The following is an 83,131-nucleotide window of genomic DNA, read 5'->3' on the forward strand; positions in this document are numbered from 1 at the left end:
CTATATCAATTTCTTTTTACATTTAATAACCTGTTTTACAGACCATGAATGCTTGAATTAACGGGGTTAACCCATCCATTTCCCATCAAAATCATTATCAATTATAATAATATTTTCCATAAACAAATTAGAAATGCCTTTTACGAATATTTATCGATAATTAGGCCCTAAAATACGACTATTATTTTTTAAATTACACAAAAGGACCCCGTCTGGGGCCCTTTGTGTAATAACGGTTACTCATCAACTAACCGACTAGAATTGATAGTCCTGACGGTATTCAGCTTTAACCATGGTACTATGCTTTAACAAATATTTTTTATTAACAAGTTTAAACTTAAGCGTACGCTTCTTAGGGGTGAATTTTCCTTCCTGAGCTAAACTACTCTTACGCCCATTAATTCTGGTAATGGCACTGGTTGATTGATACAGTGCCGCTTTATAGGTGTTACGTCCTGTACGCACTAATTTAATTGTACCGCTACCCTTAACCACGCCATCTGAATGGTGGGCTCCCTTTACTTTGCTGGGTTTCAGCTTAAGGGTCATCTTATTTCCTTTTACCTTTTGACTGGTGATTTGATAGTCTTGACTACCAGATTCGTCTAGTCGAGCATCAATAATCCGTAACGTTTTCGCACTACGTTGACTGAGTGTTACACCAAACCCCCACGCGTGAATCGTCTCACTAAACATAAATTGCTTGTGACTTTTCAGAACTTTCTTACTAATTTTATAAGTCTTAGATGATTTCGCAGCAACTGCATGGGCCCCCGCATTGATTGGAGTTGCCGCAGTAGCTAACGGTGCAATCGTGATAGCTGTCAATGTAACCATGCCTAATCTAGTAACTAAATTCATAATAATATCCCCTCGCATCAAAATATTTATGGTTCGATTAGAATTATTACGCTAACCAATCTAAAAATCTAGTTCTGTTTGTTTATTTAAATCCTAAACTGATTACAGCATTCATCGACCTGGCTACCCAAAGCATCACTAAGTACGCCACCACGTATAACCCCCAACTTCATAATTAGTAAAACAAAAGCTCACGTAACAACCGAGCACGGATAGTCCGGTCAAACGTAAGCTTTATTTTAGTTTATAGTCCTCAAAAAGTTATTTATTTAAAATAGTTGATCCCAATGGCGTCCTTCATTTCACTCCACGTTTGGTCGGCTACCACGTTAGCCTTAGCCGTACCGTCTTTTAGAATTTGTAAAACTTGGGCCGGGTCGGCTTCGTAAATTGCCCGCCGTTCACGGATTGGCCGTAAAACGCCGTCTAAGACTTCCATTAAGTAACGCTTAATCTTAACGTCACCCAAGCCACCGTGTTGGTACTGAGCCTTTAAGTCCGCCACTTTAGCCTTATCTTCGTCAAAAATATCAAGGTAGGTAAAGACCACGTTGCCTTCCACCTTACCGGGATCTTCAACGTGAATGTGGTCGGGGTCGGTGTACATCGACATGACCTTTTTCTTCAAAACGTCGGCGTCGTCCGAAAGGTAAATGGCATTGCCCAGTGACTTGCTCATTTTAGCGTTACCGTCTAAACCAGGAATCCGGCCCAAGCCCTTCGGTGGGAAGTACCCTTCTGGTTCCACTAACGTATCAGTGTTATAAGTTTTATTGAAGCTCCGTACGATTTCACGCGTCTGTTCCAGCATCGGTTCCTGGTCGTCTCCAACGGGCACGGTCGTGGCTTTGAAAGCCGTAATATCGGCCGCCTGGCTAACTGGATAAACGAAGAAACCGGCCGGCACACTTTCACCAAAGGCCTTTTGCTTAATTTCCGTTTTAACGGTTGGATTTCGGTTCAAACGCGCCACCGTAACTAAGTTCAAATATTGGTTCATCATATCGGTCAGTGCTGGAATTTGTGATTGCACTAGGATTGTTGATTTTTCAGGGTCAATCCCAACTGCTAAGTAGTCCATCGCGACCTGTAATAAACTCTTACGAATCTTTTCCGGATCGTGCGCGTTATCCGTCAACGCCTGGTTATCCGCAATCATAATGTAAGAATCGTAGTCACCGGTGTTTTGTAACGCAACCCGGTTACGTAGCGAACCGACGTAATGGCCAATGTGAAGCTTACCAGTTGGGCGGTCACCCGTTAACAATACTTTTTTTGTCATTTTAAACATCCTTTCATCATTGCACGCATCATTTTTATAGGACGAAAAAACGCCCTAATCAACTAACAATAGTCAATTAGGACGCATTACCGTGGTACCACCTAAATTGCAGAAACCTGTTTCTGCCACTCGTTACCGATAAGGGCGGGTCCCCGGTTTTACACCGAATCTCCAAAAAGCCAATTCATTTGTCCGTCCTAGCTTTCAGCAATTGCCAGGTCTCTGTCATTGGACGCCTTACTGTTCTTTTCTTCAACGATTAATTAGGTCTAGTTTAAGCGTTATCGCGGAGACTGTCAAAATTAAATTTCAGCTCATCACTTTAAAATAGGTCTAGTTTACCGACCCGTTCCACGGCTTCCGTCAACCGTTCCTCCGATACCAATAGTCCAATCCGCACGTAACCTTCCCCGTGCTTCCCAAAGCCGTTACATGGCGCCACTGCCACGCTAGCCTGGTCGAGTAATAAGTTTGCAAACTGTTCACTCGTGTACCCCGCTGGAACTTTCATCAACGTGTAAAAGGCACCCCCCGGCTTATACGCGGGCCAGTTAATCTTCGCCGCAGCGGCCAATAAGGCGTTTCGCCGTGATTCGTAACGGTCACTAATTTCCTGAGCCGCGCTTTGATCACTGTTTAACGCCGCGATGCCCGCCCGTTGAATGGCCGGAAAGACGCTAACAAACAGGTGATCCTGAATCAAATTAATGGCTTCGATCATATCGGGATTCCCAACGGCAAAACCTAAACGCCAACCCGCCATGTTGTAAGTCTTGGAGAAGGAATAAAATTCAATCCCAACGTCCTTGGCTCCCGGCGTCTGAAGGAAACTAATCGGTCGCTGATGATCGTAACCGATCGCCCCGTAGGCAAAATCACTGACCACGCCAATCTGGTGTTGCTTCGCGTAGGCCACCGTTTGTTCATAAAATTCGGGGGTGGCGACCGCACCGGTCGGGTTGTTCGGGTAATTCATGTAAAGCAGCTTGGCCGCGTCCGCAACCTTAGGATCAAGTTGGTCAAAGTCCAATAAGAAGTTGTTCTTTTCTAACAGTGGGTAAGTCGCCAACTTGACTTGCGCTAAGGCCACCCCCGAAAAGTAGTCCGGGTAGCCCGGGTCCGGCATTAAAATCGTTTCACCGGGGTTCATTAACGCGTAGGGCAGTTCCACTAAGCCGATCTTGGTCCCACCTAAAACGGCGACTTCTTTTTCGGGATCAAGCTGCACGCCGTATTCGCGTTCGTAGAAGTCCGCGCAAGCCTGCTTAAAGTCGGGCTGACCACGAAACTGGGCGTACTTATGGGTCGCCGGGTCCTGCGCCGCCGTGGCTAACGCTTCAACGATGAACGGCGGCGTCGGTTGGTCGGGATTTCCCTGACCCAAGTTAATGACGTCGGCGCCACTCGCAACCTTCGCGTTAACCCGTTGAACTAAACTAGCAAAAAATTGTTTTGGTAAATGCTGTAAAATCGTTGATTCTGGAAATTCCATGAAGGCACCACTTTCTATTTTTATCTTTAATATAATTCGGGACGCCGGTCGTTAAAGACCGGAATCTGTCCCCGAACTTGTTCAACTTGATCCAAGTCCAGCTTCGCCGTGACTAACTGGGCGTGAGCACCCGCAATGGCCATAATTTGGCCGAGCGGGTCGATGACTAGTGACTGCCCACCAAAATCATTATCGGGGTCGCTGCCAACCCGGTTCACGGCCACAACGAAGGCTTGATTTTCAATTGCCCGGGCCTGTAGCAGCAGCCGCCACTGTGGTAAGCGTACCGTCGGCCATTCAGCGCTAACGAAGATCACTTTCGGCCCCTGCGCCGCTTGTTTACGCAACCATTCCGGAAAACGGATATCGTAACAAATGACGCCCATCGCGGGAACGTCGTCAATGGGGAACAAGTTCTCCGTTTGACCGGCGGTGATGTATTGATCCTCCGCCATTAGACCGAACCGGTGAACTTTATCGTAACGGCTCAATAGTGCCCCCTGGCGGTTAACCACTAACATTTCGTTATAATACCGACCGTCCCGAGCCACCGCGACCGAACCGCCGACAATGTTAACTTTAAATTCGGTTGCTAAGCGGCTCAGTAACTTCTGGGTCCGCTGCCCCTCGTCGTCCGCCAACACGTTTAAGCGTTTTAAAGCGTAGCCGGTGTTCCACATTTCAGGTAACACCACCACGTCCACGCTCTGTTCCGCGGCTTTTTGTACGGCCGTTTCGACCTGGGCGTAGTTGGCGTCCGGATCACCAAACTGAATATTAATTTGTGCTAAGGCTACTCGCAATTCCCCACCCCATTAATTAGAATTATTAAAATCATATTAGAATACTTTGGGGGCGCATGCAAGCACCTCACCCAAATAATCACCCTTTACCAAACGCTTTAATTGACACGTCCCGTAAATCCGCCTAGAATTGTTCAAGCAATTTAGACGACTTAACAGACGGGAGGCCCTCTTCAGTGGCAACATCAGAGCAGGAACAACAACAGGAACAGCAACGGGTCGATCGGGTCATCGAACAAGTCAAAGCACGGTCCAAACAAACCGACGACTTACTCGCCAAGGCCCATCGTGAAACCGATGTGATTCAGAAAAACTATGGTGATAACAACTCCGTCAACACGTTTGAAGTCGACGACCGGATCGAAACCAACGCCGAACTTCAACAACAAAAACAAATGGTCGAACGGGCCGTGGAATCCGAATCCATTTTAAAACGCCAAGTCGGGGTTTTAAAGGATTTGAGCAACTCGCCCTACTTCGGTCGGATTGACATTCAAGACGAGCCTGGCGACGACCCCGAACGGCTCTACATCGGGACCGCGTCGTTCGTGGACGCCGACCAAAACTTTCTAGTTTACGACTGGCGGGCACCGATTTCTTCAGTTTATTACAACGGAACACTTGGCAAGGTTCAGTACCAAACCCCCGCTGGTCAACAAACCACCGAATTAATGAAAAAGCGTCAATTTCAAATTGATCAGGGTCAGATCAAAAACATGTTTGATACTAACGAGACCGTGGGTGACGAGATCCTACAATCGGTCCTCGGTGAACAAAACGACGCCTACATGCAAAACATCGTGGCGACCATTCAAAAGGAACAAAACGACATTATTCGGGACACTTACAGTGATTTACTGGTGGTTCAAGGAGTCGCTGGTTCCGGCAAAACATCCGCCATTTTACAACGAATCGCGTTTTTGCTATACCATTCGCGGGCGTCGCTTGAAGCCGACCAGATGGTTCTATTTTCTCCCAACCGCCTATTCAGTCACTACATTTCAGAAGTGCTGCCTAGTCTAGGTGAACGGAACATGCGCCAAGTGACCCTCGCCGAATTTTTGAGTGCCCGTTTCCAGGGGCTCACGGTTGAAAGCCTCTTTGAGCGTTACGAAAGTGACCGCCAAAGTGACGCGCTGACCCCGGCTATCCGTGACTTTCAGGAAAGTGCCAACTTTATGAAACAAGTTGACCACTACTGCCACACGCTTTCTGCCGAGCAAATGCGGTTCACCAACATCGTCTTTAACGGCGAAATTTTCTTCCACAAAGCTGCCATTGAAAAAATTGCGGCGAGCTTACCAGCCGCCATGCAACCGGCCGACCGGTTTTTAGCCATCAAAAACACGCTGATCAAACGCTTAAAACACCGCATTGATGACGAAGCTCAGGCCGACTGGGTCAACGACATCATCGACCAGCTCACCGACGAGGCCTACCACGACCTGCTGGGCAATAAACGTCGCGGGGACTTTCAATCGATGGACGACGAAGTCTTCTATATTGGTAAGCAAATTGTGACCAAGCGGCTGCGTCAAGTCTACGACGCCATTTACAACGGTTACTTCTTAGACACCTACGAACAGTACAACGACTTCCTGGGCCAAATTGAACGACCGGATGCCGTGGCCCCCGCACAGTGGCGGGCCCGGATGCAAACGTTCCGGCGCGGCATTGAATACCACAAAATTGCGTTAGTGGACTGTGCCCCGCTACTCTTATTACGGGACATTTTAACCGGGAGTGGTCAGAACCGGCGGATGCAGTACATCTTCGTCGACGAAATGCAGGACTATTCGTTAGCCCAGTTACTCTACATTAAACACGCCTTCCCGTTGGCCAAGTTTACGCTGTTGGGCGATAGTGAGCAGGCCCTGTTTAAGGGCATCGAACTCCCCCAGCAATTATTAGAACGCTTACGGGACGCTTTTAACGTGCGGCGCGCGAACCTGATTACCTTGAACAAGAGTTACCGGTCAACTAAACAGATCACTAACTTTGCCAAGGCCCTGTTACCGGATGGCGACCAAATTCAGGCGTTTACCCGTGAAGGCGACCTGCCGAAAGTGATGATCCGTTACGGTCAGGACGCGGCGCTTAGCGGCTTACTAAGTGAAGTTAACCACCAACTCAAAGCCACCCACACCGTCGCCGTTTTGACTAAGGACCTTGCCGAAAGTAAACACGTTTACCAGTACCTAAAGCACCACACGGTCACCACGCTAATGGCGGACAGCGACCGTACGATGCCGCAGGGGGTTATCGTCATGCCAATCTACTTAGCAAAGGGACTGGAATTTGACGCGGTCGTGGCCTACGACGTTTCCGCCAGCAACTATCCGGATGACGCTTCCATCGGGGTCCTCTACACGATTGCGTCGCGGGCAATGCACCACTTGACGCTCCTCAGTATTGGGGACGTTTCGCCGTTAATTGCCCACCTCGACCCGACGCTGTTTACGATTGAACACCAGGTCCGGGTCTAATCCGCCACTTCACTAATAATTCCGGATAAACGCACGGGTTTTCGTTAAAAGTAATTCAAAAAATAAGTGGTTCCCCATTTCGCGAAATTAATCGCTGGTGGGGAACCACTTATTTAGTTTGCTAGTCAAAATCAATCGCTTGAATTTTGATTCCCCCGTTCATGGTTGGCCGGGGGACTATGTGTGCCGCTTACGTCAGTCACTATGTTTAATCTAGGCCTAATTTAAATCCGAACGTGCTGACGATTAGTTTTCTTCCACCGAGTGCGGCGTGTCAGGCGTTGCCGGTGCGCGGTGAATGGCGTCCTTCAATACAAACGGCGCAATCATCGTCACCAGGATAATCACTAAGATCACGTCCGAATAGTAATCACCCGAAAGCAGGTGCGCCGAAAACCCAATTTGCGCGGTAATCAACGCCATTTCTCCCCGGGAGATCATCCCGGCCCCGACTAAGTAGTTACTGTGGCCGCTAAAGCCGTTCAGCTTAGCACCGAGGCCGCAACCAAAGAGCTTCGTAAGCACTCCCAATACGGTCATCACCGCGATAAACGGTAAGGCCTGCCAGAAGCCCTTAAAGGTCATGTTCAGACCCACGCTAACGAAAAATAGCGGGATAAACATGGTGTAGCCGACCGGTTCAACCGAGACGTCAACGACGTGCTGGTAATCAGTCTGCGCAATGGCCACGCCGGCAAAAAACGCCCCGATGGCCCCACTCAAACCAACCAAATCGGCTAACCAAGCCATGGCCAAGCAAATAATAATGGCCACAATCGTTGGTCCGGCCGCCATCAGTAGGTGGTCGCTTAATCCCATGAGGTACGGGGCCACCCACTTGATCACGGCAAATACCCCGATAAAAAAGGCCAGTTGTTCTAACAACACCACGCCTAAGTTCGTTTGGCTAACGCCGCTTTGCCGTCCCATCATCGAAATCATTACACTTAACAAAATGACCCCGATAATGTCGTCAGCCACGGCCGCCCCCAGAATGGTTGCGCCCTCCTTAGTATCCAAGGCCTTAAATTCTTTGAGCACTTCAACGGAAATTGAGACCGACGTGGCGGAAAAGATCACCCCAATAAACAGGGATTCAAACCAGCTAAACTGGAATAACCGACTCGCAACGCCCATGATCACCACCGGGAAGACCACCCCGATAATTGCCACCACGATGGCGGGCCGTAAATACTTGCGCAACAGCGCTAGGTTGCTTTCCAGGCCGCCGATGAACATCAACACGACCACCCCGATGTCCGAAAATGTTTGGACCATGCTGGTTAAGTGCACCCAGTTAAGGATGGCGGGGCCTAAAACGACCCCCACCAAAATCTCACCAATCACGGCGGGAATTCCCGCCCGGTGCGCAAAGTGCCCGGCCAAAGTCGTCGCAAATATTAACAAACAAAGTATTCCCAGAAAAGCCATCGACTCACCATCCATTAAATTTGTTACTTTCTATCATACACCATCTAGTTTTGATTCATTTTATAAGCGTGCGCCGTTAATGCTTGCCGAACCACGTGCCAGCTAAGCCCAATCATTAAGCCAATTAACGCTGGCAAGGCCCAGTCCAGCCCAATCTTTGCGAGTGGGAAGTACTTATCATCGAAGGCTAACAAGCCTTGGACCCACCCCAAACGGGTGATCACGGCAGGCGCCGAACCCAGCGCGTCAAAGCACGCCGGAATCAGGGTTAAGGCCGTTGTCCAACGGTAAACGACCGGGTCGTGCCGGAAAAGGGGTGAGGCAATCGACAAAATGATCAGGGTAATGGCGAGCGGGTACAAGAACATCAACATCGGTGTTGACCAAGCAATGATCTGATCCAGGCCAATGTTGGCAATCAGGAAGGACGCCCCGCAGGATAGGCGGTTCCAAGTCCGGTAACTAATGCTTGGAAACTTGTCATGTAAGGCTTCCGAAAACGACGTTGCTAATCCCACCGCCGTCGTTAAGCAGGTCAACGTCGCCATGATGGCTAAAATCAATTCCCCGGGAACGCCCATAAAGGCGTTGGCGATTTGTGAAAAGGCAATCCCGCCGTCCGCCGATAATTTAAATTGGGATAACGACGTCGCCCCAATCCAAATCAAGCCGAGGTAAATCACCGCTTCGAGGCTGATACTGAGTAAACTTGACTTAGCCGCGGTCTTCGCAACCGCTCCCGGTTCCTTTTGACCTAAGCCACGAATGGTCGTGACCACCGCAATTCCAAATAACAGGGCGGCCAACGCGTCCATGGTGTTATAGCCTTGTAAGAAACCGTTCAAGAAAGCCCCGTTTTGATAAGCGGCCGCAACGTTGGCCGTCCGGGCGCTCCCCAGTGGGTGGGTAAACGCAATCCCAAAAATCAACGCGAGTAGGATCAGAAACGCCGGGTTTAGTAGCTTACCAATGGTGTCAATGATGCCGGTTGGTTTGCGGGACGCCCAGTAAGTGATACTGAAGAAAACCAGTGAATAAATCAGTAAGTACAACGGCGCCTGGCTTGCGCTAACGTAACTGGCAATCCCGATTTGAAACGGGGTCGTTGCCGTCCGGGGAGTCGCAAACAGCGGCCCCAGTGTGGCGCAAGTTAAAATCATAAAGAGCGTGGCGTAACGTTTACCAATCGGTTTAGCGAGGTCGTAAATACCGCTACTGCGGGTCACGCTGATGGCAATGATTCCCAACAACGGCAACAATGTCCCCGTCAGCAGGAACCCCCAGCCGGCCGTCAACCAGTGGGCCCCGGCAAGTTGGCCGAGGTGGATCGGAAAAATTAAATTGCCGGCACCAAAGAACATTCCGAAAAGCATGGAGCCAATAATAACGTAATGTTTAAACGATAATTTTTGTGTTTGCATGGAAAAAACCTCCGTTGTTTGTCTTGAAGTAACGGACCAACAATTAGGCTTGCACTCGATACAGCCCACCATCACTACTCTGATAATTCCACATACGCTCAATTCTCCTTTGAGATCAAAAAAGCGTCCTTACTAAAACCGAATTAGTTTTAGTAAGGACGCTTCCGCGTGGTACCACCTTATCTTCGTATTTTGCTAACGGCAAAATACCTCATCACGTACGGCACGCTAAGTTGGTAGTTTGAACCGGTTGGGCACAACCCCCAGCCTAGCTAGCGATACGTTTGTCCGATAATGGGGACCCCCAGCCGACACTCGTTATGACTTGCACCGGCAGTTCACAGGTTACTTTCAGTCTAAGTTCGGTGCCACTTTTCAGATACCAGCGACTCTCTGTAACCACTCTTAAACTTACTCTCCTGATCTTCACGATTAATCTCATTTATTTTTAATATTTGCAATCATAAACTCATTTTAGCAATCTGTCAAGTATCCATTCCGTTCACACGTCCTAAAAATTGAAAGGAGTACTAATCCTAATCGATCAACGCTAATTTTTGAATTGCATCGCCAACGCCACCCGCATCGTTCGTACCGGTGACGTAATCGGCCGCTTCCTTCGCCGCGGCACTCCCGTTACCCATGGCAACCGCGGTACCGGCAAAGGCAAACATCGGTAAGTCGTTCTTTTCGTCCCCCATCGCCATCACTTCGTCGGCCTGTAAACCAAGAACCCGGGCTAGATCCTTAACCGCCTGGCCCTTATTGACCCGGGCGTTCATCAGTTCCAAGAAATTGGTCGCGGCCCGCACCACGTACAAGTCATCTCCAAAGGTCGCCTTAACGAGGGATTCTACGGCGTCCAACTGGGGACCCTCACCCACGAACAACCCCTTCGCAATTTGAAAATCAGCCGGCAAATCGTCCGGATCCCGAACTAACAACCCGGCCTTATTTTCCCACGCCTGAACCACCGTCACCCAGTTAACGTCACGGTCCGCCGTGTAAATCGTACTCTCCGCATCCAGCACGTTAAACGGCACGTGGTGGGCCTTACCGAAGGCCGTCATTTGACGGTAATGATTGTTGTCCACCAAGTGCTTCGCCACGACCCGGCCGGCGACACTTTCAATGACGGCCCCGTTGTACGTAATCACGTACTGATTGTCACCTTCAATCCCCAATTCGTCTAAGTACGGTTTGACCCCTGCTAGTGGCCGACCGGTACAGAGGACAATTTTGATACCCTGCGCCGTCGCTTTTTGGACCGCTTGAATCGTACTTGGGAGTAACTTGCCCTCCGAGTTAAGTAACGTATCGTCAATATCGATTGCAATGAGTTGAATATCCATGGTTAAATTTCCTTTCGTTCGCGAATACGGTTACAATTAAATTAATCACCGGCAACGCTTTCTTGATTAGCCTTAATATAGCACGGCCATTCCGTTAAAAAGGTTGATTTTTGAAAGCTGCTGGTGTCATTTTTAAGACTTTAATCAAACGAGGCATTCCATGGAAATTTTACACGAAGCGGTCCAAACCATCCCGCGCTTACCCTTTAAATTTTACGAACACGATCCGCTAACCCCGATCACTGTCAACCCCCACTGGCACCAGGGGATCGAATTAAACTATTTAAAGGCCGGTGACCCGTTAAAATTCGTCACCGACGGCCACACAACCGAATACCGCCCGGGGGACCTGTGGGCCGTTAACCGGCGGGTCGTTCACAGTGCGACCGGCCCCGAACAGGTTGATTGGGACGAGTTCGGCCTAATCATTGACGACGACTTTTTAACGAACCGGGTCCCCGAAAGCGTTAATTGGCAACTTAATTTGAACGGGGCCGTCTCCAGTCAAGCGCACCCCAACGCCTACCGGTTGATCCGCGAACACCTTGTTGCCATCCGCCAGCTGTTAAAACAATCGCCGACCGACCTGTTGCGCTTAGAGATTCTAAGCCACTTTTACGGTCTGTTAGCCACACTCGGACACGTCTTCACCACGCCGTTAGTGGAAACCGATGTCAACCCGAACACGTCCCTAGTCGATGACGTGATGACCGCCATTAACCAGCGTTACGCCGAGCCCATTACCGGGAATACGCTGGCCCACGAGTTTCACGTATCGCTTACGACCCTTAACCAGCAGTTCAACGCCAACGTTCAGTTATCCGTCAACCGTTACCTGCGACTGATTCGCCTAATGAACGCCCGCCGCTTGCTCCTTGAAAGCGACCTAAAGATCGAATACGTCGCCGCCAGTTGCGGCTTTCCCAACGGCAAAACGTTAAACCGCAATTTCAAGGCTTGGAAAAAAATGACGCCAACGGAGTATCGCCAAGCTTACGCCCGCTACCACCGAATTGACACCAGTTGCTTATAAAAATGCGACTTGTTTAGTTAAGCACCGTGTTAAACTACGGCCATCAACTAAACAAGGGAGTTTTTATGATGATCAAATTAATGGCAACCGACATGGACGGCACGTTTCTAAAAGACGATATGACTTATAACGAAGCTAAATTTGCGCTGCTTTACCAGCAGATGCAACTCCGCGGGATTCGGTTCGTCGTGGCGAGTGGTAACCAGTATTACCAGTTACGGTCATTTTTCAAGGACTATCCCGAAATGATCTACGTTGCCGAAAACGGCGCCTACATTCGGGATCAGAACCACGTTTATGCCCAACACGCGTTTGCACCGGCGATTGTTCAACAAATTTTAGCTAAAATTGCCACGATTCCCGAATTAAAACTACTCGTTTGTGGTGCCAAGAGTGCTTACACCCTAACCACCACCGACCCGGACCATGTTAAACTCGTCCGGCACTACTACCACCGCTTAGCCGTGATCAAAAGTTACGATCACTTGGACGACGACGTCTTAAAATTCGCCATCACCTGTCCGCCAGAAAAAACGGCCGCCATCGTTGAACAGTTGCGTACGGCCCTCGTAGGGTTAGGTGAACCGACTAGCAGTGGTCACGGCGACATCGACATCATCCAACCGGGAATGAATAAAGCCGCGGGTCTAAAAGAACTGGGCAACGTACTCGGTATCGAGCTCGCCGACATGGTCGCCTTTGGTGACGGCGGTAACGACCTAGAAATGCTCCGGGAAGTGGGACTGGGCATCGCCATGGCCAACGCTCAGCCCGCCGTAACGGCCGTGGCGGATCAAACAACCACGACCAATCAGGAACAGGGTGTGTTGACCGCTATTAGTCAACTGTTGGGTAACTAACAATGACCGGTCAACCAAGTTTTAAAACGACGATCAGTATTTTAAGCCTCTCCACCGTTAGTAGCGTTGCCACCGTCATTACCGGTACCATCCCGCAACTAAAACAAACTTTCCCGACCGTCCCCACCACCGTTATCGAATGGCTCGTGACGGTCGCCAACCTGAGTGCCCTAGTGACGTTATTATTGAACCCGTGGCTGGTCAAAAGGTGGGGCATTCAAAATACCGTCATAACTGGACTACTGCTGAGCGCAGTGGTCGGTGTAGTCCCGGCTTTAACTGATAATTTTACCGCCATCATGTTAAGCCGGATTTTGTTGGGATTCGGCATCGGGTTATTTTCACCCCACGCCATCAGCCTAATCGCCCACAGCTACCACGGGGACTTGCGGGCCCGATTGCTGGGTTACCAAACGGGGTTATCGGCCCTCGGTAACGCGGTGCTGCTCAGTCTGGCCGGGTTATTAATTGGGGTTAGCTGGCACGCCGTTTTCTGGCTACACGGCTTATTAGCTGGTATTGCGGTGCTGGTCTTTTTAAACGTCCCGGAGCCTCAACAAATAGCGGTGGTGGCCCCGACCACGTCAGGAATTAGCAGTTTGCCGCACCGCCAACGGTTACTAGTCGGATTGACCTTTATCACCTACCTACTAATTTGGGGCGTACAACTTAAACTACCTAGTTATTTTGAAAACCGGCAATTCGGTGACGCCCGTGTGCTTAACCTAACCCTAGCGGCGATGAACGTGGGGGGCTTACTCGCCGGGCTTAGTTTCGGCGCCCTGCATAAGCACCTCCACCGCTTCACCCTAACGCTTGGTTACGCCGGGGCGGCCGGGGCGGTTTTCCTACTATGGTCCACTGCCAACGCTAATATTGCTATCATTGCGGCGATTGGTTTTAATTTTATCTACTCGTACACCGGCCCCTACCTGGTCTTTACTAGCAATAGCGGACTCGCTCCCGACCAAATCAACGCCCTGAGCAGTACCTTGACAATTGCGACCATCATCAGCGCCTTCTTCGCACCGCTGATCTGGAACCTGATTGGTCAGTTGGGACCGCAAACTCTAACTGATAACGTATTACTCTGGATTACCGTAACGCTGACTGCCTTGGCCGTTCTAACGTTACTAGTTCCCACGGAAAGGAAGGGCAATCATGACCACTAATAACCAGCGCCTCCACACGGGCGAACTCTATTTACCAAACGACGCCGCACTCGAAAAGGAACAGTTCAGTTACCTGGATCAACTCTACGACTTTAACCAGACCCGTCCCAGTGAAATGACTAAACGCCAAGTATTGTTACAAAAAATGTTGGCAGCAATTGGTCCGAACTGTTACGTCGAACCCCCGTTTCATAGTAACTGGGGCGGCCACCACGTACACTTTGGAACCGGCGTTTACGCCAACTTTAACCTAACCTGCGTGGACGACACTCACATCTACGTGGGCGACCACGTCATGTTCGGCCCAAACGTCACCCTGGCAACGGCCGGGCACCCGATCCTGCCAAGTTTACGTGAGCGGGGGTACCAGTACAACGCGCCAATTCACATCGGTGATAACTGCTGGTTCGGGGCCGGCGCAATCGTCCTTCCCGGTATCACCGTTGGTAAAAACGTCGTCGTGGGGGCTGGCAGCGTGGTCACTAAGGATTTACCCGCCAACGTGGTTGCAGTTGGCAACCCCGCCCGCATCCTACGCCCCGTGAACGAACACGACCGTCAGACTTACTTTAAGCACCGACCAATTGACCCGAAATTGCTTAACTGATTATACGGAAATGAGCGTAAAACCAAACTTTAAAACGCATCAATTACTCAAAACAAACTGGGTAATTGATGCGTTTCATTTTTTCTGGTAATGGTAGTGAAACGTGCGCCAAAGGTCAGTTGGCCCCACTCCCAAATGTGCAGATTGTTTTTTTATTTTAACTAGTCGTTAGCATGAACGTCAAACGCGGATAACAACATTTCTTGCACTCCGGGAGCGTCCGGATTGTGACGACCCTTCCCCATATCGAGGGTCCGTAACTGGGCCACTTCGTCCACCGTTAATTCAAAGTCAAAGATTTCACGGTTACTCTTAATCCGAGCTTCATGGACCGACTTTGGAAAGACGATAACGCCTTCCTGATTTTCAAAACGCAGAATAATTTGACCCGCATCCTTGTGGTACTTGGTCGCTAACTGCTGAATCAGCGGTTCACCAAACAGGGACTGGTTGCCCTGACCTAGTGGTGCCCACGCTTCCAGCTTAACGTCCTTTTCCGTTAATAACTGCCGTAACGGTCGTTGCTGGAAGTAAGGGTTAAATTCCACCTGGTTGACCGCCGGTACGGTTTCAAATTGCGGAACGAACTTCTGCCAAATGGTGGGGGTCATGTTGGAGACCCCAATGGACCGAATCTTCCCAGCCCGCTTTGCGGCTTCCATTGCTTGCCAAGCCCCCGGTACGTCACCATATGGTTGGTGAATCAAATACAAATCAATGTAGTCCAATCCAAGCTTTTCTAAAGAACGGTCGATGGCTTTGCTAGCCGCTTCAAAGCCGTAATCTTGAAGCCATAACTTACTGGTCACCCAGATTTGGTCACGGGAAACACCACTATCACGAACGGCGCGGCCAACTTCGTCTTCGTTGAAGTACGCCACCGCGGTATCAATGTGCCGGTAACCCAAGGCCAGTGCATCTTTTACGGCTTGGTAAGTCGCACCGTCGTCGGGGATCTGGAACGTTCCAAATCCGATTGCCGGAATTTCGTTACCGTCGTTTAGTTTAATTGTTGGGTTTGTCTTAGTCGTCATTTTAAACCACTCCTATTCGTGTAGTTGTTTTAAGCTGGAACCAAAAATTTGTTCAATCGTCACCGGATCACGGTGGTCAAAGAACTGACTTTCCTGCCGGTCCAAACCGGCCATAGTAGCCATTTCAGTGGTCGTTAGTTCAAAGTCGAAAACGTTCAGATTTTCCGCCATGCGTTCGGGGTGGACCGACTTAGGAATCACCGTAATCCCGCGCTGCAGTAACCACCGCAAAATAACTTGACCGGTCGTTTTACCGTGCGCCTTAGCAATTGTTTGGATCGTTGAGTCGGTAAAGATGCCGTGCTTACCCTCCGCGAACGGTGCCCAGGCTTCGACGCGAACCTGTTCGTGCTGATTAAACTGAACCTCAGCGGGTTGCTGATACCACGGGTTCACCTCAATTTGATTCACGACGGGTTGCACGTTCATCGTTAGTTCCAAATTTTTCAGTTGGTCAGCGTAAAAGTTAGAAACCCCGATTGCCCGAATTTTCCCCGCGTGGTAGGCTTCTTCCATGGCCCGCCAAGCGCCCATCACGTCGCCGTACGGTTGGTGTAACAAGTACAGGTCCATATAATCCAAACCGAGCCGTTTTAAAGAAGCGTCGATCCCTTTTTTAGCCCGTTCGTAAGTAAATTCCGAAACCCACAGCTTGGACGTGACGAACAGGTCTTCACGTTTTAAGCCACTTTTTTGAATCGCCCGACCAACCGCAGCCTCGTTTTGATAGGCGGTCGCGGTGTCAATTAAGCGGTAACCCGCTTGCAAGGCCGCCGTAACGGCCGCTTCGCATTCATCTAAGTTCGGCACTTGAAACACCCCAAACCCAAGTTGGGGCATGTTGACCCCGTTATTTAACGTTGTTGTTGGAATTGTCATTTAATCGTCGTCCCTTCGTTCTTAATTGCAAGAACTAGCATACGACCAAACTAAATACTTGAAAATTACCACTTATCAATACTAGTATACAAGCAACGTATACTACGAATGGAGGCCTTTTGCGTTGGAAAACTACCTGTTAGAAGAACTCGTCACGTTCGCTAAGACTAAAACACTAGCAAAAACGGCCGCGGCCCTAAACGTGACGCAGCCCACCATCACCCGCGGCATGCAGAAACTGGAAGATGAACTGAACGTACCCCTCTTTGACCGTCAGCCGAACCGTATCACCCTCACCGCAACCGGGCAGTTGGCCGCGCGGGAGGCCGCTAAACTATTGACTCAACAACGAGCTTTCGTGACCACGGTGCAAAACTTTAACCGCAGTTTGACCGTTTTGCCAGTGGAAACGACCCTTCCCGGCCCGCTCATCCTGCTAAAGCATTTACAGCCACAATTACCCCCGAACTTACGGGTTAACCATCAACTCATTGCGCCGAATCAAATTATCCCCCACCTGACAAACCGCCAGGCGGCCCTAATCTTTTCTGACCAGGAATTATTCACGGATACCGTGGAATCCCGCTTCATTGGTAACGAAAATTTGATTGTGCATTTACAAAAATTTATGTACCAAGCCAACCAGCAAAGGATCACGTTTAAAGAGCTGGCGGGACTGAGTTTCGTCGTGCTAAATGCTATCGGGATTTGGAAAACCATTATTCAGCAAGCTATTCCGGACGCTAAGTTTTTATACCAGCCGCAGCGAACCGCCTTCACAGAAATTACCAAGTACTCGGATTTTCCGTACTTTAGTACTAACTTAACGCCTTTAGAATCCCCACAGGCCACAAACCCGGCCGCTGAGGATAACCGGGTCGCAATTCCAATCACCGATACCAGCGCCCACTTGCCGATTTACGTCAACTATTTGATCAGTGAGCGGTCGCGGCTGACCCCGCTACTCCAACAATTCACAACTGCTTGGCCTAACTAATAATTAAAGCGTCATCCACCGGTGCATAACCATGCCGTGAATAACGCTTTAATATTCTGGATTAATAAAGGTACGGTAAGTCACTAGCCGGTGTCGGGTAGGCCAGGACGATTTGTTGAAGATCCGCTAACGTTAGGTGCTGTTCAATGAGTAACGTCAAATAATTGATCAGCTCGTCCGCCAGGTCACTAAGAACGGTCGCCCCAACCACTTGGCCGGTCGTTTGGTCCACGATCACCTTAGCCAACGCCTGTTGAGCGCCAAAACGGTAATACGTAAACCACTTCGTCATATCAAGTTCGTTGACCCGGTAACGTTCCGATTGGTTAGTAGCCGTTGCCGCCCCCATGCCAACCTGGGCCAGCTTCGGCGAGGCGTAAACTTGGGTGGGAACGACCGGATACGTAATGGCTTGGCCCGGTTGTGTCAGCTGTGTCACCAAATAACGAGCTTCATAACCCGCCAACGGTGTCAACTTCGGTACCGGCGTATCACTAACGTCTCCGATGGCGTAAATATGCGGGTTGGCCGTTTGTAAATGGTCGTTGACTGCAATTCCGTGACGTCCAAACCGGACCCCAACGTTTTCTAGACCGAGGTGGTCATCGTTGGGTAACCGCCCAGCCGAACAAACGACGAGGTCGGTCACCAGTTCAAACCCGTCCGCAGCGATTAAGTGTAAGCCGTCCGCTTGCTGTTCAATAGTTTGTAAATCCCGATTCAGGTCAAAAGTAATTCCCGCCGTGGTCAGGTTAGTCATCAAGGCTTGAACCATACCGGCGTCAAACGCTTTAAGTGGCCGGGTATTATGGTGAATCAGGTGAACGTCGGCCCCGGCCGCGTTCGCAATCGTTGCCAATTCAAACCCAACGTAACCGCCACCCACAAAGGTCACCCGTTTAGGCATTTGGTCTAAGTTTAGAAAGTCGGTACTGGTTTTAAAGTATTCGTGTCCCGTAATCGGTAAAATGGCGGGACGCTGGCCGGTTGCAACCACCACGTCGGTCGTGGCAATTTTTTCACCATCCACCGTTAATTGACCGTCTGCCCGGAAGTAAGCTTGGCCGTGCATGGTCGCAATTTTCTGACCCTTCAAACCGTTTAGGGTCCCGGCACTGATGCCATCCGTATACCCCCGCTTATGCCGCATCAAGGCCGGCCAGTCTACACTCGGTATCCCAGTCAAGCCTTTTTGCTGCAAATTTTCCACGGCCGTCTTTGCTTCAACGGCGCTCAGCAAGATTTTCTTAGGGTCACACCCCCGGTTAGGACAAGTACCGCCCCACAAGTCGTTTTCCACAATCAGCACGTTTTTCCCCCGCGCCTTCAACCCGCTGGCCATTGCCGTACCGGCCGGGCCACCACCAATTACCACTACGTCATACGCTGTTGCCATGCAAAGTCCTCCCTAATTTAAATAATCATTGATTAACTTTAAACGTTCGTTGACTAACCACGGTCACACTTCTTCGTGGGCGCTAAGGTAGGCCATGACGGTCTGGCGGTCGAGGTAACCCTGAACCTGGTCGTCCTCAGTCACCGCCACGTAATCGTGGTCACTAAGCGCGTCGAAAACGGTTCGTAACGGGGCTTGAACATCTAAATTTTGAATTAAGCCGGCCGCTACTGCCGGTCTCGTTTTTAGATACCCCTGCACGAGTCCAACTCGGCCCGCGTAAACGTCGTACACGTTTTTAGCCCGACTAGCCCCAAAAAAGTCGCGGACAAAGTCGTTGACCGGGTGCTGTGCTAACGCTGTCGGGGTGTCCACTTGTAGTAGTTGGCCGTGCCGCATGATCCCGATGCGGTCACCCAATTTTAACGCTTCGTTCATGTCATGGGTCACAAAAACGATCGTATTGTGGTAGCGGGCGTGCAGCCGTAAAACTAACTCCTGTAACTGTTGACGTGACAGCGGATCAAGGGCACTGAACGGTTCGTCCATCAACACCGTCTTAGGATTAGCCGCGATGGCCCGCAGAATTCCGATTCGCTGTTGTTCCCCGCCGGATAATTCCCGTGGTAACCGGTCACGGTACTCGTGCGGGTCCAACCCGACTTCGGTTAACAGATCATCGATGGTTTGACTGATTTCCTTTTTGGGCGTTCCCTTCATTTCTGGAATCACCGCAATGTTTTGAGCAACCGTCATGGTTGGAAACAGGGCAATCTGTTGTAAAACGTAGCCCATCTGCCACCGAAGATCCCGCACGGGGACGGTCGTCGTGTCGGTCCCGTTAACTAGAATCTTTCCCGCGGTCAGGGGCTCCAAACGGTTGATCATCTTTAGTGAGGTGGTCTTCCCGCTCCCGGACGTTCCGACGAGGACGAACAGTTCCCCCTGATCAATCGTCAAATTTAAATCGGGGATCACCGTTTGACCGTTAAAGTCCTTCTGCACGTGTTGAAATTCAATTGCCGTGGTCATTTAGTTATCCCCCTTCAATAAACCGTGCTTAACCAAGTAAGTATGCGCCACCGTCGCGGCCGATTTATTTTTAACGTTCACTTCGTAGTTCATTTCCTGCATATCCGTTTCTGAAATGTGACCCGCCAGCTTATTAAGGGCCGTGACGACTTGCGGGTGGCGCTTAGCAAAGCTCGTCTTCATCAGTGGGGCCCCCTGGTAAGTCGGGAAGAAGTGTTGGTTATCTTTCAAAAGGGCCAGGTGGTATTGGCGGAGTTCACTGTCGGTTGAATAGGCGTCAACTAGGTTGATGCGGCCCTTATTAATGGCTTCGTAACGCAATGCCGGCTCCATTGACTTGGCCGTCACGTCTAAGTTATAAGCTTTTTTTAACCCCTTTAACCCGTCGTTTCGGTCAATAAATTCGAGGGTCATTCCCGGTTTCAAAATCGATTCGACCCGTGTTAGGTCACTAATATTGGTGAGTTGATGCTCGCGTTTAAACTGCTTAGTAACGGCCAAGGCATACGTGTTATTGTACTTCATCGGCTCCAGTAACGACATTTGTTCCTGCTTAGCCAGCCGTTTTTTAGCTAAAGCGTACGTTTGCTGCGCCGTCATCCCCTTAGGGTTACTCCCCTTAACTAGGGTTTCCAAAACCGAACCCGTAAACTCGGGATAAATCTGAATTTGATCGTGCTGTAGCGCACTGAACAGGAAGGTCGTTTTCCCAAAGTTAGGCTTTAAAGTGACTTTCACGTGCTTATCCTGCGCTTCAATCAGGTCCTTATACATGTTAATCAGAATTTCGGGTTCCGACCCGAGTTTACCGGCAATCGTGATGGTCTCGACCCGGTTAGCGTAGACACTATAGGCACCGCCCCCACCAAGCAACACGAGAATGGCCACGAACACTGTCAGGGCCCGGCGTGGTTTGGCCGTTTGGAACCACCGCACCAGCGCGCTCAGCAGGATCGCTAACAGCGCCGACGAAACCGCCCCGATTAACAGTAACGCGGTGTCATTCCGGTCGATTCCGAGCATGATGAAGGTCCCCAGACCACCGGCCCCAATTAATGCGGCTAAGGTGGCAGTCCCAATAATCAGGACTAGGGCGGTCCGAATCCCTGAAATAATCTGGGGCATCGCAATTGGTAACTCGACTTTAAACAGTTTCCGCATCCGCGACATTCCGAACGCGTCGGCAGCTTCTTCGATGGAAGCGTCAATTTCTGAAATACCTAAATAGGTATTTTGAAAAATTGGCAGCAAAGCGTAGATCACCAACGCAATCACCGCCGGCACCGTTCCAATTCCGACTAACGGAATCAGTAGCCCTAGCAGGGCAAGTGACGGAATCGTCTGTAAAACACTCGTTAGTTGTAACAATCCCTCGGCCCACTTAGGGCGCCGACAGGCCCAGATGGCCAGTGGAATTGCAATCACCATCGCAATGACCAGTGCCGCAATCGAAATTCCTAAGTGTTGCCATAACGCGGTCAATAAGTCTCCGCGCCGTTCCATAAACGTTTGAATTAAGGTGTGCATAGTAGCCTCCCCGGGTACTTCCTTGATTTCTTAATCGTAGCATAACCACTTCAAAAGCCCAGTAATTTGCATTACCATTTCGGCTTACATGTAACTTTAAAAGTTTCAAGCACAATAATAAAACTTAACTGTTCGCGTGTCAATTTAAATGGTTTCGTCCCTAACTTACGAACGTATTAATAGACCGTCACTTTGAATTCATCAGAAAGGTGATTACATGACTGCCATTTACGTTTACGTTGCCAGTAGCGCAACGATGCCTGATCAACCTCAGGGTCCCGCCGGCTGGTCCGCGGTTTTGACTTATCAAGAGCATCACAAAGTTCTTACAGCGGGCGCCCGTGGCCAATCCTGCGCAGCAATGACCCTAACCGCCCTCGTTCGAACCCTAGAAACTTTAAAACGTCACGACTTACCCGTGATCATCGTTGTTCCGGCCGGTGAAATCCTAACCGCCTTTAACCAGCAAGCTTACCTCGGTTGGGCCCACAACAATTGGCAAACCGGGGAGACCCCCGTACCTAATCAACGGTTATGGCAACGATTAGTGGCACTCAGCAAAACGTTTCCCGACCTCACCCTGCGCGAACGCACCACGGTTAAAAATGAAATGCTGACGCGAGCCGACAGCGTACTTGCGGCAACCCTTACCAAGTTATCGTAGTCGCCAATAGAATCAGTCTAGCAATTAAATCCTGCCACCGTTTGGCAGGATTTGTTGCGTATTCAAAAAGCACTAAGCCGGCCCACAAAAAAGTTGCCGATGATGAACTCACCCGCAACTTTTCAATGATTATTTGGTTTAATTCGTGGCATCCTTAGTCCGTCCGTGTTGGTAATGACGACTCCCAACCCGCCGATCTGGTCGCCGAATGACGCGAGCCAACTTAGCCGCACCGTTCACTGACTGGGCCATTGCCCGGTCAAACTGCCGATCAGTCAACCACTTACGGGCCGTTAAGGATAAGCCGGCCGCCATGCCCGCGTGGTAGCGGGTCTTCGGTTTAACGTCGTTGACTGCCCGCGCCATGAGCTTGGCAATCACACCCGGATTCGACGCGAACTGGTCAAACAATGAGAGCATGGCACCAACCTTAACGGCCTGTTCGCCGTAAGCCGTGTCACCAGAAACTTCTAATAACTTCTTTTCGGCAATGCCCGCCCACTCGGTTTTAATGCCGCCGGGTTCAATCAGAATGACGTCGATTCCAAATGGTGCCACTTCCATCCGCAGCGAATCACTCATCCCTTCAATGGCATGCTTAGTCCCCATGTACCAGGCACTCAACGGCTGATAAATTTTACCACCGATCGATGACGTGTTAATGATGCGACCGCGGTGCTGGGCCCGCATCATCGGTAAGACCAGCTGGGTCAAGCGCATGACACCAAAAACGTTGACTTTAAACTGGTACTCACCTTCGGACAACGGAACGTCTTCTAACGCCCCGTACGACCCGTAACCAGCGTTGTTGATCAAAACGTCGAGCCGGCCCTGTTCAACTTGAATCGTTTTAACCGCGGCTACCAGCGTCTGCTCATCAGTCACGTCGATTTTCAGCACGTGCACCCCGGCCGCGGCCAAATCGGTCATCTTCTCAATTCGGCGCGCCGCTCCGTAAACGATATTGCCCTGAGCTTGTAACTTCAAAGCCGTCGCTTTACCGATTCCCGAAGACGCCCCCGTGATTAAAATCACTCGTGGTTGATTCATAGTTGATTTCCTCCATCGTTTCATCATTTTACTGTCATGCTACGTCAATCGCCGTGCAAATGCAATCGAATTCATAGTACCGGTTATGCTAAAATAGAACTATCTTAAAGACGCCATTAATTGGAGGTACTGCTACTATGTCAACCAAGATTATTATGGATACCGACCCGGGGATTGACGACGCCGCGGCCATCACGATCGCGCTGAATCATCCCGACTTAGACTTACAGTTAATCACCACGGTGGCCGGTAACGTGACCGTCGATAAAACCACGCTTAACGCGTTAAAATTGACCCGCTTTTTTAATAGCAGCGTTCCGGTCGCGGCCGGTGCGCCGCAACCCCTACTTAAGCCGTTTGAAGACGCCGTGCGTATTCACGGCGTTTCCGGTATGCCGGGTTACGACTTTCCAACCGACTTAGCCGCCCCACTTTCTAAGACGGCCGTCGAAGCCCTACGCGATCAAATTATGGCAGCCGACGAACCGATCACCTTAGTGCCAACCGGTGCCTACACCAACGTGGCCCTGCTTTTCAAAACTTATCCCGAAGTGTTGCCGCACATCAAGGAAATCGTCGCAATGGGGGGCGCTCTCGGTAAAGGGAACATGACCAGTGCCGCGGAATTTAACGTCTTTACCGACCCCCACGCGGCTGAAATTATGTATCAGGCCGGCGTCCCAATCGTCATGGTCGGCTTAGACGTAACCATGAAAGCCCTACTGACACCCGCTACCATGGAAAAACTGCCAACGGTTGGCCGCACGGGCAAAATGCTACACGCCCTGTTCAACCATTACAACGACGGTGACCAGGTGGGCATCCCAATGCACGACGTTAATACGCTCTTTTACTTACTACACCCAGAGGCCTTCACGACCGAAAAAATGTGGATCGACGTGCAAACGGACGGTCCCGCCAACGGTGAAACTGTCGGTGACATTCGTGGGGCATACCACGACGGTAAGACTAACGCCACGGTCTGCGTCGACATTGACGCGGCCGCCTTTAACCGGTGGTTCTTATCCACCGTCGCCGCGATTGGCTAATTTAAACTTAACGACCATAAAGCAAAGCCAACCTTGGGATAAAAGGATTAAAGTCCAGCTTCATTTTTAATCCGTGGTGCCAAGATGGGCTTCAAAAGCCAGCTTATGCCGTTTAACAAAAATTAACCGATTATTCCTGTTTTTGGAATAATCGGTTAGTTTTTGTTACGCTCACAAACTGAGCGGCTTGTGGCCCACTCTGTTTTTTTACTTTAAATATCGTCCGGGGTATCCGGAATTAATTGAATCAACGGCTGGCCAAAGTTCACTTCGTCACCGTTCTTAACGAGTAAGGCCTTGACCTGACCTGATTGTTTGGCCACGACTGGCCGCATCATTTGCATAGCCTGGATCAACCCCACCTGCTGGCCAACACTCACGTGGTCACCCAGCTTAACGTACGGGGCCTCTTCCGATGAATGGGCCTGGTAGTAAATGCCCACGACCGGCGCCGTGACGCACTCCTTCGGGTCAATTGGCGCGGGCTGTGGTGCCCGGGTCGCTTCGGGGGTCGACGCGACCGTTGGGGCGGGCTCGGCAGCCGGCGCTACCGGCGTACTGACCGGGGTCGGTGCGACCGGCGCCTGACTTTCCGCGGGTTGTGCGGGTAACGGCGTGGGTTGCGTCGAAACGACCGGCTTGCCGTGACCCTTTTTGCCCATTTGAATCTCAAACTCTTGATCACGATACTCAAAATTCGTTAAATTACTTTGTTCAAACTTATCCATTAATTGATAAATCTTATCTAATTCCATCAAACAACCCTCCAGTGGTTACGCATTGATTATAACGCATAGTTTACCGCAGGATTGTGGTGGAAGTATGAACGCTTCTTTAAGAATTCATTTATTTTCCGCGCTATGCCGATGCTAAGGCGTCGTTAGTGGGTAACACTTTAAATAAAAACAACGGTGCCGGGGACTTACCGGCGTTCGCGTAGGCCAGCACTGCGTCCACGTGGTCTAACTGCAACAACCGGTTATCCAACTGCCACAACCCCCGTTGGTAATAATCGTGACAATACTGAACGAGGTTGGTCAGAAAATTACCAACCGCCTCGTTGACCGTATCCCCGCGACCATCCACACCCCAAAAGTCAGCGGATTCCACCCAGTAACGATTTTCTGAAAATTCACGGTAACGTCCCTCTTCGTGAACTAAAACTAAACGTGGTTTCATTGCCAAGGCCCCTTTCGACTCTACCTACTAACATTGGGTCTACGATAGCATCACACCTAGGAGCTGACAATACGAAACGGCCAACCCGTTTCGAATTAAGGTTGTTAAGTAGTACCACCTTAATAAGTAACCTGGCTCGCCGTTTTAATTAAGATTCTAAATGGGCTTCACGCGCTAAAAAGTAGCCGTGATGGTGTAGATCTTCCCTTAGATCCGCCATCGTAAACTGGTGATAGTAGTCGCGGTACTGCCGATCAGCCACGGTAAAGAGGTCCGTTAACGTCTCACTAATATTAGCGGCAATCGGGGAGTGTCCCGCCTGTTCATCAGTCTTGGACGGCCCCGTGATAAAGCGCGCGTAACTCAACGTTGGCGGAATCGTTAAGTCGTAAAGGTCCCCCAAGTTCATGGCAGCGAGATCCTTTCCCAGCTGGTAACCACCATTTTTTCCAACCGTTCCAATCAAATATCCCTGCTTATGCAACACGGACAAAATGTTTCGAATCATGACCGGGTTTAAATTCAACGACTGTGCCAATTCCCGACTAGAGACCTTATTGGGTCGGTGGGCGTCTAAATAAAGTATACTGTGCACCGCTACCGAAAAATCGAGTTTCATAAAACCCCTCCCGCCTTTACTTTAATAGCCTTATTCTACCACCAACTGTAACTAGTATCATTTCAATTAACTTTCTTCTTGGGTTATAATGGCGCTCGGGAGGGAAAAATATGCAAGCATCCATTAGCGCTGCCACGTTTAAACTGGCAGATCAGGCCGCCCTATCACCGGCCCAACAACGATTAGAAGCCCAACTACTTACCTTTATCACGGCACACTTAAACCAGGCGCAGCCCGGACTCTTCGTCATTCACGGGGACGCTGGAACCGGAAAAAGCGCCGTCTTAGCGGCTGCCTTCAGTCAACTGCAGGCTCGCAGCCGGGATTCCAAGCCCACCGCCTTACAGGGAACGGATAACTACTTAGTCGTCAACCACAACGAAATGTTAAAAATTTACAAACGCCTCGCCGCTGACGACCCCGATTTACGAAAAAAAGACTTTCAAAAACCCACACCCCTAATCAACCGGCTAACCAAACAGGAGCGCCAAGCCGACGTCGTTTTCATTGACGAGGCCCACCTCCTATTAACGCAACCCGACCGTTACAATAAATTTACCGGGCAAAATCAACTGAGTGAATTAATTAAACGCAGTCGGGTGGTCGTCCTAGTTTTTGACACCCGCCAAGTCTTAAAGCTCAAAAGTTATTGGCAAGCAAACGATCTACAACCGTTTTTAGACCAGTATCCCCACCAAACCTTTAACCTAGACCAACAGTTCCGGGTTACCGGTAATCAACAAGTTGTCGATTGGATCGACAGTTTTGGTCAGGGCCACCTTTTACCACGGCCCACCGACCCTAACTTTGACTTTAAAATTTTCGCCGACGGGCAACCGATGTACGACCTGATTCGTCAAAAAGACCGTCACGGCGGGCTGGCACGGATGGTGGCGACCGCAGACTTTCCGTACGTCGTTAACCACGGCACCTGGTACGTCACGGCGGGCAGCCTCAAGCTTCCGTGGGACAAAGTTAACTTAACCGACGACCCCTGGGCGTTACGCCCTGAAACGTTAAACGAAGTGGGGTCGATCTACACGATCCAGGGGTTTGACCTCAACTACGCCGGTGTAATTCTCGGGCCGTCGGTGGGCTACGACGAAGTCCACGACCGAGTAATCGTTAAACCCGACAAATACGAAGACCAGGAAGCCTTCAAAAATCGCGACGACCTTGGCCAACTGGAACCGCTAAAACGCGCGATTATTTTTAACTCGATCAACGTATTAATGAAGCGGGGCCGTTACGGTCTATACCTGTACGCGGTCGACCCGGTACTACGGCGGCACCTATTAGCGTTATAATAAAAGTAATTATTAAGGAGGGATTCCACATGCAAGTTTCAATTCCAACGACGAACGGTGCGCTAGCCGCGCTGTATTCTAAGCAAGCCGCTCCCGCGCAAACGTACAAGGGCCACCCGATTATCTCGTTTCCCATTAACATCAGTGACGTTCCGGCGGGCACCCACTCGCTAGCCTTTTCGTTTGTTGACCACGACGCGATTCCGGTGGGGGGCTTTACCTGGATTCACTGGATTGCCGCTAACATTCCGGCAACGACGACCCAGATTCCGGAAAACGCTAGTCAAACCGGCGCCATTCCGATGGTTCAAGGTAATAATTCAACGGCCGGGCGTTACGTTGGTGAAACTGACGTGAAAGTCACCCAACACTACGTTGGCCCCTACCCGCCTGACAAGGATCACCGCTATTCATTCAAATTATTCGCGTTGGATACCGAGCTACCGTTAGAATCCGGTTACTGGCTCAACGAATTTCACGACGCCATCGCTGGTCACGTCCTCGCCACGGCGAAGACCCAGGTCATCGGGCGCGCTTAATCAAAAAAATGGTGTTTGGAAAAATCCAAGCACCATTTTTTATGACAACTAAGCTAAATAAACCAGAATAAACGCAATCAACGCGGGCACACCCTGCACAACGATGATTGACTTGCTAGCAGTGACACTACCATACACGGCCGCGACCATCACGCAGGCCAGGAAAAATAAGGTTGCGCCGGCGCTGGCCACGGCGGGCATGACAAACAAACTGAATAGGATTCCCACGGCCAAAAAGCCGTTATACAAGCCCTGGTTCTTAAAAAGTGTTTGAACCTCCGGCGTTTTTAATAACTGCCGTGGTACCCCGAAGGCCGCGGCCGCCATATCACTATCCGCGTTAAACATTTCTAACCACAAAATAAAAAAATGTTCGATGGCGACTAGTACCGCCATAATCGTTGCAATGAGCTGCATCTTTTATTCCTCCCGTTTAAAAAAGCGGCTAGTCAGCGTGAACGCTAACCAGCCGCCGATCCTCACTTTTAGTATAACTTTTCATTCGTTAACTTGAGAATCAATTGCACATTTTAATTTTTAGCAGCCGGGCATCCAAACGTCTTCCGGCTTAACACCCTTTTCCTTAGCAAAGGCGTTCCGCAACGTTTCCATGTCCATTAAATGGTACGTTTGTGGGTGCTTTGGATCATAGGATTCAATTTGTGCCATCATCCCGCCATCTTCGTGTTCAATGATGTGGCAGTGGTACATATAAACCCCGGTCAAATCGAACTTAACCTTGATTCGAACGGTTTCACCCGGATTGACCCCGACGGTATCCTTCAACCCGTGTTCGTTCGGGTAAACCGGACCGTCATTACGGGCAAGAACCCGGAACTGTGTCCCGTGAACGTGGAACGGGTGAACCATCCCGTTTTTGGTACTGTTCGTATTACGAATTTCCCAAATCGCGACGTCGCCGACTTTTTGGCGGGCGTCGATCCGTTGCATGTCGAACTTCTTACCGTCCATTGCCACCTGTTCATCCATGCCATCCATGGTGATCTTGCGAACGGGCAAACCAGGGGTCGGTTCCTCGTCCTTAATATCAACTAAATGGTCGGGTAACTTGGTGTTGTCCGGTGCAAACGCCTTGATGCGGAAATGGCAAAGCGGCGTATCGTCGGTCATTAATGTCACTTCGTCGCCGGGCTGGTACTTGCCAAAGTCAACGACTAATTCGTCCCGTTCCGCACAAGTCATCATGACTTTGTTCATATAAACGGGTTCGGGCATAATACCACCGTCAGAACCTACTTGGGCAAATTCCAAATCGTCATCAAAGTGTAACCGCCATTCCCGCCGGTTGGAACCATCCAAGATCCGTAACCGGACCCGTTGGGTAGTGACGTCAAAGTACGGGTTAACGGTCCCGTTGACTAAAGCGGTGTGCCCTTGCACGCCATCCGGATCGTAATCGGCTTTGTAATCAAACTGGTTGTCTTCATGAAATTCGCGGTCTTGCAAAACTAACGGAATGTCATCGACCCCGTAGTTGCGTGGTAACGGTAACTTATCTTCAACGGCATCCTTAATAATTACCATTGTAGCTAAACCCTTCCAAACCTGGGTCGCCGTTGATGGACACGGGTGCGCGTGTAACCAGATCGTTGCGGCCGGTTGCATGACGTTAAAGTCAATGTGGTTCGTTTCACCCGGATAAACCGGTGCGTGACAGCCACCGTCGGTAATCGGGCCGGGTACGTTTAACCCGTGCCAGTGGAACGTCGTTAATTCGGGTAACTCGTTCTTTAAATCTATGTGGGTCTTTTTCCCATCACGGAAAACGATCGTTTGGCCCAGGAAGCCCGCGTTATAACCCCACGTCTTGGTCTTCTTGCCCGGTAAAAATTGCGTTTCACTGGCCTGGGCCGTGACGGTGTAGTAGTCGTCCGTAGCCGTTTGCTTATCCGGCTTTAACAGCGGCGGAATTGCTAACGGTTGTGGCGCCGTCTTGGGCGTCACTAACGGAATATAACCACCGTCGTGTGTATTGTAAGCTGGTTCATCAAAAAAATAATCAGTATAGACTTTTTTTGCCATGTTGACATCCCCTTAAAATTCTAAACCTCAAATACTTGTGAACATAAGTGCTGATAGCGCTTTACGCACTATCTTTAGTTTAGAATTACTTTAAACAAGTGTCAATTGGCCGTCCGGTTAAATTTCCCATTTTTCACGGAATTTTTAATCATAAAAAAAGAAACCATGACGGCAAGTCACAGTCCCCCCGGGTACGGCGTTGGTATAGTACCAAAGTGGGGTCAGCCATACCCCTGCTATTAATGGCAACTCCGCTTGATGACCAACTCAAAACTTAAAGTTCGCCAACTGGTAACCGATAACGTAATTTAACAGCTGCCACGTCCGCCTTACTAATCCCGTTATAGCGGTTATCGGCTAACATGACACTGTGCTTATCCTTACTGTGTTGAAGCCCCATACTATGCCCCAATTCATGCTCCGCTACGTGGACTTCGTTTGAGTAAGAGTAACGGTAAGCCCTTAAATTCCGCGTCAGCAGTAACACTTTGGCCTTCGTATAATACCCGTTCGGATACCCCGTTGTAAACGTGATTCCCGCTAAGTGGTAATATTCTCCAGTCGTTGCGTTACTCGTGGACAGCGTCACTTGGTGGTGTGCCGCCGTCCCCGCAACAAATTTAAATTGCCCGGTTCTGTTCCAGGCCTTAACGGCGGCGTGATAAACCCGCCGATCATAGCTGGCCCCTTTGATCACGTAAGTAACCCTTGGTTTTGGCCAACGATTACGGGCAAACGGCGTTGCTGACGCGTTGGCGTTCGTCATCGGTGCTACTCCTAATCCAATCAATACTGCTAACATCGTTAAACCTAACTTTGTTCTTCTCTTTCTGCTCATTGCTGAAACCTTCTTCCGCCACAACGAAGGTTGCCATCAACAGCCCCATTGTACCGGCTCCCTTAATCAGCTGTCATTGGAATTACCAGCAATTGTGCCCCGTAACCAGTAACTTTACGTTTCACACGTTAGTTAATTGCGTTATCCCCGGGTGAGCGTGCTATCATAAAACTAACTTGACCGCTAGACAACGGTCCCATTCAAATTGGAGGAAATCAACATGGACATTAAACAGGCCATCGTACAGCGAGCCCTACCCCTCATTAAGCCCCACATGGTCGTCGGTTTTGGCGGCGGTACAACCGTAGGCGAACTGGTTAAGGAAGCGGCTGACCACGTTAACGACATTACCGTCGTGACCCCGTCACCAACCACCCGGCAGTTAGCCACCGTCTTGGGCTACACCGTCATTGAAACCCAGTACTGCGACCGCATCGACATCGCTTTTGACGGTTGTGACCAGTTAGACCACCACGGCAACACCTTAAAGAGTGGCGGCGGTATTCACGCTAACGAAAAAATCATTGCCAGCTTAGCGGACGAATACTGGTTATTAACGAAGCGGGAACGGTTAGTTGACCACTTTGACACCAAGGTACCGCTAGTCGTGGAGGTGCTCCCCGCCGCCCTTTCCTTAGCTATGCGTACCATCAGCGACTTAGGCGGTCAAGCCACGATTCGAACGGCCGATAACCGGGACGGTTTTACGTTGACCGACAACGGTAACCTACTGATTAACTGCCACTTTCCAAGCTACGCTAACATCGCGGCTCTAAACACCGAACTAGCCACCCTGGCCGGTGTCGTTGAAACGTCGTACTTTGACCACTTAGTCACTAACGCCTTCTTAGGCGACGAGCAGCAACAGACTGTTGAGCAGCTCTTTTAAACACAACCAACTCGTGGCGAAATAGCAACCGGGACAGGCCCCACAGCCTGCCAATGCTCGCTTCAGTACATCACCATGGTAAATAAAGGGCGACAGTGACTTGTAAAATTAAGTCATTGCCGCCCTTTAAACTTTTCCAATTTTCTTCTTGATATTAGCGAACTTTCATTACCTGAAACGTTCCCGGTGGTTCATCAGTTGCGACAGTTGTCCCTTAAATTCATCACTGTGGTGTTGAATATCACTTAGTTCCTTACTCATCGGTACGGTGTAATCGGCAACTTCGCCGTGCTCACCCTGATCCAACCCAAGGGCTTCTTCGCGTTCATCAACCCGCATTTTAACCACCCGCCGGAGTAAAACGATGATAACGCTGCAGACCACGGCAGTAAAAATAATCGTAAAAGCGGTCGCTAATAATTGCAGACCAAACAACTTGAACCCACCACCGTAAAACAGGCCATTCAGTGCGATGGAACCGTTAACTTGTTTGCTAGCAAATAACCCGGTCAAGATACTCCCGACAATTCCGGAGACCCCGTGACAACCGAACGCGTCCAGTGCGTCGTCGATACCTAGCCGGGGTTTTAATACGCTGATAAAGGCATAACTGGTCAACGTTGCCACTAATCCGATCCAAAACGCACCGGACACCGTTACGTACCCGCAGGCCGGCGTAATTCCAACTAGCCCACACAACGTCCCGGTACAAACACCCACTAGGGTCGGTTTACCCTTAGTCAGCATGTCAACCACCATCCAAGTCATCATGGAAGTGGCGGTCGCGACCGTGGTCGTCAAGAAAGCCTGGACCGCAATGTCATTCATGGCTAACGCCGAACCGGCGTTAAAGCCGTACCACCCGATCCATAAAATGGCGGTCCCCAGCAATACCCATAAAACGTTGTAGTGCTGTTCGGGCTGTTCACCAAATTTGTGTCGGGGTCCGAGAAAAATCGAGAGTACCAGGGCAGTTACCCCGGCATTAATGTGGACAACCGTTCCCCCGGCAAAGTCGATCACCCCGAGGCTAGCCAAAAAACCATTGTCCCAAACCATGTGGACCATCGGGTAATAAATCAGCAACGACCAGCAAATAATAAACGATAATAAAAATTTAAACCGAATCCGGCCGACCACCGCCCCAACGAACAGGGCCGGCGTGATAATCGCAAACATCATCTGAAAAATGAGGTAAAGCCCGTTCGGAATCTTAGTCGGGGTCAGTGCCGTCAAATCAACGCCGTGTAGCCATACCGCTTTCAAATCACCGATGATACCGCCAACGTTGCCGGAAAATGAAAGTGAATAGCCAAACGCTAACCATAGCATGATAGCTAACCCGCAGATCATAAAAACGGATAATAACGTATTGACAACGTTGCGTTTAGAAACTAGTCCACCGTAGAAGAACGCCAAACCAGGGGTCATAAAAAAGACCAATATACTAGAAAGCACTAAAAACGTTGAGTTTGCAGCGTTCATAATCAAAACTCCCATCCATACCATTTGATGTGAGAAATTATAACATTAAAAATTGTCAAAACCCAAAATTTTTTAATATTTAGCTAAATCAACCGAATATTTTCGGAACTACCACGTTAATTTAGTGAATTTCCATAAAAACGTGTTATATCTTTTAACACTAACTATCTAGTTTATTATCTTAACCGGCCAGTCGGAGGTTTGGGAAAAGTGCCACTCTGAAGTTAAGAAAACAACTTAGTCCAATTTAAATCGTTTTCACTAATTGACGTTAAAAAAAAGGCGCTGTAAACTGATCACCGTTAAATTAAAATACAATTAGATTATTAGCTATAGTCTTAATAATTAAATGGAGGTTCAGCTTATGCGAAAATATGCCATCATCGGGGTGGGCCATGTCGGTGCCACCATTGCCTATACACTCGTTTGTAAAGGAATTGCCGACGAATTAATTTTAATCGACACCAACGTTGGGAAGGCCCGCGCCGAACAACTTGATTTGCAGGACGCTCAGGCCCGCTTGGATAGTCGGACCATTATTAAAATCAACGATTATTCTGAATTGACCGATACGGACATTCTCTTCATTACTAGTGGTAACATTCACGCCTTGGACCACGCTTCTGGTAACCGGTGGGCCGAATTTGAATACACGAAACAAATTGTCCAAGACATTGCACCTAAGGTTAAGGCAACCGGGTTTAACGGGGTCGTTATTGATACGATGAACCCCTGTGACGCCATTACATATTATTTCCAACAAGCCACCGGTCTATCCAAACAACAAGTCTTCGGGACCGGGACGTTCCTCGACACCGCCCGGATGCAAAAGGTGGTTGCCGAAGCTTTCAACTGCGACCCCAAGAACGTATCCGGCTACGTTTACGGTGAACACGGCGAATCTCAATTTAGTGCTTGGTCCACCGTTCAAGTCAACGGTATTCCGATTACCAAGCTCGTTAAGTCCCACCACCTCGACTTGGACGCCCTCGAAGCTGAAGCCCGGCACGGTGGTTGGGCCGTCCATTCCGGCAAGGGATACACTAGTTTTGCCATCGCCACCTGCGCGGTCAAACTAAGTGAAGCCGTCTTTGCCAACGCCCGCTTAGCCTGCCCAGTTTCCGCCTATAGTGAACGCTTTGGGACCTATGTCGGCCAACCAGCCATTATCGGTAAGGACGGGGTCGAAAGCATCACAAAGCTGGAGTTGACCGCCGAAGAAGAGGCTAAGTTCCAAAATTCTGCCGATACAATTATTGAAAAATTCCACGCCTTTGACGACGTTTTACCCGGTCAAAAAGCCGAACAACGTAAGCAAGCTTAAAAGTTGGCCTTACCAACCCGCTAAATTCCGGTAGTAGCTGGAAAACACCCACTATCAATGTTAAAATTTTACTAAACAGAACATTCAACGCATTAACTATTAGATGGTGGGATTAAGCATGCAACGACAACTAACAACGCGCCAACGTTGGTTGGCCATTATTATTTTGACAGCTATTGGTATCGGTAGCGCCCTGCTCGGACGGTGGGGCCGTCTGCTGAGTGTGATTTTAATCGGGGTGACCCTCACCGTTTTAATGAGTGGTTGTTTAAACTTTTGTCAGTCCCGGGGCTTTAAGCAAGGAAGCGGCATGCTCTTGTCGTTAATTATTGCCGCGGGCTACGTCCTCATTATTTTAGGGAGTTATGGCTACCTGCGCGGTTAATTGATCAAAAAGTGGTCCAATTCATTTTTCGAATTGGACCACTTTTTTGATAGTATTCACAATCAGTTTTAAGCGCGGTGCCGCTGCAACAACCGCACACCGGTGATTACGGTCGCAATTAAGCAGATCACTAGCGAAACCGTAAAGGCGACCCGCATCCCGTCAATAAAGATTTCCGGGTGCGCCGGCAAATACGACGTCACTTTGTACCCCGCCGAACGACTCATCGCGGAGAACAAGACCGTGGTCGCCGCAGAGATTCCGATAATCATTCCGAGTTCGCGGGCCAACGCGTTGATTCCGCCCGCAACACCAAGGTCCTTGACCGGTACGGAACTCATCACGATCGAATTGTTGGGAGCCATAAAAATACCGTTCCCAAAACCAACCAACCCGATGAAGCCCATGAACACCCACAGCGGCGTGGCCAAGGTGGCTAACATGTAGCCCACCTGACTAATTGAAATTAGGACGAGTCCGATAAACGTCAGCAGTTCCGGTCCAATTTTATCCGAGATTGTCCCGGCAATCGGCGCCACGATCACTTGCACAATCGGGAACGTCATTAGGGCGTAACCGGCGTAATTAGCGGCCAACCCGCGGGCGTTTTCCAAGTAAAACGGCGCAATGACGTTAAAGAAGAAGTTCGCGATAAAAATTAGCAGCGCGCACAAAATACTAATACTAAAGCGCGAATTTTTAAATAATTTTAAGGCCAACACCGGGTTAGCGTGCCGGAGCTCAACTTGAATAAAGGCAATTAAGAGCACCGCGGATACGGCAAACAACGCGAGAATTACTGGCTGGGTAAACCCAACCTCCTGTCCAATAAAGATCCCCGCAAACAGGGTCACCATCAAAACGGCAAACAGTCCCGACCCCCACTTATCTAGCGGTTGAGCAGTCGTCGTCACGTCCTTAGGTAAAATCACCGCGCCCAGGATCATCGCAATAATACCGACCGGGACGTTAATCCAGAAAATATAGCCCCAACTCAGGTGGGCCAAAATCAGGCCTCCAATTCCGGGACCGGCAATGCTGCCTAGCGCCACGAAGGAACCAATCATACCAAGAGCCCGCCCCCGCTCTTTAAACGGGAAAACTTCGGTAATAATACCGTTATTAGTACTCATCGTCATCGACGCCCCAACGGCTTGAACTGACCGTGAAACTAGCAGCAACGTTAATCCGGAATTAAACCCGGAAAGGAGCGACCCCACCGTAAATAGTACCGAGCCAATTTTAAAAATGCGGATTTTCCCGACGGTGTCGCCTAGTTTGCCAAATAATAGTAATAACGCACAAATCACGATCAAGTAGATTGAAACGACCCATTCCGCTTGGTTCATTGGAATGGCTAAATCTTTGCTCATCACCGGCAACGCAATGTTCACGATGCTGCCGTCCAGCGTGGACATAAACGTAAATAAACACACCGCGATTAAAATCCACCAGCGGTGCTTTTGAATCTGCGGGTCTTCCGCAAACGCCGTATTTTTCATTTTTTACTCCTTCTCCCGTTCCATTCGTGTTAATAACGCCGTGACCCACTTAAGCTGGGCCTCGGCTCGAACCCGTTGTAAATCGTTGACCAATAGTGCGTCCTGAATATCAGCTGCCAGCATGTGTGGATTATTCGTCACGTGCCCCGCCTGGTCGGCCAAGCGTTGGAGCTGACCGCTGACAAACTGGCGAAAGTCCGTTAAGACGGTCATCCGCTGAGTTGCCGTCAATAAATGCAAAAAGTTGACCTTCATTTGGTACGTCAGTTGGGTCTGCTTATTCAGTGCAACCGGGGTCAGTACTAAGGTCATAAACCGCTGTCGCCCCGTTGCCGTGATGGTCGCTAATTTTTGGGGCCGTTTACTGGCCGTTTGTTTAAAGTCCATCGTTAGCACCCCCGCGGCAGCCAGCTTATCCAAGAGCGGGTACAACGCGCCAAAACTAATCGTCAGTTCCTGGCCAACCACGTTAATCAACGCTTTGCGCAACTGGTAACCAGTCATCGAATGGTCCATCAATTGTCCAAGAATAAAAAGTTCGTACATAACTCACTGTCACCTAACTTTCGCGTTGTCTAGTATATATATCTTTTCGATATATTACAAGCCCAGTCACTTATCAAACCCCGGCAAACGGTGACTAAAAATCCCGGCAATTAATCAAAAAGTGCTATCATAAGGCATACTAACTAAGGGGGTTAGACACGATGAGCACAATTATGGAAGACCTGCAAGTAGCAGCAAAACAAGCCCACCTCATCAATCTTTATCAGGCCAATAGCGAAGTGGTTTACACCGGCTATATCGATAGTCTGGCACCCGATGGCGTGGTCATGGATACCTACGATGACGCCGGGGTACAGGATGGTGCCGTCTTCATGCGTTACGACGTTATCGACGAAGTTGAAATGATGAGTGAAGACTTAGACAACATGGCATTTCGACTAGAAAACGCCACGACTGAGCGGCTCAACGCGGTGCCCCAAGAACCGTTGCACCTCGACGACCGCCACAACGTTTTACCACAGATCATGGCCCAATCGGCGACTAGTCAACAAGTGATTCTGCTCGTACTGGCCAACAACGACAAGTACCTCGAGGGTCAGGTCACTAACGCAACCGCCCAAGACTTTAGTTTCAAAACTTTCGATAAATTTAACTTTCGCCACAACGGGACTCAGGACCTCGATTTAAGTGCGGTCCAAATCGTTGAGTTTCGGGGTAACGAACTACTACTGGAGAGTGCCTTCGTTAAAACGGACTACCACCACGAGGACACCGTTAAAGTTTCTGGCCAACTCGCAACTGCGGCAACGTTAAGACGAGCTCAGCAAGAACACCAACTGATCGCCATCCGGTCCGCGGACGGTACCGACATGTTCTTCGTTGGTTTCATCAACGCCTTAAATGACGACAGTGTTCTGCTAAACTTAGTCGACATGACCGGTCAGTTCGGAGGGTACACCCTTTGCCGGCGGTCGCTGATCGAATCGGTCACGATTCAGTCCGACTACCTCCAAACAATGCGCGGGTTTATTGAACTCAACCGGCAATACGAACTAAACGTCCAACCGGTACTCAATAACGAGCGTTTATTTGACGCGACGACCGATTTGTTCGACGCGGTTCTTCGCCAAGCGGGCACCTTCAACAACCTGGTTCACTTAACGTCCGAAAATCCGATGCTCCCCGCCATGACGGGGTATCCCGGAACCGTTACTAACGGACACTTCATTTTCTACAACATTGACGATGACAACCAGATCAACCACGTGGGTACCATGATCGAACTTGACCAAGTCGTGGAACTATCCTTTGGCTACATGGACGCCTACCTACTGGAAAAGCGGCTTAAAAGTACCGGTAATTTATAAAAATTAGTTTCACGTGAAACAATCACGCAAAAAAAGCTTTCCGTCAACTTCGGGAAGCTTTTTTGGTAACCAATCGTTATTTATCGAACCCGGGTAACTTCGCCACTGGTAAAACTTTCTCGTTGCCCCGTTGGTAACGTTAGGACGAGTCCCCCACGATCATCAATGGTGTCCGCAATACCGGTAACGGCGCGCTGACCCACTTGCAACGTGACCGGCCGGCCTAAAATTACCGACTTTTCACGGTAAAATGGCAATAGTGCCGTGGAAGGGTATTGCTGATAAGCCGCATTAATTGCCACTAAAAGTGCGGCGGCCAACTGGTTACGATCTACGCTTGCCGTGGGAGCAATACCCTGCGCAATCGCAGTCAGTTCCGTCGGGAAGTCCTTAGTCGTTAAGTTCAGCCCGACCCCCACGATGAAAGCGGCGGTCGAAGTGGACTCCAACTCCATACTGGCCTCGGTGATGATGCCACCGACCTTGTGTTGGTTTAAAAAAATATCGTTGACCCACTTTAGGCCAAAGTCTTTGGTTGGAAAAAATCGTTGAAGAACTTTGACCACGCTCACCACCACCCCGGTCGTCAGCAACCCGACTTGCGAGAGATCATTAGTTGGATTCGGCAACACCAAACTAAAGTACAGGCCGGTTTGTGCCGGTGAATAGAACGTGCGTCCTAAGCGTCCGTACCCCGCCGTTTGCTGGTCGGCTAAAAACGCGGCAACTTGCGGCTGGGCCTGGCGACTCAGCGACTGTTTAGCTAAATACTGGGTCGACGCGGTGGTCGTAGCCACCTCGATTGGCCCGGTAAAGCCACTCCCCGCGGCCACTTTAATGGCCAAGGCGTCCAATTGCCGACTACCAGCGTACTGGTAACCCCGGTTCTTACGGCTGTCAATTTGATGACCACGTTTACGCAGCGCGTTGATTGCCTTCCAGACACTTTCCCGACTAATTCCGACCTGCTGTGCGAGTTGGTCTCCCGATAGCCATTCGTCCGGGTGCGCCATTAACTGGGTTAAAATTTGTTGTTTGGTTGAACCACTCATGTTTTCCTCCTACGCTGGAATTTCAAAATCAATAACGTTGCGGACCCGCCGCGCGATCATCACGGCAAAGGTCGCCTTGATCAAGTCGCCCGGAATAAACGCCAAGTTTGAAAGTAACGCCGGAGCTAGTCCCATGTTAGACTGAATTGCTAACCACACGGCCCCGACCACGTCGATAAATCCGATCCCGGCGATCCAAACGATCAATAATTCACGCCACCAGTTTTTAGCCATCAACGCGTGGGTGCGCTGAAAAAGCGTCCCCATCAACACCGGTGCCAACAGCCACGCGACGAGGTAACCACCGGTTGGGCCAACAAAAACGGCTAACCCGCCACGACCACCGGACAGGACGGGAAGTCCCAACGCGGCCAATGCCAGAAACAGACCCACGGCGACCGTACCGTACTTCCGACCTAACAGTTCCGCAGCCAAAAAGATGCCCATATTCTGTAAAATAATTGGAACCGGAATAAAGCCCACCGGAATTCCCGGAAAAAAGCCTAGAATAATTAATAGTGCCGTTACCATGGCAGTCTGTGTTAAGTGTTTAATGCGTTGTTGATTCGTCATCGTCCGCACGCCCCTTTTATGAATTACTAACAGTATAAGATAATAGTAACCCATTATCAATACTATGGGTTACTATTATCTTAACAAAAGTGACCCAACCAAGGGCGGGCCACTTATTGAAACGTTGTCGTTATGCTTTGGGAAGTCGCTTCTCAATGTGATACTTGCGTGCTTGTGGTTTAGGACCATCCGTCGAAATCAGGTCATCCGCGTAAAATACGGAATAACCGTGATCTTCCTCTAACGGCCGTGCAATCAGTAATCCCCGTTTACGACCGTGCTGAGCGTTATAAATGTCAGCGCTCCGGAGCGCTTCGTTATAATCATGGGATTCTGAAATCGCATCGCCTGGATTAAAAAGAACGTTTTCATCCATCTCGATCAACTCCTTAGGATTGGTACCTTAATTATACACACTTACCACGTTTTGGCGAAAGTTTAAAGGTTGATATCCACGTTGTAGGTCAGTTTAGATAACGTTAACCCCTTGGTGACGAGTTCGCCGATAAAGGCCTGGGCCTTATCCCGCATCATGGCAACCATGACTTTATCCTGTTCCGTTAAGAAGGCGGTTAACTCATCACCGGATAACTTGGCCGCTTTCTTGTCGGTTTCAGCGACAAATTGTCCCAATTCGATTCGGCATTCCTTTAAGTAATCAACGTTGTCCTGCACAAAGTCGGCGTAGTGAGTTTCGGTCATCATTGAAACCGTCCGGTATAGCCAGTAAGCACTCTTAATGTCGTACTTCAACGGCGTGTTAGCAAAGCTCGGGTCCGTTTCCGAAACGTTCGCGTGGAACGGTAGGAACGGCGCAAACGCCGGGGTCCCAAAGGTCATCCACATAATGGCACTCTGTTCTTCGGGCACGTCGTTACGAATCTGCATCACGTGAGAGTTTTGCGTCCGGTTCATGGAAATTGGCCGGAATTTTTTGGCTTCCGGCGTGTTCAAAAATGGATCATACTTAGTTTCGTTGTAGTGCGAACCCAAAACGTATTCCACGTCAGCCACCGAAATTTTCTTAGCGGCGTGGCAAATGAATGGGAGTTCGCTGGATTGCGGATCCTGTTCAATTTCCGGGTTGAAGTAGTGTTGGCCGTACCAAACCCGTGGTGTGTTGTAGTGCCGGTCCTTTTCATTATCGGTTCCAAAGATGTGACGGAAGTTGAAGCCTTCCTTGTCCGGGTTCAAGTGGTGTTCTTCAACGAATTCTTGAATTCCGTCGGACCACATAAAGTTATCGGGATCGTTAAAGTCGACCCATTGGATGGCAACTTGGTTAGCAGCTACCGCGTAGGCGTCGTCCGGAATCCGTTGTGCGACCCAGTGGTGCCCCGTCACGATTTCCATGTACCAAACGTCATTTTTATCGTTAAAGAGTACCCCGTTACCTTCGGGTGAACCGTACTTAGCAATCAGCTGGCCCAAGTATTCAACCCCACCACGGGCGGAATCGATAAACGGGGTCAACATCGTTGGTAAGGAGTCTTCTGCCAGACCATTCTTAACAAAGGGGTCAAACGTCAATGTATGTTCATTACCATAAACACTTTCAGTGGAAGAAACCCCGACGTTCTTTTCGTTAAAGCCGTTTTCTTCAAAAACACCCTTTTCGGCAACTTCGATGTTTGGTACGGCTTGGTAACGGTAACCGTCTGCTGGAAGTGGCGCGGTAAAGCCGTTCTTACCGGAAGTCAACGTTTCGTGACGGCCGTGAACCGCGGGGTGAACAATAAACTTTTGTGGTGTAATCGGCATAAAAGTATCGTCATTACGAGCAATGATCGTGGAACCGTCCACGGTTGCTTTTTTCCCTACTAAAATAGTGGTACATGCTTGTTCATTCATGTAAACACGCTCCTATCAGATTAATGTATACGTTCTCAAGTTTAATGATACACGCTCTCTTTAAAATTACCACCATGCCGGAAGCGCTAACATTGAATTCTTACGTAATTCTAATTGCGCGTGGCACTTAAGAAAAACAAGTTTTTTCATTATTTAATGAATTATTCTTAAATTTGAAAAATCATCGCCACACTTTCTTCACAATTCGTTGGTACTATGTATTCATAGCAATTGAGGATCCCCCTCCAAGATTGCTATTATAATAATTAACATTCTTTTCATTTACTCCTCCAAAGTAATGAAATCCGTTAAAGTGTAAAAACTTTAACAGCTTGGTGAGCGGCATGTGAACGTCCCCCCGCTTATATGAATAAACGCTCATCAAGTTTATCAGCATATGATTCCCCGTCATATGCTGACCTACTCCTTTTGACCTTCGTATTCCCGTACGAAGGTTTTTTTGTGTAGAGTGTGAGATTCAAGCGGGTTGGGGCCGAGGATTAGCCTAGCGGGCAGCGGTATGCGGGTTTGGCATATTGCTGGTCGCGTAGCTAACCGGAAGACCCAGCTTGACCCGAGCACGTTTATCCCTTCAACACGCCCACGATCAGAACCCCCAGAAACACTAAGGCACTCAAATAAACGATGATCCAAAAGATATCAACGATTAAACTGTTATCATCATAATTTGTCTGTTTCATTTTAAAGCCTCCTACGAATATTTAGTAATTTATGGCCAATCAAAACTTAATTTAACGCAAACACACCCCAAATAAAGTAAATGCACACACCTAACAATACTAACGATACTAAGGTAAATAGTAGCCATCCAATTAAGCTAAAGAGGAGCGCGATTCCCTCAAAAAACCATTCTAAAAAATCAAGCCTATTTGCTCCCCCTGTTTTTCTATTAATTATAACCCGCTTTAAGTTCCGCGACCATCACATATAAAGCGTTCTCATTACCGGTTCTCAATTTCCCCACGCACGCGTCACCGGTAGTTACCAAAACCAAATTAACGGTTATCGGGCCAAATAACGTCGGCCCGTTCCCACTCCCTTGCACTACCATTCCGTCACTAAACGGCTTATAATTAAGTATCACAAAGATAAGGTGGAGAACGGCTATGCAAGAAGGATACTTAGATCAGCGCTTAATTGGTCGGCGTTTCGTGTTGCAAGCAAGTGATTTGACCGACGGCGTTGCGTTCTACGGTATTTTTTACCACTTACGTTCAAACCAACCGCTACACGCCGGGGACACCGTCGAAATCACTGCAACCAGTGCGCACGGATTGACGGTAACGGTGGTCGCACCACCACATCAGGGGGAGGACACAATATGATTCAGCTTATTATTGGCATTATTGTCATCATTTTAGTTTTATTGGTGTTGGCCGCGTCGATTCGCATCATCACCCAACCCAATCAGGGGGTCGTTTTAACCTTCGGGAAATTTGAACGGGTACTTAGTTCCGGCTTCCACTTCATTAAACCGTTTATTTCACACGTCATCACGGTCAATACCGCGCAAACACCGGTTGATTTAAACCAACAAGTTGTCATCACTAAGGATAACGCCGAGATTTCGGTCAAGATTTCCTTAAAATACCACGTCACTAACATCGAAGACTTTGTCTTTAAAAACGAAGATTCTGTGCGGAGCATGATCCAAGATACCCGGGCCGCTCTGCGGGGCATTATCGGGAACAAAGAACTGAACGAAGTCTTGAACGGGACCCAGGAAATCAACGCCGCGTTGTTTAAAGAAATTTCTTCCGTCACGGCTGGTTACGGGCTGAACGTTGACCGGGTCAACATTGATTCGGTCAACCCGTCCGCTGATATTCAAGCTTCCATGAACAAATTACTGCAAGCTACCCGGGAACGGGATGCCACCATTGCGACCGCCGAAGGTAAAAGCCGGTCGATCACCTTGGAAAACGAAGCCAATAACCGGGCCCTACTAGCAACCAACAAGGCCCAAAACGAAGCGCTCGTTAACAGCGCCAAGGCCAAGGCCACCGCTGTTCAAACCGAAGCGGACGCCGATGCTTACCGCACCCGGATTTTAAACGAAGCGTTGACCGCTTCATCCGAAAACTACTTTATCTTCCAAAACACCGAAGCCGTCAAAGCGTTAGCCGACGGTAGTGCCAACACCGTGGTCTTACCTAACCAGACGCTGGATAGTTTGGGATTGATTCCCGCGCTAACGAAGGTTGGCAAAATGGGCACTAAGGCCTAAGCACCCGCAGTACGGCTAAAACTTTAAACCGCGTAAATGACTCACATCAACTGAGTCATTTACGCGGTTTTAGTTTCATGATCACAATACTAACCCGACTCGTCAAAGCTGATTCATTTCACTGAACCATTGGCGCAAACCATTTTTAGTTCACTTTCTTTGACGATAAAAGTCGGGTCAGCCTAAAATAACACCGACTAACTTACTTGGACAACTAACTCGTAACCCCAACTAACACCGTAATAAGCCGATAACTGTTACCAACCGTTAAAATGGTTTAAGATTAAATTGTCTAAAATAGATTACGAGGTGATACTTTGAACCAACCATGGCAAACCGCTTGGCCGGAGCGAATCAGTTACGGACTAAGTGACGCCGCGGATAACCTGGTCTTTCAAATGATGACCACTTACCTGCTATTTTTCTACACCGACGTTTACGGACTGTCAACGAGTGCGGCCGCCATCCTGTTTATTGTCGCCCGGTTGGCGGACGTCGTTGAAAGTTTGATTATTGGCATTATGATCGACCATACCCATTCACGGTTTGGTAAGAGCCGCCCTTTCTTCCTGTGGTACGCCTTACCCTACGTCCTTTTTGCGGTGTTAACGTTTGTGACCCCCGATTTTAGTGCCAACGGTAAGTTAATTTGGGCGTACGTGACCTACCTGGGCCTGGGGTTCTTCTACACCGCGGTCAACCTGCCAATTACGTCGATTTTACCGGCCCTGTCACAAAATGAGCAGGAGTTAACGTTACTTGGCGTTATTCGTCAATTTTTCGGGAGTAGTGTTCAGATCATTGTCGCCGTCTTTACGTTACCGTTAGTGGCGTTCTTCGGTAAGGGTGACCAGCAGCGGGGCTTTTTATTAACGATCGTCCTCTTTGGTCTGATTTCACTGGCTTTGATCTGGAACACCTTTTTCCAAGTCCGCGAACGTTTTAGCCGGCCCGAACAGCCCCACCAATCATTCAAAGCCGTTTGGGGCATGTTAAAGCAAAATCAACCCTGGTTTATTTTATCAACCGTCATCCTACTGTACTGGCTAACGACGGCGATTAAAAACCAAACGACTATTTACTATTTTAAATATTTGATCAACCAAGAAAATCTCGTGCCGGCCGTTAACGCTTTTACCTTCGCCGCACTCATCGGGGTTGTCCTGATTGTCGCCCTAGCAAAACACCACGGCAAAAAGAACACCATGTTAGCCGGGATTGCCATCGCGGCCACTGGACAACTGATCTTAGCGTGTGGCAGCGTGGGACGGTGGTTACCCTTAATTTTTGGCGGAACGCTGATTAACGCGGTTGGTAACGGCCTCATCATCGGACTAGTTTCCATCATGATTGCCGATACCATCCGTTACGGTACTGCGCTAGGGATTCAAGCGGAGGGGATTCTAGCTTCCACCGACGACTTCGGGGTAAACGTTGGGCTCGGCCTAGGTGGTCTGGTTACCGCCGGGTTATTCCATTTATCCGGCTACGTTGCTAACCACCCCCAAAACGTCGCAACCCAACACATGATCACCCTGAACTACGCGTGGATTCCACTGGCACTCTACGCGGCCATGTTCATCATCCTGCTGTTTTACAATGAGCGGCAATTACAAACTGCCATCCGGCAACCCCATTAACAACAACAAAGTGTGCCAAAAGTCGGTTAAGCGGAACCAGCTGACTTTTGGAATCCGTTTCGACAATGATTGTTCGGGGATAAAACAGAGGCTGTGACTTTTGTCACAGCCTCTTTAGTAGCCCGTTCATTTTTTTGCACAAAAAAAGCCGACCGCAGTCGACTTTTTCTCTGAGTCAAAAATCCAATTATTTAACAGATGGAGTCATGAACCAGCCAATACGTGACGTCATAACGTCAACCATGGCTTGCTTACCAGGTGCTAATAACTTACGAGGATCGTAGCCCTTACCGATTTGGTCTGCGCCAGATTCGATGTAAGCACGGGTAGCGTTAGCGAAAGCAATTTGGTTTTCGGTGTTAACGTTAACCTTGCTGATACCCATCTTAACAGCCTTAACGATTTGGTCCTTAGGAATACCTGAACCACCGTGAAGTACTAATGGCATCTTAACGGCGTCTGAGATTTCTTGTAAACGTTCGAAGTGCAAACCTTTCCAGTTTTCTGGGTATTTGCCGTGAATGTTACCAATCCCAGCAGCTAAGTTGTCAATACCAGTGTCAGCTAAAGTCTTAGCTTCTTCAACAGAGGCTAATTCACCTTCACCGATGATACCGTCTTCTTCACCACCGATTGAACCAACTTCGGCTTCAACAGAGATGCCCTTGGCGTGAGCCAACTTAACGATTTCCTTAGTCTTTTCCAAGTTTTCAGCAAATGGTAAGTCGTGGCCATCAAACATAACTGATGAGAAACCAACTTCGATACATTCTTTAGCAGCTTCGTAGTTACCGTGATCCAAGTGCATTACAACTGGAACGGTAATGTTCATGCTTTCCATTTCGTCAGCAACTAAGTCCATAACCAGCTTGTAGCCACCCATGTACTTAGCAGCACCCATGGAAACTTGAAGAATAACAGGGGTGTTAGTATCCTGAGCACTCTTTAAGATGCAACGAGTCCATTCAAGGTTGTTAGTGTTGAACGCACCAATAGCGTAATGGTTCTTGTATGCGTCTTGTGTCATATCAACAGTATTAACAAATGACATAAAAATAACCCTCCTAGGTTAATTAAGAGATACGATTTTTGAATCACATTCATTTTAGCACACTTTAGTTAGCAGTGATAACCGATTTGTGATATTTATTAACCAATAGAATCCCTTAAACAGCGGTATGTTTGTCCACTTTCTAATGTAAGCCTTTCCATTTACGGACCATGAATAAGCCCTAAGTAACGCTATCATCATAAATTCAATAATTTTAGTTAATTTTCCATTAACTATTTGCAAATTGTGAAATAAATAACATCGTGGCGAAACAGCGATATTGTAAGCGGTTACTTAAATTTCACTAAACATCGTTATTAAACCGGCGTTATCGCAACTAGATAATTTTTCGATGAAACCAAAACTCCCTATTTACATTTGTGAAGAAATGACTATAATGAGACTTGTGAAATAAACAACAAGTACCGTATTGCTTAGGAGGAACCACTCGATGTTGAAAGAAATTGATGCAAAAACTGATATTAAACAATCAATTGATCGCCTTGTGTTAAACGCCTCTTTGGCTGCCAACCGCTTGGAAGTCATGGATCAGGATCAGATTGACGAAGCCGTAACTGCCATGGCGCACGCCGCCCACGCAGCACGGGGCATGTTAGCCGCCATGGCCGTGGAAGAAACGGGTCGTGGCAACTACCGGGACAAAGTTGCTAAAAACGATTTTGCCGCTAAAAACGTTTATAACTACATTAAGGACGATAAAACGGTCGGAATTATTAACGACGACCCCGTCAGCGGGATCACTAAAGTTGCCGAACCCGTTGGGATCATTGCCGGGGTCACCCCGGTAACCAACCCAACCTCCACCGTCATTTTTAACGCGATGTTGGCCTTAAAGACCCGCAACCCCATTATCTTTGGCTTCCACCCGTTTGCTCAAAAGTGCTGTGTTGAAACCGGCCGCATCATCCGGGACGCCGCCGTTGCCGCGGGTGCTCCCAAGGACTGGATTCAGTGGATTAAGGAACCTAGCCTTGAAGCAACCAACACGCTGATGAACCATAAGGGTGTGGCCACCATCATCGCCACTGGTGGTGCCGGCATGGTCAAAACCGCTTACTCAACCGGGAAGCCCGCTTTAGGCGTTGGCCCCGGCAACGTACCGTGCTTCATCGAAAAGACGGCCAACGTCAAACAGGCGGTCAGTGACGTCATTACTTCTAAGGCTTTTGACAACGGGATGATTTGTGCCTCCGAATCTAACCTGATCGTTGATGACAGCATTTACGACCAAGTTAAAACGGAATTAAGTCAAAACGGCGTTTACTTTGTCGGCGAAGACCACTTCAAAGCCCTCGAAAGTACCGTAATGAACTTGAAGAAACAGGCCGTTAACCCGAAAGTTGCCGGTCAAACACCGTGGCAAATTGCCCAGTGGGCGGGATTTGAAGTACCAACCGATACCAAAGTGTTGGCCGTTGAAATTCCCGACATTGGTGGGGACCAAGTCTTTTCACGTGAAAAATTATCACCCGTTCTGGCGGTCGTTCACGCCAAGGATACCCAAACTGGATTTAACTTAATGAAGCGGAGCCTTTCCTTGGGTGGCTTAGGCCACACGGCAACGCTGCACACGACCGACGAAAAAGTCATGAACCAGTTTGCCCTTGAAATGACGGCTTGCCGGGCATTGATCAACGTACCCTCTTCGCAAGGGGCGATTGGCTTTAAGTACGATAACGTCGCTCCTTCCTTAACGTTGGGTTGTGGGACGTGGGGTCATAACTCCATTTCACATAACTTGGAAGACTGGGATTTATTAAACATTAAAACCGTTGCTAAGCGCCTCAACAAGATTCGTTAATCCTTCAATGATATAAGTTCAATTTGCCGCTAACAAAAGCACCTGATCGAGTCAGTAGAGCTGACTGGTCAGGTGCTTTTTAGTGGTGCTTAATTACGGTGCGCGCGGCGGTGCCACCGCTGAACGGCTAAAATAATGGTCGTGACCAGGGCTAACACTAACAACCCGTAACCCACCGGTAACAAGAAAAAGGGTTCCCGCAAAAAGCCATCGGCGTCCACGTAACTCCCCAGCATCATTTTCAAAATAAAACACAACGCGGCACTAAGCCACAGCATTCCACAAACTGAGCGGTGCATTCGCATGTCATGACCTCCTTAAGTTCTGCTTACTCGGACGTTAAGTGCTAATTGTTCAAGTTACGCCAACTTTTTAAACGTCCACGCATCCCGGAAATGATCCGGACGGTACAAAAACCACCGCCCTAAACTCCAGGTTAAGTACCCGACCACAACGGCCATCACAACCGCCGTTCCAAACGGCATACTCTCCCGGTAATTATCGGTAATTAAGCCCAGGATCTCTAATCCAAACTCCGAGCAACTGGTTGCGATTACTAAATAAATAATTGAAAACCATAAAACGGCTGAACGGAGTTGGGGAAAGCGGAAAAATTCCCGACTGTTTTCCAATGACAGGTGGTCAAAGCCCCACGCATTTAACCAGTACAGGAAACCACCGAAGACAATCCCGGCACCGATGATTATGATCAGCCCGGACCAAGCGCCTTCACTGACCCGATTCAAAACATCAACTTGACGATAACTTGACCGGGTAATACCGGCAATTAAGTTAATGACACCGTTATAGGCAAAAATCAAACTGCAGCAGAAGACGAACCCGGCGAAGGCGCTGGCAAAGACGTGCCCGACCCACAGGCCAAAGGTCACCCCAATCAGCATCAGCACCCAAAACAGAATTAATTGACCAAGTTGAATGCGCCAAGAATTACCCCAAACAAAGTACGCGTGCTGCTTAGCCAATGCCGATTGAATGATCAACCAGTAAACGGCTTGCATGAGCACGTAGCCAACCGTGGTGGCTAGAACTAACAGTCCCATTTTTTGACGGTAGATTCGCCGCCGTACCACGGGTAGTGCAAATAAATAGTGGTTAAAGTGCGTCCAATTATCATGTAAAAAGATTGTGAGTCCCAGACTAAAATATACGACGATGGCAACCATGATTCGCAGGCCCCCACCATCTTCCAATTTGAACGCTCCGGCCGGCATGTAGAGTTCGGGCTGGTTAACCACACTAAACCCTTCCTTGACCCCCGCGGCCACTAGCGCAATAACGGCCGTTAAAAAAAAGACCCGGTAATGCTGCCAGAGTAACTGACGTAATTTTTGATTTGACATGTTCCCACCCGCTCCTATGATAATAATTCGTAATCCGCTTCGTCCGTTAGGTTCGCCATGAACAAGTCGGTCAACGAAAGCGGTAATTCTTCTTGGAAGACCGGGTTAGTCGTATCTAATCGGGCCTTTAATTCCGGCGTATAGTTTTCAAAAACGACCACGATGACCCGGCCGGATACGTGCACGACCCGCCCCGTTTTCCGCAAGAGGTCCGGCACTTTTTTATCCCGGTACACGAGTTGCACCTTCCGTGCCCGACTCCGCATTTCCTCTAACTGGTAATCGTTCACGATCCGCCCGGTTTTAAGCATTAAGGCCCGGTCAATGACGCCTTCCAACTCAACCAGATTATGGGAAGCAATCAAAATGGAGCGCTGACCCCCGGCAACTTCCTCAATCAGGATACTCAGAATGTTTTTCCGTACCAGAACGTCCAACCCGTCCAGCGGTTCGTCTAAGAACAAGTACGGCGCGTTGGTCGCAACGCTCAGAATAATCGTGAACAAGCCAAACATTCCTTTGGAAAAATGCCGTAACTTTTGATTTTCCGTTAAGTGGTAACGATTCAATAATTGATTAAACTTAGTCGTATCAAACTTAGGGTATGCAGCTTGGTAGTATGCCTTTATTTGACTAATAGTGGTTCCACGGAAAAAGTTTGCCAACGGATCAATGAAGCACAACTCCGTTTTTAGTTGCGGGTGACGTGCCAAATCCTGACCATCCACGGTAATGTTTCCACTGTCAGCCAAATACTGCCCGTTGATCGTTCGAAACAGGGTCGTTTTACCAACCCCGTTACGGCCAATCACACCAATAATTTGGCCGGGGGCCACGGTAAAGCTGACCGCGTCTAGTGTCGCCTGCTGGTCAATTTGTTTACTTAACTTATTAATTACTAAACTCATAACGGGTTCCCTTCCATCTGGTCAAGCCAACTGTGCAGTTCCGTAAAACTAACTCCCGCCTGCTGGGCTTGACTAACGATCTGTTGTAACTTTTTCTGCAACTCGCTACGGACCGAAGTCGGGGTCACGGCGTTAACGTAAGTCCCCTTCCCCGGCACCGTGCGAATAATTTGCTGCGTTTCCAACTGCTTATACGCTTTGCTAACCGTGTTCGGGTTAAGTAAGTGTTGCTTCGCCATTTCACGGACGGATGGCAACTGGTCATCCACCCGCAAAATACCGTGCGCAACGTCCTGTTTAACGCCTTCAACCAACTGGGCGTAGTACGGTTGGCCGCTAACGTGATCAATTTGCATGGGCCGCTACCTTTCTACTGTACTATGCTGTACTATTGTTTTATATATAGTACAGCGTAGTACGGTCAAAAGCAACTGGAGCTATAAAATTATCTCGTGGTATGATTAGAACAATTAAAACTTAGTTTGGATAACTTTATCCGCTACACCACGCCACAGGAAGAGGGACGGACATGGCATCGATTCGCGAAGTTGCCAAAGCCGCGGGGGTCTCGGTCGGTAGTATTTCACGCTACCTCAACGGGCAACAACTCAAAGCGGCTAACATGCAAAAAATTAAACGGGCAATTGACGACTTAGGCTACCAGGAAAATATCATCGCTAAGGGCCTGAAAAACAACCAGAGTTTCGCGGTGGGGTTGCTAATGAACAACCTAGCTAGTCGGCTGAGTATGGACATCGTGTCCAGTATTGAAGCAGTCATGGAACAAGCTGGTTACAGCATTCTGTTAAGTGGCTTTCAAGGTTCTTCAACGTTAGCCGCTAACAAGGTCGACTACCTGCTTAGTCACGCGGTGGACGGCCTGATCCTCTTTGAGGCCGATCAGAACTGGCCCGGCATGGCGCGTTTAGCAGACGTTCAGGTCCCAGTCATCTCACTCAACAGTCCCAACGGGCTTGCCAACGTTGATTCCATTCTCGTGGACGACCGCGGCAGTGTCCGCCGACTTGTTCAACACTTGATCGCGCAGGGACACCGTCGTATCGGGGTCCTCGCCGCGCCACAAACCGACTATACCGCACACGAACGGTTAACCGGGGTACGAGAAGCCGTGCGAAGCCACCCGCACGTTGAAGCCACCGTCTATTACGGCGACTATTCGCGCCCCAGTGGCTTTGAAGGTGCTCAAAAGCTGATCGACGACCACGTTGACGCCCTATTCGTCTGCAACTTCAACATGGCACTCGGTGCACTGGAATATTGCAACCGGGCGGGTATCCGCATTGATCAGGATTTAGCCTTTAGTCATTTTGACTACTTGGACGAAATGAGCAGCTTAATTTCAAACCGGCTCGTTATTCAACAACCAGCCAAAGAAATTGGTAAGATGTGCGCGGAACGGTTATTAAGCCGTATCAACCACCAATCTGAAAACGTGGGCGCCACCTTTGTCTTCGATAACTTGATCGTTGGCTTAGGTGACGACCCTCACGCCGAGACTCAACCAACCATCGTGACGCCGTAACTGAGCATAAAAGGCCCGCAAATCGCGTGATTTGCGGGCCTTTTATACTTTACTTTAATTTTAATGATTGATTACGATAAGTTGGCCCCGTTACTAGCAATGACCCGTTTAAACCAGTTAAACGACTTCTTAGGAATCCGTTTAAGATTCTTAACGTCACGGTTAGTCCGGTTAACGTAAACCATCCCGTAACGTTTATCAACGTTACCGCTAGAACTTGGAATATCAATTAAGCCCCATCCTAAGTACCCCAACACTTGAACACCATCTTCAAAGATCGCGTTCTTCATCGCCTGGATGTGTTGGCGGTGGTAGTCAATTCGGTAATCATCCTGAATCTCGTGCCCGTCATTCTTTTCCCGGACACCAATTCCGTTTTCAATTGGAAACATCGGGATACCGTACTCGTTGTAAACCCGGGTCAAAACGTCCCGGAAACCGAGCGGGTCAACGTTCCACTCCCACTCGTTATACGGGGTATACGAATTGTGAACCGAGCCATAATCCACGTAACGGTTCGGGATCGTGTTAACCGGGACCCGACTCGCATCGATCAAACCACTGCGGTAGTACGAAAAGGCGATAAAATCACTTTTAAGCTGGTCAAAGTCACGTTGGTCCGCGGCCGTAAAATCAAAGTCAAGGTGGTGATTTCGCGCATAGGTCATAACCTGATTGGAATAGTGACCGTGCGCGTACACGTCTAACAAGTTCCGGTTCATAAATTCGTTGATTTGGCGGGCAAACTGGTTATCCCGCGGGTTAGCCGTAGCGGCGTAACACTCTTCGTACGCCAGCATTCCGCCAATTTGTGCCTTAGTCGTTGCGTGGACGTAGTTAGCCACTTGCGCGTGGGCCACCATCACGTGGTGGGCAATCGTGTAGATTTCCTGGTCACTTTCGCCACCGGTCAAACAGCCCGCGTATACCCGTGAATAACTCGTAGAATAGAGGTTCTGCTCATTAAAAGTGATCCAATAAGGGACTTTATCCGCAAACTCATCGACCATCCGTTTACCGAAACGGACAAAGGCGTCCACCACGTGCCGACTCAAGAAGCCGTTATACTTTTGCGCTAACGTCAACGGCATGTCAAAGTGGTATAAACAAACCATCGGCGTAATGTTGCGCGCAATTAACGCGTCAATTAGCCGGTGATAAAACGCAATGCCTTCGGGATTAAATTCCCCGTCACCGTCCGGACAGACCCGACTCCAAGAAATCTGTAGCCGGTAACAATTCATGTTCATCGCCCGCATTAAATCGTAATCCTCAGCGTAACGGTGGTACTCGTCAATCGTCACGTCCCAGTCGGCGTTATTGGGGCCGGCCTTACGTAAATCATAGACCGACGCGCCCTTACCGCCTTCGTGGGTGGCACCCTCCGTTTGCATGCTTGAAGTTGAATTTCCCCATAAAAAACCGCTCGGTAATTGTTGTTCCACTATTCATCAGCTTCCCTTCGTTTAATTTAATTCGGTTATTTTAGCGGTCAAAACCACGTTCATTTTTATTTTTGAACCGGTTCAAAAATAAGTATAATCCATCTACAAGTTATTGCAAGGGCTTCCATGTACGCGAACAAAAAGGGCCCTTCCGCGAAGAAGGACCCGTAAACTATTTTTTCCGCAGTTCGTACGCGGCGTATTCCATAATTCCCATCAAGGCAACTAAACTAATCGGAAAGGCGATGACGCTAAGCCGCAAGCTTGCGGTCAGTTCAAAGAAATAAAAGATGCCAAGCAATAACACAATCGCAACAATCAGCATCCCGGTATCGGCCTTTCCCCACCGTTTAATCATCGTATTTATCCTCATTTCTTTATTATTGATCACCATGAGTGTAACACGAATCGCATCAGTTTAGGTGGCCGGACACGTAAGAGTTCAATTAGAATTTAATGGCCTATTTTAACGGGCGGAACATAGTTGTCACCGCTAACCGGTCACCGTGAGTTAACGGTAAAAAGAGCTGATCCCCATCCTCAAAGCCCAGGCCTTCCCAGAAATTTTTAACCCCGGTATCGGCTGTGACCCGGGTCAGTTGTAAGCAAACGACGTTACTCTTTAACGCAGCTTGCATCAAGCCGGTGACAATGACCTTTCCCACCGTTTTTCGTTGGTAAGCCTGGTTAACCATCAAAAGCCCGATAAACAAAAATTGTTCTTGAGGATACTGGTTTAAAACGTCCAGCACGGCCACTAAATGGTGCGCTAAGTAAAATCCAAAAACCTGTTTTTGTTCCGTTGCCACTTCACCGGGCGTGGCGGTCAAATCACGCTGGACTTCTTCAACCGTTAACGGTTCCGGTGAAAAATATCGATGGTACTCGGGATTACTCTGTTCGAGTTGCATCAACTCCGCTTGATCCTTCAAAGTTAATAACCGAATTTTAAAATTAGGCAGTTCCGCTTGTAACGTTGCTAATTTCATCTTAAATTACCAGACTTTCTCTAAATTGTACCAAGTTTCACCGGCGTGCGTGGATTCCGCCACCCCTTGATTAGTGAAACCGTTGCCCTCATAAAACGGGACGAGTCGCTCTAAGCAGGTCAACGCCATACTCGTCCGCTGGTGAGCGCGCGCGTCAGTTTCCAGGGCCGCTAATAATTGACTACCCACCCGCTGATGCCGGGCTAGCGGTGAAACGGCTAGTGTAAAGACCAGCTGGTGCCCACCGCGTTCAAGGTTCGTTGGCGTGGTCACAAACATTTCGTCTTGAATGTAACGCTCCTTCGTGGCCGGTCCCACGATAAAACCCAGGACCACGGCCTCGTTACGGGCAACTAAAAAGGTGCTTCCCAATTTCTCGATGCGTTCCTGATAAGCCGCCGTACTGCCCGCCTCCGCGTCGGAAAAGCCCGCTTTTTCAATGGCCATAATTTGTGGTAGGTCCGCCATTTTAACCGGTGTAATTTGCATATCGTTACCCCCTATTGGTAATCCCATTATAGCAAAATCCCACCCCATGAGTTTCGGTAATGATTAGTCACGGAATTTCTATCCCAAAAGCGGTCGCGTCCGTGTCGTTTTACGCAGTGGCATGCTATACTTAGGTTGTGAATTCGGTTACATAGCACTGAATTCACTATTCTTATCGAAATTAGGTGATGCTTATGCCAGCACAATCAGCGGAACAATTATGGAAAGCATATAACGAAACGACCGATACTAACGGCGCCTCTTATCAAACGCGCTGGTTCGGTGATCAAAAGAATCCCACCGAAGTACAAGCCTTGACCGATGCCGTCTTAAATGGAACCAAAACGGCGACAACGACGCCCCTCGATACTTACACCAACGAACAGGTTGCGATTCCACAACCCGGTGATTACAACGTCCTGTTAAACGGTGACATGAAAGCCGTTGCCATCATTAAAACGGTGGTTTCCGAACTAATTCCATTCTACCGAATTTCTGCGGAACACGCGTGGCACGAAGGCGATGGTGACCGAACAATCGGTGACTGGCGCAAGCGCAAGGAGGAAGAATTCACGCCATCCTTGGAGGCCCACGGACGCAGCTTATCGTCGGACACCCCGATGGTTAGTGAAGTCTTTGAAGTGGTGTACCGTGCCGACTAACTTAATACTCACAACGGCCTAAGACCGATGTCTTGGGCCTTTTTTGTAGAGTGTGAGGTTCAAGCAGGTTGGGGCCGAGGATTAGCCTAGCAGGCAGCAGTATGCGGGTTGGGCATATTGCTGGTTGCCTAGCTAGCTTCCCTAATATCAGCCGAGTTTCAGAGTTCTTTTTTAAAATAAAATGAATTAAAACGCTTAGTTTCATCAGTAATTTTTAACTTGTCACGCGTCAAAATTTCGTTATAATTAAAGCTCGTACTAAACTTATTGTTTACTTTAACGAAACTAAGATTCGAGGTGAATGTCATGGACATCGGTCAACGAATCCGTAATTTACGGATGCAAAAACAACTGACGCAAGAAGAACTTGGGGAACGTACGGACCTCAGCAAGGGCTACATATCACAATTGGAACACGACCAATCTTCCCCTTCGATGGAAACGTTCTTTGCCATTTTGGAAGTACTGGGCGTAACCCCGGCCGCCTTCTTTGCGCCTGAAAAACCTAGCCCAAAGGTGGTTTACCACCCGACGGAACACAGAATTTATGACGATGAAGCACTGGGATACCAGTTAAAGTGGCTGGTGCCGGCTTCGAATGAAAATGAACTCGAACCCGTCACCATCACGTTAGCGCCCAACGGTTGCTTCAAACCCTTTGAGCCTTCGCCGGCGGAGACCTTTATCATGGTCCAAACCGGCACTTTAAGCTTACGGTTAGGCAATCAGGATTACTCGGCAACGGCCGGTGATACGCTTTACTTTCACGCAACCAAGACGCACCAAATTCGCAACTTGGGACCGACGTCCTGTACGTTCACCCTGGTTACGACCGCGTCCTACTTATAAACATTTAGGAGGTCCTTTCCTTGGCGGTTAACACCCAACCGATCGTGCGGTTAAATCACGTTTATAAAAGTTATGGAGATCATCAGATTCTTAAGGACATCAACTTGGAACTCGAAGCCGGTAAATTTTACACGTTACTCGGCCCGTCCGGTTGTGGTAAAACCACGATCTTACGGACGGTGGCCGGTTTTACGGCGGTTACTTCTGGTGACGTTGAATTCGACGGTGCGGTCATCAACGACCTTCCCGCTAACCAGCGCCAAGTGAACACGGTTTTTCAGGATTACGCGCTCTTTCCGCACATGAACGTGGCAGAAAACGTCGCGTTCGGCTTAAAACTCCATAAAGTTCCTAGAAATGAAATTGACCAGCGGGTTCAAGAAGCCTTAGCAATGGTCCAACTAGCCGATTTTGGTGACCGGGAGATTAGTGAAATCTCCGGGGGCCAGCAGCAACGGGTGGCCATCGCACGGGCGCTGGTCATGCGGCCAAAAGTACTACTCCTCGACGAACCGCTGTCCGCACTAGACGCTAAGTTACGTAAGGACATGCAGTACGAACTACGTGATTTACAGCAGCGGCTCGGCATCACCTTCCTGTTTGTGACTCACGATCAGGAAGAGGCCCTCGCGATGAGTGACGAAATCTTTGTCATGAACGCGGGTAAAATTTTACAGGGCGGTACTCCGGTCGACATTTACGACGAACCCATCAACCACTTCGTTGCCAACTTTATTGGGGAAAGCAACATCATCCCCGGCAAAATGCTGAAAGATTATCAGGTTGAATTCGTCGGTAAAACTTTTGAATGTGCCGACGGTGGGATGCGCCCTAACGAAGCCGTAGAAGTCGTTTTGCGCCCCGAAGACTTGGACATCGTTGCTGCTGATCAGGGGAAACTGGTCGTGACGGTGGATTCACAACTGTTCCGAGGGAACTACTTTGAAATCGTGGCCTACGACAGTGACCATAACGAGTGGCTGGTCCACTCAACCAACCCGGCGGACGAAGGGGAACCCATTGGATTGACCTTTGATCCTCAGGACATCCACGTCATGCGGCTCAACGAAAGCGAAGCCGCCTTTGATGCCCGGCTTGAACAGTACGAAGACGATTAGGGGGGACAACCATGCAACGTAAACAACGCTTGAGCCGTAATACGGCCTACTTCATCCCCTACATGCTGTGGATCGTCCTATTCGTCATTGCACCGGTCCTACTGTTAATTTATCAATCTTTTTTTGACATTAACGGCCAGTTGACCCTGGCTAATTACCAGACGTACTTTTCGTCCAACACCTATTTAATGATGACGTTAAATTCAGTCTGGTACGCCTTTTTGATTACGTTAGCGACGCTGATCATCAGTTACCCTACCGCGTACGTGCTTAACGAGACCAAGCACCCGCAACTATGGTTATTACTGATCATTATGCCGACCTGGATCAACTTGTTATTAAAAGCCTACGCGTTCATCGGGATCTTCAGTCAGGCGGGCATTGCGAACCAATTTTTAAGTTTTATTGGGATTGGGCCCAAACAGTTACTTTTTACCAACTTTAGTTTTATTTTTGTAGCGGCCTACATCCAAATTCCATTCATGGTTCTGCCCATTTATAATTCCATCAGCGAATTAAACCCGTCCTACGTCAACGCTAGCCGGGACTTGGGTGCCACTAACTGGCAGACTTTTAGCAAAGTTATTTTTCCGTTAACGTTACCCGGCGTTAAGGCCGGGATTCAGGCCGTTTTCATCCCGTCCCTCTCACTCTTCATGTTGACCCGCTTAATTGGCGGTAACAAGGTGATCACGTTAGGGACGGCCATTGAAGAACACTTCCTGACGACTATGAACTGGGGAATGGGTTCAACTATCGGCGTCGTGTTGATCATCGCGATGGTCATCATCATGTTACTCACGGGTGGCGGTAAACGCCGGACACGAAAGGGGCTGACAAAATGAGCTTACATCGCTTTAAGTGGCGTAACCTGTACCTCTGGCTCGTTTTCATCGTGCTGTACGCCCCAATTATTTTTCTGATCGTTTACTCCTTTAGTAAGGGCGACACCATGAATAACTTTCACGGTTTTACTTGGAGCCATTACCAGGACCTCTTTGCCGACAGCCGGCTGATTGCCATCTTTCTGGATACGCTGCTGATTGCCCTGTTATCCTCCATTTTGGCAACGGTGATTGGGACCCTTGGCGCTTTGGGAATCAACAATACGACTAAGGCAATTACAAAAAATACGCTGCTCTCCCTAAACAACATTTTAATGGTGTCCCCCGACGTCATTATCGGGGCCAGCTTCTTGATCTTTTTCACGGCTCTCAAAATTCCGTTGGGGTTTGGCTCGGTCCTTCTAAGCCACATCGCCTTTTCAATTCCAATCGTCGTATTGATGGTACTGCCCAAGATTCAGGAAATGAGCGGGAGTTTACTCGACGCGGCCGCCGACCTCGGCGCCAATAACTGGCAACTGCTTAGTCAGGTAGTCGTCCCCTACATCATGCCGGGAATTTTTTCGGGCTTTTTCATGGCTCTGACCTACTCGTTAGACGACTTTGCCGTGACCTTCTTCGTGACGGGGAACGGCTTTTCAACCCTATCCGTTGAAATTTACTCGCGGGCCCGGCAAGGAATCAACCTAGAGATCAACGCGTTATCCGGTTTAATGTTCTTAATGGCCTTAGTGTTAGTGGTCGGCTACTACTTTATCAATCAGTACAGTAGTCGTCACCGGCACACGGCAACGAGGGGGCGGCGAAAATGAAAAAATTATTTAGTGTCATCCTTGCATTGTTCGCAGTCTGCGGGTTGCTCGCGTTTGGGGCCAAGCAACTCCAAACGACTTCCGGTAGTACCGGTAAAAAGGTTCTCAACCTGTATACCTGGGGCGATTACATTGACCCCAGTCTCCTAACTAAGTTTCAAAAACAGACCGGTTACCACGTTAACGTCGAAACTTTCGATAGTAACGAGGCCATGTTTACTAAGATCAAGCAGGGCGGTACTAGTTACGACTTAACGGTACCGAGTGATTACATGATTGAAAAAATGAAAAAGGCCCACTTATTATTACCGTTAGATAAAAGTAAGTTGACCGGCATGCATAATTACGACCCCCGTTTTATGAACTTAGACTTCGATCGTCATAATAAGTACTCGGTACCCTATTTCTGGGGTACTCTGGGAATCATCTATAACGATAAATACGTGAAGCCCGGCAGTATTCAACATTGGAACGATCTTTGGGAAAAACGGTATAAAAATAAAGTCATGCTCATTGATAGTGCCCGCGACGTCATGGGCTTTGCCCTGGCTTCCATGAACCAATCAATGAACACGACCGACCCAGCGACCCTGTTAGCCGCCCGTAATAAACTTAACCGACTATCCCCGAACGTTAAAGCGGTCGTGGCCGATGAGATCAAGATGTACATGATCCAAAACGAAGCGGCCGTGGCGGTCGACTGGTCCGGTGAAGCGAGTGAAATGCTGGACGAAAATTCGCACCTGCACTACGTTGTGCCGTCCGAAGGGAGTAACCTCTGGTTTGACAACCTAGTCATCCCGAAAACGGCCAAACACTTTAAGGCCATCTACGCCTTTTTAAACTTTATGAGCGAGCCCAAGAACGCGGCGCAAAATGCCGAGTACATCGGTTATGCCACCCCAAACAAGCGGGCCAAAGCCCGTTTGCCAAAATCGATTCGTAACGATCGTCAGTTTTATCCTGACAGCCAAACGATCAAGCACTTGCAGATCTACAAGGACCTCTCACCCGCTAAGGTGGGACTGTATAACGACCGCTACCTCGAATTTAAAATGCACCACTAAGTTAGCTTTTCAGCAGGAAGGAAGTCGCCATGCATAATTTTAAGCGGGGGTTCGGGCTAGCACTACTACTCTTTATTTGGGTCATCGCCCTCTTTTTCGCATCAGCCACGTTCGTTAGTTTCGGGTGGGTCCCCATGCGTTACTCGGGGATCGTCCAGGATGCAATCGTTTTGATCGGCGTCGGAATCTTCAACCACTACCTTGCACACGTTCCGGTACTCTTTTGGAACCGCCGCAACGGCTGGGGACAGCTGGAACAGGCCGTGCCGGCATTACTAATCGTTGGACTGCTCGTTTCGGCCAACCTGCCTAAACTATTGACCGTCCATTTTCAACCGCTAATATTACTCTACCTCGGGTACGTCATTTTAATCGGTTTAACCGAAGAGTACGTTTTTCGGGGCGTCCTAATTCCGTTACTGGCCCGGTCGTTCCCGAATAACAACGTCGTTACCGTCTTACTTTCAAGTCTATTATTCGGTGGGCTCCACATCATCAATAGTACCCACCTGTCACTGACCTACGTTTTACCCCAGATTCTCTTTGCCATGGCCATCGGGACCCTGTTCGCCGGTGTTTATATCCGGACGCACAACCTGGGACTAACCATCTTAATGCACGCTGCGACCGATTTATCAGTAGTTGTCCAACTGGTCGAACACCCGACCAGTAGCGCCAACCTCAACTTGAGTCCGTCCGTCTCCATAGCGGTTTCAATTTTTTATGGCCTCCTGTTGGTCATCGCAATCCTCGTTGCAAAACGGCAAACTCGCCACGTCAAAATTCCAACGGAACTGTCATGACGACTAAAAAACACTGATTCGGAAAATTTCCGGATCAGTGTTTTTACATTCTTAGTGGTAAAGGTCAAAGCGACCCTTGCTAAAGACGGTTCCTAAGTGAGCACTTTCTAACAGTGAACGGTCGGTGATGACCTTCTTTAAAACCGAAGCCGAATACCCCTTAACTGGGCGGTTATTACTGAAAATTTCGCCGATGCCGTCACGGTCACTTAACGATGCGACCGTCCCGCTGGACTGGTAGTTAAACGGAGTCGTGGCTTTGCCACCGCGTAACGCCACGATATTTTTGGCGGCCTGCTCCCCACAAGCCAGCGCAATCTGCGCCGTTGTTGGGTACGGCCGTTGACCGTCGGGTGGGAAGACCGCCGCCACGTCACCCACGATAAAGACTTCGGGATGGTCTTTTAGCGACAAATCGGGTTGGACCGTGACCCGGTTACGGCGCTGTTCAAATCCGGAATCCGCGATCACGTGCGACCCGCTAACACCAACCGTCCAAATAATGGTGTTCGCTGTAAACTCATGATCCGCCTTGTTGGCGTCCGTATACGCCACGGCCCCGGGCTTAATCGCCGTAATCACAGAGCCCAACCGCATTTCAACGTTGTGTTTTTCCATGAAAGCCAGTGCGTAGTCGCGCAATTCCTGGTTAAACATTGGTAAAATTGATGGCATCCGTTCCAAACAAACTAACTTAACGGCCGGAACTTGGTACTTCGCCTGTAATTTCGGTAGGGACTGGGTCAGTTCACCTAACAGTTCAATTCCAGTAAAACCGGCCCCACAAACCGCAATCTTCAAATCATTACGATCCTTGCTCGTCCGGTAGGCTTTAATGCGCGCTTCAATGTACTGGTAAACGGCTTCAGACGTTGCCAGGTCGTCCATTGGTAACGCGTTTTCGTCGGCTCCCGGGACACCAAACGTTTCGGATTGAAAGCCCAACGCCAAGACTAAGTAATCGTAACTGATCGTTGGGTGGGCTTCAAAACTAACTTCCTTATTTTTAATATCGACGTTTTTGACGGTCGCTTGCACAAATTTAACCCGTTTAGCGATAATTGACGGAATATTGTAAGTAATCTTTTCCGGATCAATCGTCCCGGCCGCGACCTCGTGTAGATTCGTTTTTTCCGTGTGGGTCGGCGTTTGGTCAACTAAAATCAGCTGATCACCACTGGGCAACCCCTTCGTTAGAAATTTAACGGCCCGCATCCCTGCGTAGCCCCCACCAAGCACTAAAGTTGTTGACATACTTTATTAACCCCTTTCACCGTTTAACCAAAACAACCCGCGGCCAGCCACAACTGGCCACGGGTCGCAAGACGATCAGTTCCAACACTAATTCGTTTATACCTACATCGTACACTGCTAATACGTAAAATTCAGCTAAAACGGTGTTTAAATTTAAGTTGGCGGGTCATTATTCCAACCGTTGTTCCACGTTCGTCGTCACCAGGGTGAGACTTTCAAATAGTACCTGTTGTTGCCCCGGTGTTAACCGTTCCCCCACTATGTCCGCACACCACTGCTCATAAGCGTGGAGCTCCGGGTAAAGGGCTTGACCCGCGGCGGTTGGATACAGGCAGCGGACCTTCTTATTCTCGGGATGGTTGCTTTTGACCACGTAGCCCTTCTTAATTAAATTCTGAACGGCGCGGTAGTTAGTCGTCCGATCCATCTTCATTTGATCCGCTAACTGACTAAAAAAGAGTCCTGGTTGTTCACAAATCCGAATTAAATAAATAAATTGATTATTATTCAGGCCGTACTTCGCGAAACGCTGGTTACCTTCATTCATCACCAGGCGCGACAACGTACCCATTAATCTTAAAATTGGTATCATTTTTTCTCCTATCATTATTGCATATGCAATCATTTGGTGATAAACTAGGCACCATCTTAAAGGGGGCATCACCATGTGGTCGGTCAAAACTTTTTCGGAATTAACAACAACTGAATTATACGCCATTTATGAATTACGCGTCAAAACGTTCGTTGTAGAACAACAACGAGTTTATCAAGAAGTCGATGACATTGACTTAAACGCGGTTCACATTTTTAAAACGGTGCACCACAAAATCGTTGCATATGCACGGGTGTTCAAAGAAGGCGCACACTTATCCTTTGGGCGAGTCGTGGTTGCTGAAAACCTGCGGGGACATCACGTTGGGGCGGCCCTGATGGACCAGATCCTGACCGTTGCACGGACCCGTTTCGCCGGGCTAAACATGCAGATTGAAGCACAAATCCAAGTTCAAAACTTTTATAAACACTTTGGTTTTGTTCCGAGTGGCGCGCCCTTCATCTTTAACCACACCGAGCACATTAAGATGCTAAAAGACGCCCAGAGCGCGTAACCAGCATGGTTTAATCACAATAAAACAAAGTGTGCCAAAAGTCGGTTAGCTGGTGAGCATTAACGGCGTATGGCGAATAATCCTGGGCTTGGATTGTCTGACATACGCCGTTAAGCGGAACCGGCTGACTTTTGAAACCCGTTTTGGCAATAATTGTGCGGAGATAAAACAGAGGCTGTGACTTTTGTCACAGCCTCTTTCTAGTCATTTACTTATTGGCAATTGGTGCTTTTTTTGTTAAACGTTCAACGTCACGGACAATCATTAACTCTTCGTTCGTTGGAACGACCATGACCGTAACCGGAGCGTTGTCCTTGCTGATAACCTGTTCCTTGCCGTGGGTGTCGTTCTTTTCGTCGTCAACCGTTACGCCAAAGTAACTCAGTTGCTTCAGAATCCGGGCACGCATCCCAACGGAATTTTCCCCAACGCCGGCCGTGAAGACTAAGGCGTCAATGCCGTTCATTTCGGCAATGTAACTACCAACGTACTTCACAACGCGGTTGGCAAAGATTTCGAGGGCCAGTTCAGAACGTTCACGACTGTCCTTCGTATCGCTCAGATCCCGCATGTCGGGTGACAACCCGGAAATTCCAAGTAAACCGGACTTATGGTTCAAAATATCAATGAAGTCCTGTACGTCAGAAATACCGAGGTGCCGCATTAAGAACGGAATCAGCGAAGCATCGATATCCCCGGAACGGGTACTCATCGTAATCCCAGCTAACGGCGTGAAGCCCATTGACGTATCAATAGCCTTACCGTGGTCAAAGGCGGTAATTGACGCACCCGACCCCAAGTGTAAAGTGATCATTTTAAGTTCGTTTAACGGTTTACCCAGCAATTCAGCGGTCCGGTTCGCAACGTAACGGTGACTAGTTCCGTGCGCACCGTATTTACGGGCCCCAAATTGTTCGTAGTATTCGTAAGGAATGCTGTACAGGTAGTTGACCTGCGGCATGGTTGCGAACAGTGACGTATCAAAAACGGCCACTTGGACGGTCTTTGGTAATAATTGCTGGAAGACTTCGATGTAGTAAGCTTGCGTTGGATTATGTAACGGCGCGTACTCGGATAAATCTTTAATTTGCTTCAAAGTCGTTGGGGTAATGACGACGGAATCCTTAAAGCGTTCGCCACCAGCAACGATTCGGTGACCGATCCCGGTAATTTCGGACAAGTGTGCCAAAATTCCGTCACTCTTGAGACGCGTTAGGACCATTGCGGCCGCTTCCTGTGCGTCAATGGTTGGTCGGGTTTCCTTATACTTGGTTCCGTCCGCCTTTTTAATTACAAAAACGGAATCTGGTAAACCCAAACGGTCAACCATCCCCGAAGCGATCACGGTTTCTTCCGGGACACTAAACAGTTTCCATTTTAAAGTTGAACTACCTGCGTTAATTGCTAATATTTTTGCCATTATGCATTTCCTCCATCCATCATCAAGTGTGCCTACTGTCAGTTTAGCCAATAATGGTTGCGCTTTCAAGGATTTATTATAAAAGCCGTAAATTTCATGGCATTGCAAACTTAAGCGGTTACTTATCGTTTTTTTCATTACCCCCTTTTACGTTATAATAGGGATAAAGAAAGTGGGGCGATTATGATGACGAAGAAGCGTTTTTGGACCTTAAGTAACAGCTTTGCCACCTTGTTATTAATTGTCGGGACGGTCGTCGCGTTATGGGCACTGGCCACTAGTTTTGGTACCATCACCAGCGTGGATGCCGTAGTCACGGCGGCCGGGTTGTGGCTCGTTGGCGTTATTTTTCTTCACCCCGCACCCATCAGTGTGCTGATTCCCGTCATCGGTTTAGTCAGCTTAGGCGCGGGCTACGCTAGTTATTACAGCAGCCCCCACTCCTTACTCGGGGCACTCATTGCCGTGGTCATCACGGCGCTGATCGTGAGCTACGGACTTAGCCTTCGCAAAACGATTCGTCAACGCCACAGCAAGTGGTACTAAAATAGTTCCTTCAGCCATAATATTTCATAATAAAAGGGTCCCGTTCGCAATGAACGGGACCCCTTTACGTGCTGAGTACTTAGCAGCGTTAGGCACCAAAAGCCGCTAACACCGCAAACGAATACACAATCAACACTAATAATAATCCTATTAAAATCAAAATAAGAAGTAGCCAGTGCAATACCGTCTGTCGGAAATACGGTAAAAATTCCAAATAAGTTGAAAAACCGATAATTCCGGTTCCCGCTAAAGCCAATCCAACGGTAGTATTTACAAGCATTAGCCAGGGTTCGATTAGCATCAGCATCACGCTCACGATTAGGATTCCCTTATTCGTCTTACTTTGTGAAGCAAAAAAATCTTTCATTACAACGTCCATCCCCATACTTGAAGGTGCCACTCACCATTCTGTTCATCATAATACACTGGCTAATTCTCCACAACCAGCACCTAAAATTCATAACTATATTTATTATTGGAGCGTTAACGTCATGCGGACCCGCTACAGACAAACCCGAACAGATGTTTTATAATGGGAGTCAATCCATTCAGAAAGGGGCCGGAAGATGGTCACCAAAATCGGTATTCGCCAACTAGTTGAATTTGTCCTCCGGCAGGGCGACCTAAACGAAGTTAAAAACAGTCAAAATACCGCCCTGGCCGGGGCCAAGATCCACCGCCGGCTCCAAAGTAGTCGCGGGGAAGACTACGAAAGTGAAGTTTACCTCAAAACCACGGTTACCATGAACGGTAATGACTACGTGATTTCGGGACGCGCGGACGGCGTTCAGCTCACCGCGGACGGCGCGTTGATCGAAGAAATTAAAACTTCGGACCAAGCCTACGATGAACTAACCGACAATACCCGGACCCTGTATTGGGGACAGGTTAAAGTTTACGGGTACCTCCTATTACAGGACCATCCCGACTTAGATAAAGTGACCCTTCAACTGACCTATTTTCAAGTTGCTAACGAAAAGATCACTAAGGAACAGAAAGTCCTTCACCGAGCCGAACTCGACCAATTTTTTAAAGAACTCGTCACCGAGTACGAGTACTGGCTAACCTTACGGGCGGATTTACGCAAACAACGCAACGCTTCAATTGCCGAACTCCCCTTCCCGTTCCCAGCGTTTCGACCGGGACAGCACGAACTAGCCGCGGCCGTTTATAAGACTATTCGGCTCAACAAGCGGCTCTTCGTAGAAGCCCCGACTGGGACCGGCAAAACCATCTCGACCCTGTTTCCAGCCGTTAAAGCCATGGGTGAAGACTTGATCGAGCGGCTCTTTTATTTGACCGCTAAGCAAAGTACCCGCCACGTTGCGGAAGAAGCCGTTGACCTCATGAGTCACGACGGGTTAGTCATTAAAAGTATCACCCTGACCGCCAAGGACCAGATTCGGTTTCCCGAAGAACGGGACGTGCTGCCCGAAGACAACCCGTACATGGTGGGGTATTACGACCGCTTAAAACCGGCCCTGAAAGACTTACTGACCCATGAAAATCAAATCACCCGTCCCGTTATCGAAACCTACGCGCGTAAACACACCGTCGACCCGTTCGAGTTTTCGCTGGACGCGTCACTATTTTGCGACGTGGTTATTTGTGATTACAACTACCTGTTCGACCCGTTAGTCTATTTACAACGGTTTTTTAGTGAAAGTGATGACGATAACTTTTTCTTGATTGACGAAGTCCATAACCTGGTCAGTCGCGCACGCGACATGTACTCAGCCACCGTCAGCGACCAACCCATCGGGGCCATTTTAAAGCTCGCTCAACCGGACAAAAGTCAACCCAGCGACGACTTGCAAACGGCGCTTAAAAAAGTGCGCCGCAGTTTCACCCGTCGCAGCAAAGACTTACTAGCCGATGACGTCACTGAGCGTGTCACCCCCGATCCGCCCGAACCGCTACTGCGCACCTTACGAACGTTTAATGAATTTGTGACCGACTGGATGGCCCGGCAAAAGCCCTCCCCACTGCTGGACGCGGTCCGGGACTACTTCTTTGACTGCCTGACTTTCGTTAAAATTGGCGACTTGTACGATGGCAGTTACCAAACGCGGGCCGTCCTTGATGGTCACCACTTAACCGTTAAAGAACTCTGTCTTGACCCTAGTGACTTTTTAGACGGCGCTTTAAAACTGGGAGCCGGCGCGGTCCTCTTTTCAGCGACCCTTTCCCCAATGAGCTACTATCAGCGGGTGTTGGGTGGTGAAGCCAACAGTCTGGCTTACCAGCTCCCCTCCCCGTTTCCGCCTAAAAATCAAGCTATTTTAGTCACCCAGTACGTTCAAACTACTTACCGGGAACGTGAACAAAACGTTGACCGAATCGTCCAGAGCATCCACGCCTTAATCACTGGCAAAACCGGTAACTACCTGGTCTTTTTCCCCTCGTACGGCTATCTTAGTCAGATTAGGGACGCCCTTAAGGTCGCTTACCCCGACACGGTGACGACTAGTCAGGAAACCACCATGGACGCGGCGGCCCGCCAAGCTTTTCTTGACCAATTTACGGCGCATCCCGCCACCACGTTAGTCGGGTTCTGCGTGCTGGGAGGCATCTTTTCGGAAGGAATCGACCTGCGCGGCGACCGTTTAATTGGGGTGGCCATCGTGAGTGTCGGGCTCCCCGGCTTAAATCCCGAAACTAACCTGATTCGGGACTACTACGACCATCAAAACGGCCAGGGGTTCGCCTACGCTTATCAGTTACCCGGCATGAACAACGTGTTACAAGCGGCCGGACGGCTCATTCGTAGTAGCCAGGACCACGGCATCGTTTTGCTGTTAGATCAACGGTTTGCCAGCCGACGCTACGTCGACCTTTTTCCGCCACACTGGCGGTATTACCAAACCGTTCATTCATTGCCGCAACTCAGCGCAACCATCGCTAATTTTTGGCACCAAACTCAGGAGGGATCGGATGAAAACTAAGTTAACCCGCCAACTTGAAAGCACCTTGTACCAGTACTGTTTAGAACAGGGGGCCTACGTCGTTGAAGAAGTTGGCATGCCGGATGATCGCGGGATCGTTGACACACTCAGTTACCAACAACTCCCCGACGGTCAGGTTGAATGGCGCTGTTACGAACTAAAAGTGACCAAAAGTGATTTTCACTCCAAGGCCAAGCTATCCTTTATCGGTCATTATAACTATTTTGTTTTACCACAAACTCTCTACGAACAGGTTCAAAGTGAAATTCCAGACCACGTCGGGGTTTTAATTTACCGGGCTTTTGATGAACAGGCGGTCGCCCTCGCGCCGCAACCGCTGCGGGCCCCCGGTTTTCTGACCGTTGCGAAAAAGGCTCAGCGTCAGGAGCTCCAAGTTCCAGAAGCCCCGCTGATCAGCCACTTCATCGCCTCACTTTTTCGTGAAGTTGATAAGGCCAAACGGGTCAAAAAGGGGCTCCAACTGTATTCCGACGACCAACTTTTCAAAGAGTTACGTAAACGGGCCCGCAAAGGCTACGACGTTTACGACCCGGAAGCCAATCTATACGACCGTTTCCTCGATGATACCCAAAATGACGCGGTCACGGCCTTGCAAACCGAATTAGACGCACGTAACGCTGAGTACCAGGCCTTAAAATTAAAGTACCAGCGGTTGACCGCCCCGGACTTGGGGGACCAGCTATGAGCCTTTATACCCCTTATTTTCGTGGTCGCATGTACGATTTATTAGCGTTGAAAACCCTGGCCGAACAACATCGGCTGGGACCGCACGTGGTACCGATCATTGAACCGGTCCGGGACTCTAAGGAACTCCAGCAAACCGTGGCGACCTTCATCAAAGTCCGGCAACCGTTCAGTTTGATTGCTAATCCGCAGGTCAGCGTGTACGGGCTTAACCCCAACAAGCTGCACCCGTTGCCCGATTTAAGTCCCTACCCGTTTTTTCACCCGGCCGCGATCTTAGCCGCCGATTTCAGCCGGGACTTTTTAACGACCACTACTGGTCAAACGAGCTTTTTAATTGCCCCTAATTACCCGCTGCTCAAGGCTTACGAACACTCGGCAATTTTGAAACGGACAACGTTAGTAATCCCAGACGAAGCCCGCCTACACCAAATTGCTGGTAATCAAGCCATTCTGTTGACTGACCCGGTTGCCACCCCGCACCACGTCGCCGACTACGGGCTGCTAACGGATGAATACTTTGCACCCGCCAACTGGGACAACGCGCCGTTTGGTTACCAAGGATTTGGTGATTTTTCCCTAGTTGGCAAACCGTACTTTGACCGGGGAATGCCGTCACGGGCAATCGCCTTACACGTTATTTACGTCACCCGCAACGGTACCCTGCGCATTCACCACTGCGTTTCCGATAGCAACACCAGCATGCGCGGTCAAAAACAAAAATTCAGCGAGGCGCTCGCTAAACTGACGGCGTGGGCCCCCACCCATTTAACCGGATTAAACCGGACCCCGGCCCTCGATGAACTGCTGGCATACGGGAATTTACGGAAGTTTTCTGGACTCGGAACCGTTAAAAAGCTATCATTAATGCACCACTTACAATTAATGCACCGCTTATTAGGAGATTAACATGGCAAAACACGAATCAGCTTGGAAACAAATGTTTCATTTTTACCGCGACGAATACCGGGAACAACACGCCCCAATGCTGTACGGTGACGTCTGGCTACAAACCAAATCCCGTCAGCGACTCGTTTTGGGCTTAACGGACGACGCCAAAAATACCCTGACGGCGGTTACCGGCCTGACGCTGCCCACCGTCAATCAACATTTAGATACCGGTGCGACCCTGTTAACGGTCAGCGACGCGGCGGGTGAGCACCCGTTCACCACGCCGTTTGCGGGCACCGTTCAAAAAATCAACGCCGATTTACTCGCTACACCGGCGATTTTGACTCGTAATTCACAAAAAGATAACTGGCTAATTGTTTTTAAAGCAGATTAGCCTTTGTTACCAAAAGTAAGTGTGTCACGTCTTAGATAGCGCTTACATTTGCAACTGCTTATCCCCATTAAAATTTAATTATCCAGATTTACAAGCCCGAAAATACGGTTTAAACGCCGATATACGGGCTTTTTTGCTCGCCAAATTTTTAGGCAAGCCACACAAACGCTCCGTTACCTTTTGGGATTACTCTCCAAATTTTCCGCTTTAAGCGGGTCTCGTTAGTTGATTTATATTACAAAAGATTACAAAAAGGCCCGTTTATTACAACTTTTATCTAAAATCGTAAAACTACTGCTATTTTCCTGTCACAATCAGCGGTTATACTATGGTCTAGTTAAGGTGCTTGGGAGAAACACGGGGCCAAGCCAAATTCGGACTATAAAATAGGAGTGTACATTACGTATGAAAATTAAGAATGCTTTATTATCTACCGCTGCCGCTACTGCTAGTCTCTTTGCCATTGGTGCAACCGCCCAAGCCGCAACGGTGACCGTTAAATCCGGGGATACCGTTTCCGCAATTGCCGCTGAACACGGTACGACGGTTTCAGCCATTGAAAAGGCCAACCAATTAAAGAACGTTAACTTGATCTTCGTTGGTCAACAACTTGAAGTGAACGGTAACGGTACCGCCGCAACCACGACTTCAACTACGCAGACTAGCCAACCAGCTGCAACGACGCAAAGCAGTCAATCAACTCAAACGCAAAGTTACAGTGCACCAGCCGCTCAAGCAACTACGCAAAGCAGCTCAAACACTGCGTCAACTTCTAACTACACTAACGGTTCTGATAGTTCCGCTAAGGCTTGGATTGCTGGTAAAGAATCCGGTGGTTCATACTCAGCTCGGAATGGTCAATACATCGGTAAGTACCAATTAAGTGCTTCATACTTAAACGGTGACTACTCCGCTGCTAACCAGGAACGCGTGGCTGATAACTACGTTGCTTCCCGTTACGGTTCATGGTCAAACGCTAAGAGCCACTGGTTATCAAACGGCTGGTACTAAACTTAAAATAAAACCTTTTAAACGACTCTTCGTCCATGAAGAGCCGTTTTTTTAGTCCCGTGTGACTAATCTGCCCGGCTAGCAACCGCGCAAACTGTTCTCCCACTGGTTCATTTTCATGAAAGCCACTCAGAATGTTACAGTTCATTACAAAAGGCCGACTATATTACAGTTGGGGCTGAAACCGTAATGTTCTGATTATTTCTATGCAACACTGGCTGGTTATACTAGTCACTGTTGATTGGTTATGACAGTTGTTCAGCCAATCAAAGTTGTGAAGAATATTAATCGAAAAGCATTATCGCAAACCATAGGAGAGTGTCTTACTTATTATGAAAATCAAAAATCTTGTTTTATCTTCAACCGCAGCTTTAGCATTATTCGCCCTTTCATCAACGGTTGCTAACGCTGATACAATTACCGTTAAATCCGGCGACACCGTTTCGCAGTTAGCCGAAACCCACCATACTAGCGTTGCTGCCATCAAGAAAGCTAACAAGTTAGCCAACGTTAACTTGATCTACGTTGGTGATAAGTTGGAAGTCAACGGAACGTCAACCACAACTTCATCAACGACCACGACGAGCGCCGCACCACAATCCGCTACGAGTCAAAGTACCAGTGCTTCAACCACTAGTGCTAGCTCAACCAGCGTTGCGAGTGCCGCTTCACAATCCGTAGCAAGCCAAGCTTCTTCTTCAGCAACTAGCTCCGCTTCAACGGCCAGTGTAAGTCAAGCTAGCTCATCAGCCGCATCAACTGCAACTTCTGCAAGCTCAACGCAATCCGCAGCAAGCCAAGCTTCTTCTTCAGCTGCCACGAGTTCCGCTGCTAGTCAGGCGTCTGCAAGTTCAACCAGCCAAGCTAGTTCATCAGCTGCCACTTCGTCAGCAACTAGCTCAACAACTTCAAGTACGGCTAGTGCTAGTTCATCTTCTTCAACTAGTACGACTTCCAGCTACACTGGTAGTAACCTTCGGAGCTACGTTTTAAGCCAAATGCAATCACGGACCGGAGTTTCCGCTTCAACTTGGAACACGATCATCACGCGTGAATCCGGCTGGAACACGACGATCAAGAACAGCACTAGTGGTGCTTACGGTTTATTCCAAAACATGCACATTTCTAGTGGTTCCGTAGAAGCCCAAGTCGACGCTGCCGTTGCACTGTACAACGCTCAAGGCTTATCAGCTTGGTCCCTTTAATTAAAATTGAATTTTAACCTAACCCGTTCTGGTAATCTCCGGAACGGGTTTTCTTTTAGCTTCAAAGTGGCGTATGCTGAGTTTAGCCTTATTAGAAAGTAGTGATCATATGCGGGCCATTCGCTTGGCAACGTCACTCTGGTTAACCATGGTCGGCCTGCTGATCCTCGTCAGCTTGTTATTCAATAAGCTTCCGGGATTGGCAACGTTGTCCTCATTAACGTCAACCGGATTTGAAGAATTAATTTTAATCATCATCGTCCTATTTCTAAACGAGCGCTACGTTCACCAAACGCTACGTTTTCGCTCTAACCTCAGCTGGACCAATCAAGTCAGTATCGTTGGGCCCGCCGTTCTAATTGCGGGTTACGCTGCTTTTTCGAGCCTATTTACTTCGGCAACTGCCACGACTACGCTTACGACTTTACTTGTAGCGCTTCTCGTTAGTGTTTTTGAAGAAATTCTCTTCCGCGGAATCATCTTTAAACAGTCTCTTCCAACCGTTAACCCGGGTATCAACGCTATTTTACAAGCCGCCGCATTCAGTAGCATCCTATTTAGCCTGACTCACTTAGTCAACCTCACCCATCAGAGCTGGCTATTAACCGGCTTACAACTGCTCTTTACCTTTGTAATTGGACTATTACTTTGCGGCTTATACCAAGCAACCAATTCCCTGTGGTGGCCGATTGTGATTCACGCGCTGAACGACTTTTTTAGTTTTAGTCAGCCAACGATCAACATTCCGTTCATTCACACAACGGCGGCGTTCCAATTACTAGAAATTGGGATTATTTTAGCTTTAACCGGGCTCGTTTTTCGCCACCTAGTTACAGTGACACAGCGTTAAAAATCGGCGTGCTCCTGATTATCTCAGAAGCACGCCGATTCCAATTACTCGCGAATAAACCAATTAATCATCCCAGCTATTGCAAAAATCAACCACCAGTACCGGGCGAAAAACTCCCAGCCGTTCATGGGTCGGTAATTTCGATGATGATGCGGCTGTGTTGGTTCAGCCGGTGGGATCGCCGGTGACGGCTGCTGGCCCAGCACCAACTCATCTAGTCCAACGTTTAATACTGCCGCCAATTTAACCAAGGTCGTCAAATCCGGCGTGGTTTCTCCCTGTTCCCACTTCGAAATTGATTGCCGTGAAAGGTAGAGTTGCTGAGCCAAGTCTTCTTGTGATAGCCCCCGTTCACGTCGTAACCGTCCTAATTGCTTGTTAAACTCGATCGTCATCACGACCGCCCCCTTTTGATAATAAATATACGCAAAACGAGACGGGCATGCTAGTAAAATTACGCAAATTCGGCGCAACCCACGCGGGCATCCGTGCTCGGCAGGCGGGCAAAACGCGTTACAGCACCATTTCCATGAAAACTAAAACGCGTCAGTTACCCCGTTAAATTCGGGGTAACTGACGCGTTTTGAAATTTCGTTCCAGTTTCAAACAACTTATTTTTATTCTGCCACTGGTAATTGGCAGTTTATTTTAAGCTTCTAAACTGAATTCATGTTTGGCTAACCGGTACGAATGGTCGCAAACGGCCGCCACGTCCGGTTCGTGGGTCACGATGATCACACATTTGTGTTGCTCATGCGCAATTTTTTGAAATAACTCAATAACTTCCCGGGTGTTTTCTTCGTCCAAATTACCGGTAGGTTCATCTGCAACCACTAACTTGGCGTCACAGACCATCGTCCGGGCAATGGCAACCCGCTGTTGTTGTCCACCGGAAAGCCGTTGAACATTTTTCGTCATTTGATCGTCACTTAGTCCCAATTTACGTAACATTTCCATGGCATACTGCTTATCACCGCGGTGCTCAGAATCGGTAATCGCCATAGCCGTTAGTAAATTATTCAGCGGTGACATGTAGGTCAATAAATTATAAGACTGAAATACAATCGCCACGTGGGACTTACGGTAAGCCGTTAACCCGATTTTATTGATTGGTTCACCGTTCATTTCAATTTGACCGGCGCGCGGCTTATCCAACCCCGCCAAAAGTGACAGAAAGGTCGTTTTACCAGAACCACTCTGACCAACGATGGCGTAAGAGGTACCCGCTTCAAAGTTTAAGTTAACGTGTTCAAACAGGCTGTTTTCCTGGCGATCATACCAGTAGCCTAAATCATTTACTTTTAACATGATTGCCTCCCAACTAATCAATTAAGACTTTCTTCGGTTGCAGGCGCAGAATTCCACCGGAGGCCAGCATAATCGATAGGAACATGATTGCGAGACCGAAACCACCTAGTTCAACTAAGTCCATCACGGTTACGTTAATGTCTAAATCGGTCTGTTTCTGACTCGCCGCGCTGCTGCTTGAACTGCTACCAGGGCCGCCCTGCATGTTACCACTTGGCTTACTACCGCCAGTCGTCCCACCAGGAGCACCACCGCCACCGGGTTGACCACCCTGCGTACTAGTAGTGGAACTGGTCGTTGCCGTCGTTGTTTGTTGTGAAACCAGCTGTTGACCCAGTTGATTACCCACAAACTTGCCACCGAAACCGGCAATCACGATTGAAACCACCAGTACCATCACCATTTCAACAAAGAATTGGGCAACGATCTTCCACCGGCTTTCACCGAGGGAGAGCAGCACACCAATTTCATAACGGCGTTCCCGAATCATTAAAATAACAATCAGCGCTAAAATAATGGTTCCGGCAATCGCCACCAACCAAACAATCTTATCAGCAAACGACTTCACGTTATTCATCGAAGCTTTCACCGTTTGGTAACTGCTGTCATCGGTACTAAGTGAATACTTCGACGTGCTGATCAACTTATTGCCGGCAGTTTTAACGCTGCTGACTTTCGCGGGATCCGAAATTGTGAACGTAACGGAATCCGCCGTGTTCTTATACTTCGAACCCTTAACGGTGTTAGCGAAAGTGTACGACGTGTAAACACTGTTGGAAGGATCCGTCGCACCCGGTCCCTGTTGCGTGCTGGCACTGGATGACGCCTTATAGATCCCAACGATCTTCATCGTATAAGTCTTTTTCGTTCCGGTCGTGGCCTTTAACTTAATGGTATCACCGACACTCAGACTGTCTTCCTTTGCCAGCTCACTTTCAATGACGACGTTGTTAGTCCCTTCGTCACTGGCCGTAATTCCCCGGCCCTTCGTGATCTTGCTGGACTTGCTTTCAAAACTCGAGACACTGCTGGTAGCCGTTACACCGGAAATGGCAATGTCGCCACTCCCACTACTGCTACTACCACCCATGCTCTTCATCCCGCCGCCCGTGCTGCTACTGCTGCTGGACGTTGAAATGGTATCAAAGCCCTTGGCGTTAGCGGACGTCGAGACGGTGGCATTATAACTAGCCACGTTACTCAACTTAGCGATCTTGTTCGCGTCACTCAGTTTCACTGGGGACGTCGTTAACTTCGGTCGACTACTTTTACTGGTTGATGTCGAACTGCGCATCTTTTTAAAAGCTGCCTCCCGGTTTGCGGATAGAGTGACGGTGGCCCCGACACTCTTCTTAGCGTTGCTGGTCGCCGTATCCGCGGCGTTGCGAATCAGTAAACCGGCCAACACAAACAGCATGATTGCTGACGTGACCAATACTAATAAAATTGAACGACCCTTTTTCGCCGTTAGATTGAGCCATGCGCGTTTAAAAAAATTCACGCTGAACCCTCCTTAAGGTAAGTTTTAGAAATACAAATTGCTTTAACAGCTCTCAACTTACACGCAAAATGAGGCTAAACTGTGAAATCTCTCGGCACATTTATTGGCTTACTAACGAATATTTTAGATTATTTATTACTAATACTCCAAAGGACGGGGTTACCCGCAAAAAAAACACGTCCTACTCACTAGGACGTGCTTTAAACACTATTTAAGGTTCTCTGGTGCCCAGTCACAGTCGGCTAAGTGGTCGTTGATTAATCCCGCCGCTTGCAAATAAGAATAAACCGTCGTGGGTCCCACAAATTTAAAACCGCGCTTTTTCATGGCTTTTGACACTTGCTTCGCTAGGTCGTTCGTCGCCGGTACTTGGTCGGCCCGTTGCCAAGCCTGCCGAATCGGTTGATCATTGACGAACGCCCATAACCAACTCGCAAACGTCGATCCCGTTGGCCAGTCACGAATGACCCGGGCGTTATTAACGGTGGCGTTTAGCTTTAACCGGTTACGGATAATACTGGCGTTCGTCATTAGGCGGTCCACGTCCGCCGCGGTCATGGCCGCCACCCGCTCAACGTTGTAATGGTCAAAAGCCGTTTCAAAAGCCGCTCGTTTATTTAAAACCGTTTGCCAGCTTAACCCGGCCTGATAAGTTTCAAGGCAGAGCAATTCAAAGAGCTTTTGCGGGTCACGCTGGGGACGCCCCCACTCGTAATCGTGATAATTGCGCATTAAGTCGGACGTTTCCGCCCACGCACAGCGTTTCATAAAAAGCCTCCCATCAAAAAAACGGTGCCGAACAAACGTCGTTGTTTATCCGGCACCGTCAGTTGTTGATCAACAACCGTTTATATTTTTACTTGTGACTACGTTTCGTTTGGTCGTCCGCAGTTGATTCATTTTCCATGCGGTCCGTTAACGGGTACGTTAAGCGGATCAAACTTGGAATGACGGTTGGAATGAAGAATACCAGGATAATTAACCCGATAATAACCACCATCGCCACTTGAATCAAGGTTAAGACCCCGGAAGGCATCAAGGCGGCAAAGGTCCCACTCAGAATTAAAGCAGCCGATAAGACGACGGCCCCAATAACGGCGGAAGCTCTGACGATCCGGGTACTTGGTGTTGCAGCCGAATTATCAAACTCACGGTACTTCATCATCAGGAAGATACTGTAATCGACCCCGAGGGCAATCAACATGATGAACCCGAAGAACGGTGTGTTCCAAGTTAACATGCTTTGTCCTAAGAACCAGTTACTCAAGATCCGGGTGATACTCAAGGACATAATGTAAGCTAATAATAGCGTCCCTAAGATGTAGAACGGTTGTAAGACGGAACGGGTAATCACCATTAAGGCAATTAAGATTCCGACTAACATAATCGCAGCCGTCCGGATGAAGTCACTCGAAGCAATGGATTGCGTATCGTTAGTTTCAGAAGTTTGACCACCAATGGCAATCGTAGAACCGTCTAACGAAGTCCCCTTCAAGGTGTTCTGAGCCTGCGTTTGAATGGCTGAGATTTTATCCATGGCAGCCTTCGAACTTGGATTGGTATTTAAGACGATCGTTAACTTCGTTGCGTGTTCGTTTTCAGACATGTAGGCTTTCAACGCGGAAGCGTAGGTCTTGCCCTTCAAGACACTCTTCGGTACGTAGTAGGTCTTAGCAGCGTCGGAATCCTTCAAACCAGTTAAGTAACTGTTGGCAGAAACGACACCCTTATTGATCTTCTTCGTCCCGTCACTAGCGGATTGTAACCCACTTTGCAATTCTTTCATCTGACCGACTAAGCTCTGCATGGTGGTGTACATGGTTGCATTACCGTCAGCAACTTGTTTAGCACCACTGTTTAACTTATTCACACCACTAACAAGTTGTGGCACTTGGGCATTCAATTGTGCAGTTCCGGTTGCTAGTTTGGTTGCACCGGCATTTAAAGCAGCTGAATTTGAAACTAACTTGTTAGTCCCAGCATCAAGTGCACTGATGGCACTCGTTAACGTTGGAATTTGTCCTTGTAACGTTCCCAAACCAGAAGAAACTTGTGAAGAACCACTAGCTAGTTGACTCACACCACTTGCCAATGCAGGTACCTGGGCATTTAACTGACTATTACCAGAAGCTACCTGGGTCGCTCCAGATGCTAACTTATTCACGCCACTAACAAGAGTTGGAACTTGTCCATTTAACTGTGCGTTACCAGTTGCTAACTTAGTAGCTCCATTGTTTAAAGTGCCTGAGTTTGAATTCAATTCATTTGCACCCGTACTTAACGCACTAATTGCGCTCGTCAATGTTGGTACCTGCGAACTAAGACTGCTTACACCGTTATTAACCTTATTCGCACCAGCAGCAGCACTAGCAACACCAGTCGTATACGTATCTAATTTACTTGCTAACGTTTCTGTACCAGTCTTAAGTTGACCTAATCCAGAAGTTAATTGACTAGATCCCGGAACCAACCCGGTTTGGGTAGATGTCCCTTCAAGAGCTGCTTCGAGCTGTTGCATACTAGTTGCAATCTTCTGCATTCCTTGAATAGCAGTAACTGACTTGTTATTAACGTCTACGGAACTTGCTGCCAACTTCTGTAACTCAGTAAGGTTGGTACTTAAACCACTCAAATTATTTTCAATACTGTCTAAAGTACTCAATTGTCCCTTTAAATCTTTTAATGCATTTAAGCCGGCCGCATCACTTGAAGACGTATTTGCCTTAGTAGCAGCAGTTGCAGAACTAGCATTTGCACTATTTTGTGCATTAACTTGTGAAGTTACGGCAGAAGTAATAGCTGCTTTCTGCTCACTAGTTGCGGATGATCCAGCCGCAGCAACTGCAGCCGACGCAACGGCATTTGCATTGACTGAAGCCGTAGACGAACTCGTCGTACTAGTCGTATTCTTAGCATTTAATGCACTTTCAATGGTTGCCATATCAGTGTTAATGGCTGATTTACTGTTTCCAAATGATGTCAACGCGCTATTTAGCTCATTAACTTTAGTGGTTAACGGGCTCGAATTGCCCGCATACGTTGTCATCACCGCATTTACTTTCTTTAACGCACTTTCTAACTCTTGTAAATCAGAGGTATTAATTGATGTTGTTCCTGACTTAACTTGTGACTCTAATTGAGCTAACCCTTTTGACACACTGGCTGCTCCTTGTTGTAATTGAACCACACTAGAAGTTAACCCCTTAGTTCCTTCAGAAATTGAAGATTTACTGTCATTTAGCGTATCCAGTCCCGTTGATAAAGACTGTGTCCCCGTAAATAAATTACTTACGCCAGATTTCAAACTACTGGTTTTACTATTCAACTGATTTAGACCACTATTAATAGTGTAAACACCATCAGTATAAGTAACTAATCCAGCCTTTAGCGTATTAGAACCAGTTGCTAATTGGCCCGTTGCACTGGATAATTTGCCAGTCTGACCATTTAAACTATTTAAGCCGCTAGCAACTTGATTTGAACCACTGGCTAACTGGCCCGTTGCATTGGCTAACGTCCCGGTCTTTCCATTTAACGTATTCAAACCACTCGTAACTTGATTTGAACCACTGGCTAATTTATTGACACCGCTAGCTAGCGTGCCAGTTTTTCCATTTAATTGATTTAAACCGCTATTAACTGTGTAAACACCGTTAGTATAGGTGACTAATCCAGTTTTTAACGTATTGGAACCACTGGCTAGTTGACTAGCACCGCTAGCCAACGTACCAGTCTTTCCATTTAGAGTATTTAAACCATCAGAAACTTGCTTTGACCCGTCGGCTAGTTTTTTAACATCCTTAACACTGCCAGCAATGTTGGCCTTCTTTAGTTTGCTATTAGCAGAACTTAAGCCACTGCCAATTTTGGTCAACCCACTGCCAGCCGTCTTCATCCCACTCGTAACGGTTCCCAATTGCTTGTTGACGTATAAGTCGCTAACTTCGGAACCACCGGGTTGGGTCACAGAAGCCACCGTTTTAACACCCTTAACCTTTTGTAACTGTTTAGTTAAGTTATCAATGGCTTTTAAATCTTTTTCGTTATTTAACGCGTGGTCACTCTTAATATAGAGGGTCGACGGTTCCGCCGTCCCCTTTGAAAAGTGACTTTGAACCACTTGGAACCCTTTTTTAGCGGGAATCGTATCGTTTAATTCAGCCAACGTATCGTAATTTAATTCGTTGTTATACGTCAGGATGAATGGTAGGGAAACACCCAGAATAACGATCAGCGCAATAATTGGGTAGCGGACGGAATTAACTGCAATTCCGTGCCACATCTTACTAGTACTACCACCCGCAAACTTCTTCGTTGGCCAGAACAGCCGCGGTCCTAAGAGGGCCATGAAGAACGGGTTCAACGTCAGTAAGACTAACAGCAGGATGGCAACGGCAATCGCCACGCCGACCGCTGATTTATAGATTGAAAAGTTCGCTAACCCTAAGGCTGAGAACCCAATCAGTAGTGAAGACCCACTGTAAAGAATGGTTCGTCCGGCAATCCTTAACGCGCGCCCAGTCGCGGCAACCGGACTATCGCCGTGACTGAGTTCTTCTTTGAATTGATCAAACAACAAAATGTTGTAGTCGGTCCCAATCCCGAACAGCACCACCACCATAAAGACTTGGGTGAAGTTCGACAATGGGAAGTTAAATTTATTAACTAAGTTCATGACAACACTCAGCGAAATAATAAACGAAACCCCGACAGACAACAGTGAAACTAACGGCGTAATCGGTGACCGGAAAACCAACGTTAACACGATGAAGATAAAGACCACGGTAATAATTTCCGTCTTCTGAATCCCAGCTTCGGTTTCCTGCGTAAAGTCATCGTTTAGGATGTCACTACCAGTGATGTACGTTTTGACCCCACTCGTTTTGGCACCCGCCGTAATATTTTTCGTCATTTCCGAAACGGTCTGGTTCTTACCAACCATTAACTGTAACAGTTCGGTCGACTTATCTTTAGAAATCAACTGTTTCTTGGCAGCCGCGTTATCACTCGCGGCGGTCATTGACTTCACGTGATACTTCGATTTTTGAACTTTGAAGCGTTGGATCGTCCCATCGATCTCCTGCTTCTGCGTATCGGTTAACGGTGAGTCGCCGTTGCTAAAGACCACGACCACTTGGCGAGTATTATCTTGATTCCGTCCCCAGTGGTTTTGGATCACTTGTGCAACTTGACTTTTGGCGCTGCTTGGCAGCTTTGTCTGGCCCTTTTCACGAACCAGATTGCTAATGTTTGGTAGGAAAATGATGGCCGCCACCATCACAACTAGCCAAACAATCGCTTGAATTGTAAAGCGTCTACGGCTCCCTTTCAATTTAAATCCCTTCCCTAATTCAAATTCTAAAACGACATCGTGACATTTAATCAACAATGTGTTTAAATAATAACAATATGTTAATTGAAAACTATCAAAATTTCAACCGACAATTTTCATAAAACCGTCATAAAATAAACAAAATCGATAATACTGTTCAAATAATGGGGTGAATATAAAGTGGTAGGTACAAAAAACAATCGTCGGTCGCAAATGACGAAGCGTTTAATTCAAGATAGCCTGATTGAATTGTTGCAACAACACGAGCTCGATGAGATTACCGTGACGGCCGTTTGCAAAGCCGCCGACATTAATCGTGGGACGTTTTACGCCCACTACGAAGACGTTAAGGACTGCATGAATCAAATGGAACAGGGCGCTACTAAGGAGCTTTTAGCCGTCATTGATGAGCACTCGGTACCCGATTCCTTACAGGCGATTCTCACGGGGATTTTTGAAGTGGTCAAAAAACGCCACGCCATTACTTCCTTTATATTAACGACGGATCAAGACTTTTTAATGAGCTTTATCGCCACGACTAAACGGGAAATTTTAGCTCAAAATCGGGCCAAAATTAGTGGGATTGGCAACCGTGAAAAGGAATACATGTTCGAATACTACCTCAACGGCATCGTCGGCGTGGTTCGCTACTGGCTTAAAACCGGGCTCCACGAATCTCCCGAAGAATTGGCCCGCTTCATTAACGACTGGTGGTACCGGGGTAAACCGGTGAAGGACCTTTCCGAGCCGCTGGATTAGGATTATCACCTCACAATTTGGTCAATAAACTAACCATTTTTAACTAATCAGCGTTAAGGTCATTAAATTTCCCACCTTAAACACCGTTAAACATTAACCTACGTCATAAAAATAGCATGTTCTGCGGATAACCGAAAGTAATCTAACTTTCATTCAGTCCAGAACCTCAATTCATATCAGTTAGGTTACCGTAATTAGCTTTAACTTAACTTGATGGTTATCAAGTTAGCCAAAAACGAAGCTGTGACATAACTAGCCTCTGTATAAGCAAATGGGACGAGAAACCGAATTTTGGTTTCTCGTCCCATTTGCTTACACCTTTGATTTTTAAAACTGGTCCCTACCGTGACCAGTTTCATAATGT

The 83,131-nt window shown here is 48.5% G+C and carries 80 protein-coding genes and 1 other annotated feature; of the genes, 36 read left to right on the forward strand and 44 right to left on the reverse strand.

The window, feature by feature from the left end; genetic code table 11:
- Positions 1-255: 255 nt before the first annotated feature.
- The 4 genes from D1831_RS03075 to D1831_RS03090 form a co-directional block, all read right to left on the reverse strand.
- Positions 256-861, reverse strand: coding sequence for a hypothetical protein (locus tag D1831_RS03075; RefSeq protein ID WP_125071462.1), 606 nt, complete (start codon positions 859-861; stop codon positions 256-258).
- 265 nt (positions 862-1,126) lie between these two features.
- Complete coding sequence (gene trpS, locus D1831_RS03080; RefSeq protein ID WP_125071463.1) at positions 1,127-2,143, reverse strand: tryptophan--tRNA ligase; 1,017 nt, start codon at positions 2,141-2,143, stop codon at positions 1,127-1,129.
- A gap of 322 nt (positions 2,144-2,465) precedes the next feature.
- On the reverse strand, positions 2,466-3,635 hold the full coding sequence (locus D1831_RS03085; protein ID WP_125071464.1) for a pyridoxal phosphate-dependent aminotransferase: 1,170 nt from the start codon (positions 3,633-3,635) through the stop codon (positions 2,466-2,468).
- Positions 3,636-3,661: 26 nt separating this feature from the next.
- The gene (locus D1831_RS03090; RefSeq protein WP_125071465.1) at positions 3,662-4,438 is read right to left on the reverse strand and encodes a carbon-nitrogen family hydrolase; all 777 of its coding nucleotides are present in this window, start codon (positions 4,436-4,438) and stop codon (positions 3,662-3,664) included.
- A gap of 176 nt (positions 4,439-4,614) precedes the next feature.
- Here D1831_RS03090 and helD point away from each other — a divergent pair, with 176 nt between their 5' ends.
- On the forward strand, positions 4,615-6,924 hold the full coding sequence (gene helD, locus D1831_RS03095; RefSeq protein WP_125071466.1) for an RNA polymerase recycling motor HelD: 2,310 nt from the start codon (positions 4,615-4,617) through the stop codon (positions 6,922-6,924).
- 246 nt (positions 6,925-7,170) lie between these two features.
- Here the strand turns inward: helD and D1831_RS03100 are convergent, their stop codons facing one another.
- The 3 genes from D1831_RS03100 to D1831_RS03110 form a co-directional block, all read right to left on the reverse strand.
- Positions 7,171-8,355 carry a cation:proton antiporter gene (locus tag D1831_RS03100; RefSeq protein ID WP_125071467.1) on the reverse strand — a complete coding sequence of 395 codons (1,185 nt, stop codon included), beginning with the start codon at positions 8,353-8,355 and terminating at the stop codon, positions 7,171-7,173.
- Positions 8,356-8,399: 44 nt separating this feature from the next.
- Positions 8,400-9,776, reverse strand: a complete 1,377-nt coding sequence (brnQ, locus tag D1831_RS03105; RefSeq protein WP_125071468.1) for a branched-chain amino acid transport system II carrier protein — start codon at positions 9,774-9,776, stop codon at positions 8,400-8,402.
- Between the two features lie 151 nt (positions 9,777-9,927).
- Positions 9,928-10,212 (reverse strand) — a binding site (T-box leader).
- 100 nt (positions 10,213-10,312) lie between these two features.
- Positions 10,313-11,128, reverse strand: coding sequence for a Cof-type HAD-IIB family hydrolase (locus D1831_RS03110; RefSeq protein WP_125071469.1), 816 nt, complete (start codon positions 11,126-11,128; stop codon positions 10,313-10,315).
- A 160-nt stretch (positions 11,129-11,288) separates the two neighbouring features.
- On the opposite strand from D1831_RS03110, the gene D1831_RS03115 reads away from it, so the two are divergent.
- From D1831_RS03115 to D1831_RS03130, 4 genes are all read left to right on the forward strand, one after another.
- Positions 11,289-12,161: an AraC family transcriptional regulator gene (locus tag D1831_RS03115; RefSeq protein WP_125071470.1), complete on the forward strand. Its 873-nt coding sequence runs from the start codon at positions 11,289-11,291 to the stop codon at positions 12,159-12,161.
- 68 nt (positions 12,162-12,229) lie between these two features.
- The gene (locus D1831_RS03120; protein ID WP_125071471.1) at positions 12,230-13,021 is read left to right on the forward strand and encodes a Cof-type HAD-IIB family hydrolase; all 792 of its coding nucleotides are present in this window, start codon (positions 12,230-12,232) and stop codon (positions 13,019-13,021) included.
- A gap of 2 nt (positions 13,022-13,023) precedes the next feature.
- Positions 13,024-14,193, forward strand: a complete 1,170-nt coding sequence (locus D1831_RS03125; RefSeq protein ID WP_125071472.1) for an MFS transporter — start codon at positions 13,024-13,026, stop codon at positions 14,191-14,193.
- The gene (locus D1831_RS03130) at positions 14,183-14,800 is read left to right on the forward strand and encodes a sugar O-acetyltransferase (protein WP_125071473.1); all 618 of its coding nucleotides are present in this window, start codon (positions 14,183-14,185) and stop codon (positions 14,798-14,800) included. The genes D1831_RS03125 and D1831_RS03130 overlap by 11 nt, the downstream gene beginning before the upstream one ends.
- Before the next feature lie 161 nt (positions 14,801-14,961).
- Here D1831_RS03130 and D1831_RS03135 read toward each other — a convergent pair whose 3' ends face one another.
- Together D1831_RS03135 and D1831_RS03140 are read right to left on the reverse strand one after the other, a co-directional pair.
- Positions 14,962-15,834, reverse strand: coding sequence for an aldo/keto reductase (locus tag D1831_RS03135; RefSeq protein ID WP_125071474.1), 873 nt, complete (start codon positions 15,832-15,834; stop codon positions 14,962-14,964).
- 12 nt (positions 15,835-15,846) lie between these two features.
- Positions 15,847-16,713, reverse strand: a complete 867-nt coding sequence (locus tag D1831_RS03140; protein WP_125071475.1) for an aldo/keto reductase — start codon at positions 16,711-16,713, stop codon at positions 15,847-15,849.
- 124 nt (positions 16,714-16,837) lie between these two features.
- Here D1831_RS03140 and D1831_RS03145 point away from each other — a divergent pair, with 124 nt between their 5' ends.
- Positions 16,838-17,710 carry a LysR family transcriptional regulator gene (locus D1831_RS03145; RefSeq protein ID WP_125071476.1) on the forward strand — a complete coding sequence of 291 codons (873 nt, stop codon included), beginning with the start codon at positions 16,838-16,840 and terminating at the stop codon, positions 17,708-17,710.
- Between the two features lie 61 nt (positions 17,711-17,771).
- Here the strand turns inward: D1831_RS03145 and D1831_RS03150 are convergent, their stop codons facing one another.
- From D1831_RS03150 to D1831_RS03160, 3 genes are all read right to left on the reverse strand, one after another.
- On the reverse strand, positions 17,772-19,106 hold the full coding sequence (locus tag D1831_RS03150; RefSeq protein WP_125071477.1) for a dihydrolipoyl dehydrogenase family protein: 1,335 nt from the start codon (positions 19,104-19,106) through the stop codon (positions 17,772-17,774).
- A 63-nt stretch (positions 19,107-19,169) separates the two neighbouring features.
- The gene (locus D1831_RS03155; protein WP_125071478.1) at positions 19,170-20,138 is read right to left on the reverse strand and encodes an ABC transporter ATP-binding protein; all 969 of its coding nucleotides are present in this window, start codon (positions 20,136-20,138) and stop codon (positions 19,170-19,172) included.
- Positions 20,139-21,665, reverse strand: coding sequence for an ABC transporter permease/substrate-binding protein (locus tag D1831_RS03160; RefSeq protein ID WP_125071479.1), 1,527 nt, complete (start codon positions 21,663-21,665; stop codon positions 20,139-20,141). It abuts the gene before it with no gap.
- Between the two features lie 217 nt (positions 21,666-21,882).
- Here D1831_RS03160 and D1831_RS03165 point away from each other — a divergent pair, with 217 nt between their 5' ends.
- Complete coding sequence (locus tag D1831_RS03165; protein WP_125071480.1) at positions 21,883-22,329, forward strand: ribonuclease H family protein; 447 nt, start codon at positions 21,883-21,885, stop codon at positions 22,327-22,329.
- 138 nt (positions 22,330-22,467) lie between these two features.
- On the opposite strand, the gene D1831_RS03170 is transcribed toward D1831_RS03165, so the two are convergent.
- The gene (locus D1831_RS03170) at positions 22,468-23,379 is read right to left on the reverse strand and encodes an oxidoreductase (RefSeq protein ID WP_125071481.1); all 912 of its coding nucleotides are present in this window, start codon (positions 23,377-23,379) and stop codon (positions 22,468-22,470) included.
- Between the two features lie 137 nt (positions 23,380-23,516).
- Between D1831_RS03170 and rihC the strand changes: the two genes are divergently transcribed.
- A complete protein-coding gene (rihC, locus tag D1831_RS03175; protein ID WP_125071482.1) occupies positions 23,517-24,428 on the forward strand; it encodes a ribonucleoside hydrolase RihC in 912 nt (303 codons plus the stop codon).
- 212 nt (positions 24,429-24,640) lie between these two features.
- Here the strand turns inward: rihC and D1831_RS03180 are convergent, their stop codons facing one another.
- The 3 genes from D1831_RS03180 to D1831_RS03190 all read right to left on the reverse strand — a co-directional run bounded on the left by D1831_RS03180 (position 24,641) and on the right by D1831_RS03190 (position 26,226).
- A complete protein-coding gene (locus D1831_RS03180) occupies positions 24,641-25,183 on the reverse strand; it encodes an acetyl-CoA carboxylase biotin carboxyl carrier protein (RefSeq protein WP_125071483.1) in 543 nt (180 codons plus the stop codon).
- A gap of 103 nt (positions 25,184-25,286) precedes the next feature.
- Positions 25,287-25,607, reverse strand: coding sequence for a hypothetical protein (locus D1831_RS03185; RefSeq protein ID WP_225422755.1), 321 nt, complete (start codon positions 25,605-25,607; stop codon positions 25,287-25,289).
- Between the two features lie 148 nt (positions 25,608-25,755).
- Positions 25,756-26,226 (reverse strand): Rrf2 family transcriptional regulator, encoded by a 471-nt coding sequence (locus D1831_RS03190; RefSeq protein ID WP_125071484.1) that lies wholly within the window; start codon positions 26,224-26,226, stop codon positions 25,756-25,758.
- Between the two features lie 110 nt (positions 26,227-26,336).
- On the opposite strand from D1831_RS03190, the gene D1831_RS03195 reads away from it, so the two are divergent.
- A complete protein-coding gene (locus D1831_RS03195; RefSeq protein WP_125071485.1) occupies positions 26,337-27,533 on the forward strand; it encodes a DUF2075 domain-containing protein in 1,197 nt (398 codons plus the stop codon).
- Positions 27,534-27,562: 29 nt separating this feature from the next.
- The gene (locus D1831_RS03200) at positions 27,563-28,072 is read left to right on the forward strand and encodes a YbhB/YbcL family Raf kinase inhibitor-like protein (protein WP_125071486.1); all 510 of its coding nucleotides are present in this window, start codon (positions 27,563-27,565) and stop codon (positions 28,070-28,072) included.
- A gap of 48 nt (positions 28,073-28,120) precedes the next feature.
- Here the strand turns inward: D1831_RS03200 and D1831_RS03205 are convergent, their stop codons facing one another.
- The 3 genes from D1831_RS03205 to D1831_RS03215 all read right to left on the reverse strand — a co-directional run bounded on the left by D1831_RS03205 (position 28,121) and on the right by D1831_RS03215 (position 30,953).
- The gene (locus D1831_RS03205; RefSeq protein ID WP_125071487.1) at positions 28,121-28,489 is read right to left on the reverse strand and encodes a DUF1304 domain-containing protein; all 369 of its coding nucleotides are present in this window, start codon (positions 28,487-28,489) and stop codon (positions 28,121-28,123) included.
- Between the two features lie 120 nt (positions 28,490-28,609).
- Entirely contained in the window at positions 28,610-30,115 is a 1,506-nt protein-coding gene (locus D1831_RS03210; protein ID WP_125071488.1) for a multicopper oxidase family protein, read from the reverse strand.
- Positions 30,116-30,389: 274 nt separating this feature from the next.
- The gene (locus tag D1831_RS03215) at positions 30,390-30,953 is read right to left on the reverse strand and encodes a M57 family metalloprotease (protein WP_125071489.1); all 564 of its coding nucleotides are present in this window, start codon (positions 30,951-30,953) and stop codon (positions 30,390-30,392) included.
- A gap of 220 nt (positions 30,954-31,173) precedes the next feature.
- Between D1831_RS03215 and rpiA the strand changes: the two genes are divergently transcribed.
- Positions 31,174-31,842 (forward strand): ribose 5-phosphate isomerase A, encoded by a 669-nt coding sequence (gene rpiA / locus D1831_RS03220; protein ID WP_125071490.1) that lies wholly within the window; start codon positions 31,174-31,176, stop codon positions 31,840-31,842.
- Between the two features lie 168 nt (positions 31,843-32,010).
- On the opposite strand, the gene D1831_RS03225 is transcribed toward rpiA, so the two are convergent.
- Positions 32,011-33,327 (reverse strand): ammonium transporter, encoded by a 1,317-nt coding sequence (locus tag D1831_RS03225; RefSeq protein WP_125071491.1) that lies wholly within the window; start codon positions 33,325-33,327, stop codon positions 32,011-32,013.
- A gap of 364 nt (positions 33,328-33,691) precedes the next feature.
- Between D1831_RS03225 and D1831_RS03230 the strand changes: the two genes are divergently transcribed.
- Positions 33,692-34,651 carry an L-lactate dehydrogenase gene (locus D1831_RS03230; protein WP_125071492.1) on the forward strand — a complete coding sequence of 320 codons (960 nt, stop codon included), beginning with the start codon at positions 33,692-33,694 and terminating at the stop codon, positions 34,649-34,651.
- Positions 34,652-34,769: 118 nt separating this feature from the next.
- Positions 34,770-35,036: a hypothetical protein gene (locus tag D1831_RS03235; RefSeq protein ID WP_125071493.1), complete on the forward strand. Its 267-nt coding sequence runs from the start codon at positions 34,770-34,772 to the stop codon at positions 35,034-35,036.
- Between the two features lie 68 nt (positions 35,037-35,104).
- On the opposite strand, the gene D1831_RS03240 is transcribed toward D1831_RS03235, so the two are convergent.
- Complete coding sequence (locus tag D1831_RS03240; protein WP_125071494.1) at positions 35,105-36,538, reverse strand: MFS transporter; 1,434 nt, start codon at positions 36,536-36,538, stop codon at positions 35,105-35,107.
- A gap of 3 nt (positions 36,539-36,541) precedes the next feature.
- Positions 36,542-37,084: a PadR family transcriptional regulator gene (locus tag D1831_RS03245; protein ID WP_125071495.1), complete on the reverse strand. Its 543-nt coding sequence runs from the start codon at positions 37,082-37,084 to the stop codon at positions 36,542-36,544.
- A 161-nt stretch (positions 37,085-37,245) separates the two neighbouring features.
- Between D1831_RS03245 and D1831_RS03250 the strand changes: the two genes are divergently transcribed.
- Complete coding sequence (locus D1831_RS03250; RefSeq protein WP_125071496.1) at positions 37,246-38,412, forward strand: hypothetical protein; 1,167 nt, start codon at positions 37,246-37,248, stop codon at positions 38,410-38,412.
- An 80-nt stretch (positions 38,413-38,492) separates the two neighbouring features.
- Here D1831_RS03250 and D1831_RS03255 read toward each other — a convergent pair whose 3' ends face one another.
- From D1831_RS03255 to D1831_RS03270, 4 genes are all read right to left on the reverse strand, one after another.
- Positions 38,493-39,464 (reverse strand): biotin--[acetyl-CoA-carboxylase] ligase, encoded by a 972-nt coding sequence (locus D1831_RS03255; RefSeq protein ID WP_125071497.1) that lies wholly within the window; start codon positions 39,462-39,464, stop codon positions 38,493-38,495.
- A 9-nt stretch (positions 39,465-39,473) separates the two neighbouring features.
- Entirely contained in the window at positions 39,474-40,037 is a 564-nt protein-coding gene (locus tag D1831_RS03260) for a biotin transporter BioY (protein WP_125071498.1), read from the reverse strand.
- 130 nt (positions 40,038-40,167) lie between these two features.
- Positions 40,168-40,413: a hypothetical protein gene (locus D1831_RS03265; RefSeq protein ID WP_125071499.1), complete on the reverse strand. Its 246-nt coding sequence runs from the start codon at positions 40,411-40,413 to the stop codon at positions 40,168-40,170.
- A gap of 62 nt (positions 40,414-40,475) precedes the next feature.
- Complete coding sequence (locus D1831_RS03270) at positions 40,476-41,888, reverse strand: C69 family dipeptidase (RefSeq protein ID WP_125071500.1); 1,413 nt, start codon at positions 41,886-41,888, stop codon at positions 40,476-40,478.
- Positions 41,889-43,015: 1,127 nt separating this feature from the next.
- Between D1831_RS03270 and D1831_RS03275 the strand changes: the two genes are divergently transcribed.
- From D1831_RS03275 to D1831_RS03285, 3 genes are all read left to right on the forward strand, one after another.
- The gene (locus D1831_RS03275; RefSeq protein ID WP_125071501.1) at positions 43,016-43,234 is read left to right on the forward strand and encodes an NfeD family protein; all 219 of its coding nucleotides are present in this window, start codon (positions 43,016-43,018) and stop codon (positions 43,232-43,234) included.
- Positions 43,231-44,136 (forward strand): SPFH domain-containing protein, encoded by a 906-nt coding sequence (locus D1831_RS03280; protein ID WP_125071502.1) that lies wholly within the window; start codon positions 43,231-43,233, stop codon positions 44,134-44,136. The genes D1831_RS03275 and D1831_RS03280 overlap by 4 nt, the downstream gene beginning before the upstream one ends.
- A gap of 317 nt (positions 44,137-44,453) precedes the next feature.
- Positions 44,454-45,776, forward strand: coding sequence for an MFS transporter (locus D1831_RS03285; RefSeq protein ID WP_125071503.1), 1,323 nt, complete (start codon positions 44,454-44,456; stop codon positions 45,774-45,776).
- Positions 45,777-45,963: 187 nt separating this feature from the next.
- On the opposite strand, the gene fba is transcribed toward D1831_RS03285, so the two are convergent.
- The gene (gene fba / locus D1831_RS03290; RefSeq protein ID WP_125071504.1) at positions 45,964-46,827 is read right to left on the reverse strand and encodes a class II fructose-1,6-bisphosphate aldolase; all 864 of its coding nucleotides are present in this window, start codon (positions 46,825-46,827) and stop codon (positions 45,964-45,966) included.
- A gap of 451 nt (positions 46,828-47,278) precedes the next feature.
- Between fba and D1831_RS03295 the strand changes: the two genes are divergently transcribed.
- Complete coding sequence (locus tag D1831_RS03295; RefSeq protein ID WP_125071505.1) at positions 47,279-48,649, forward strand: aldehyde dehydrogenase family protein; 1,371 nt, start codon at positions 47,279-47,281, stop codon at positions 48,647-48,649.
- Between the two features lie 89 nt (positions 48,650-48,738).
- Here the strand turns inward: D1831_RS03295 and D1831_RS03300 are convergent, their stop codons facing one another.
- Genes D1831_RS03300 through D1831_RS03315 form a run of 4 tightly spaced genes read right to left on the reverse strand, consistent with a single transcriptional unit; the run spans position 48,739 to position 51,274 of the window.
- A complete protein-coding gene (locus D1831_RS03300; protein WP_125071506.1) occupies positions 48,739-48,954 on the reverse strand; it encodes a DUF3955 domain-containing protein in 216 nt (71 codons plus the stop codon).
- Positions 48,955-49,008: 54 nt separating this feature from the next.
- Positions 49,009-50,010 (reverse strand): acetoin ABC transporter permease, encoded by a 1,002-nt coding sequence (locus tag D1831_RS03305; protein ID WP_125071507.1) that lies wholly within the window; start codon positions 50,008-50,010, stop codon positions 49,009-49,011.
- Positions 50,011-50,024: 14 nt separating this feature from the next.
- Entirely contained in the window at positions 50,025-50,918 is an 894-nt protein-coding gene (locus D1831_RS03310; protein ID WP_125071508.1) for an ATP-binding cassette domain-containing protein, read from the reverse strand.
- Positions 50,915-51,274 carry a GntR family transcriptional regulator gene (locus tag D1831_RS03315; protein WP_125071509.1) on the reverse strand — a complete coding sequence of 120 codons (360 nt, stop codon included), beginning with the start codon at positions 51,272-51,274 and terminating at the stop codon, positions 50,915-50,917. Before D1831_RS03315 ends, D1831_RS03310 begins: the two co-directional genes overlap by 4 nt.
- 173 nt (positions 51,275-51,447) lie before the next feature.
- Between D1831_RS03315 and D1831_RS03320 the strand changes: the two genes are divergently transcribed.
- Positions 51,448-52,461: a LacI family DNA-binding transcriptional regulator gene (locus tag D1831_RS03320; RefSeq protein WP_125071510.1), complete on the forward strand. Its 1,014-nt coding sequence runs from the start codon at positions 51,448-51,450 to the stop codon at positions 52,459-52,461.
- Between the two features lie 71 nt (positions 52,462-52,532).
- On the opposite strand, the gene D1831_RS03325 is transcribed toward D1831_RS03320, so the two are convergent.
- The 4 genes from D1831_RS03325 to D1831_RS03340 all read right to left on the reverse strand — a co-directional run bounded on the left by D1831_RS03325 (position 52,533) and on the right by D1831_RS03340 (position 55,384).
- A complete protein-coding gene (locus D1831_RS03325) occupies positions 52,533-53,909 on the reverse strand; it encodes a glycoside hydrolase family 1 protein (protein ID WP_179950284.1) in 1,377 nt (458 codons plus the stop codon).
- A gap of 169 nt (positions 53,910-54,078) precedes the next feature.
- Entirely contained in the window at positions 54,079-54,264 is a 186-nt protein-coding gene (locus D1831_RS03330; RefSeq protein WP_125071512.1) for a hypothetical protein, read from the reverse strand.
- Positions 54,265-54,367: 103 nt separating this feature from the next.
- Positions 54,368-54,895: a GNAT family N-acetyltransferase gene (locus D1831_RS03335; RefSeq protein ID WP_125071513.1), complete on the reverse strand. Its 528-nt coding sequence runs from the start codon at positions 54,893-54,895 to the stop codon at positions 54,368-54,370.
- Positions 54,896-54,901: 6 nt separating this feature from the next.
- A complete protein-coding gene (locus tag D1831_RS03340; RefSeq protein WP_125071514.1) occupies positions 54,902-55,384 on the reverse strand; it encodes a GNAT family N-acetyltransferase in 483 nt (160 codons plus the stop codon).
- A gap of 194 nt (positions 55,385-55,578) precedes the next feature.
- On the opposite strand from D1831_RS03340, the gene D1831_RS03345 reads away from it, so the two are divergent.
- From D1831_RS03345 to D1831_RS03375, 7 genes are all read left to right on the forward strand, one after another.
- A complete protein-coding gene (locus D1831_RS03345; protein ID WP_125071515.1) occupies positions 55,579-56,046 on the forward strand; it encodes an ASCH domain-containing protein in 468 nt (155 codons plus the stop codon).
- Between the two features lie 306 nt (positions 56,047-56,352).
- Complete coding sequence (locus D1831_RS03350; RefSeq protein WP_125071516.1) at positions 56,353-56,895, forward strand: helix-turn-helix domain-containing protein; 543 nt, start codon at positions 56,353-56,355, stop codon at positions 56,893-56,895.
- A 20-nt stretch (positions 56,896-56,915) separates the two neighbouring features.
- Positions 56,916-58,013 carry an ABC transporter ATP-binding protein gene (locus D1831_RS03355; protein ID WP_125071517.1) on the forward strand — a complete coding sequence of 366 codons (1,098 nt, stop codon included), beginning with the start codon at positions 56,916-56,918 and terminating at the stop codon, positions 58,011-58,013.
- A gap of 11 nt (positions 58,014-58,024) precedes the next feature.
- Positions 58,025-58,858, forward strand: a complete 834-nt coding sequence (locus D1831_RS03360; RefSeq protein WP_125071518.1) for an ABC transporter permease — start codon at positions 58,025-58,027, stop codon at positions 58,856-58,858.
- Positions 58,855-59,670, forward strand: a complete 816-nt coding sequence (locus D1831_RS03365) for an ABC transporter permease (protein ID WP_125071519.1) — start codon at positions 58,855-58,857, stop codon at positions 59,668-59,670. Before D1831_RS03360 ends, D1831_RS03365 begins: the two co-directional genes overlap by 4 nt.
- Complete coding sequence (locus D1831_RS03370; protein ID WP_125071520.1) at positions 59,667-60,737, forward strand: ABC transporter substrate-binding protein; 1,071 nt, start codon at positions 59,667-59,669, stop codon at positions 60,735-60,737. The genes D1831_RS03365 and D1831_RS03370 overlap by 4 nt, the downstream gene beginning before the upstream one ends.
- Positions 60,738-60,766: 29 nt before the next feature.
- Positions 60,767-61,540 (forward strand): CPBP family intramembrane glutamic endopeptidase, encoded by a 774-nt coding sequence (locus D1831_RS03375; RefSeq protein WP_125071521.1) that lies wholly within the window; start codon positions 60,767-60,769, stop codon positions 61,538-61,540.
- A gap of 51 nt (positions 61,541-61,591) precedes the next feature.
- On the opposite strand, the gene D1831_RS03380 is transcribed toward D1831_RS03375, so the two are convergent.
- Together D1831_RS03380 and D1831_RS03385 are read right to left on the reverse strand one after the other, a co-directional pair.
- The gene (locus D1831_RS03380) at positions 61,592-62,794 is read right to left on the reverse strand and encodes an NAD(P)/FAD-dependent oxidoreductase (protein ID WP_125071522.1); all 1,203 of its coding nucleotides are present in this window, start codon (positions 62,792-62,794) and stop codon (positions 61,592-61,594) included.
- Positions 62,795-62,963: 169 nt separating this feature from the next.
- Positions 62,964-63,386, reverse strand: coding sequence for a MarR family winged helix-turn-helix transcriptional regulator (locus D1831_RS03385; RefSeq protein WP_125071523.1), 423 nt, complete (start codon positions 63,384-63,386; stop codon positions 62,964-62,966).
- A gap of 73 nt (positions 63,387-63,459) precedes the next feature.
- On the opposite strand from D1831_RS03385, the gene D1831_RS03390 reads away from it, so the two are divergent.
- The gene (locus D1831_RS03390) at positions 63,460-63,900 is read left to right on the forward strand and encodes a GNAT family N-acetyltransferase (RefSeq protein ID WP_125071524.1); all 441 of its coding nucleotides are present in this window, start codon (positions 63,460-63,462) and stop codon (positions 63,898-63,900) included.
- 208 nt (positions 63,901-64,108) lie between these two features.
- Here the strand turns inward: D1831_RS03390 and D1831_RS03395 are convergent, their stop codons facing one another.
- Entirely contained in the window at positions 64,109-65,320 is a 1,212-nt protein-coding gene (locus D1831_RS03395) for an acetate/propionate family kinase (RefSeq protein ID WP_125071525.1), read from the reverse strand.
- Positions 65,321-65,506: 186 nt separating this feature from the next.
- Between D1831_RS03395 and D1831_RS03400 the strand changes: the two genes are divergently transcribed.
- Positions 65,507-65,866, forward strand: coding sequence for a hypothetical protein (locus D1831_RS03400; protein WP_225422757.1), 360 nt, complete (start codon positions 65,507-65,509; stop codon positions 65,864-65,866).
- Positions 65,867-65,954: 88 nt separating this feature from the next.
- On the opposite strand, the gene D1831_RS03405 is transcribed toward D1831_RS03400, so the two are convergent.
- Positions 65,955-66,233: a hypothetical protein gene (locus tag D1831_RS03405; protein ID WP_125071527.1), complete on the reverse strand. Its 279-nt coding sequence runs from the start codon at positions 66,231-66,233 to the stop codon at positions 65,955-65,957.
- 199 nt (positions 66,234-66,432) lie between these two features.
- On the opposite strand from D1831_RS03405, the gene D1831_RS03410 reads away from it, so the two are divergent.
- From D1831_RS03410 to D1831_RS03440, 7 genes are all read left to right on the forward strand, one after another.
- Complete coding sequence (locus D1831_RS03410; protein WP_125071528.1) at positions 66,433-68,811, forward strand: ATP-dependent DNA helicase; 2,379 nt, start codon at positions 66,433-66,435, stop codon at positions 68,809-68,811.
- Positions 68,801-69,517 carry a hypothetical protein gene (locus tag D1831_RS03415; protein WP_125071529.1) on the forward strand — a complete coding sequence of 239 codons (717 nt, stop codon included), beginning with the start codon at positions 68,801-68,803 and terminating at the stop codon, positions 69,515-69,517. The genes D1831_RS03410 and D1831_RS03415 overlap by 11 nt, the downstream gene beginning before the upstream one ends.
- A complete protein-coding gene (locus D1831_RS03420) occupies positions 69,514-70,425 on the forward strand; it encodes a sce7725 family protein (RefSeq protein ID WP_125071530.1) in 912 nt (303 codons plus the stop codon). Before D1831_RS03415 ends, D1831_RS03420 begins: the two co-directional genes overlap by 4 nt.
- Position 70,426: 1 nt before the next feature.
- Positions 70,427-70,801: a glycine cleavage system protein H gene (locus D1831_RS03425; protein WP_125071531.1), complete on the forward strand. Its 375-nt coding sequence runs from the start codon at positions 70,427-70,429 to the stop codon at positions 70,799-70,801.
- A 405-nt stretch (positions 70,802-71,206) separates the two neighbouring features.
- Positions 71,207-71,812, forward strand: coding sequence for an aggregation-promoting factor (gene apf / locus D1831_RS03430; protein WP_125071532.1), 606 nt, complete (start codon positions 71,207-71,209; stop codon positions 71,810-71,812).
- Positions 71,813-72,144: 332 nt separating this feature from the next.
- The gene (locus tag D1831_RS03435; protein WP_125071533.1) at positions 72,145-73,017 is read left to right on the forward strand and encodes a LysM peptidoglycan-binding domain-containing protein; all 873 of its coding nucleotides are present in this window, start codon (positions 72,145-72,147) and stop codon (positions 73,015-73,017) included.
- 109 nt (positions 73,018-73,126) lie between these two features.
- Positions 73,127-73,867: a CPBP family intramembrane glutamic endopeptidase gene (locus D1831_RS03440; RefSeq protein ID WP_158610634.1), complete on the forward strand. Its 741-nt coding sequence runs from the start codon at positions 73,127-73,129 to the stop codon at positions 73,865-73,867.
- Between the two features lie 44 nt (positions 73,868-73,911).
- Here the strand turns inward: D1831_RS03440 and D1831_RS03445 are convergent, their stop codons facing one another.
- From D1831_RS03445 to D1831_RS03465, 5 genes are all read right to left on the reverse strand, one after another.
- A complete protein-coding gene (locus D1831_RS03445) occupies positions 73,912-74,262 on the reverse strand; it encodes a helix-turn-helix domain-containing protein (protein ID WP_125071535.1) in 351 nt (116 codons plus the stop codon).
- 253 nt (positions 74,263-74,515) lie between these two features.
- The gene (locus D1831_RS03450) at positions 74,516-75,175 is read right to left on the reverse strand and encodes an ABC transporter ATP-binding protein (RefSeq protein WP_125071536.1); all 660 of its coding nucleotides are present in this window, start codon (positions 75,173-75,175) and stop codon (positions 74,516-74,518) included.
- Positions 75,176-75,188: 13 nt separating this feature from the next.
- The gene (locus D1831_RS03455; RefSeq protein ID WP_125071537.1) at positions 75,189-76,676 is read right to left on the reverse strand and encodes an ABC transporter permease; all 1,488 of its coding nucleotides are present in this window, start codon (positions 76,674-76,676) and stop codon (positions 75,189-75,191) included.
- 207 nt (positions 76,677-76,883) lie between these two features.
- A complete protein-coding gene (locus D1831_RS03460; protein ID WP_125071538.1) occupies positions 76,884-77,444 on the reverse strand; it encodes a DNA-3-methyladenine glycosylase I in 561 nt (186 codons plus the stop codon).
- Positions 77,445-77,532: 88 nt separating this feature from the next.
- Complete coding sequence (locus D1831_RS03465) at positions 77,533-82,008, reverse strand: MMPL family transporter (protein WP_125071539.1); 4,476 nt, start codon at positions 82,006-82,008, stop codon at positions 77,533-77,535.
- A gap of 213 nt (positions 82,009-82,221) precedes the next feature.
- Between D1831_RS03465 and D1831_RS03470 the strand changes: the two genes are divergently transcribed.
- Positions 82,222-82,767 (forward strand): TetR/AcrR family transcriptional regulator, encoded by a 546-nt coding sequence (locus D1831_RS03470; RefSeq protein ID WP_225422759.1) that lies wholly within the window; start codon positions 82,222-82,224, stop codon positions 82,765-82,767.
- Positions 82,768-83,131 lie beyond the last annotated feature (364 nt).

It is taken from the genome of Lactiplantibacillus garii (assembly GCF_003885105.1).
GTDB classification, from domain to species: domain Bacteria; phylum Bacillota; class Bacilli; order Lactobacillales; family Lactobacillaceae; genus Lactiplantibacillus; species Lactiplantibacillus garii.

Bases quoted from the DNA above. Each gene is read 5' to 3' on its own strand.
- D1831_RS03255 (WP_125071497.1), bottom strand. From the start codon at position 39,464: ATGAGTGGTTCAACCAAACAACAAATTTTAACCCAGTTAATGGCGCAC.
- D1831_RS03275 (WP_125071501.1), top strand. From the start codon at position 43,016: ATGCAAGAAGGATACTTAGATCAGCGCTTAATTGGTCGGCGTTTCGTG.
- D1831_RS03445 (WP_125071535.1), bottom strand. From the start codon at position 74,262: ATGACGATCGAGTTTAACAAGCAATTAGGACGGTTACGACGTGAACGG.
- D1831_RS03240 (WP_125071494.1), bottom strand. From the start codon at position 36,538: ATGAAAAATACGGCGTTTGCGGAAGACCCGCAGATTCAAAAGCACCGC.
- D1831_RS03200 (WP_125071486.1), top strand. From the start codon at position 27,563: ATGCAAGTTTCAATTCCAACGACGAACGGTGCGCTAGCCGCGCTGTAT.
- D1831_RS03440 (WP_158610634.1), top strand. From the start codon at position 73,127: ATGCGGGCCATTCGCTTGGCAACGTCACTCTGGTTAACCATGGTCGGC.
- D1831_RS03360 (WP_125071518.1), top strand. From the start codon at position 58,025: ATGCAACGTAAACAACGCTTGAGCCGTAATACGGCCTACTTCATCCCC.
- rihC (WP_125071482.1), top strand. From the start codon at position 23,517: ATGTCAACCAAGATTATTATGGATACCGACCCGGGGATTGACGACGCC.
- D1831_RS03225 (WP_125071491.1), bottom strand. From the start codon at position 33,327: ATGAACGCTGCAAACTCAACGTTTTTAGTGCTTTCTAGTATATTGGTC.
- D1831_RS03135 (WP_125071474.1), bottom strand. From the start codon at position 15,834: ATGACGACTAAGACAAACCCAACAATTAAACTAAACGACGGTAACGAA.
- D1831_RS03295 (WP_125071505.1), top strand. From the start codon at position 47,279: ATGTTGAAAGAAATTGATGCAAAAACTGATATTAAACAATCAATTGAT.
- D1831_RS03435 (WP_125071533.1), top strand. From the start codon at position 72,145: ATGAAAATCAAAAATCTTGTTTTATCTTCAACCGCAGCTTTAGCATTA.
- D1831_RS03120 (WP_125071471.1), top strand. From the start codon at position 12,230: ATGATCAAATTAATGGCAACCGACATGGACGGCACGTTTCTAAAAGAC.
- D1831_RS03350 (WP_125071516.1), top strand. From the start codon at position 56,353: ATGGACATCGGTCAACGAATCCGTAATTTACGGATGCAAAAACAACTG.
- D1831_RS03130 (WP_125071473.1), top strand. From the start codon at position 14,183: ATGACCACTAATAACCAGCGCCTCCACACGGGCGAACTCTATTTACCA.
- D1831_RS03215 (WP_125071489.1), bottom strand. From the start codon at position 30,953: ATGAGCAGAAAGAGAAGAACAAAGTTAGGTTTAACGATGTTAGCAGTA.
- D1831_RS03385 (WP_125071523.1), bottom strand. From the start codon at position 63,386: ATGATACCAATTTTAAGATTAATGGGTACGTTGTCGCGCCTGGTGATG.
- D1831_RS03160 (WP_125071479.1), bottom strand. From the start codon at position 21,665: ATGCACACCTTAATTCAAACGTTTATGGAACGGCGCGGAGACTTATTG.
- D1831_RS03370 (WP_125071520.1), top strand. From the start codon at position 59,667: ATGAAAAAATTATTTAGTGTCATCCTTGCATTGTTCGCAGTCTGCGGG.
- apf (WP_125071532.1), top strand. From the start codon at position 71,207: ATGAAAATTAAGAATGCTTTATTATCTACCGCTGCCGCTACTGCTAGT.
- D1831_RS03305 (WP_125071507.1), bottom strand. From the start codon at position 50,010: ATGTCAAATCAAAAATTACGTCAGTTACTCTGGCAGCATTACCGGGTC.
- D1831_RS03185 (WP_225422755.1), bottom strand. From the start codon at position 25,607: ATGAAACCACGTTTAGTTTTAGTTCACGAAGAGGGACGTTACCGTGAA.
- D1831_RS03470 (WP_225422759.1), top strand. From the start codon at position 82,222: ATGACGAAGCGTTTAATTCAAGATAGCCTGATTGAATTGTTGCAACAA.
- D1831_RS03195 (WP_125071485.1), top strand. From the start codon at position 26,337: ATGCAAGCATCCATTAGCGCTGCCACGTTTAAACTGGCAGATCAGGCC.
- D1831_RS03390 (WP_125071524.1), top strand. From the start codon at position 63,460: ATGTGGTCGGTCAAAACTTTTTCGGAATTAACAACAACTGAATTATAC.
- D1831_RS03155 (WP_125071478.1), bottom strand. From the start codon at position 20,138: ATGACCACGGCAATTGAATTTCAACACGTGCAGAAGGACTTTAACGGT.
- rpiA (WP_125071490.1), top strand. From the start codon at position 31,174: ATGGACATTAAACAGGCCATCGTACAGCGAGCCCTACCCCTCATTAAG.
- D1831_RS03270 (WP_125071500.1), bottom strand. From the start codon at position 41,888: ATGAATGAACAAGCATGTACCACTATTTTAGTAGGGAAAAAAGCAACC.
- D1831_RS03400 (WP_225422757.1), top strand. From the start codon at position 65,507: ATGACGAAGAAGCGTTTTTGGACCTTAAGTAACAGCTTTGCCACCTTG.
- D1831_RS03420 (WP_125071530.1), top strand. From the start codon at position 69,514: ATGAGCCTTTATACCCCTTATTTTCGTGGTCGCATGTACGATTTATTA.
- D1831_RS03345 (WP_125071515.1), top strand. From the start codon at position 55,579: ATGCCAGCACAATCAGCGGAACAATTATGGAAAGCATATAACGAAACG.
- D1831_RS03125 (WP_125071472.1), top strand. From the start codon at position 13,024: ATGACCGGTCAACCAAGTTTTAAAACGACGATCAGTATTTTAAGCCTC.
- D1831_RS03150 (WP_125071477.1), bottom strand. From the start codon at position 19,106: ATGGCAACAGCGTATGACGTAGTGGTAATTGGTGGTGGCCCGGCCGGT.
- D1831_RS03110 (WP_125071469.1), bottom strand. From the start codon at position 11,128: ATGGATATTCAACTCATTGCAATCGATATTGACGATACGTTACTTAAC.
- brnQ (WP_125071468.1), bottom strand. From the start codon at position 9,776: ATGCAAACACAAAAATTATCGTTTAAACATTACGTTATTATTGGCTCC.
- D1831_RS03205 (WP_125071487.1), bottom strand. From the start codon at position 28,489: ATGCAGCTCATTGCAACGATTATGGCGGTACTAGTCGCCATCGAACAT.
- D1831_RS03375 (WP_125071521.1), top strand. From the start codon at position 60,767: ATGCATAATTTTAAGCGGGGGTTCGGGCTAGCACTACTACTCTTTATT.
- D1831_RS03315 (WP_125071509.1), bottom strand. From the start codon at position 51,274: ATGCAAATTGATCACGTTAGCGGCCAACCGTACTACGCCCAGTTGGTT.
- D1831_RS03265 (WP_125071499.1), bottom strand. From the start codon at position 40,413: ATGGATGAAAACGTTCTTTTTAATCCAGGCGATGCGATTTCAGAATCC.
- D1831_RS03235 (WP_125071493.1), top strand. From the start codon at position 34,770: ATGCAACGACAACTAACAACGCGCCAACGTTGGTTGGCCATTATTATT.
- D1831_RS03380 (WP_125071522.1), bottom strand. From the start codon at position 62,794: ATGTCAACAACTTTAGTGCTTGGTGGGGGCTACGCAGGGATGCGGGCC.
- D1831_RS03410 (WP_125071528.1), top strand. From the start codon at position 66,433: ATGGTCACCAAAATCGGTATTCGCCAACTAGTTGAATTTGTCCTCCGG.
- D1831_RS03115 (WP_125071470.1), top strand. From the start codon at position 11,289: ATGGAAATTTTACACGAAGCGGTCCAAACCATCCCGCGCTTACCCTTT.
- D1831_RS03365 (WP_125071519.1), top strand. From the start codon at position 58,855: ATGAGCTTACATCGCTTTAAGTGGCGTAACCTGTACCTCTGGCTCGTT.
- D1831_RS03100 (WP_125071467.1), bottom strand. From the start codon at position 8,355: ATGGCTTTTCTGGGAATACTTTGTTTGTTAATATTTGCGACGACTTTG.
- D1831_RS03330 (WP_125071512.1), bottom strand. From the start codon at position 54,264: ATGATTAAACGGTGGGGAAAGGCCGATACCGGGATGCTGATTGTTGCG.
- D1831_RS03415 (WP_125071529.1), top strand. From the start codon at position 68,801: ATGAAAACTAAGTTAACCCGCCAACTTGAAAGCACCTTGTACCAGTAC.
- D1831_RS03170 (WP_125071481.1), bottom strand. From the start codon at position 23,379: ATGAATCAACCACGAGTGATTTTAATCACGGGGGCGTCTTCGGGAATC.
- D1831_RS03395 (WP_125071525.1), bottom strand. From the start codon at position 65,320: ATGGCAAAAATATTAGCAATTAACGCAGGTAGTTCAACTTTAAAATGG.
- D1831_RS03310 (WP_125071508.1), bottom strand. From the start codon at position 50,918: ATGAGTTTAGTAATTAATAAGTTAAGTAAACAAATTGACCAGCAGGCG.
- D1831_RS03085 (WP_125071464.1), bottom strand. From the start codon at position 3,635: ATGGAATTTCCAGAATCAACGATTTTACAGCATTTACCAAAACAATTT.
- D1831_RS03300 (WP_125071506.1), bottom strand. From the start codon at position 48,954: ATGCGAATGCACCGCTCAGTTTGTGGAATGCTGTGGCTTAGTGCCGCG.
- D1831_RS03180 (WP_125071483.1), bottom strand. From the start codon at position 25,183: ATGGAATTAGATAAGATTTATCAATTAATGGATAAGTTTGAACAAAGT.
- D1831_RS03165 (WP_125071480.1), top strand. From the start codon at position 21,883: ATGACTGCCATTTACGTTTACGTTGCCAGTAGCGCAACGATGCCTGAT.
- D1831_RS03190 (WP_125071484.1), bottom strand. From the start codon at position 26,226: ATGAAACTCGATTTTTCGGTAGCGGTGCACAGTATACTTTATTTAGAC.
- D1831_RS03425 (WP_125071531.1), top strand. From the start codon at position 70,427: ATGGCAAAACACGAATCAGCTTGGAAACAAATGTTTCATTTTTACCGC.
- D1831_RS03335 (WP_125071513.1), bottom strand. From the start codon at position 54,895: ATGAAATTAGCAACGTTACAAGCGGAACTGCCTAATTTTAAAATTCGG.
- D1831_RS03245 (WP_125071495.1), bottom strand. From the start codon at position 37,084: ATGTACGAACTTTTTATTCTTGGACAATTGATGGACCATTCGATGACT.
- D1831_RS03260 (WP_125071498.1), bottom strand. From the start codon at position 40,037: ATGACGAATCAACAACGCATTAAACACTTAACACAGACTGCCATGGTA.
- D1831_RS03230 (WP_125071492.1), top strand. From the start codon at position 33,692: ATGCGAAAATATGCCATCATCGGGGTGGGCCATGTCGGTGCCACCATT.
- D1831_RS03450 (WP_125071536.1), bottom strand. From the start codon at position 75,175: ATGTTAAAAGTAAATGATTTAGGCTACTGGTATGATCGCCAGGAAAAC.
- D1831_RS03320 (WP_125071510.1), top strand. From the start codon at position 51,448: ATGGCATCGATTCGCGAAGTTGCCAAAGCCGCGGGGGTCTCGGTCGGT.
- D1831_RS03210 (WP_125071488.1), bottom strand. From the start codon at position 30,115: ATGGCAAAAAAAGTCTATACTGATTATTTTTTTGATGAACCAGCTTAC.
- trpS (WP_125071463.1), bottom strand. From the start codon at position 2,143: ATGACAAAAAAAGTATTGTTAACGGGTGACCGCCCAACTGGTAAGCTT.
- D1831_RS03075 (WP_125071462.1), bottom strand. From the start codon at position 861: ATGAATTTAGTTACTAGATTAGGCATGGTTACATTGACAGCTATCACG.
- D1831_RS03460 (WP_125071538.1), bottom strand. From the start codon at position 77,444: ATGAAACGCTGTGCGTGGGCGGAAACGTCCGACTTAATGCGCAATTAT.
- D1831_RS03140 (WP_125071475.1), bottom strand. From the start codon at position 16,713: ATGACAATTCCAACAACAACGTTAAATAACGGGGTCAACATGCCCCAA.
- D1831_RS03405 (WP_125071527.1), bottom strand. From the start codon at position 66,233: ATGAAAGATTTTTTTGCTTCACAAAGTAAGACGAATAAGGGAATCCTA.
- D1831_RS03280 (WP_125071502.1), top strand. From the start codon at position 43,231: ATGATTCAGCTTATTATTGGCATTATTGTCATCATTTTAGTTTTATTG.
- D1831_RS03250 (WP_125071496.1), top strand. From the start codon at position 37,246: ATGAGCACAATTATGGAAGACCTGCAAGTAGCAGCAAAACAAGCCCAC.
- fba (WP_125071504.1), bottom strand. From the start codon at position 46,827: ATGTCATTTGTTAATACTGTTGATATGACACAAGACGCATACAAGAAC.
- D1831_RS03340 (WP_125071514.1), bottom strand. From the start codon at position 55,384: ATGCAAATTACACCGGTTAAAATGGCGGACCTACCACAAATTATGGCC.